Source organism: Actinomadura luzonensis (genome assembly GCF_022664455.2).
Classification (GTDB): domain Bacteria; phylum Actinomycetota; class Actinomycetes; order Streptosporangiales; family Streptosporangiaceae; genus Nonomuraea; species Nonomuraea luzonensis.
Map to the genome: position 1 here is coordinate 790,842 of NZ_JAKRKC020000001.1, position 114,169 is coordinate 905,010.

The 114,169-nt window shown below is 70.8% G+C and carries 102 protein-coding genes, 2 tRNA genes and 3 rRNA genes (1 of these 107 running past the window's edge); 52 read left to right on the plus strand and 55 right to left on the minus strand.

The features are described from left to right. On the plus strand, positions 1-347 hold the final stretch of the coding sequence (locus MF672_RS03690; RefSeq protein ID WP_242378430.1) for a glutathione S-transferase family protein. It extends 499 nt beyond the left edge of the window; only the last 347 of its 846 coding nucleotides appear in the window; the start codon falls outside the window, past its left edge; it ends in the stop codon at positions 345-347. Here the strand turns inward: MF672_RS03690 and MF672_RS03695 are convergent. Together MF672_RS03695 and MF672_RS03700 are read right to left on the minus strand one after the other, a co-directional pair. Further along, a complete protein-coding gene (locus MF672_RS03695) occupies positions 295-1,572 on the minus strand; it encodes an MFS transporter (protein ID WP_247815156.1) in 1,278 nt (425 codons plus the stop codon). The genes MF672_RS03690 and MF672_RS03695 overlap by 53 nt on opposite strands. Then, positions 1,569-2,129 carry a winged helix-turn-helix domain-containing protein gene (locus tag MF672_RS03700; protein ID WP_242375920.1) on the minus strand — a complete coding sequence of 187 codons (561 nt, stop codon included), beginning with the start codon at positions 2,127-2,129 and terminating at the stop codon, positions 1,569-1,571. Before MF672_RS03700 ends, MF672_RS03695 begins: the two co-directional genes overlap by 4 nt. Before the next feature lie 74 nt (positions 2,130-2,203). Here MF672_RS03700 and MF672_RS03705 point away from each other — a divergent pair, with 74 nt between their 5' ends. The 5 genes from MF672_RS03705 (at position 2,204) to MF672_RS03725 (ending at position 8,603) form a co-directional block, all read left to right on the plus strand. Beyond that, positions 2,204-2,848 (plus strand): B3/B4 domain-containing protein, encoded by a 645-nt coding sequence (locus tag MF672_RS03705; RefSeq protein ID WP_242375921.1) that lies wholly within the window; start codon positions 2,204-2,206, stop codon positions 2,846-2,848. 205 nt (positions 2,849-3,053) lie between these two features. After that, entirely contained in the window at positions 3,054-6,710 is a 3,657-nt protein-coding gene (locus MF672_RS03710; protein ID WP_242375922.1) for a multifunctional oxoglutarate decarboxylase/oxoglutarate dehydrogenase thiamine pyrophosphate-binding subunit/dihydrolipoyllysine-residue succinyltransferase subunit, read from the plus strand. Positions 6,711-6,788: 78 nt separating this feature from the next. After that, the gene (locus MF672_RS03715; protein WP_242375923.1) at positions 6,789-6,968 is read left to right on the plus strand and encodes a DUF6104 family protein; all 180 of its coding nucleotides are present in this window, start codon (positions 6,789-6,791) and stop codon (positions 6,966-6,968) included. Between the two features lie 94 nt (positions 6,969-7,062). Continuing rightward, the gene (locus MF672_RS03720; RefSeq protein ID WP_242375924.1) at positions 7,063-7,866 is read left to right on the plus strand and encodes a DUF4097 family beta strand repeat-containing protein; all 804 of its coding nucleotides are present in this window, start codon (positions 7,063-7,065) and stop codon (positions 7,864-7,866) included. Next, complete coding sequence (locus MF672_RS03725) at positions 7,863-8,603, plus strand: PadR family transcriptional regulator (RefSeq protein WP_242375925.1); 741 nt, start codon at positions 7,863-7,865, stop codon at positions 8,601-8,603. The genes MF672_RS03720 and MF672_RS03725 overlap by 4 nt, the downstream gene beginning before the upstream one ends. 98 nt (positions 8,604-8,701) lie before the next feature. On the opposite strand, the gene MF672_RS03730 is transcribed toward MF672_RS03725, so the two are convergent. The 3 genes from MF672_RS03730 to MF672_RS03740 form a co-directional block, all read right to left on the minus strand. Continuing rightward, a complete protein-coding gene (locus MF672_RS03730) occupies positions 8,702-9,559 on the minus strand; it encodes an oxygenase MpaB family protein (protein ID WP_242375926.1) in 858 nt (285 codons plus the stop codon). Between the two features lie 76 nt (positions 9,560-9,635). Then, positions 9,636-10,592, minus strand: coding sequence for a zinc-binding dehydrogenase (locus MF672_RS03735; RefSeq protein ID WP_242375927.1), 957 nt, complete (start codon positions 10,590-10,592; stop codon positions 9,636-9,638). A gap of 27 nt (positions 10,593-10,619) precedes the next feature. Then, complete coding sequence (locus MF672_RS03740) at positions 10,620-11,501, minus strand: hypothetical protein (RefSeq protein ID WP_242375928.1); 882 nt, start codon at positions 11,499-11,501, stop codon at positions 10,620-10,622. A 444-nt stretch (positions 11,502-11,945) separates the two neighbouring features. Here MF672_RS03740 and MF672_RS03745 point away from each other — a divergent pair, with 444 nt between their 5' ends. The 6 genes from MF672_RS03745 to MF672_RS03770 all read left to right on the plus strand — a co-directional run bounded on the left by MF672_RS03745 (position 11,946) and on the right by MF672_RS03770 (position 21,452). After that, positions 11,946-13,070 (plus strand): trypsin-like serine peptidase, encoded by a 1,125-nt coding sequence (locus tag MF672_RS03745; protein WP_242375929.1) that lies wholly within the window; start codon positions 11,946-11,948, stop codon positions 13,068-13,070. 314 nt (positions 13,071-13,384) lie between these two features. Next, a complete protein-coding gene (locus MF672_RS03750; RefSeq protein WP_242375930.1) occupies positions 13,385-14,524 on the plus strand; it encodes a trypsin-like serine peptidase in 1,140 nt (379 codons plus the stop codon). A 218-nt stretch (positions 14,525-14,742) separates the two neighbouring features. Further along, entirely contained in the window at positions 14,743-15,906 is a 1,164-nt protein-coding gene (locus tag MF672_RS03755; RefSeq protein ID WP_242375931.1) for a trypsin-like serine peptidase, read from the plus strand. A gap of 404 nt (positions 15,907-16,310) precedes the next feature. Further along, entirely contained in the window at positions 16,311-17,819 is a 1,509-nt protein-coding gene (locus tag MF672_RS03760; protein ID WP_242375932.1) for a trypsin-like serine peptidase, read from the plus strand. Positions 17,820-18,241: 422 nt separating this feature from the next. Beyond that, positions 18,242-19,765 carry a trypsin-like serine peptidase gene (locus MF672_RS03765; RefSeq protein WP_242375933.1) on the plus strand — a complete coding sequence of 508 codons (1,524 nt, stop codon included), beginning with the start codon at positions 18,242-18,244 and terminating at the stop codon, positions 19,763-19,765. Positions 19,766-19,952: 187 nt separating this feature from the next. Next, positions 19,953-21,452, plus strand: a complete 1,500-nt coding sequence (locus MF672_RS03770) for a trypsin-like serine peptidase (protein ID WP_242375934.1) — start codon at positions 19,953-19,955, stop codon at positions 21,450-21,452. Between the two features lie 47 nt (positions 21,453-21,499). On the opposite strand, the gene MF672_RS03775 is transcribed toward MF672_RS03770, so the two are convergent. Both MF672_RS03775 and MF672_RS03780 read right to left on the minus strand, forming a co-directional pair. Beyond that, on the minus strand, positions 21,500-22,858 hold the full coding sequence (locus MF672_RS03775) for an NsdA family TPR-like regulatory protein (protein WP_242375935.1): 1,359 nt from the start codon (positions 22,856-22,858) through the stop codon (positions 21,500-21,502). Between the two features lie 268 nt (positions 22,859-23,126). Beyond that, positions 23,127-24,341 carry an NAD(P)-dependent malic enzyme gene (locus MF672_RS03780; RefSeq protein WP_302893150.1) on the minus strand — a complete coding sequence of 405 codons (1,215 nt, stop codon included), beginning with the start codon at positions 24,339-24,341 and terminating at the stop codon, positions 23,127-23,129. A 288-nt stretch (positions 24,342-24,629) separates the two neighbouring features. Between MF672_RS03780 and MF672_RS03785 the strand changes: the two genes are divergently transcribed. The 4 genes from MF672_RS03785 (at position 24,630) to MF672_RS03800 (ending at position 27,553) form a co-directional block, all read left to right on the plus strand. Then, positions 24,630-25,490, plus strand: coding sequence for an ABC transporter substrate-binding protein (locus MF672_RS03785; protein WP_242375936.1), 861 nt, complete (start codon positions 24,630-24,632; stop codon positions 25,488-25,490). A gap of 3 nt (positions 25,491-25,493) precedes the next feature. Next, complete coding sequence (locus MF672_RS03790; protein ID WP_242375937.1) at positions 25,494-26,321, plus strand: amino acid ABC transporter permease; 828 nt, start codon at positions 25,494-25,496, stop codon at positions 26,319-26,321. Next, positions 26,318-27,061: an amino acid ABC transporter ATP-binding protein gene (locus MF672_RS03795; protein WP_242375938.1), complete on the plus strand. Its 744-nt coding sequence runs from the start codon at positions 26,318-26,320 to the stop codon at positions 27,059-27,061. The genes MF672_RS03790 and MF672_RS03795 overlap by 4 nt, the downstream gene beginning before the upstream one ends. A gap of 63 nt (positions 27,062-27,124) precedes the next feature. Next, complete coding sequence (locus tag MF672_RS03800) at positions 27,125-27,553, plus strand: CGNR zinc finger domain-containing protein (protein WP_242375939.1); 429 nt, start codon at positions 27,125-27,127, stop codon at positions 27,551-27,553. Between the two features lie 19 nt (positions 27,554-27,572). On the opposite strand, the gene MF672_RS03805 is transcribed toward MF672_RS03800, so the two are convergent. Then, entirely contained in the window at positions 27,573-27,869 is a 297-nt protein-coding gene (locus MF672_RS03805; protein WP_242375940.1) for a S24 family peptidase, read from the minus strand. 88 nt (positions 27,870-27,957) lie between these two features. On the opposite strand from MF672_RS03805, the gene sodN reads away from it, so the two are divergent. The 3 genes from sodN to MF672_RS03820 all read left to right on the plus strand — a co-directional run bounded on the left by sodN (position 27,958) and on the right by MF672_RS03820 (position 29,722). Further along, positions 27,958-28,359, plus strand: a complete 402-nt coding sequence (gene sodN, locus MF672_RS03810) for a superoxide dismutase, Ni (protein ID WP_242375941.1) — start codon at positions 27,958-27,960, stop codon at positions 28,357-28,359. Between the two features lie 128 nt (positions 28,360-28,487). Next, complete coding sequence (locus tag MF672_RS03815; protein WP_242375942.1) at positions 28,488-28,925, plus strand: ATP-binding protein; 438 nt, start codon at positions 28,488-28,490, stop codon at positions 28,923-28,925. A 17-nt stretch (positions 28,926-28,942) separates the two neighbouring features. Continuing rightward, positions 28,943-29,722, plus strand: coding sequence for an RNA polymerase sigma factor SigF (locus tag MF672_RS03820; protein ID WP_020544159.1), 780 nt, complete (start codon positions 28,943-28,945; stop codon positions 29,720-29,722). Positions 29,723-29,781: 59 nt separating this feature from the next. On the opposite strand, the gene MF672_RS03825 is transcribed toward MF672_RS03820, so the two are convergent. Further along, positions 29,782-30,180, minus strand: a complete 399-nt coding sequence (locus MF672_RS03825) for a hypothetical protein (RefSeq protein WP_242375943.1) — start codon at positions 30,178-30,180, stop codon at positions 29,782-29,784. A gap of 74 nt (positions 30,181-30,254) precedes the next feature. On the opposite strand from MF672_RS03825, the gene MF672_RS03830 reads away from it, so the two are divergent. Continuing rightward, entirely contained in the window at positions 30,255-31,220 is a 966-nt protein-coding gene (locus MF672_RS03830) for a diacylglycerol/lipid kinase family protein (RefSeq protein WP_242375944.1), read from the plus strand. Positions 31,221-31,490: 270 nt separating this feature from the next. Continuing rightward, positions 31,491-31,745, plus strand: a complete 255-nt coding sequence (locus MF672_RS03835; protein WP_127936223.1) for a WhiB family transcriptional regulator — start codon at positions 31,491-31,493, stop codon at positions 31,743-31,745. A gap of 19 nt (positions 31,746-31,764) precedes the next feature. On the opposite strand, the gene MF672_RS03840 is transcribed toward MF672_RS03835, so the two are convergent. Continuing rightward, a complete protein-coding gene (locus MF672_RS03840) occupies positions 31,765-33,237 on the minus strand; it encodes a PAS domain-containing sensor histidine kinase (protein ID WP_242375945.1) in 1,473 nt (490 codons plus the stop codon). A gap of 517 nt (positions 33,238-33,754) precedes the next feature. Here MF672_RS03840 and MF672_RS03845 point away from each other — a divergent pair. From MF672_RS03845 to MF672_RS03880, 8 genes are all read left to right on the plus strand, one after another. Next, positions 33,755-34,474 carry a GntR family transcriptional regulator gene (locus MF672_RS03845; RefSeq protein WP_242375946.1) on the plus strand — a complete coding sequence of 240 codons (720 nt, stop codon included), beginning with the start codon at positions 33,755-33,757 and terminating at the stop codon, positions 34,472-34,474. Positions 34,475-34,615: 141 nt separating this feature from the next. Further along, positions 34,616-36,337, plus strand: coding sequence for a hypothetical protein (locus MF672_RS03850; RefSeq protein WP_242375947.1), 1,722 nt, complete (start codon positions 34,616-34,618; stop codon positions 36,335-36,337). 4 nt (positions 36,338-36,341) lie between these two features. Further along, entirely contained in the window at positions 36,342-36,623 is a 282-nt protein-coding gene (locus tag MF672_RS03855) for a hypothetical protein (protein ID WP_242375948.1), read from the plus strand. Positions 36,624-36,725: 102 nt separating this feature from the next. Beyond that, a complete protein-coding gene (gene bioD / locus MF672_RS03860) occupies positions 36,726-37,451 on the plus strand; it encodes a dethiobiotin synthase (RefSeq protein WP_242375949.1) in 726 nt (241 codons plus the stop codon). 65 nt (positions 37,452-37,516) lie between these two features. Then, a complete protein-coding gene (locus MF672_RS03865; RefSeq protein WP_242375950.1) occupies positions 37,517-38,677 on the plus strand; it encodes a sensor histidine kinase in 1,161 nt (386 codons plus the stop codon). After that, positions 38,668-39,324 (plus strand): response regulator transcription factor, encoded by a 657-nt coding sequence (locus tag MF672_RS03870; protein WP_242375951.1) that lies wholly within the window; start codon positions 38,668-38,670, stop codon positions 39,322-39,324. Before MF672_RS03865 ends, MF672_RS03870 begins: the two co-directional genes overlap by 10 nt. Continuing rightward, positions 39,321-40,097, plus strand: a complete 777-nt coding sequence (locus MF672_RS03875) for a DUF4097 family beta strand repeat-containing protein (RefSeq protein WP_242375952.1) — start codon at positions 39,321-39,323, stop codon at positions 40,095-40,097. Before MF672_RS03870 ends, MF672_RS03875 begins: the two co-directional genes overlap by 4 nt. 40 nt (positions 40,098-40,137) lie before the next feature. Next, positions 40,138-41,784 (plus strand): acetolactate synthase, encoded by a 1,647-nt coding sequence (locus MF672_RS03880; protein ID WP_242375953.1) that lies wholly within the window; start codon positions 40,138-40,140, stop codon positions 41,782-41,784. A 3-nt stretch (positions 41,785-41,787) separates the two neighbouring features. On the opposite strand, the gene MF672_RS51210 is transcribed toward MF672_RS03880, so the two are convergent. After that, the gene (locus tag MF672_RS51210; RefSeq protein WP_302893151.1) at positions 41,788-43,374 is read right to left on the minus strand and encodes a serine/threonine protein kinase; all 1,587 of its coding nucleotides are present in this window, start codon (positions 43,372-43,374) and stop codon (positions 41,788-41,790) included. Positions 43,375-43,608: 234 nt separating this feature from the next. Here MF672_RS51210 and MF672_RS03895 point away from each other — a divergent pair, with 234 nt between their 5' ends. After that, positions 43,609-43,992, plus strand: a complete 384-nt coding sequence (locus MF672_RS03895; protein WP_242375955.1) for a thioesterase family protein — start codon at positions 43,609-43,611, stop codon at positions 43,990-43,992. Here the strand turns inward: MF672_RS03895 and MF672_RS03900 are convergent. The 7 genes from MF672_RS03900 to MF672_RS03930 all read right to left on the minus strand — a co-directional run bounded on the left by MF672_RS03900 (position 43,982) and on the right by MF672_RS03930 (position 49,036). Beyond that, positions 43,982-44,194, minus strand: a complete 213-nt coding sequence (locus MF672_RS03900; protein ID WP_242375956.1) for a biotin/lipoyl-binding carrier protein — start codon at positions 44,192-44,194, stop codon at positions 43,982-43,984. The two genes, MF672_RS03895 and MF672_RS03900, sit on opposite strands and share 11 nt — an antisense overlap. Positions 44,195-44,310: 116 nt before the next feature. After that, on the minus strand, positions 44,311-45,606 hold the full coding sequence (locus MF672_RS03905; protein WP_242375957.1) for an HD-GYP domain-containing protein: 1,296 nt from the start codon (positions 45,604-45,606) through the stop codon (positions 44,311-44,313). Next, a complete protein-coding gene (locus MF672_RS03910) occupies positions 45,603-46,958 on the minus strand; it encodes an HD-GYP domain-containing protein (RefSeq protein WP_242375958.1) in 1,356 nt (451 codons plus the stop codon). Before MF672_RS03910 ends, MF672_RS03905 begins: the two co-directional genes overlap by 4 nt. A 21-nt stretch (positions 46,959-46,979) precedes the next feature. After that, positions 46,980-47,117, minus strand: a complete 138-nt coding sequence (locus MF672_RS03915) for a hypothetical protein (RefSeq protein WP_242375959.1) — start codon at positions 47,115-47,117, stop codon at positions 46,980-46,982. A gap of 98 nt (positions 47,118-47,215) precedes the next feature. Further along, entirely contained in the window at positions 47,216-48,157 is a 942-nt protein-coding gene (locus MF672_RS03920) for an NAD-dependent epimerase/dehydratase family protein (RefSeq protein WP_242375960.1), read from the minus strand. A 10-nt stretch (positions 48,158-48,167) separates the two neighbouring features. After that, complete coding sequence (gene rsrA / locus MF672_RS03925; protein WP_242375961.1) at positions 48,168-48,434, minus strand: mycothiol system anti-sigma-R factor; 267 nt, start codon at positions 48,432-48,434, stop codon at positions 48,168-48,170. Continuing rightward, entirely contained in the window at positions 48,431-49,036 is a 606-nt protein-coding gene (locus tag MF672_RS03930) for a sigma-70 family RNA polymerase sigma factor (protein WP_020544180.1), read from the minus strand. The genes rsrA and MF672_RS03930 overlap by 4 nt, the downstream gene beginning before the upstream one ends. Before the next feature lie 234 nt (positions 49,037-49,270). Here MF672_RS03930 and MF672_RS03935 point away from each other — a divergent pair, with 234 nt between their 5' ends. Further along, positions 49,271-50,014: a class I SAM-dependent methyltransferase gene (locus tag MF672_RS03935; protein WP_242375962.1), complete on the plus strand. Its 744-nt coding sequence runs from the start codon at positions 49,271-49,273 to the stop codon at positions 50,012-50,014. A 60-nt stretch (positions 50,015-50,074) separates the two neighbouring features. Here the strand turns inward: MF672_RS03935 and MF672_RS03940 are convergent, their stop codons facing one another. Together MF672_RS03940 and MF672_RS03945 are read right to left on the minus strand one after the other, a co-directional pair. Continuing rightward, positions 50,075-50,407: a TraR/DksA family transcriptional regulator gene (locus MF672_RS03940; RefSeq protein ID WP_242375963.1), complete on the minus strand. Its 333-nt coding sequence runs from the start codon at positions 50,405-50,407 to the stop codon at positions 50,075-50,077. A 156-nt stretch (positions 50,408-50,563) separates the two neighbouring features. Beyond that, positions 50,564-51,310 carry an SOS response-associated peptidase gene (locus MF672_RS03945; RefSeq protein ID WP_242375964.1) on the minus strand — a complete coding sequence of 249 codons (747 nt, stop codon included), beginning with the start codon at positions 51,308-51,310 and terminating at the stop codon, positions 50,564-50,566. 109 nt (positions 51,311-51,419) lie between these two features. Here MF672_RS03945 and aroA point away from each other — a divergent pair, with 109 nt between their 5' ends. Beyond that, entirely contained in the window at positions 51,420-52,694 is a 1,275-nt protein-coding gene (aroA, locus tag MF672_RS03950; RefSeq protein ID WP_242375965.1) for a 3-phosphoshikimate 1-carboxyvinyltransferase, read from the plus strand. 255 nt (positions 52,695-52,949) lie between these two features. After that, positions 52,950-54,005 carry a ribosome small subunit-dependent GTPase A gene (gene rsgA / locus MF672_RS03955; RefSeq protein ID WP_242375980.1) on the plus strand — a complete coding sequence of 352 codons (1,056 nt, stop codon included), beginning with the start codon at positions 52,950-52,952 and terminating at the stop codon, positions 54,003-54,005. Positions 54,006-54,053: 48 nt separating this feature from the next. Here the strand turns inward: rsgA and MF672_RS03960 are convergent, their stop codons facing one another. Next, positions 54,054-54,500 carry a DUF4442 domain-containing protein gene (locus MF672_RS03960; RefSeq protein WP_242375966.1) on the minus strand — a complete coding sequence of 149 codons (447 nt, stop codon included), beginning with the start codon at positions 54,498-54,500 and terminating at the stop codon, positions 54,054-54,056. Positions 54,501-54,562: 62 nt separating this feature from the next. Between MF672_RS03960 and hisN the strand changes: the two genes are divergently transcribed. Then, a complete protein-coding gene (gene hisN, locus MF672_RS03965; protein WP_407654699.1) occupies positions 54,563-55,393 on the plus strand; it encodes a histidinol-phosphatase in 831 nt (276 codons plus the stop codon). A gap of 70 nt (positions 55,394-55,463) precedes the next feature. Here the strand turns inward: hisN and MF672_RS03970 are convergent, their stop codons facing one another. Together MF672_RS03970 and MF672_RS03975 are read right to left on the minus strand one after the other, a co-directional pair. Then, positions 55,464-56,258 (minus strand): fructosamine kinase family protein, encoded by a 795-nt coding sequence (locus MF672_RS03970; protein ID WP_242375968.1) that lies wholly within the window; start codon positions 56,256-56,258, stop codon positions 55,464-55,466. Continuing rightward, the gene (locus MF672_RS03975) at positions 56,245-56,718 is read right to left on the minus strand and encodes a low molecular weight protein-tyrosine-phosphatase (protein ID WP_242375969.1); all 474 of its coding nucleotides are present in this window, start codon (positions 56,716-56,718) and stop codon (positions 56,245-56,247) included. Before MF672_RS03975 ends, MF672_RS03970 begins: the two co-directional genes overlap by 14 nt. Before the next feature lie 121 nt (positions 56,719-56,839). Between MF672_RS03975 and pstS the strand changes: the two genes are divergently transcribed. The 5 genes from pstS to MF672_RS04000 are packed head-to-tail and all read left to right on the plus strand — an operon-like array spanning position 56,840 to position 61,361. Next, positions 56,840-57,958 (plus strand): phosphate ABC transporter substrate-binding protein PstS, encoded by a 1,119-nt coding sequence (gene pstS, locus MF672_RS03980; RefSeq protein ID WP_242375970.1) that lies wholly within the window; start codon positions 56,840-56,842, stop codon positions 57,956-57,958. Between the two features lie 6 nt (positions 57,959-57,964). Then, the gene (pstC, locus tag MF672_RS03985) at positions 57,965-58,945 is read left to right on the plus strand and encodes a phosphate ABC transporter permease subunit PstC (RefSeq protein WP_242375971.1); all 981 of its coding nucleotides are present in this window, start codon (positions 57,965-57,967) and stop codon (positions 58,943-58,945) included. Continuing rightward, positions 58,942-59,844: a phosphate ABC transporter permease PstA gene (gene pstA, locus MF672_RS03990; RefSeq protein WP_242375972.1), complete on the plus strand. Its 903-nt coding sequence runs from the start codon at positions 58,942-58,944 to the stop codon at positions 59,842-59,844. The genes pstC and pstA overlap by 4 nt, the downstream gene beginning before the upstream one ends. A 15-nt stretch (positions 59,845-59,859) precedes the next feature. Then, positions 59,860-60,636: a phosphate ABC transporter ATP-binding protein PstB gene (pstB, locus tag MF672_RS03995; RefSeq protein ID WP_242375973.1), complete on the plus strand. Its 777-nt coding sequence runs from the start codon at positions 59,860-59,862 to the stop codon at positions 60,634-60,636. Between the two features lie 26 nt (positions 60,637-60,662). Beyond that, complete coding sequence (locus tag MF672_RS04000) at positions 60,663-61,361, plus strand: response regulator transcription factor (protein ID WP_242375974.1); 699 nt, start codon at positions 60,663-60,665, stop codon at positions 61,359-61,361. On the opposite strand, the gene MF672_RS04005 is transcribed toward MF672_RS04000, so the two are convergent. Both MF672_RS04005 and MF672_RS04010 read right to left on the minus strand, forming a co-directional pair. Further along, positions 61,330-62,283 (minus strand): serine hydrolase, encoded by a 954-nt coding sequence (locus MF672_RS04005; RefSeq protein WP_242375975.1) that lies wholly within the window; start codon positions 62,281-62,283, stop codon positions 61,330-61,332. The genes MF672_RS04000 and MF672_RS04005 overlap by 32 nt on opposite strands. Before the next feature lie 33 nt (positions 62,284-62,316). Next, positions 62,317-63,204, minus strand: coding sequence for a phenylalanine 4-monooxygenase (locus MF672_RS04010; RefSeq protein WP_242375976.1), 888 nt, complete (start codon positions 63,202-63,204; stop codon positions 62,317-62,319). Positions 63,205-63,331: 127 nt separating this feature from the next. Here MF672_RS04010 and MF672_RS04015 point away from each other — a divergent pair, with 127 nt between their 5' ends. Beyond that, positions 63,332-63,784: an Lrp/AsnC family transcriptional regulator gene (locus tag MF672_RS04015; protein ID WP_242375977.1), complete on the plus strand. Its 453-nt coding sequence runs from the start codon at positions 63,332-63,334 to the stop codon at positions 63,782-63,784. A 49-nt stretch (positions 63,785-63,833) separates the two neighbouring features. Here the strand turns inward: MF672_RS04015 and rrf are convergent. The 3 genes from rrf to MF672_RS04030 form a co-directional block, all read right to left on the minus strand. Continuing rightward, a 5S ribosomal RNA gene (rrf, locus tag MF672_RS04020) occupies positions 63,834-63,950 on the minus strand. Between the two features lie 77 nt (positions 63,951-64,027). Continuing rightward, positions 64,028-67,241 (minus strand): 23S ribosomal RNA (locus tag MF672_RS04025). A 300-nt stretch (positions 67,242-67,541) separates the two neighbouring features. Continuing rightward, positions 67,542-69,062, minus strand: a 16S ribosomal RNA gene (locus MF672_RS04030). Together the 16S, 23S and 5S rRNA genes form the textbook arrangement of a ribosomal RNA operon. 572 nt (positions 69,063-69,634) lie before the next feature. Here MF672_RS04030 and MF672_RS04035 point away from each other — a divergent pair. Together MF672_RS04035 and MF672_RS04040 are read left to right on the plus strand one after the other, a co-directional pair. Continuing rightward, positions 69,635-70,039, plus strand: coding sequence for a hypothetical protein (locus MF672_RS04035; protein ID WP_242372507.1), 405 nt, complete (start codon positions 69,635-69,637; stop codon positions 70,037-70,039). Between the two features lie 104 nt (positions 70,040-70,143). Then, on the plus strand, positions 70,144-70,332 hold the full coding sequence (locus MF672_RS04040) for a hypothetical protein (protein ID WP_242372510.1): 189 nt from the start codon (positions 70,144-70,146) through the stop codon (positions 70,330-70,332). A 6-nt stretch (positions 70,333-70,338) separates the two neighbouring features. On the opposite strand, the gene MF672_RS04045 is transcribed toward MF672_RS04040, so the two are convergent. The 8 genes from MF672_RS04045 to MF672_RS04080 form a co-directional block, all read right to left on the minus strand. Beyond that, the gene (locus tag MF672_RS04045) at positions 70,339-71,007 is read right to left on the minus strand and encodes a response regulator (protein WP_242372513.1); all 669 of its coding nucleotides are present in this window, start codon (positions 71,005-71,007) and stop codon (positions 70,339-70,341) included. Then, complete coding sequence (locus MF672_RS04050) at positions 71,004-73,532, minus strand: sensor histidine kinase (RefSeq protein ID WP_242372515.1); 2,529 nt, start codon at positions 73,530-73,532, stop codon at positions 71,004-71,006. Before MF672_RS04050 ends, MF672_RS04045 begins: the two co-directional genes overlap by 4 nt. A 71-nt stretch (positions 73,533-73,603) precedes the next feature. Then, a tRNA-Met gene (locus MF672_RS04055) sits at positions 73,604-73,680 on the minus strand. A gap of 92 nt (positions 73,681-73,772) precedes the next feature. Then, positions 73,773-73,849, minus strand: a tRNA-Met gene (locus tag MF672_RS04060). A 58-nt stretch (positions 73,850-73,907) separates the two neighbouring features. Beyond that, complete coding sequence (locus tag MF672_RS04065; RefSeq protein WP_242372517.1) at positions 73,908-76,862, minus strand: UPF0182 family membrane protein; 2,955 nt, start codon at positions 76,860-76,862, stop codon at positions 73,908-73,910. A 185-nt stretch (positions 76,863-77,047) separates the two neighbouring features. Further along, a complete protein-coding gene (locus MF672_RS04070) occupies positions 77,048-78,091 on the minus strand; it encodes a YlbL family protein (protein ID WP_242372518.1) in 1,044 nt (347 codons plus the stop codon). Positions 78,092-78,101: 10 nt separating this feature from the next. Continuing rightward, positions 78,102-78,527 (minus strand): molybdenum cofactor biosynthesis protein MoaE, encoded by a 426-nt coding sequence (locus tag MF672_RS04075; RefSeq protein ID WP_242372519.1) that lies wholly within the window; start codon positions 78,525-78,527, stop codon positions 78,102-78,104. A gap of 40 nt (positions 78,528-78,567) precedes the next feature. After that, complete coding sequence (locus MF672_RS04080; RefSeq protein ID WP_242372743.1) at positions 78,568-79,641, minus strand: NAD-dependent epimerase/dehydratase family protein; 1,074 nt, start codon at positions 79,639-79,641, stop codon at positions 78,568-78,570. 79 nt (positions 79,642-79,720) lie between these two features. Here MF672_RS04080 and MF672_RS04085 point away from each other — a divergent pair, with 79 nt between their 5' ends. The 3 genes from MF672_RS04085 (at position 79,721) to MF672_RS51215 (ending at position 82,561) form a co-directional block, all read left to right on the plus strand. Further along, positions 79,721-80,977, plus strand: a complete 1,257-nt coding sequence (locus MF672_RS04085) for a zinc-dependent metalloprotease (RefSeq protein ID WP_242372520.1) — start codon at positions 79,721-79,723, stop codon at positions 80,975-80,977. Beyond that, on the plus strand, positions 80,974-81,534 hold the full coding sequence (locus tag MF672_RS04090) for an NUDIX hydrolase (protein WP_242372521.1): 561 nt from the start codon (positions 80,974-80,976) through the stop codon (positions 81,532-81,534). Before MF672_RS04085 ends, MF672_RS04090 begins: the two co-directional genes overlap by 4 nt. A gap of 121 nt (positions 81,535-81,655) precedes the next feature. After that, complete coding sequence (locus MF672_RS51215; RefSeq protein WP_302893152.1) at positions 81,656-82,561, plus strand: endonuclease/exonuclease/phosphatase family protein; 906 nt, start codon at positions 81,656-81,658, stop codon at positions 82,559-82,561. On the opposite strand, the gene MF672_RS51220 is transcribed toward MF672_RS51215, so the two are convergent. The 3 genes from MF672_RS51220 to MF672_RS04115 all read right to left on the minus strand — a co-directional run bounded on the left by MF672_RS51220 (position 82,548) and on the right by MF672_RS04115 (position 84,494). Beyond that, on the minus strand, positions 82,548-83,132 hold the full coding sequence (locus MF672_RS51220) for a glycosyltransferase family protein (protein ID WP_302893153.1): 585 nt from the start codon (positions 83,130-83,132) through the stop codon (positions 82,548-82,550). The genes MF672_RS51215 and MF672_RS51220 overlap by 14 nt on opposite strands. Further along, a complete protein-coding gene (locus tag MF672_RS04110) occupies positions 83,129-83,644 on the minus strand; it encodes a M48 metallopeptidase family protein (RefSeq protein ID WP_242372525.1) in 516 nt (171 codons plus the stop codon). The genes MF672_RS51220 and MF672_RS04110 overlap by 4 nt, the downstream gene beginning before the upstream one ends. Positions 83,645-83,711: 67 nt before the next feature. Continuing rightward, positions 83,712-84,494: an enoyl-CoA hydratase/isomerase family protein gene (locus MF672_RS04115; RefSeq protein WP_242372527.1), complete on the minus strand. Its 783-nt coding sequence runs from the start codon at positions 84,492-84,494 to the stop codon at positions 83,712-83,714. Between the two features lie 123 nt (positions 84,495-84,617). Here MF672_RS04115 and MF672_RS04120 point away from each other — a divergent pair, with 123 nt between their 5' ends. From MF672_RS04120 to MF672_RS04130, 3 genes are all read left to right on the plus strand, one after another. Further along, complete coding sequence (locus MF672_RS04120) at positions 84,618-86,057, plus strand: ThiF family adenylyltransferase (RefSeq protein ID WP_242372530.1); 1,440 nt, start codon at positions 84,618-84,620, stop codon at positions 86,055-86,057. 61 nt (positions 86,058-86,118) lie between these two features. Next, positions 86,119-87,453, plus strand: coding sequence for an ABC1 kinase family protein (locus tag MF672_RS04125; protein ID WP_242372533.1), 1,335 nt, complete (start codon positions 86,119-86,121; stop codon positions 87,451-87,453). Positions 87,454-88,067: 614 nt separating this feature from the next. After that, a complete protein-coding gene (locus tag MF672_RS04130) occupies positions 88,068-88,274 on the plus strand; it encodes a hypothetical protein (protein ID WP_242372536.1) in 207 nt (68 codons plus the stop codon). Positions 88,275-89,359: 1,085 nt separating this feature from the next. Here the strand turns inward: MF672_RS04130 and MF672_RS04135 are convergent. From MF672_RS04135 to MF672_RS04150, 4 genes are all read right to left on the minus strand, one after another. Continuing rightward, positions 89,360-89,524, minus strand: a complete 165-nt coding sequence (locus MF672_RS04135) for a hypothetical protein (RefSeq protein WP_242372539.1) — start codon at positions 89,522-89,524, stop codon at positions 89,360-89,362. 73 nt (positions 89,525-89,597) lie between these two features. Beyond that, complete coding sequence (locus MF672_RS04140) at positions 89,598-89,867, minus strand: WhiB family transcriptional regulator (RefSeq protein WP_043630546.1); 270 nt, start codon at positions 89,865-89,867, stop codon at positions 89,598-89,600. A gap of 509 nt (positions 89,868-90,376) precedes the next feature. Further along, positions 90,377-91,246 carry an acyl-CoA thioesterase II gene (gene tesB, locus MF672_RS04145; protein WP_242372541.1) on the minus strand — a complete coding sequence of 290 codons (870 nt, stop codon included), beginning with the start codon at positions 91,244-91,246 and terminating at the stop codon, positions 90,377-90,379. Positions 91,247-91,430: 184 nt separating this feature from the next. Beyond that, positions 91,431-93,470, minus strand: a complete 2,040-nt coding sequence (locus MF672_RS04150) for an ATP-dependent DNA helicase UvrD2 (protein WP_302893154.1) — start codon at positions 93,468-93,470, stop codon at positions 91,431-91,433. Positions 93,471-93,623: 153 nt separating this feature from the next. On the opposite strand from MF672_RS04150, the gene MF672_RS04155 reads away from it, so the two are divergent. Further along, positions 93,624-94,550: an alpha/beta hydrolase gene (locus MF672_RS04155; protein ID WP_242372545.1), complete on the plus strand. Its 927-nt coding sequence runs from the start codon at positions 93,624-93,626 to the stop codon at positions 94,548-94,550. An 84-nt stretch (positions 94,551-94,634) separates the two neighbouring features. Then, complete coding sequence (locus MF672_RS04160; protein ID WP_242372547.1) at positions 94,635-94,883, plus strand: mycoredoxin; 249 nt, start codon at positions 94,635-94,637, stop codon at positions 94,881-94,883. Positions 94,884-94,896: 13 nt separating this feature from the next. Here the strand turns inward: MF672_RS04160 and nudC are convergent, their stop codons facing one another. From nudC to MF672_RS04220, 12 genes are all read right to left on the minus strand, one after another. Continuing rightward, a complete protein-coding gene (nudC, locus tag MF672_RS04165; protein WP_242372549.1) occupies positions 94,897-95,868 on the minus strand; it encodes an NAD(+) diphosphatase in 972 nt (323 codons plus the stop codon). A 338-nt stretch (positions 95,869-96,206) separates the two neighbouring features. After that, positions 96,207-99,500, minus strand: coding sequence for an ATP-dependent helicase (locus MF672_RS04170; RefSeq protein WP_242372551.1), 3,294 nt, complete (start codon positions 99,498-99,500; stop codon positions 96,207-96,209). Then, the gene (locus MF672_RS04175; protein WP_242372555.1) at positions 99,494-102,598 is read right to left on the minus strand and encodes an ATP-dependent helicase; all 3,105 of its coding nucleotides are present in this window, start codon (positions 102,596-102,598) and stop codon (positions 99,494-99,496) included. The genes MF672_RS04170 and MF672_RS04175 overlap by 7 nt, the downstream gene beginning before the upstream one ends. A gap of 258 nt (positions 102,599-102,856) precedes the next feature. Continuing rightward, complete coding sequence (locus MF672_RS04180) at positions 102,857-105,604, minus strand: CDP-glycerol glycerophosphotransferase family protein (protein WP_242372558.1); 2,748 nt, start codon at positions 105,602-105,604, stop codon at positions 102,857-102,859. 238 nt (positions 105,605-105,842) lie between these two features. After that, positions 105,843-106,151, minus strand: coding sequence for an MGMT family protein (locus tag MF672_RS04185; protein ID WP_302893155.1), 309 nt, complete (start codon positions 106,149-106,151; stop codon positions 105,843-105,845). Then, positions 106,139-106,498, minus strand: coding sequence for a hypothetical protein (locus MF672_RS04190; protein WP_242372561.1), 360 nt, complete (start codon positions 106,496-106,498; stop codon positions 106,139-106,141). Before MF672_RS04190 ends, MF672_RS04185 begins: the two co-directional genes overlap by 13 nt. A gap of 23 nt (positions 106,499-106,521) precedes the next feature. Then, positions 106,522-107,685 (minus strand): S8 family serine peptidase, encoded by a 1,164-nt coding sequence (locus tag MF672_RS04195; RefSeq protein ID WP_242372563.1) that lies wholly within the window; start codon positions 107,683-107,685, stop codon positions 106,522-106,524. Continuing rightward, positions 107,679-108,482 carry a hypothetical protein gene (locus MF672_RS04200; RefSeq protein WP_242372565.1) on the minus strand — a complete coding sequence of 268 codons (804 nt, stop codon included), beginning with the start codon at positions 108,480-108,482 and terminating at the stop codon, positions 107,679-107,681. The genes MF672_RS04195 and MF672_RS04200 overlap by 7 nt, the downstream gene beginning before the upstream one ends. A 158-nt stretch (positions 108,483-108,640) precedes the next feature. Further along, a complete protein-coding gene (locus MF672_RS04205) occupies positions 108,641-109,846 on the minus strand; it encodes a S8 family serine peptidase (RefSeq protein WP_247815157.1) in 1,206 nt (401 codons plus the stop codon). 20 nt (positions 109,847-109,866) lie between these two features. Beyond that, the gene (locus MF672_RS04210; protein ID WP_242372570.1) at positions 109,867-110,583 is read right to left on the minus strand and encodes a hypothetical protein; all 717 of its coding nucleotides are present in this window, start codon (positions 110,581-110,583) and stop codon (positions 109,867-109,869) included. A gap of 47 nt (positions 110,584-110,630) precedes the next feature. Beyond that, positions 110,631-111,812, minus strand: coding sequence for an adenylyltransferase/sulfurtransferase MoeZ (gene moeZ / locus MF672_RS04215; protein WP_242372572.1), 1,182 nt, complete (start codon positions 111,810-111,812; stop codon positions 110,631-110,633). Between the two features lie 44 nt (positions 111,813-111,856). Further along, positions 111,857-112,756 (minus strand): alpha/beta fold hydrolase, encoded by a 900-nt coding sequence (locus MF672_RS04220; protein ID WP_242372574.1) that lies wholly within the window; start codon positions 112,754-112,756, stop codon positions 111,857-111,859. Positions 112,757-112,902: 146 nt separating this feature from the next. Here MF672_RS04220 and MF672_RS04225 point away from each other — a divergent pair, with 146 nt between their 5' ends. Further along, positions 112,903-113,223 (plus strand): hypothetical protein, encoded by a 321-nt coding sequence (locus MF672_RS04225; RefSeq protein ID WP_242372575.1) that lies wholly within the window; start codon positions 112,903-112,905, stop codon positions 113,221-113,223. Positions 113,224-113,734: 511 nt separating this feature from the next. After that, complete coding sequence (locus MF672_RS04230) at positions 113,735-114,076, plus strand: hypothetical protein (RefSeq protein WP_242372578.1); 342 nt, start codon at positions 113,735-113,737, stop codon at positions 114,074-114,076. Positions 114,077-114,169 lie beyond the last annotated feature (93 nt).

Genomic DNA, 114,169 nt, shown 5'->3' on the forward strand with positions numbered 1-114,169 from the left:
AGGCGTACGAGGAGGCGGTGGCGCGGGTCTTCACCACCCTCGACCGCCTGGAGGTGCGCCTCGCCGAGTCGGAGTTCCTGTTCGACGTCCTCACCGACAGCGACGTGCGCCTCTACACGACGCTGGTCAGGTTCGACGCGGTCTACTACGCGCACTTCAAGTGCATGGTGCGGCGGCTGAGCGACTACCCGGCGCTGTGGGCCTACGCCCGCCGCCTGTACGCCGTCCCGGCCTTCGGCGAGACCACCGACTTCGACCACATCAAGCGCCACTACTACATGACCCAGACGAACCTCAACCCGAGCCGCATCGTGCCGGTGGGGCCGGAACTCGACTGGAGCCGGTAGCGACCGGCATCCGCGCGAACAGCAGCGCCGAGGCCAGCGTGACCGCGGCGGCCACGCCCCAGGCGGCGGCGAGACCCGCCTGGGCGGCCAGCACGCCGAGCGTCAGGTTCGCGAGGACGCCGCCCGACTGCATGGACAGCGAGGAGATCGAGGTCACGGTGGTGCGCTCGGCGGCGGTGACCGCGTTGTGGATCAGCTCCAGGGCCAGCAGCGAGGTCACGGACAGGCCGGCGAACAGCGCCACGTAGGCGGCCCCCGCGCTGACCAGCCCGGCCGTGCCGCCGAGCCCGGCCGTGGCGGCCAGGGCGCCGACCGAGAGCGCGGCCAGCGCCGCGCCCGCGATCGCGCCCTGGCCGAGGTGCGCCAGCCGGGCGACGCGGGCGCGAGCGCGCTGCCCGTCGCGCTGCCGGCGAAGCCGAGCGCCGCGACGACCGCATAGGCGAAGCCGCCCTGCTCGGGCGAGCCGGCCAGCTCGGCCAGCCGGCCGGGGGTCAGCAGCTCGATGGTCATCAGCAGCGCTCCTGAGCACGCGGCGGCGAGCATCAGCCGGCGCAGCAGCGCGCCGCCGGCCGCGCCGCCCTCGTCCGGCGACGGTGGCGGGCACCCCGCGCAGCACGCCCGTCAGGGACGCGCGCCCGCGCGGCGGCTCGGGCAGCGCCAGCAGGACCACGACCAGGAGCAGGGCCGCCGCGACCGCGCCCACCAGGGTCGGGGCGGCCAGCGGGAGCATCAGCTCCGGCGGCACGACCAGCGGCAGCACGCCGCCGGCCAGCACGCCGACGCCGAGCGAGACGGACTCCATGGCGCCGCCCCTGGCCAGGCCCGGCTTGAGGTCGGCGTCGTGGCCCTCCACGCGGTGCAGGGTGTCGACGTACCAGGAGGCGGCCGGGCCGCTGGACAGCGCCCGGGCCACGCCCTTGAGCACGCTGACCACCGCGAACGCCCAGAACGTCGTCACCACGGCCGTCAGCGCGAGGCCGGCGGCGAGGAACGCGGCGGAGGCGGCCAGCACCACCCGCCGTCCCAGGACGTCGGCGAGCCCGCCGGTGGGCAGCTCCAGGCTCGCGGTGACGACCGAGAAGACGGTCGTCGCCAGGCCGATCTCGGCCAGCCCGAGCCCCCGCTCGGTCATGAGCAGGACCTGGGAGGACATCATCAGGCCGAGCGGCAGCCAGGTCAGGAAGCAGACGAGCATGTAGCGGCGTAAGGCCGAGCGGGCGGTCACAGGTCCTCCGGTCGCGGGGCGGCCCCGAGCCAGACGTGGACCGTCCTGGCGTCGGGGTGCCCCTGGTAGCGGTCGGTGAGCTCGTCGAGCAGCCGGGCGGCGCCTTCGTGGAACTCGCGCAGCGCGGCCGGGGGCAGTGTGCGGAGGTGGTCGCTCATGCCGGCGACGTCCACCCACTCGCGCGGCCACTCGTCGAGGTCGAAGCGCTCCAGCACGCGGCCGACCAGCTCGATCTGGCGCAGGTGCATGATGTGCACGGCCTCGCGGCCCTCCGGTGTCGCGGCCATCTCGGCGGCGTTCCACGAGGTGTAGCGGTGGCGGGAGCGCCAGCGGCGCTCGCGGCCGTCGCGCTGCTCGTCGTCCTCCTCGACGAAGCCGAACTTGAACAGCTCGCGCAGGTGGTAGCTGGTCGAGCCGGAGCTCTCGCCCACCTTGCGGGCCAGCTCGCTGGCCGTCGCGGGGCCGTCCATGCGCAGCAGGCCGAGCAGGCGCACGCGGAGCGGGTGGGCGACGGCCTTGAGCACCCGCGGGTCACTGATCCTGTACTGCTCCTCCACGGCTCCACCGTAAACCGCAAAGCCAATTTTGCAAAGTGAATTTTGCGGTCTGCCGGCGCTCGTAGACTGGCGGGATGCTTGACGACATCTGGGTGGACGACGCCGTTCACGAGCTGCGGCCCGACTTCGCCGTGCTGGTCATGACCGCGCACGGGCTGAGCAACGGCCCCACCGACGACCGGGCCCGCGCCTGGCTGGCGGCGGCCGCCGAGGCCGGGCCGCAGCCCGCCAGGATCGACGCGTGGAAGGACGCCTACCGCGCGTTCGGCGCCAAACCGCAGCGCACCCGGCCCTCGGTCGACGCCCTCACGCGGCGGATGCCGCTGCCGGAGATCAACCGGGCGGTCGACGCCTACAACTCGGTGAGCGTCAAGCACGCGCTGCCGATCGGCGGCGAGGACCTCGACCGCTACCGCGGGCCGGCCCGCCTGGTGCGCGCGACCGGCGACGAGGCGTCGGAGGAGGCGCTCGGCACGCCCGAGCCCGGCGAGGTGATCTGGCGCGACGACCTCGGCGTGACCTGCCGCCGCTGGAACTGGCGCCAGGTGGCCCGCACCCGGCTCACCGAGGAGACCACCAACGCGATCTTCCTGCTGGAGCGGCTGGAGCCGATGACGCTGGAGGAGCTGAAGGAGGCGGGCGAGGAGCTGGCCGATCTGCTCGCCGAGCTGTCGCCGGGGGTCAGGATCGCCACGCGGCTGCTGTCCCCGCGGAAGTAAACCTCTTCCCCCGACGTTGATACCAAACAGTAACAATCCCTGGCACCACCCGGATTGGCAGGGGGGGCGTGACCTCTTTGCACGGTCCTGAGAGGATCGTTCGAGGCGGCGCGCGTTCTTCGGCACGTGCTGCCAGTTCGGGCGAGTAGCCTTGGACAGGTTCTCTAACATCAACGCCGATCTGCGGAAGAGGGCGATTTCCGCCGTGTCGTCTGAGTCGTCGCGGACAAACCCGCTGGCAAGCTTTGGTCAGAACGAATGGCTTGTCGACGAGCTGTACCAGAAGTACCTCCAGGATCCCGAGTCGGTGGACAAGGCCTGGTGGAACTTCTTCGCTGACTACAACCCTGATTACGGGCCGGGCCGAACCCCGGTCAGGGAGGCGGCGAACGGCACTGCGACCGCTCCCTCTCCTGCCAAGCCACCGGCGGCGGCCCCAGCGGCGCCGAAGGCGGCCGCCACGGCCGAGAGGCCGAAGCAGCCGGCCACCCCGGTGCCCAAGGACGCCGAGGAGGTCAGGCTGCGCGGCGCCGCGGCCCGCACCGCGGCCAACATGGACCTGTCGCTGTCGGTCCCGACCGCGACCAGCGTGCGCGCCATCCCGGCCAAGCTGCTCATCGACAACCGCATCGTGATCAACAATCACCTCAAGCGGGGCCGCGGCGGCAAGGTCTCCTTCACGCACCTGATCGGCTACGCGATCGTCAAGGCGCTGAAGGCCATGCCGGAGATGAACTACTCCTACGCGGAGGTCGACGGCAAGCCGACGCTGATCAAGCCGGAGCACGTGGGCTTCGGACTGGCCATCGACGTCCAGAAGAGCAACGGCGAGCGCCAGCTCCTCGTGCCCTCGATCAAGGGCGCCGAGGAGATGGACTTCCGGCAGTTCTGGATGGCGTACGAGGACGTCGTGCGCAAGGCGCGCGCCGGCAAGCTCGGCGTCGACGACTTCGCCGGCACCACGATCTCGCTGACCAACCCGGGCACCATCGGCACCGTGCACTCCGTCCCGCGCCTGATGCCCGGCCAGGGCACCATCATCGGCGTCGGCGCGATGGAATACCCGGCCGAATACCAGGGGGCCTCCCCCGAGACCCTGTCGCGGCTGGCCGTCTCCAAGGTCATGACGCTGACCAGCACCTACGACCACCGGATCATCCAGGGCGCCCAGTCGGGCGACTTCCTGCGCCAGATCCACCGGCTGCTGCTCGGCGAGGACGGCTTCTACGACGAGATCTTCGAGGCGCTGCGCATCCCGTACGAGCCGGTGCGCTGGGTCCAGGACATCTCAGCCACCCACGACGACGACGTGGCCAAGTCCGCCCGCGTGATCGAGCTCATCCACGCCTACCGCGTGCGCGGCCACCTCATGGCCGAGACCGACCCGCTGGAGTACAAGCAGCGCAAGCACCCCGACCTCGACATCCAGTCGCACGGCCTGACGCTGTGGGACCTCGAGCGCGAGTTCGCGACCGGCGGCTTCGGCGGCAAGCCGCTGATGAAGCTGCGCGACATCCTCGGCGTGCTGCGCGACTCCTACTGCCGCACGGTCGGCATCGAGTACATGCACATCCAGAACCCCGAGGAGCGGGCCTGGATCCAGGCGCGGGTGGAGAAGCCGCACGCCTCGCCCGAGCGCGACGAGCAGCTCAACATCCTGTCCCGGCTCAACACCGCCGAGGCGTTCGAGACGTTCCTGCAGACGAAGTTCGTCGGCCAGAAGCGCTTCTCGCTGGAGGGCGGCGAGTCCCTGATCCCGCTGCTCGACTCGGTGCTCAGCGACGCCGCCGACGAGGGCCTCGACGAGGTCGTCATCGGCATGGCGCACCGCGGCCGGCTCAACGTGCTGGCCAACATCGTGGGCAAGTCCTACGCCCAGATCTTCGGCGAGTTCGAGGGCAACATCGACCCGCGCACCGCGCACGGCTCGGGCGACGTCAAGTACCACCTGGGCGCGACGGGCACGTTCACCGCGCCGAGCGGCCGCACCATCACCGCCTCCGTGGTCGCCAACCCCTCCCACCTGGAGGCCGTCGACCCGGTCCTGGAGGGCGTCGTGCGCGCCAAGCAGGACCTCATCGAGCGCGGCGAGGAGGGCTTCACCGTCCTGCCGGTGCTGGTCCACGGCGACGCGGCCTTCGCCGGCCAGGGCGTCGTGGCCGAGACGCTCAACCTGTCGCAGCTGCGCGGCTACCGCACCGGCGGCACCGTGCACGTGGTGGTCAACAACCAGGTGGGCTTCACCACCTCGCCCGCCTCGTCCCGCTCGTCGGTGTACGCCACCGACGTGGCGCGGATGATCCAGGCGCCGATCTTCCACGTCAACGGCGACGACCCCGAGGCCGTGGTCCGCGTGGGCCAGCTCGCCTACGAGTACCGCCAGGCGTTCCGCAAGGACGTCGTCATCGACCTCATCTGCTACCGCCGCCGCGGCCACAACGAGGGCGACAACCCGGCCTTCACCCAGCCGCTCATGTACGACCTCATCGACGCCAAGCGCTCGACCCGCAAGCTCTACACCGAGGCCCTGATCGGCCGCGGCGACATCACGGTCGAGGAGGCCGAGTCGGCGCTGCGCGACTACCAGGCCAAGCTGGAGCAGGCGTTCACCGAGGTCCGCGAGGCGGCGAAGAAGCCGCAGGAGGCGGCCGCGATGCGGGTGCCGCCCACCGAGGTCGTCAAGTGGTCCCACGACGACACCCCGACGGCGATCACCCACGAGACGCTCAAGCGCATCGTCGACACCCAGCTCAACCTGCCCGAGGGCTTCACGCCGCACCCGCGGCTCGCGCCCGTGCTGCAGCGCCGCGGCCAGATGGTCGAGCAGGACGCCATCGACTGGGCGATGGGCGAGACGCTGGCCTTCGGCTCGCTGCTGCTCGACGGCCACCCGGTGCGCCTGGTCGGCCAGGACTCCCGGCGCGGCACGTTCACCCAGCGGCACGCGGTGCTGGTCGACCGCATGACCGGGGCCGACCACACGCCGCTGAAGACGTTCAACGAGGGCACCACGAAGTTCTACGTCTACGACTCGCTGCTGAGCGAGTTCGCGGCGCTCGGCTTCGAGTACGGCTACAGCGTCGTGCGCCCCGACGCCCTGGTGTGCTGGGAGGCGCAGTTCGGCGACTTCGTCAACGGCGCCCAGACGATCATCGACGAGTTCATCTCGTCCGGCGAGCAGAAGTGGGGCCAGAAGTCCTCGGTCACGCTGCTGCTGCCGCACGGCTTCGAGGGGCAGGGCCCCGACCACTCCTCGGCCCGCATCGAGCGCTTCCTCCAGGTCTGCGCGCTCGACAACATGACCGTCGCCCAGCCCACCACCCCGGCCAACTACTTCCACCTGCTGCGCTGGCAGGTGGAGTCGCAGCGGCGCAAGCCGCTGGTGGTCTTCACGCCGAAGTGGCTGCTGCGGCACAAGGCGGCCACGTCGAAGGCGTCCGACTTCACCTCGGGCACCTTCCAGCCGGTCCTCGGCGACACGGCCGTCGACCCGGCGAAGGTCACCAGGGTCGTGATGTGCTCCGGCAAGCTCTACTACGAGCTGCTGGCGCAGCGCGACAAGCTGGGCCGCGACGACGTCGCGCTGGTCCGGCTGGAGCGCCTCTACCCGTTCCCGGCCGAGGAGCTGGCGGCCGAGCTGGGCCGCTACGGCGGCCAGGCGGAGCTGGTGTGGGCGCAGGACGAGCCGGTCAACATGGGCCCGTGGCCCTACCTGACGCTCAAGCTGGCCGAGGACCCGCAGACGCTGGGCGGCCGGCCGGTGCGCCGGGTGTCGCGCACGCCCAACAGCTCGCCGGCCTCGGGCTCGCACAACGCGCACGACACCGAGCTGGAGGAGATCCTCCACCAGGTGTTCGCCTGATCCGGTCAGATCGCGCGCGGTGCCGGCGGCCCTTCCGGGCCGCCGGCACCTGCCGTTTTCATCGAGAGTGAGAGAGCCATGTACTTCACCGATCGGGGGATCGAGGAGCTGGTCGAGCGGCGCGGCGAGGAGGAGGTCAGTCTGCTCTGGCTGGGCGAGCGCCTGCGCGAGTTCGTGGACCTCAACCCCGAGTTCGAGGTGCCGGTCGAGCGGCTGGCCACGTGGCTGGCCCGGCTCGACGACGAGGACGACGAGTAGGCCGCCGCCGCGACAAACGCGATACATCTTGAGTTTCCGCCCAACGCGACATATCGTGTTACTCGAAGAGACGTGTCGCCGGGAGGGCGGAAGCATGCAACAGTGGACGATCGAGGCGCCGGAGCAGCTGACCTTCGGTCTCGTGGAGTCGCTCGACGTGCGCATAGTCGCGGGCCGGCTGGCGGTGCTCGCCAGCGAGGGCCCGCCGACGCTGGAGGTGTCGGAGATCGAGTCGGCCTCGCCGCTCGTCGTCGTCTACGACGAGGACGCGAGATCGCTCACGATCGCCTACAAGGACCTCACCTGGGACGGCCTGCTCGGCTGGCTGCGCCGCGACCGGCGCAGGACCGTGCTGTCCATCACCGTCCCCAAGACGTGCCGGGTCTCGGCCGGCGTCGTGTCGGCGCCGACGGTGGTCGCCGGGTTCGAGCGGTTCACGCGGGTCAAGAGCGTGTCCGCGGAGATCGTCCTGGACGGGGTGAGCGGCGAGGTGACGGCCGACACCGTCTCCGGGGCCGTCGAGAGCCGGGCCATGGAGGGCGACCTGTCGTTCAAGAGCGTGTCGGGCGACCTCACCGTGGCCGACGGCACGCCGCGCCGGCTCAAGGCCAACACGGTCTCCGGCCGCGTCACCGCCGACCTGGCGCTGCGGCCCACCGGATATGTGACGCTCGCCAGCGTCTCCGGTGACATGCTGGTCAGGCTCCCGGAGAACGCGGACGCGGACGTCACCGTCCGGTCCACGTCCGGGCGGCTGATCAGCACGTTCGACGAACTGTCCGCCACGAACAGCCCGGGCATGAAGACCATGTCGGGGCGGCTCGGCGGCGGCATGGCCTCGCTGTCGGCGACCACGGTCTCCGGCGAGGTCGCGCTGCTCAAGGGGGAGAAGGAATGAGCCCTGTCTTCGGTCACGGCCGGCTCCGGCTGTACCTGCTCAAGCTGCTGGAGGAGAGCCCGCGGCACGGCTACGAGGTGATCCGCCTGCTCCAGGACCGCTTCCTCGGCGTCTACTCGCCCTCCCCCGGCACCATCTACCCCCGGCTGGCCCGGCTGGAGGAGGAGGGCCTGGTCACCCACGAGGTGGCCGACGGCAAGAAGGTCTTCTCGATCACCGACAAGGGCCGCGAGGAGCTGAACGCCCGCCTCGACGAGCTCGACGACCTGGAGGAGGAGATCTCCGCCTCCGTCCGCGACATCGCCCGCGAGGTCAAGGAGGACGTGCGCGAGACGGTCAAGTCGCTGCGCGACGAGCTGACCCGCATCGCCAAGGACGCCCGCACCACCGGCCGCGAGGACCCGGCGGGCTTCGGCCGGCGGCAGAAGGAGGAGTTCCGGCGGCTGAAGGAGGAGCAGCAGCGGCAGTGGCAGCAGCACGCCCACCAGTGGCAGGGCGAGAGCGAGCGGCTGACCAGGGAATGGCGCCGGATGTGGACCGAGATCTGGGCCACGCTCGGCGGCGCCCCGCCGAACCGCGCCGAACTGGACGCCGAGCTGGGCGAGCTGCTGGCCGACTTCGTCGCCGAGGCGCGGGAGGAGGCCTCGCGCGCCCGCCTGACCCGCGAGAAGCTGACCGACCTGCGCACGGCCCTGGACGACGCCGCCCGCTCCGTCCGCGACATCCTCGAACGCTGACCGCCACCCCGGGACAGCCACGTCACCTGCTGACCGCCACCCCGTACGGCCACCCCGCGCCTCGATCGACCTACGAGCCCCAGGCCGATCGGCACCCCTCACGCCGTGCGCAGGCAGTCCTCCAGGCGCGACGTCGCGCGGGCCGCCCGCCGCGCGCGATAGGCGATCGGCATGTACCGCAGCCGCTCCGGCAGCCGCGGCGTGAGCACCGCGACCGCGTGCCCGACCCGGCGCAGCCGCCGCTCCTCCCTGGCCGTCCAGCGCAGTCCCAGCTTGTCGCGTACGGCGGCCGGCAGGGTGCCGACGGTGAGGAAGTGGCTGAACTCCCCCGCGCCCGCCCCCACCGGCGGCCATAACCGGCGCAGGGGCGCCGGCAGCCCCGGCGGCACGGGCGTGCCGCGGACGGCGGCCAGCACGTCCAGCGCCGTCGGATGCGGCTCCAGCCGCTCGGCGACCATGCGGTCGAGGTAGTGCCAGTACGCGTCGAGGTCCTCGGGCATCTCCCGTTCCGGCACCCGCAGGATGCGGCCGAGCTGCCGCGACTCCTCGTACAGCCGCCGCTGGGCGTCGCCGGTGAGCGGGGTGCCGAAACAGCGGCTGAGCGTGACGAACCGCTCGAACAGCGTCAGGTGCACCCAGGCCCACGCCTCGCCGTTGAGCGCGTGGTAGGCCCGGCCCCGCTCGTCCACGCCGCTGATCGGGCGGTGGATCTCCCTGAGCCGCTGCCCCTCGGCGGGGCCGGCCGCGCCGCCGTAGACCCAGGTCTGCACGGAGGCGAGCGTGCGGGTGAGCCGCCCCCACGGGTCCGACCTGTACGTGGAGTGCTCGGCGACGGCCGCGCCGACCGCCGGATGCATGGTCTGCAGGACCAGGGCGCTCCCGGCCACCAGCAGGTTGCGATATTCGCCCGCGGTGTCCCAGTGCATCGAACCCGGGCCGAAGGGCTCTACGTCCATGATCGGGCCTCCTGGGTGATACAACTTTACTTTTTTTGTATCACCCAGGAGGCGCGGGAGTAACCCGTCACTTATTTCAGGCGGTGAAGACGACCTTCCCGAAGAGCTCGCCCTCCGCCATGGCGGCGAAGCCGTCCCTGGCCTCGGCCAGCGGCAGCGTGCGGTCGATCAGCGGCCGCACGCCTGTCTGCTCCAGGAACACCGCCAGCCGCTGGAGCTGGTCGCGCGTCCCCATGGTCGAGCCGACCACCGAGAGCTGCAGGAAGAAGACCCGGTTGAGGTCGGCGGGCGGCACGGCCCCGCTGGTCGCGCCGCTGACGACGATGCGCCCGCCCGGCTTCAGCGACTTCAGCGAGTGGTCCCAGGTGGCCTGGCCGACGGTCTCCATCACCGCGTCCACCCGCTCGGGCAGCCGCGCGCCGGTCTCGAAGACCTGGTCGGCGCCCAGCTCGCGGGCCCGCTCGCGCTTGGCCTCCGAGCGGCTGGTCGCCCAGACCCGGTAGCCGCCCGCCCGGCCGAGGGCGATGAGCGCGGTGGCGACGCCGCCGCCCGCGCCCTGCACCAGGACGGTCGAACCGGGCTGGAGCCCGGCCTTGTCGAACAACATGCGGTAGGCGGTCAGCCAGGCCGTCGGCAGGCACGCGGCCTGCTCGAAGCTGAGCGCGGCCGGCTTGGGCACGAGGTTGCGGCGCGGCACGGCCACCCGCTCGGCGAACGTGCCGTCGTAGGTCTCCGACAGCAGCGAGCGTCTCGGGTCGAGCGTCTCGTCCGCGCCCGAGCCGATCACGGCGTGCACGATGACGTCGTTGCCGTCCTCGTCCACGCCGGCGGCGTCGCAGCCGAGCACGATCGGCAGCCGGTCCTGGCGGATGCCGACGCCCTTCAGCGTCCACAGGTCGTGGTGGTTGAGCGCGGCCGCCCGTACCGTGACGGTCGTCCAGCCGTCCGGCGTCTTCGGCTCGGGGTGCTCCCCGAGCGTGAGGCCGGCGAGTGGGTTGTCGGGGTCGGTCTGTGTGGCGGTTACGGCGAACATGGCCGCACCCTACAAAACCCGCCCGGCTCAGTCCTCGACCGTCACCTTGATCCCGTGGATCGCGCGGCGCCGGAAGGAGTCGGGGCCGGTGACCGCGACCTGCACGTCCCCCCGGCACACCGCCTGGGCCGGCCGGCCGCGCCCGGTGATCGTGTAGGGGATCGCACTGTCCTTGCCGCAGCCGGGCGTGGGCACGAGCGCGACCATCGTCCGCGCCGTGCCGCCGAACCAGAGCTGCGGCCCGGCCGGCGCGCCCTGCACCTTCTCCCCCGGCCGCGCCAGCCGCACCGGCCCGCCGCCCGACAGCACCAGGTAGCCGGCCTTGGTCACCTTGCCCCGCAGCCGCCGCGCCACGGCGAGCCGCTGGTCGAAGGTCAGCCCCTCCTGGGAGTCGTACATGGCCAGCCGCCACTTGCCGAACGCGAACAGCAGCACCTGCCCGCGCCCGCCGCTGCCGGCCGGCTGCGGCCAGAGGGTGACGTTCGGCGCGTAGCTCCTGATCGGCTGGCCGCCCCTGGTGATCTCGATCTCGCCGTTGGCCGGGGCCAGGAGTTGCCGGAAGATCCCGTCCACCCACATCCCCTGGTACGGCCGCACGCCCATGCCCGCGAGGTCCAGCTCGGCCGGGTAACGCACGGTGGCCCGCCGCCCGTCGGGGAAGACCACCGCGATGACCTGCTCGCCGCCCTTGGTCCTCGGCGTGACCTGCAGGAGGTTGGGCGGGCTGTCGGCCCTGGTCAGCGATTTGATCGCCTGAGGGGCCGGCGGCGGCGGCGGGGCAGGCGGCGGCTCCCGGCTGGCGATCAGCCCGATCACGGGCACCAGCACGACCACGAGCAGCACCGCCAGGCCGGCCCAGCGGCGACGCCCGCCCTGGCCCGCCTCGATGACGTCGAACCGGTCAGCCACCGACGTTCCTCGCGCAGAAGTGTGGCTTGCGCCCTCGGTCCCAGTTCAGTTGAGCGGCGACCGGCGGCGCAAGCCCTCGGCGCGGGGGAAATCGTCACGAAATCACAACCTGCCGGGGAGGCCGCCGCGCGAGCAGCTGATGGTTCCGGCGATGCCGATGGGACAGGGGTGTCGGCGAGTAAAGTGCGGTGGACCGGCGATGCCTTTTGTTGATGAGGTTTCCGGTGTTACCAGAGACAATTAAACACCCGGTCCCACCTGCGGAAATGCTTTCTCGTCATACATGCGATTCCGCTATTTCTATAACGGAATGGAACCGGCTCATGCTTTTTCGCGTCGTTCGCTCGCGGCGCGCTCGCGCCATTCATTAACGTTCCCAGCGTTTTCCTGGCCCACCGGGGCGCAGTACCCCGCTCTGGGCCGCCGAGAACTGGAAGGAGCTCCATGAATTCCCGAGCAAGGCGCATCACGATCCCCCTCGCCGGTCTCACGGCCGCCGGCCTGGCGGCAGGGGTCCTCAGCGGTGCCACGGCGAACGCGACGACGGCACCCTCAGACGTCGTCGCCAGGAACGCCGCCACCCCCGCAGAGCAGGCGATCCAGTTCTGGACGCCGGACCGCGTCAAGCAGGCCACCGACTACGACGGCGGCCTGAGCCTGTCCACCAAGGGCGTCAAGGGCAGCAACGACAAGCCCGACGGCCCCGCGGGATCCGTGCCGCCCATCGGCGCGGAGAAGACCAGCACGAAGAAGAGCAAGCAGGTCAACCTGCCCAACACGGTCGGCCGCGTGTTCTTCACGCTGCCGAGGACCAACCCGCGCGACCCGCGCAACTGGCGCTACTGCTCGGCCACCTCGGTGCAGAGCAAGTACCGCAACCTCGTGGCGACCTCCGCCCACTGCGTCTACGACACCAAGTACAACACCTTCTACGACAACTGGGTCTTCATCCCCTCCTACTGGGACGGCAACAACGCCTGGAACGGCAAGGCGCCCTACGGCATCTACGCCGCCAAGACGTTCAACGCGCACGACGACTTCGTGGTGAAGGAGGACTACGACTACGACTACGCGTTCGTCAACGTCTACAACGGCATCAAGGTCTCGTGGGAGCGGGCCGGCAACGGCTGGCGCTGGAACGTCAAGAACGTGGGCCGGCTCGGTGACAACGTCGGCGGCCAGGGCTTCACGTGGAACCGGAGCACGAAGCTCAACGTGTTCTCCTTCGGCTACCCGGCGGGCGAGCACCCCGACGGCGACCGCCCGTACACCGGCCGGACGATGAAGTACTGCTACGGCAAGACCCGGCCGATGCCGGAGGCCAAGAAGTACAACCTGCAGGAGCACATCGGCTTCAAGTGCTCCTTCACCGCCGGCGCCAGCGGCGGCCCCTTCCTCTACAACTACAAGAGCGCCTCGCGCACCGGCTACCTGGTCGGCGTCAACAGCGTGGCGTGGGACACCGACGGCAACGACCGCTACGACTACATCTCCTCGCCGTACTTCAACAGCGACACCTACAAGATCTACAAGGCTGCCGCCAACCGCTGGACCGGCAACATGCCGTGACGATCCGGCACTCCAGGCCCCGGGTCCCGCACGGGATCCGGGGCCTCCCCGGTCCGCATTCCGAGTGACGCGCGACACCTGATCCCGAGGAATTACCTGTGTGTTCCGGCCCGCCGCACTCTGCCGCGATCATGCCTCTGACCAGGGGAAACATTCACCGAGAATGATCGTTTGGAGGTATCGGGAGTGATGGGCTGACGGGCTCCTTATAGTTCACATTGGAACCTGGTTCAGGTAACGAATCCCTATCCGAGCTGCAATACCCTCCGCACATCTGGAAAAATCCCCCCTTACGACCCCAAGAAAGGCATTTCATGATCTCCCGGGCCCGGCATCTGCTGGCGGCTGCGCTAGGCGGCGCGCTGCTGGTGCTGCCTGCCCTCACGGGGATCGCGAACGCCGCAGCGAGCGCGGCCGCGGGCACCACAGCGAGCGCCGCCGCCAAGGTCCAGAGCATCTCCCTGGCCAAGACCGCCGCGGACGTCAAGCGGGTCGCCGACTACTGGAAGCCCGAGAAGTTCAAGCACGCCGACAGCTACAGCCCGGCCACCCCCGGCACCGCCGCGGCGAAGCCGACCTCCGCGGGCGGAGCCGCCGGCCCGGCCGCCCCGGGGGCCACCAGGACCACCGCGGTCGCCAAGCGCGCCGCGGGGCAGCTCACCGCGCCCGCGCTGCCGCGCAAGGGCGCCCCGACCGGCGCCACGATGGGCAAGGTCTTCTTCCGCTTCGGCGACAAGGAGTACTGGTGCTCGGCCAGCTCGGTCGCGGCGAGGAACCGCAGCGTGGTCGCCACCGCCGGGCACTGCGCCTACGACCCGCGGCAGGCCAAGGCCGCCGACTACTGGATCTTCGTCCCCAACCCGGGCCCGAACGGCGAGCAGCCGATGGGCATCTACGTGGCCTCCTCGATCAGCCTGCACGAGGACTGGGTCGGCCGGGGCGACTACGACTACGACTACGCCTTCGTCACCGTCCACCGCGGCTTCTCCTGGGTGAGCAAGAACGGCCAGTACGTCATGCAGGACATCGGCCGCCTCCAGGACAACGTCGGCGGCCTCGGCCTGGAGCTCAACAGGAAGCCGGGCACCTACAGCGCGGCCTCCTTCGGCTACCCCGCGGGCGCGCAGCCGGACGGCAGCCGCCCGTACGACGGCAAGAGCCTGAAGATGTGCCGCGAGGGCCGCACCATCTGGAACACCGCCCCGCCGCTCGACCTGCAGAAGGGCGTGCAGCTTCAGGCGTGCGACTTCAGCGCCGGCACCAGCGGCGGCCCCTGGGTGATCGGCTACGACCAGGAGCGCAGGATCGGCAGCCTGAGCGGCGTCAACAGCCTCACCTGGGACCGCAACGGCGACAAGCGCTACGACGCGGTCTCCTCCCCCTACTTCGACACCGTCACGGGGGCGGTCTACCAGCGGGCCGCGACGCAGAACACGCCGGCGAAGATTACCTGAACCACAAAATGTGACCCAGATCATATGCAACCACCTGGTCACAGCACGTGATCAGCCGTAACCCGGGTCTCGGTACGGTCACGCCCGCCTTTGGAACGCTGACATGATCCCCCGCAAACTTCCACGAACGTGGTCAGCGTTGTAGGTTCCGGGCTGTCCGTTTGCTGAGTTTGTGGGGGTGCACGACGCGCCTCATGTCAGCGCAACCTGGAGTTACCTTGACCCGAATCCTTCTTCCCGCCGGCGGCGCGCTCCTCGCGACCGGTCTGCTCGCGGCCGGCCTGTCCGGCGCCGCGCAGGCCGACGGGGACGTCTCCCACGACCCCATGGCGCGCAGCAACTCCCAGGCCGCCTCCGTCGCCTCCTTCTGGCTGGCCTCGAACGGCGCCGCCCTGCGCGCCGCGACGCAGTACACCTGGGACTCGAACGAGGTCAGGAAGGTCGTCTCCAAGGGCGGCTACACCCCTGACGGCAGCCCCGGCACCACCGCGCCGACCGGCTCGTCGAAGTCCGGCGGCAGCGCCCAGAACATCAACCTGCCCCGCACCGTCGGCAAGGTCTTCTTCGTGGACGGCCACGGCAAGTTCCGCTGGTGCTCGGCCACCTCCATCCAGTCGAACCAGCGCAACCTGGTCGCGACGGCGGGCCACTGCGTCTACGACACCGACAGCAACCGGGCCGTCATGGACAACTGGGTCTTCGTGCCCGGCTACTACCAGGGCAAGGCCCCGTGGGGCATCTACGTCGGCAAGCAGGCGTTCACCCACTACGACTTCGACGTCTACGAGGACTACGACCGCGACTACGCGTTCGTCACCGTCTACAACGGCATCCTCTTCAACGGCGTCAAGCAGGTGGACCGCCGCGACTACGAGCGCTTCACCGGGCCCAAGCGGCGCTGGGGCGGCCACTACTACATCCTGCTGTCCAAGGACGCGGGCCGCCTCGGCGACGTGGTGGGCGGCCAGGGCTTCGCCTGGAACCAGGCGACCGGCAAGTACGTGCGCACCTTCGGCTACCCGGCCGCGCCGCACCCGGACGGCAACAGGCCGTACAGCGGCGTGACGCCCAAGCACTGCTACGGCCGGACCACCTCGAAGGCCGTCGGCGCCGCCTGGCTGAAGATCCAGGAGCACATCGGCCTGAAGTGCGCCGTGACCCCCGGCTACGACGGCGGCCCCTGGCTGCTCAACTACAGCAACGCCAAGCGGCTCGGCTACGTCAACGGCGTGACCAGCACGTTCGCCGACCAGGACGGCAACGACCGCATCGACTACATCACCTCGCCGTACTTCGACGGCGAGACGGCCGCGGTGTACAACGCGGCCAAGAACGTCTGGTCGGGCAAGATCGTGGGCCCGAACGGAGAGCTGTACAAGTAAGCCCTGCCAGGGGAACACGAGGGCCTCCGCCGTCACGGCGGGGGCCCTCGTCTTGTTTTCCGAGGGCCTGGACGACTTCCTGAAGATCACCTGTGAATGTTCAGGCAGATTAGACGGGACAGCCCCAAAATCGGTTCCTGTGATCTGTGTCACAATGAACAACGACTCAGCATCTAACGGAACAAACGTCCCAGCAGCCACAAACCCCGCCTGTCCTGCGAAAACGCGGACAACACGGGACGGCCTCTGACTGATAACAGCAAGGTAACGGCGGTAACCCTGCCTACCGGTCAGCCCAAACCGGGTTCCACCTGTGGAGATCACCCGGCTATGTTTCTTGCAATCCCTTTACTGACGCATGGGCCGCTTGTTGCGACCCACGACAGAGCAAGGAGCACGTTCCCTTGAAGCGCATCCTCATCCCCGCCGGTGGCGCCATCCTGGCTACCGGCCTTCTGGCCGCCGGCCTCGCCGGTTCGGCTCAGGCCGACACGACGACCGCCTCCGACCCGATGGCCACCAGCGCCGCCAACGCGAAGGCCATCGCGGACTTCTGGGCGGAGAACAACGGTGCCGCCCTCAAGGCCGCGACCGAGTCCAACGTCTGGGACAAGGCCGACGTCGCCAAGCTCCAGACCAAGGGCGGCTACACCTCGGACACCAAGCCGGGCTCGACCGCGCCGATCGGCGAGGAGAAGAAGACCTCGACCAAGACGCAGAACGTCAACATGCCGAAGACCATCGGCAAGGTGTTCTTCGTCAACGGCAAGGGCGAGAAGAAGTGGTGCTCCGCCACTTCGATCCAGTCCAAGTACCGCAACCTGGTCGCCACCGCCGGCCACTGCGTGTACGACACCGGCTCCAACGCCGACGTCATGTCCAAGTGGGTCTTCGTCCCGGGTTACTACCAGGGCAAGGCTCCGTGGGGCATCTACGTCGGCAAGCAGGCCTTCACCCACTACGACTTCGACGTCTACGAGGACTACGACCGCGACTACGCGTTCGTGACCGTCTACAACGGCGTGAGCATCGGCAACGGGACCACCAAGCAGGTCTCCAAGGCCGAGTGGGACAAGTACCAGGGCATCAAGGACGCCAAGGACGAGGAGATCAGCGCTTCTGACTACCAGAAGTGCAAGGACCTCAACGGCGGCGAGACCCCTGACTGCTGGGCCAAGGCCAACACCACCGAGGACCTGGTCGGTCCTGACTACCCGGGCGCCGTCAAGGTGCTCAAGGAAGTCTCCAAGGAGCAGTTCGACGCCGCCCCCAGCGGCCAGAAGAACGGCGCCAAGGCCAACCGGGCCACGGTCACGGAGAACGTGACCGAGTCGCAGTACAAGAACTACGACGGCCTCGGCTACCGCAAGATCGACGCCAAGGGCAACTTCACCATCACCCACTACTTCCTCAAGTACTGGGTGAAGAAGACGTCCTCGGTGAAGTACTACAAGACGACGTTCTTCATCGTGGAGGGCTTCGTCAAGGACGCCGGCCGTCTCGGCGACAACGTCGGCGGCCAGGGCTTCGCCTGGAACCAGCCGACGGGCAAGTACGTCCGCGTCTTCGGCTACCCGGCCGCTCCGCACCCCGACGGCAACAAGGCCTACACCGGCGTGACGCCGAAGTGGTGCTACGGCAAGACCACCTCGAAGCTCGTCGGCTCGGCCGCCAAGAAGATCGAGGAGCACGTCGCCCTCAAGTGCGCCATGACCGAGGGCGCCGACGGCGGCCCGTGGCTGTACAAGTACAGCAACGCCAAGCGTCTGGGCTACGTCAACGGTGTCACCAGCACCTTCAACGACCAGGACGGCAATGGCCGCGTGGACTACATCTCCTCGCCGTACTTCGACGGTGAGACGAACACGGTCTACAAGGCTGCCGCCAACGTCTGGTCCGGCAAGATCGTCTGAGTGACGCACAGCGTTCGGTCCTGAACCGTACGTAGCGAAGGGCCCGGCTCACGCCGGGCCCTTTTGCGTTGCCGGCCGAAAGTGAAGGGCCTTTGGACGCACGCGGCTCCCGAACGGTGCCATCAATCCAATGTGATCTGCATCACATCGTCGTCGGCATCCGCGTCGCGTGATCACCCTCGCCCCCGTCGTCACACTGACAACTTCCTTATGTTGATCAGGGCAAACGGGTGCAACCCGAGCCTTCGTCTACTTCTACACATCGGCTTCTTAAACATCACAGAACGATTACGCCCGACTTGTCGCCTGTTTTCCTTCCAAAGCGACTACCCGAGCTCAAGATCGACACTGTATGTTCCTGGCTATCCCTTTACTGACGCATGGGACGCAAGAGGCGTTCCACGACAGCGCAAGGAGTTACCTTGAAGCGCATCCTCCTCCCCGCCGGTGGCGCCATTCTGGCCACCGGTCTGCTGGCTGCTGGTCTGGCCGGCACGGCTTCCGCCTCGGGTGTCGTCGACGACGCGCCGCTGACCCCGAACAACAAGGTCGCCGAGACTGTCGACTTCTGGCTCAAGGCGAACGGTGCTGCTCTGCGCGCTGCGCAGGTGTACCGCTACGACTACAAGGAAGTCGACAAGGTCGTCATGAAGGGCGGCTACACCCCCGACACCAAGCCGGGCTCCACCGCCCCGATTGGCGAGGAGAAGAAGGCCACCGTCAAGGTTCAGAACGTGAACCTGCCGAAGACCATCGGCAAGGTGTTCTTCGAGGGCCGCGACGGCAAGCTGTACTGGTGCTCCGCCACCTCGATCCAGTCGCAGTACCACAACCTGGTCTCCACCGCTGGTCACTGCGTGTACCAGACCGGTGCGAACGGGCACGTCCTCGACCGCTGGGTCTTCGTCCCGGGCTACTACCAGGGCAAGGCTCCGTGGGGCATCTACGTGGGTAAGCAGGCCTTCACCCACTACGACTTCGCCAACTACGAGGACTACGACCGCGACTACGCCTTCGTCACCGTCTACAACGGCATCACGCTGGGCAACGGCGACAAGAAGGTCGTTTCCAAGGCCGACTGGGACAAGTACGAGGGGATCAAGGACGCCTACGACGTCGAGATCTCCGAGGCTGAGTACCAGAAGACCGTTGACCTCAACGGTGGCGAGACCTCCGACGCGTGGGCCAAGACCTCCAGCTCCGACGACCTCGTCGGCCCGGACTGGCGGGGCCCGAAGGGCGAGCGTCCTGCTCTCGCCTTCAAGGAAGTCTCGAAGGAAGAGTTCGAGGCGGCTCCCGCGGACCTCCGGGTTCAGGGCCACCGCACCAAGTTCTTCCCGCGGACCGAGTTCGTCACGGAGTCCGAGTACAAGAACTACAGCGGCCCGGGCTACCGGAAGATCGACGCCAAGGGTAACTACACCATTACCCACTACTCCCTCACGTACTTCGTGAAGCGGACGTCGTCGACCAAGTACTACAAGACGGTGTGGTACGTCTTCGCCGGCTTCAGCAAGGACGTCGGTCGCCTCGGTGACAACGTCGGTGGCCAGGGCTTCGCCTGGAACCAGCCGACCGGCAAGTACGTCCGTACCTTCGGGTACCCCGGTGGCGAGCACCCCGACGGCAACAAGCCCTACACGGGTGTCACGCCGAAGTGGTGCTACAACAAGACCAACACCAAGCGTACGGTCGTCGCGGCCATCAAGGCCGAGGAGCTCGTGTCGCTGAAGTGCGCGGTCACCCCGGGCTACAACGGTTCGCCGTGGCTGCTCAAGTACAGCAACGCCAAGCGTCTCGGCTACGTCAACGGCGTCACCAGCGCCGTGTTCGGCGACCTGGACAGCAACAACCGGTACGACACGATCTACTCGTCGTACTTCGACGGCGAGACCGCTGCCGTCTACAAGGCCGCTTCGGCCGTGTGGTCCGGCAAGGTCGGCTGACGACAGTCTGTCCGTCCCTGGAACTGGGGGTCCAAACCTCAGGCCAACTGCTTTACCCGAAGGGCTCGGCTTTTGCCGGGCCCTTCGGCCTTTTCTGGGAAAAACGAGAAAGACCCTTACCAGAGTGACAAATGGGTCGATAGGGTCTTTACGCTGTTTCTTGACAACCCCATTGTGGAGCCCTCCCTTGAAGCGCCTGCTCATCCCCCTCGCCGCCGCCGGCCTGAGCGCCGCCACCCTTGCCCTCCCCGCCGCCGCGGAGCCCCACTGGGTCACCGACCCGCTGGCCCCCAAGCCTGCCGACGCCTACAGCAGCGCGAACTTCTGGCTCGACGCCAACGGCGCGGCCCTGCGCAAGGCCACCCAGTACCACTGGGACTTCAAAGACGTGCCCAAGCTCGTGGGCGCCCAGAGCAACACCCCCGATGACGGAAAGCCCGGTTCGACCGCGCCCACCGGCAGCGTCGCCACCGCCACGAAGGTGAAGAACGTCAACCTGCCGAAGACGCTCGGCAAGGTCTTCTTCCTCGACCGCGAGGGCAAGTACCGCTGGTGCTCGGCCACCTCCATCCAGTCCCGCCACCGCAACCTCGTCGTCACCGCCGGCCACTGCGTGTACGAGAAGGGCAAGGACGTCTTCCGCAAGTGGGTCTTCATCCCCGGCTACTACCAGGGCAAGGCTCCGTGGGGCATCTACGTGGGCGCCTACGCCTTCACCGCCTACGACCTCGACACCTATGACGACTACGACGGCGACTACGCCTTCGTCGCGGTGCACAACGGCTTCTCCCTCGGCGACTCCAAGCAGGTGCCGAAGGAGGAGTACGACAAGTGGCTCGGCGACAAGTGGGCCAAGGACGTCGAAATCACCCAGGCCGACTACACCAAGTGCGTCGACCTGAACGGCGGAGAGAGCGCCGACTGCTGGGCCAAGCTCGCCACCACCAGCGACGTCGTGGGCCCGGACTACCCGGACAAGAAGCGCGCGTTCAAGGAGGTCTCCAAGGAGGAGTACGACAAGGCTCCGACGGGGAACGGCAACGGCGCCAAGGAACCGGAGAAGATCGTCGTCGACCAGGTCACCAAGTCGGAGTACGACTCCTACAAGGGCCTCGGCTACCGCAAGCTCGACGCGCGCGGCAACTACACCATCACCCACTACTACCTGGGTTACTGGGTCAAGGAGTCCACGAAGACGCTCTACTACAGGACCGTCTTCACCGTCGGGCTGGCCAAGGACCTCGGCCGGCTCGGTGATGTCGTCGGCGGTCAGGGCTTCGCCTGGAACCAGCCGATGGGCCAGTACGTGACCGTCTTCGGCTACCCCGGCGCCCCGCACCCCGACGGGGACAAGCCCTACACGGGCCTGACGCCCAAGTACTGCATGGGCAAGACCGCCACGAAGACCTACCAGGTCAACACGTTCAAGGCGGAGACCCACCAGGCGCTGAAGTGCTCGATGACGCCGGGCGCCGACGGCGGCCCCTGGCTGCTGAAGTACGACAACAACAAGCGCACCGGTTACGTCAACGGCGTGACGAGCACGTTCGCCGACCAGGACGGCAACGACCGGATCGACTTCATCAGCTCGGCGTACTTCGACGGCGAGGTGGCCGACGTCTACAACAAGGCGAGCTACGCCGAGACGAAGGCGATCGTGAGCCCGAAGGGCGAGCTGCTGCAGTAGCGCGGAACACGGCCCGGGGCGACAGGCTCGCCCCGGGCCGTCGGCGTTCACACGGCGGTGAGCTCGCGGGTGCGTTCGCGCAGCCGCATCACCGGCCGCTCGTGCTTGTAGGGCTCCAGCCGCCGCCGCAGGTCCGTGGCGTACGAGCGGGAGCGGGCCGACTGCAGCTCGCCGGCCAGCGACAGCGCGCTGGAGGCGGCCACGCAGGCCTCCTCCAGCTCGCCGCACTGCACGAGCCCGGCCGACAGCAGGGACAGGTTGAACATGCGCCCCCGCACGTACCGGGAGTCCATGTCGAGCGAGCGGCGCGCGTGGTGGACGGCCCGCGCGCCGTCGCCGAGGTCGCGGAAGCAGTGGGCGAACTTGGCGGACAGGTAGGCCTCGTCGAAGTAGCTCAGCCAGCTGGGCTCCTCGGCGGGCTTGCGCGCGTCGAAGGACTGCTCGGCCTGGTTGAGCGAGGCGCCGCAGGAGCGGGAGTCGCCCCGCACCGCGTGCGCGTGGGCCTCCAGGACCTGCGCGGAGGCCAGGAGGGTGTCGACGCCCGCGTTGCGGGCCGAGAGCTGGGCCGCCCGCGCGAGGTCGAGCGCGTGGTCCGGCTGCCCCATGTAGATGGCCTGGTGGGCCATGCCGGCCAGGATCTCGCCGCCGAGGGTCTGGTCGCCCGCCCCCCTGGCCAGGCGCAGCGCCTGGATGAGGTAGCGCTGGGCCAGGCCGTGCTGCTCCATGTCGTAGGCCATCCAGCCGGCCAGACGGGTCAGCTCGGCGGCGGCCGCCGCGAGCTGCCGGCCGGTGGTCTCGCCGTACGAGCCGTCCTTGAGCAGCGGCGAGACGGCGGTGTCGAGGTATTTGACGACGGACGAGCGGACCCGGCCGCTGCCGAAACGGTTGTCGAGCTCCCCGAAGGACCGGGTGACCTCGTGAATGGCGGCGATGTCGGCGCGGCCCACGCGCCGCGTCCCGCCGCTGCTCGGGCGTCCCTCGGGTGGGGACGTCAGCCAGCGGACGGCTCCCACGGAGCCGGCTCCGATTGCGAAGGTCGAGTCGATGAGAAACCTGCGCCTCTCCACGTCGGCCCGCCACAGCGCGGTCACAGTCGCGACCCCCTCCTGCCAGGTGTGCGTGAACTCCTGTCCGAGATCGAGGGGTGTGATGACGGCGGGCATTCCGAGGTCTTCCGAGCTCACCGGCCTGCCCAGGCGCATCGCGAAGATCTCCGTGAGCAGGCCGGGAACCGGGTCCCTCGGGCGCTGGCCACCGATCCAGCGCAGCACCGAACTGTGGTCGTACTTCAGGCCCGGCGTGCCGCGGGCGGCACCCAGGTCGTTGAGGCGCCTGGCCAATCCCTTGTGGGAGAAGCCCGCCTCCGCGATGAGCTGCTGCAGCAGTCGATTTGGCTCGCGTTCCATCGCTCTCCTCGTCACAGGAGTCGGCGCCCACATCATTACAGAGAGCTACTGTTATAGCACCTTGCGTAAAGGATTACGGGCAGTTCCCAAAGGTTGCCTAAACTCCCTGCTGCTTCCCCGTCGCCGGCTCTGTGCGCGGGCAGACAGGCGACGGGCCCTGACTCGGACGGGTACCGCAACTACCCGGGAATTCGCGATGCAATCGGAAATCCTGCTCGACCAGGAACGGGCGGGAGCCGGAAGGCCCCCGCCCGGCACTCGGGCACGCTCAGAGGCGGGCGACCCCGTCGGCGCGGGCCTGGGCGGCCACGGCGGCGGTGACGGCGGGCGCGACGCGCTCGTCGAAGGGGCTCGGGATGACGTAGGTGGCGGTGACGTCGTCGCCGACGACCCCGGCGAGCGCCTCGGCCGCGGCGACCTTCATGTTCTCGGTGATGGTGGCGGCCCGCACGTCGAGGGCGCCGCGGAACACGCCGGGGAAGGCGAGCACGTTGTTGATCTGGTTGGGGAAGTCGGAGCGCCCGGTGGCCACGACGGCGGCGTGCCGGGCGGCGACGTCGGGGTGCACCTCGGGGGTGGGGTTGGACAGCGCGAAGACGATCGAGCCGGCGGCCATGGAGGCGATCGCCCGCTCGGTGACGGTCGAGCCGGACAGTCCGATGAACACGTCGGCGCCGGCCAGCGCCTCCTCGGTGGAGCCGGTGTGGCCGGCCCGGTTGGTGTCGCGGGCCAGCGCCTCCTTGACCGGGTTGAGGCCGTCGCGTCCGGCGTACAGCAGGCCCTTGGAGTCGGCGACGGCGATGTCGCCGATGCCGGCCTCCAGCAGGATGCGGGTGACCGCGACGCCGGAGGCGCCCGCGCCGGCGACGACCGCGCGCAGGTCGCCGAGGGCCCGGCCGGTCAGCCGGGCGGCGTTCTTGAGCGCGGCGAGCACGACGATGGCGGTGCCGTGCTGGTCGTCGTGGAAGACGGGGATGTCGAGCAGGTCGCGCAGGCGGGACTCGACCTCGAAGCAGCGGGGCGCGCTGATGTCCTCCAGGTTGATGCCGCCGAAGGAGGGCGCGAGGCGCGCGACGGTCTCGACGAGGTCGTCCACGTCGGTGCAGTCGAGGCAGATCGGCACGGCGTCCACCCCGCCGAACTCCTTGAACAGCAGCGCCTTGCCCTCCATGACCGGCATGGCGGCGGCGGGGCCGATGTCGCCCAGGCCGAGCACTGCGGTGCCGTCGGAGACCACGGCGACGACCCGGGAGACCCACGTGTAGTCGGAGGCGAGCGCGGGCGTCTCGGCGATCGCGGTGCACACGCGGGCGACCCCCGGCGTGTAGGCGAGGGACAGGTCGCCGGCGTCGCGGACGGGAACGGTGGAGCGGATCTCGATCTTGCCGCCGCGGTGCAGCGCGAAGGCCGGGTCGAGATCGAGGTCGAGCGCGGGCTCGGAGGTGACGGGAGTGACGGATTCGGAAGCGGGCGTGGCAGCCACAGCGACCCCTGTAGTCATCGGAAGCGGAAAGACCTTCGGCGGACGAGCGCGAGCGGGCTGGCTTCGGTAGCTGCCAGGGTCCCCTCGGCGTCATCACGTGAGGGGGGTTCGGGGGTCACCCGTGAACCCATAGTGCCACATCGTGAGACGGTGTTCGGAGCGCGTCGCTGTCCCGTCCGAGGCCGTTCCGTTGACGCATCGTTAAAGCCCCGATGACGGAACGCTGCAAAACCGCATTTAAACTGCACAAAACGCAAGTTCTATGGCTTTTCACTTAGGAGGCCGTACATGGCCCTCAGCCCCAAGGGCCGCCGTGGCTACGCCGCCGGCGCGCTCGCCCTCACCGCTGCTCTCGCGCTGGCCGCGTGCGGCAGCGAATCCGGCTCGGGCAGCGCCGGCACCACCAGTGCGAGCGCCGGTTCGGGCTCGACCGCGGTGAAGCTGGTGCAGCCCGGCAAGCTCACGGTCTGCACCAACATTCCCTACGAGCCGTTCCAGTTCAAGGACGCCAGCGGCAAGATCGTCGGCTTCGACGTCGACATCGTGGACCTGGCGGCCAAGAAGCTGGGCGTCACCCAGAACATCGTGGACATCGACTTCGCGGTGATCAAGAGTGGCGCCGCGATGGCGGCCGGCAAGTGCGACCTCGCCGCCGCAGGCATGACCATCACCCCGGACCGGGCGAAGAACATCACCTTCTCCGAGCCGTACTTCGACGCCACCCAGGCCCTGCTGGCCAAGAAGGGCACCGGCGCCAAGTCCCTCGACGACGTCAAGGCGAAGGGGCTCAAGCTCGGCGCCCAGGCCAGCACCACCGGCCTCGACTACGTCAAGAAGCAGGGGCTCAACCCCACCGAGTACGCCGACTCCGCCAAGGAGCTGCTGGCCCTGCAGGCCGGCCAGGCCGACGTGATCGTCCAGGACCTGCCCGTCGTGCTCACGTGGCTGAAGAAGCCGGAGGTCGCCGACAAGTTCGAGCTGATCGCCAGCCTCGACACCGGCGAGCAGTACGGCATCGGCCTGAAGAAGGACGCCGACCCGGTCCTGCTCAAGACCGTCAACGACGAGATCACCAAGGCCAAGCAGGACGGCACCTACGAGAAGATCTACGTGAAGTGGTTCGGCAAGAAGCCCGGCGAGCTGGGCTGACCGATGGCCGACCTGCCCACCACGGCTGAGCCTGCCCGCGCCAGGCTCAGCCCGCGGAAGAAGCAGCAAGTCAGCCGCGGCGTCCAGTACGTCGTGCTGGTCGCCGCGCTGGTCGCGGTCGTCCTGTACGCCGACTGGAGCAGCCTCGCGCAGAACTTCGCCAAGCCGGACGTGGCCGGCGAGGCGCTGCCCGACCTGTTCACCGTCGCGCTGCGGAACACGATCATCTACTCCGTCGGCGGGTTCGTCTTCTCGTTCCTGCTGGGGCTGCTGCTGGCCCTCATGCGGCTGTCGCAGGTGCGGCCGTACCGGTGGATCGCGATCGTGTACATCGAGATCTTCCGCGGCCTCCCGGCGCTGCTGATCTTCCTGATGATCACCTTCCTGCCGCTGGCGCTGCCCGGCTTCCAGGTGCCGTTCGGCACCTACGGCCAGGGCATCCTCGGCCTCGGCCTGGTCGGCGCCGCCTACCAGGCGGAGGTCTTCCGCGCGGGGCTGCAGGCGGTGCCGAAGGGGCAGACGGAGGCGGCCAGGTCGCTCGGCATGTCCGCCACCCGCGCCCAGGTCACGGTGGTCATCCCGCAGGCGATCAGGATGGTCATCCCGCCGACCACCAACCAGTTCGTGGCCCTGCTCAAGGACTCCTCGCTGGTGCTGTTCCTCGGCGTGTCCGGCGAGTACGTCGAGCTGGCCAAGTTCGGCAACGACCTGGCCTCCCAGTACGCCAACGCCACGCCGATCATGGTCGCGGGCGTGACGTACCTGATCGTCACCATCCCGCTGGGTTACCTGGCCTCCCGGCTGGAGGGACGGAAGGGGAGGAACCGATGACGCACGCCATCGAGATCGCGGACCTGCACAAGTCCTTCGGCGACAACGAGGTGCTCAAGGGCATCGACCTGACCGTCGAGCCGGGCCAGGTGGTCTGCGTCATCGGGCCGTCGGGCTCGGGCAAGTCCACGCTGCTGCGCTGCGTGAACCTGCTGGAGGCGCCCACCAGGGGCAAGGTCTTCGTGGAGGGCGTCGAGGTCACCGACCCCGACGTGGACATCGACGCGGTCCGCCGCCGCATCGGCATGGTCTTCCAGCAGTTCAACCTGTTCCCGCACATGACCGCGCTGCAGAACGTCATGATCGCGCAGCGGCGGGTGCTGCGGCGGAGCGGCAAGGAGGCCGAGATCGTCGCCAGGGAGAACCTGGAGAAGGTCGGCGTCGGCGACAAGTGCGACTCCTACCCCGGGCAGCTGTCCGGCGGGCAGCAGCAGCGGGTGGCGATCGCCCGCGCCCTCGCCATGAACCCCGACCTCATGCTCTTCGACGAGCCCACCTCGGCGCTCGACCCCGAGCTGGTCGGCGACGTGCTCACCGTCATGCGCAAGCTGGCGGAGGAGGGCATGACCATGCTCGTGGTCACCCACGAGATGGGCTTCGCCCGGGAGGTGGCCGACCGGGTGGTGTTCATGGACGGCGGCGTGGTCGTCGAGGACGGCCCGGCGTCCCAGGTGATCGGCGATCCCGCTCAGGAGCGGACGAAGGCGTTCCTGCGGCGGGTGCTGCACCCGGAGGGCTGATCGCGGCCGAGCCGTGCGCGGCGGGGCGTCCGGAGCGCCCCGCCGCGCGTGTAATACTCCGGCATGGACCTGACCTCTTACGCCGAGTGGGCGGTCCGGCTCGTCAACGACCTCGCGCCGCCGTCCGAGCTGATCCGGCTGCGCCAGGAGCTGGCCGCGGTGTTCGACGCGGCGGGCGACGAGCGGGCCGTGGCGGAGCGGCTCAACGCCCTGCTCACGCGCTATCCCGTACGACCCCAGCTCTCGGCCCACGACGGCCGGCCCTGGCACCTGCACCTCGCCGAGGACCCCGCGGCCACCGCCGTGATGGGGCTCGCCGCGGTGGTGGCGGAGCTGGGCGCGGACCGGCTGGGCCGCTGCCGGGAGCCGCGCTGCGGCCGGGCCTTCCTCGACACCTCCTCCAACCGTTCCCGCCGCTACTGCTCGGCCCGCTGCGCCAGCCGCGCCAACGTGGCCGCCTACCGGGCCCGCCGCAGGCAGGAGGCGTCGTAGCGGCCGCGCGAGCAGGGTTTCAGCGGCGCCTGCGCACCAGCGGCCAGTAACGCAGCACCACCCGGCCGACGATGTCGTGCACCGGCCCGAAGTCCCAGCTGTCGCGCCGCCCGCTGGCCCGCTGGTTGTCGCTCTCCAGCCACCAGCCGTCCACGCCGTGCCACTGGGCGCGTTTCACGATGAGCTGGTCCGGGTTCTCCGGCAGCCGGGCGACCACGAGGTCGCCGGGGCGCACGGCGGCGTTCCTGCGGACGAGGAGCCAGTCGCCGGGGACCAGGGCGGGCCGCATCGAATCGCCCTCGACACGCACTCTCATGGGCTCTACCCCCTACTCCACAGGCGTTGGGACCCGAGTAAGGTCGGTTGTGGACCAAGCTGATTCAGCATCCAGGAAGGACTTTCTGATGCTCGCACGACTGCTACGACCCAAGCATGTCGCTTCCGCACACTGCGACCTGCCGTGCGGTGTGTACGACCCCGCCCAGGCCCGGATCGAGGCCGAGTCGGTCAAGGCGATCATGGAGAAGTACGCGGCCAACGAGGACCCGGTCTTCCGCGGCCGCGCGCTGCACATCAAGGAGGAGCGGGCCGAGCTGGTCAAGCACCACCTCTGGGTGCTCTGGACCGACTACTTCAAGCCCCCGCACCTCGAGCAGTACCCCCAGCTCCACCAGCTCTTCTGGGACGCCACGAAGCTCGCCGGCGCCGCGGGCGCCAAGGGCACCGTCGACGTCGCCAAGGCGGACGAGCTGCTGGGGAAGATCGACGAGATCTCCAAGATCTTCTGGGAGACCAAGGCGGCCTAAAACGGCACATAAGGCTCTGCGCGGTCCCAGACCGCGCAGAGCCTTTTCCGTAGATGGCGAGTCTGATTCGTCCAAGCGCCTCTCCGGAGCGGTAAGTTGCAGTTGGCGTCGGATATGCGAGGAGGAACGTGACCGAGGAAACCGAGACGCGCGCGGAAGGCGTGGCCGGCATCCGCGACGTGGTGAGCATCCGGCTCCCCGCCGCGAGCGCCTACCTGTCTGTGCTGCGTACGGCCACCGCTGGGCTGGCGGCGCGGCTTGACTTCACGCTGGACGAGATCGAGGACCTGCGGATCGCGGTCGACGAGGCGTGCGCCATGCTGCTGAGCGAGGCGGTGCCCGGCACCGACCTCACCGCCGAGTTCGAGCTGACCGGGCAGGAGATGCAGGTCAGGGTCGAGGTGGCGACGGTCGGGAGCTCCGCGCCCAAGCGCGACGACTTCGCCTGGATGGTGCTGACCGCACTGGCCGACGACGTCGACGCGGTGACCGACGGCGCCGACCGCATGGCCATCGTCCTCCGTAAGCGCCGAGGCACGGCCCAGAGCACGGCGGGGCCGGCGTGACGGAAAGGACTGGAGCCATGGCCACCAGCGAACACGCCGTGCCCGACCGGGTGCGCGCCCGTCAGCTCTTCGCGGAGCTGGCCGAGCTGGGCCCCGAGGAGCCGCGCCGCCAGCGCATCAGGGACGAGCTGGTCGAGCTTCACCTTCCCCTGGTCGAATACCTGGCTCGCCGCTTCCGCAACAGGGGCGAGTGGCTCGACGACCTGACCCAGGTCGCCACCATCGGTCTGATCAAGTCCATCGACCGCTTCGACCTCAACCGCGGCGTGGAGTTCTCCACCTACGCCACGCCCACCATCGTCGGCGAGATCAAGCGGCACTTCCGCGACAAGGGCTGGGCGGTCCGCGTGCCGCGCCGCCTGCAGGAGCTGAAGCTCTCGCTGACCAAGGCCATCAGCGACCTGTCGCAGCGCGAGGGCCGCGCCCCGACGGTCGCCGAGCTGGCCTCCTACCTCAAGATGACCGAGGAGGAGGTGCTGGAGGGGCTCGAGTCGGCCAACGCCTACTCGACGGTGTCCCTCGACGCGCCCGACTCCGGCGACGACGACGCCCCCGCGGTGTCCGACTCGCTCGGCATCGTGGACGAGTCGCTGGAGGGCGTCGAGTACCGCGAGTCGCTCAAGCCGCTGCTGGAGCGGCTGCCGCCGCGCGAGAAGCGCATCCTGCTGCTGCGCTTCTTCGGCAACATGACGCAGTCGCAGATCGCGACGGAGCTCGGCATCTCGCAGATGCACGTCTCGCGCCTGCTCGCCCGTACGCTGGCGCAGCTGCGCGAGGGGCTGACGGCCGAGGACTGACGGCCGGCGACTGACCGCCGGGCGCCCGCCGGCCGGCCTGCTCAGCCGTGAGCCGCCGCCTACTTGGCCGTGGGCTGCTCGTCGCCGTAGAGCGCGCGGGTGGTGGGGGGCGCCAGCAGCGACACCAGCGCGGCCGCGGCGGCCAGGATCAGCGGGATCCCGAGCTGCGGCAGGCCCGACTGGATGAGCGTGAAGGCGACCGGCAGCAGGAAGATCTGGGTCAGCACGCCCGGCGAGCGGCCCCATTTCTCCATCCTGAACAGCCCGCCCCACGCGACCCAGAGCAGCCCGGCGCCGATCAGCACGCCGAACGCCGACTCGGCGATCGCGGTCGTCAGGTTGCCGGGCCGGCCGGTGACTGTCTCGACCGCGGCGTAGCCGCCGAGGCCGAGTGCCACCAGCCCCTCCAGGCTGACGACGACGGCGGCGATCACGAGGGTGAGCGGACGTCGGTTCACGCCCGTACCCTACCTCTCCCCCGGCCCGCCCAGGATGGCGGAGGAGGTGCGCGCGCACGGGCTACGCTGGCGATATGCGCGCCATGCTGCTGGTGAACCCGAAGGCCACGACGACGAACGCCCGGACCAGGGACGTGCTGATCCGCGCGCTCGGCGCGGCCGTCGAGCTCGCCGTCGAGGAGACCCGCTACCGGGGGCACGCCGCGCGCCTGGCCGCCACCGCCCGCGCCAAGGACTACGACGTGGTCGTCGTGCTCGGCGGCGACGGCACCATCAACGAGACCGTCAACGGCCTGCTCAACCCGGTCAACGGGGAGCAGGTGCCGCCTCTCGACGACCCGAGCACCGGGCGTCCCGCGCTCGTCGTCATCCCCGGGGGCAGCGCGAACGTCTTCGCCCGGGCTCTCGGCCTGCCCAACGACCCGGTCGAGGCCACCGGCGCGGTGTTGGAGGCGCTGCGGGAGGACCGCCGGAGGACGGTGGGTTTGGGCCAGGCCCTCTGGGAGGGCGAGAGCCGATATTTCACCTTCTGCGCCGGTATGGGGTACGACGCCGAGGTTGTACGGGCCGTAGAGGGCCTGCGGGGCACCGGCAGGAAAGCTACCCCGGCACGGTATGTGAACACCGCTCTGAGGCACTATCTGGCCACGGACAAACGGCATCCCGCGATGACGGTGACCGGCCCCGGCATCCCGGCCGCCGAGGGCGTCTTCATGGCCATCATCTCCAACACCTCACCCTGGACCTACGTCGGCGCCAAGCCGGTCCGCCCCACGCCGTGGGCGAGCTTCGAGACCGGCCTCGACCTGCTGGGCCTGCGCCGCATGGGTCCGCTCGCGCTGGGGCCGCTGATCCGGCACATCCTCACGGAGAGTGACGTGCTCCCGGCCGGGAAACACCTCGTCCAGCTGCACGACGAGGCGGAGTTCACGCTCACCGCCGAGCGTCCCGTGGCCTTTCAGCTGGACGGCGACTACCTGGGCGAACGCGAAACCGTAACATTCCGGTCTACCCCGAACGCGTTACAAGTTCTGGTCTAGCTGGTTACATTCGGTCATTGTGTGACGCATCCGACATCCATAACGGCCAAAACTTCCCGCCAACCCTCTTGCGTGCACTCTGCGTGGCTGACAGGCTCAGACTGACGTCGGAACGTAGGACCTTTACCGCCCCCGGTCCTCCGGCCGTCGACGGACGACCCCGGTCCCCGACAGGATCCGGGTCATCGTTCGCCGGAGTTAGTGAAACTCTTCACAAAGTAGTAGCCGCACGGAGCCGACCAAAGGCCCCATCTACTAAGGAGTGGACGCATGGACTGGCGCCACCGAGCTGCCTGCCGTGACGTGGACCCCGAGCTGTTCTTCCCGATCGGCAACACCGGCCCGGCACTCATGCAGATCGAGGAGGCCAAGCAGGTCTGCCGTTCCTGCTCGGCCGTCGATGCCTGCCTGAAGTGGGCGCTCGAGTCCGGGCAGGACGCCGGCGTCTGGGGTGGCCTGAGCGAGGACGAGCGCCGCGCGCTCAAGCGCCGCTCGGCCCGCGCCCGCGCCCGCGCCACCGCCTGACCCTCCCCGGCACGCGGCCTCATCCGGCCGCTGGGCGCGGGACCGAGAGCACGACCTCGGTGCCGCCGGCGAGGCGTGGCTGTACGGACAACTTTCCCGACAGCTCCCCCTCCACCAGCGTACGGACGATCTGCAGCCCCAGGCTCGTGGAGCTGTCGAGGTCGAAGCCCTCGGGCAACCCCTGCCCGTCGTCCCACACGGTGACGTTGAGCCGGTCGAGCGCCGGCTCCACCACCACCTCCAGCCGCCTGGGCCGCCCATGTTGCAACGCGTTCTGCAGCAGCTCGGTCAGCGCCATGGCCAACGGCGTGGCGATCAGCGACGGCAGCACCCCGAAAGCCCCGACCTTGCGCGGCGTCACCGCCGCCTCCGGCGCCGACACCTCACCGGCCATCGCGATCACGCGGTCGGCGATCTCGTCGAAGTCGACGAACTCCTCGGGCGCGTGCGACAACGTCTCGTGCACGATCGCGATCGACCCGACCCGGCGCACGGCCTCCTCCAGCGCCTCCCGGCCCTCCGGCACCTGCAGGCGGCGCGCCTGGAGTCGGAGCAGCGCGGCCACGGTCTGCAGGTTGTTCTTCACCCGGTGGTGGATCTCGCGGATGGTGGCGTCCTTGGTCATCAGCTCGCGCTCGCGGCGCCGCAGCTCGGTGACGTCCCTGATGAGCACCAGCGCGCCGATGCGCCCGCCGCCCACGATCAGCGGGATGGCCCTGAGCTGCACGATCGTGCCGCCGGACTCGACCTCGGTCTCCTTCGCCGCCCGGCCGCTGGCCACGACCATCAGGTCCTCGTCGATCGGCTGGTCGGAGTAGCACAGCCCGGCCGTGACCCGGCCCAGCTCGGCCCCCACCAGATCGGCGTGCAGGCCGAGGCGGCGGTAGGCGGACAGGGCGTTGGGCGAGGCGTAGGTGACGCGGCCCGCCCGGTCGAGCCGGAGCAGCCCGTCGCCGACGCGCGGCGAGCGCACCAGGATCGGCTCCTCCCCCGAGAACGGGAACCGGCCCTCGGCCACCATCTGCGCCAGGTCGGAGGCGCTCTGCAGGTACGTCAGCTCCAACCGGGAGGGCGTGCGGGCCGACGACAGGTTCGTCGAGCGCTGGATGACCGCGAGGAAGCGGCCCTCGCCGCCCTCGACCGCGCGCCGCACCGGGATCGTCTCCTCCCTGACCGGGACGCCGGTGGACCAGTCGGGGTCGCCCTCGCGGCAGATGCGGCGCTCGTTCCAGGCGGTGTCGATGAGCTGGCGCTCGCCCTTGGCGGCCACGGAGCCGACGATGTCGTCGTGGTAGACGGTGGGGCCGGTGGTCGGGCGCATCTGGGCGATGGCGATCCAGCCGTTCTCCCCCAGCAGCGGCGCCCACAGGACGAGGTCGGCGAAGGACAGGTCGGCCAGCAGCTGCCAGTCGGAGACCAGCGAGTGCAGCCAGTCGAGATCCGCCTCGTCGAGAGCGGTGTGGCGGGCGACGAGGTCGCTGAGAGTCGGCACGAGTGCATCATGCGGGGTTTCCCCCGCCACAACCAAACCGGCCCAGCGGGGGCCTGGGCGGGTTCGCGGGCATGCGGGTGGCTCTGTCCGCCGCGCGGAACGGGGTGTGGCGCCGTTCACGCGCCGGGCCCCGTCCGGCAATCTCATATTGTGAGAACCGTCACATTGGCGGAGCCGTACGGTCCCCTCCTCGGGGCCACGCGGGAGCAGCCGGAGGTGATCTTCACGGGCACGTGGTGCCGCCGCCGCACAGGTCAGGCGGGGACGAGGCCCGCCGCGGGCGCCGGGCCGGCGGGCGCGGACGGCGCCCCGCCCTCGGTTGCGATCGCCCGCGGTGCTGTGGATATCCTTCACCATCAGCCTGAGCAGCCCGGATCCGCGCGTGCCCGGCACCGTACGCGCCCGGTGCCGACCGCCCGCCGCCGCCCGCGGTTGACCTCCTTGGCCAATGTGGGTTCCGATGATCTCGCGGTGATCAGACACGCCTCACCGCCGTGGCAGAAGTGAAGGTGAGCGCGTGACCGACGACAGCCCCCGCGTTCCGAAGTACTACGACGTCAAACGGGCCCTGCTCGAGCTGACCAAGAGCCTGCCCGCCGGCACCGCGCTGCCGCCCGAGCGCACCCTCGCCGTGCGCTTCGAGACCTCCCGCACGACGGTCCGGCAGGCGCTGACCGAGCTGGTGGTCGAGGGACGGCTGCTGCGCATCCAGGGCAAGGGCACCTTCGTGGCGCAGCCCAAGGTCGCCCAGGTGCTGCAGCTCACCTCCTACATAGGCGACCTGCGCACGGCCGGCCTGGAGCCGGACACCAAGATCCTGGAGATGGGCTACATCACCGCCGACGAGGCCCTCGCCCGCCGTCTGGCCATCAACCCCGGCGGCCGCGTGCTGCGCATCCACCGCCTGCGCCTGGCCAACGGCGAGCCGGTCTCCATCGACACCACCCACCTGTCGGCCCGCCGCTTCCCGCGGCTGCGGCGCGAGCTGGAGGTGCACTCCTCGCTGTACGAGACCCTCCACAACGCCTACAACGTGCGCCTGACGGACGCCGAGGAGATCATCGAGACCGTCCTCGCCACGCCGTACGACGCCAAGGCGCTGGGCGTGGACGTCGGCCTGCCGATGCTGCTGCTGACCCGGCACGCCTTCGACGCCGACGGCAACCCGGTGGAGTGGGCCCAGTCCCTTTACCGCGGCGACCGCTACAAGTTCGTCACCCGCCTGCGCCGGCCCTGAGGTCGAGCCAGGCCGGTTGCGCATGGCCGGCAGTACGGCTGACCGCCGCCACCCGCCTGTGGGACAGTTGGGGAACCTGACCGTACCCGCGCCGCGTGACAGCGCTGTGTGACAGCGCTGTGTGACAGTGGGGAGCTCCACATGTCGCTGACGCCTCCAGGGACGGGCCCGCTCGATCCCTCCTACGCCGGGATCGACCCCGCGCTCATGGACGCCTTCATCGCCGCCCTGACGCGCGCCCATGCCGCGATCGGCGGTCACACCGCGGCGATCCGCGCCGAGCTGGCCCGCGTGCAGGTCGGCGCCGCCGCCCTGGCCCCGCTCAAGGAGGTCGAGGACTGGGTGGGCGACCAGCTCCCGCGGCTGCGCGCCCGCAACGAGCTGATCCGCAGGCAGGAGCCGGACCGGGCGGGGCCCGGCCTGGTGCGCTACGACGAGGCGGCGGTGCCGTTCACCTCGCCGCGCGCGGCCCGCCGCGCGGGCGCCGAGCTCGCCCGGCTGCTCCGCGACCACACCGCCGCCACCACGGGCGAGGCCGCGGGCGAGGCCGCCCCCACGGATGAGACCGCCGCCTCAGGCGAGGCCGCCGCCGCGAGCAAGGCCACCGCGAGCGAGGCCGCCACCGCGAGCGTGGCCGCCATCGCGGGCCGCGACCTGCTCGTCCGGGCGCTCGCCCGCCGCGACGACGCCGACTTCGCCGCGGCCTTCTTCGGCGGCCTCGGCACCGCGGCGACCCTGGGGCTGCCCGCCCGGCTCGGCGCCTCGCCCACCGGCGGCGGGGCGACCTCTCCCGAGCGGACGGCGGCCGAGCTGAGTCACCTGTTCGGCGCGGCCACGGGCGCCGCCTCCCGGGTGCCCGGCATGGCCAAGGTCATGGACGACCTCCAGCGCGGCGGCGACGGCGTCGACCCGGTCGCGCTGTCGTGGCTGGTCGCCACCGGCCGTTTCCCTGCCGCCTGGCTCGCCGCCGTCGGCCGGGTCCACGTGGTGGTGCCCATGCTGAACGGCTCGCTCAAGCCGGAGACCGTCGCCCTCGGGGCCACCGGGCGGCTCCTGGACGCGCTGGCCGCCGATCCGGCCGCGGCGCGGCAGGCCGTGGGCTCGGCCGCGCGCGACTGGCCCGGCGACGCCGTCCGCCCGCCCCTGCCCTCGCCGCTCATCCTGCCCAAGCCGGCGCTGGCGGCCGTGCTGAGCGGGATGGACCAGTTCCTGGCCCGCGTCGAGCCGCGCGGCGACCCGGAGGCCGTCCCGCGCGCCAGGGAGAGCTTCGCGCGGCTGCTGGCGGCCGCGGCCGGCGTCCACGACGAGCGGGACGGCGCGCACAGCCCGGACGCCGCCAGGTTCGCCTTCGCCGTGATCACCGCGGCGCCGCGCCTGTCGCCGGCCGACGCCATGCGCGCCCGGCTGGGCGAGATCGCCGGCTCGTACGTCACCGAGCTCGTGGCCGGCGCCCGGGCCCCGGACCCGGCCCCCGCCCGGCCCAGCAGGTTCGGCGCGTTCGACGACGAAGCGCTCGGCGCCCGGCCCGCCTTCCGCCTGTCGCTCACCGACGCCTACCGCTTCCTGCGGACCTTCGCCGGCGCCGACGCCCACCTGGAGCCCTTCGACCGCGGCGTGGCGGCCCTCGCCCGGCGCCTGTCCGGCGAGGGCGGGAGCGCCGCCGAACGGCTCGTCACCCGGCTCGGCACGGTGGCGGGGCTGCGGCTCGCCGCCATGAGGGCGGCCCGCGGCACCGCGGGCCCGGGATGGACGACGCCCGACTGGGCCGCCGGGGACGGCCCGCGGGCCGCGCTGGAGCGGACGCAGCAGGTCCTGGCGGGGCAGGACCCCGCGCTGGGGAAGCTCCTGCCGGCAGACGGCTGACCCGGTGGACAACCCGCGTCACGAGGCGCTGCGCCAGGCGCTGGAGGCCGTACGGCGGCAGGCGGAGCAGCTGGCGGCGGCCCTGGACGAGCCGTTGCGGCAGTTCACCGGGTCGGCGGTGTGGGCGGGACAGGTCGCCGTGCGGTTCGGCGAGGAGCTGAGCCGGCACCGGCGACGGCTGCGCGAGCAGGCCGCCCGGGTGACGCGCGAGCTGGAGGAGGAGCTGAGCCGCACCCCGAGGGAGACCACCCCCGCCGCCCGCCGCGACGCGACGGGCGCGGGCTGAGGGCACGGGCTGAGGGCACGGGCTGAGGGCACGGGCTGAGGGCACTGATCGAGGGCGCGGCGCGGGCCCGGGTCGCGGGGGCGGCGCGTCTAGGCTGGCCGGATGAGCGTTCTGGTCGTCGCGGGGACGGGTGTGGCGGTGGGCAAGACCGTGGTGACGGCCGCCGTGGCCGCCCTGGCGCTGTCCAGGGGCGCCGCCGTGGCCGTGGTGAAGCCGGCCCAGACCGGCCGCGCGCCGGGCGAGCCCGGCGACCTGGACGAGGTGAGGCGGCTGTCGGGGGCGCGCACCACGTTCGAGCTCGCGCGCTTCGCCGAGCCGCTGTCGCCGGCCGCCGCCGCCCGCGTGGCGGGGCTGCCCCCGGTGTCCGTGCCGTCGGTGGCGCTGCTGGTGCGCGAGCTGGCCGAGAGCAACCGCCTGGTGCTGGTGGAGGGCGGCGGCGGGCTGCTGGAGCGCTACGACGAGGACGGCGCCACGATCGCGGACCTGGCGCGGCTGCTGAGCGCGCAGGTGCTCCTGGTGACCGGCGCGGGGCGCGAGGCGGTCAACCAGGCGGCCCTGACCCTGGAGGCGCTGGCGCACCGCGGCCTCGGCCTCGCCGGCCTGGTCATCGGGCGCTGGCCGGCCGAGCCGGGCGCGGCCGGGCGCTGCGCGGTGGCCGACCTGGAGATGCTGGCGGCGCGCCCGCTGGCCGGGGCGCTGCCGGACGGCGCGGGCGCCCTCGCGAAAGCGGCGTTCGCCGAGGTGGCCCGGCGCGGCCTCGGCCCCACGCTGGGCGGCGCCTTCGACCCGTCCGCGTTCCGGCACGAGGTCCTGGGAGGGTGGGGCTAGCCCCACCCTGGACCCGCACACCAAACCCATTTCGCGCCCCTCGTCCCGGTCAATACCGTTGAGACATGAAAGTCCCCCGCCCGTGGTCGGCGCGCGCCTGGCTGGACACGGCGCACCTGATGATCGGCCTGCCGGTCGCCGTGCTGCTCGCCGGGTCGACGCTGGTCGCGATCGCGGCGCCGCCCGTGCTGCGCGGCGGCATGCCGCTGTTCACGCGGGTGCAGTGCTCGCGGTTCGAGGCGTTCCTCGGCGTGCGCATCCCGCCCGTCGGCACGCCGGGCAGCCTGCGCAGCGCCGCCACGTGGCGGCAGATCGGCTACCACCTGCTGTCGCCGGTCGTGGGGCTGGCCGCGGCGTTCCTGGTGGCGCTGGCCTGGGGCGGGGCGGTGGTGGGGCTGCTGGCGTTCGTGCCCGCCAGGATCGAGAAGCCGCCGCTGGAGTTCGAGTTCGACCTCCGCAACCCGCGCGTGGTGCTCGTCTACATGGCGGTCGGCCTGGTGCTGCTGCTGCTCGCGCCGGTCCTGGCGCGCGGCATGGCGGCGCTGGACCTGCTGGTCGCCCGTACGCTGCTCGGCCCCAGCCGCTCGGAGCTGGGGCAGCGCATCGAGACGCTGACCGAGAGCCGGGCCGGGGTGATCGACGCGGCCGACGCCGAGCGCCGCAGGATCGAGCGCGACCTGCACGACGGCGCCCAGCAGCGCCTGGTGTCGCTGGCCATGAACCTCGGCCTGGCCCGCGCCACCCTCACCGACCTGCCCGAGCCGGCCCGCGAGGCCATCGCGCAGGCGCACGAGGAGGCCAAGCAGGCGCTGAAGGAGCTGCGTGACTTCGTCCGCGGCCTGCATCCGGCCGTGCTCAACGACCAGGGGCTGGACGCGGCGCTGTCCGGCGTCGCCGCCCGCGCCCCCTTCCCCGTCAAGCTGCGCGTCGACATCGAGCGGCGCGTCAGCCCGACCATCGAGGCGGTGGCCTTCTTCATCGTGTCCGAAGCACTGACCAACATCGCCAAGCACGCCGCGGCCACCAGGGCCGAGGTGCGCGTGCGGCGCGAGCGCGAGCGCCTGCACGTGCTCGTGCACGACGACGGCTGCGGCGGCGCCCGTCTGGAGGGCGGCACGGGCCTGCGCGGCCTGGCCCAGCGCATCGAGGCCGTGGACGGCCGGCTGCGGCTGTCCAGCCCGTTCGGCGGCCCGACGACGATCGAGGTGGACTTGCCGTGCGAGTAGTGCTGGCCGAGGACTCCGTGCTGCTGCGCGAGGGGCTGGTCCGGCTGCTCGACGCGGCCGGCATGACCGTCGTGGCGGCCGTGGACGAGGCGGAGGGGCTGCTGCGCGCGGCCGAGCTGCACCGACCCGAGCTGGTGATCACCGACGTGCGGATGCCGCCGACGCACACCGACGAGGGCCTGCGGGCCGCGCTCGTGCTGCGCCGCCAGCAGCCGGGCCTGCCGGTCCTGGTGCTCTCCCAGTACGTCGAGGAGCGCTACGCCGCCCGGCTGCTCGCCTCGGCCGCCGACGGCGGGGTGGGCTACCTGCTGAAGGACCGGGTGGCCGACGTGACCGAGTTCATCGACGCCCTCCGCCGGGTCGCGGCGGGCGGCACCGCGCTCGACCCCGAGGTGGTCGCCCAGCTCATCGTGCGCGGAGACAGCGACCCGCTGGAGCGCCTGACGCCCCGCGAGCACGAGGTGCTGCAGCTCATGGCCGAGGGCCGCTCCAACGCCGGCATCGGCCAGGCGCTCGTGCTCAGCGAGGGCGCGGTCGGCAAGCACATCGGCAACATCTTCAGCAAGCTCGACCTGTCCCCCGCCGAGGGCGACCACCGGCGGGTGCTGGCCGTCCTGCAGTTCCTGAAGATCAGGAGCTCGCCATGAGGGCGCTGTGGCTGACGGCGGGCGCGCTGGCGACCGCGATCGCGCTGATCTGGTCCACGGCGGGGTTGTGGGTGGGCTTCGCCCGCGCCCGCGAGCCGGTGGACGACACGATGCGCTCGATCCCGTTCGACGGCGACCGGGTGGAGATCAGGGCGACGGCCGCGCCGGTCAACCTGTACCTGCTGCCCGGCCGGGCCGGCGAGCTGCTGATCCAGCGCACGCTGCGCTGGTCGCGGGACCGGCCGCAGGTCACCGAGGACTGGGACCCCGCCACGTCCACGCTGCGCCTGGAGACCGCCTGCCGCGACGACGGGAAGCCGCCCGGCCCGCTCTGCCTGGCGGACTACACCGTCTACGTGCCGCCCGAGATCGACGTCGTGGCGGGCACCACGTCCGGCGGGCTCGGGGCCGGCGAGCTGTTCGGCAGCCTGCGCCTGAGCTCGGTCTCGGGCCCCGTGCAGCTCGACGCGGTGGCCGGGCCGGTGTGGGCGCGGACCGGCACCGGCGACATCCGGGCCGAACGGCTCGGCGGCGGGTCGGCCGACCTGGAGGCGGGCGCGGGCGAGATCCGGGTGGCGTTCACGGGACGGCCCTCGTCGGTGCGCGCGGTGGTGCGGACGCGCGGCGACGTGAGCGTCACCGTGCCGCCCGCCCCGTACGCCGTCACGACCGCGGGGACGAACGTCACGCTCGACATCAGGAAGGACATGAGCTCACCACGGAAGATCGAGGCGGGCACCGCCGCGGGCTCCGTGTCGGTGTGCTGCCGGTGAAGGACTGTTTACGACTGTGACTGGTTGGTAAGTTCCCGGCATGGAGTCTGCGAAGCACGCCGGTGACGTCGCCGTCGCCGTGTCCAAGGCCTACGGCGCCGAGACCATGTTCACCCTGTCGGGAGGGCACGTCTTCCCGCTCTACGACGGCGCGGTGCACGAGGGCATGCGCATCCTCGACGTACGCCACGAGCAGAGCGCCGTGTTCGCCGCGGAGGCGACCGCCAGGCTGACCAGGAAACCCGGCCTGGCCGTGCTGACCGCCGGCCCCGGCATCACCAACGGCGTCAGCGGGGTCGCCACCGCCCATTTCAACGGCTCGCCGGTGGTCGTCCTCGGCGGCCGGGCGCCGAGGTCCCGCTGGGGCAGCGGCGCCCTCCAGGAGATGGACCACCCGCCGCTGCTCGACCCGATCACCAAGCTCGCGTTCACCTCGGGCGGGGCCGACTCGGTCGGCCAGGACGTCGAGATGGCCTTCCGCACGGCGGTCGCGCCGCACCGCGGCCCGGTCTTCCTCGACTTCTACATGGACCACCTGTTCGCCCCCGGCGAGCCGCACGAGGTGCAGACGCAGACGCCCTCGCCGCTGGAGCCCGACCCCGACGACCTGGCCTCCATCGCGCGGCTGCTGGCCGAGGCCGAGCGCCCGGTGCTGGTCTACGGCTCCGACGTCTGGATGGACCGGGCCGAGGAGGCCGCCCGCGACTTCGCCGAGACCTGGCGGCTGCCGGTCATCCCCAACGGCCAGGGCCGCGGCATCCTGCCCGCCGGTCACGAGCTGCTGGTCACGCGCGCCCGCGGGCTCGCCTTCGCGCAGGCCGACCTGGTGATCGTGGTCGGCACGCCGCTCGACTTCCGGCTCGGCTACGGCTGGTTCGGCGGCAAGGACGGCGCGCCTCTGGCCCGCGTCGTGCACATCGTCGACGCGCCGTCGCAGCTCGCCACGCACGTGCAGCCGGCCGCGAAGGCCGCCGGCGACCTGTCGGTGGTGTTCTGGGGGCTCGGCGCGGCCTGCGGCGAGGCCGGGGTCAAGCCGGACGCGTACGCCTCCTGGGCCGGCAGGCTCGCCGACGCCGCCGCGGCGGCCATCGCGGGCGACGCCGAGCTGCTGGCCGCCGACTCCGACCCGATCCATCCCATGCGCGTCTACGGCGAGCTGGGCAAGCTCCTCGACGACGACGCCGTGGTCATCGGCGACGGCGGCGACTTCGTCTCCTACGCCGGCAAGTACGTCGAGCCGCGCCGGCCGGGCAACTGGCTCGACCCGGGCCCGTACGGCTGCCTCGGCACCGGCCTCGGCTACTCCGTCGCGGCCCGCCTGGCCAGGCCGTCCTCGCAGGTGGTGCTGCTGCTCGGCGACGGCGCGGCGGGCTTCTCGCTGATGGACGTGGACACCCTGGTCCGCCACCGCCTGCCGGTCGTCATGGTCTGCGGCAACAACGGCATCTGGGGCCTGGAGAAGCACCCCATGCAGATGTTGTACGGCTACGACGTGGCCGCCGAGCTGCAGCCCCAGTGCCGCTACGACCAGGTGGTCACCGCGCTCGGCGGCGGCGGCGAGCTGGTCACCAAGCCGTCGGAGATCGGCCCCGCGCTGCGCAGGGCGTTCAACTCCGGCATCCCGTACATGGTGAACATCGCCACCGACCCGCAGATCGCCTACCCCCGCAACACCACGGGCGTGTGAGCGCTACTTCGCGCTGGTGGTCGGGCTGGCGGTCGGCGTCGGCGTCTCGCAGACGCCGTCGACGACGACCAGCTTGACCACCTTGCCCGCTTCCAGCCACGACCCGCCGGCCGGGGACTGGGAGGCCACCCGGCCGCAGCGCAGGCCGTCCGTGGTGACCGTGTTGTTGGTCACGTGGGCGTCGAACCCGGCGTCCGAGACGAGTTGCTGTGCCTCCTGGTACTGCATGCCGACGACCTTGGGCACCTGCGACTTCTTCACGCTCGGCGAGGGGCTGTTCGTGGGGGTCTTCGACGGGGTGGCGGTGGGGGTCTTGCTCGGCGTGGCGGTGGGGGTCGGCTCCTCCGAGGTCTCCACGGGCTGGTGCCGGGTGATGGTGGGCTTGGGGGTGGGCGTCCGCGTCCTGGTTCTCTTGGGCTTGGACGTGGTCGGGGTGGGCGACTTCTCGGCGTCGCTGAGGTGGCTCGTGGTGGGAGCGGGCGTGGGGTCGGTGGTCATGCCGGTGAGGGCGACGGCCGTCGCCCCCGCGCCGAGCACCACCACGGCGGCGATGCCCGCGATCAGCCCGCCCCTGCGGGGGGCGGCCTTGGCGGCTCGCCGCCCGCCGCGCCGCTCGGCGACCGTGGTCTGCTCCCCTGCGGCCATCCGGGCGCCGGTCTTGTACGCGTCGTAGTGCCCCGTCTGGCCCTGCTGGACGGGGTAGTCGGCCGGGGGCGCCATGGTGGCCCCGGTGACCGGCGGCTGCGCCGGCGCCTGCTCGGGAAGGGCCGGGGTCTGCCCGCTGGCGACGGCCCTGGCGGCCTCGCTCATGGCCCTGGCCGACGGGAACCGCCGGGCCGGGTCCTTCGACAGCGCGATCTCGACCAGGGCGCGGACGGGCTGCGGGATGTCCGGGGGCAGCGGCGGCGGGGCCTCGCGGATGTGCTTGAGCGCGATCGTGACGGCGCTGTCACCGTCGAACGGCCGCTGCCCCACCAGGCACTCGTAGGCGACGACGCCGAGCGCGTAGATGTCGACGGCGGGCGTGACGGGCGCGCCCTCGGCCTGCTCGGGCGCGCAGTACGCGGCCGTGCCGAGCACCATGCCGGCGTCGGTGAGCCGGTTGGCGAGGTCGGAGCGGGCGATGCCGAAGTCGGTGAGCACGAGTGTGCCGTCGCGCTGCACGAGCAGGTTGCCCGGCTTGACGTCGCGGTGCACGATGCCCTGGTCGTGGACGGCCTGCAGGGCGGAGGCGGCCTGCGCGATGAGCTCCATGGCCGCCTGCGGCGGGATGCGGCCCAGCCGGGCGAGCAGCCGGTCGAGCGGCTCGCCGTCGACGAACTTCATCACCAGGTAGACGGTGTCGCCGCTCACCCCGTAGTCGTAGACGTCGACGACGCCGGAGTGGTTGATCGTGGCCATCGCCCGCGCTTCCCCCTGAAAGCGAGCGACGAAGCCGGGGTCCTGCATGCGGCCCGGGAGCAGCACCTTGACGGCGACGGTGCGCGCGAGCACGGTGTCCTCGCCTCGCCACACCTCGCCCATGCCACCGGCGCCGATGCGGGTATCGAGCCGATACCGCCCCGCCAGTGTGGTTCCTTGGGCCACCATGATTCCCCCGCTACCCTCCTACCTCTGTAACCTCTCGCCCCCGCGGGTTCCCAACAAAGCGAACTTGTGTCGCGGCGAGGTAACACAGTGGTCACGGAACTCAGAGAGTGTACGACTCACCTGACCCACATGCCACTCAAATGTCTTAAGCCGTACAAACCATATCCTGGGCCCTTCTGGTGGCACTTGTCCGCGTTTCCGGGAACTCGGGCCCCCTATCGATAGGCTGACCCCATGACGCTCGCTCCTGGCCTCCGCTCTCAGCTGCTCATCATGGTCGAGATGTCGGACACCGCGAAGCGGGCGGGCAGCGGCGACGTGCCCGTGCTGGCCACACCGCGGCTGCTCGCGCTGGCCGAGGCGGCGACCGTACGGGCGGTCGAGAAGCACCTCGCGCCCGGCGAGACCTCGGTCGGCACCCGCGTCGAGCTCGAACACCTGGCCGCCAGCCCGCTCGGCACGCACGTGCAGGTCGGCGCCGAGCTCACCGAGGTCGACGGCCGCCGGCTGGTCTTCGCCTTCGAGGCCCACGACAAGCACGGCGTCGTGGGCCGCGGCACCATCGAGCGCGTGGTGGTCGACCGCGCCACGTTCCTCGCGCGGGCCGCTAGTCGATGACGGCGATGAGGTCGCCCTCCTGAATGACGTCGCCCTCGGCGACCTTGAGCTGCGCCACGACCCCGCCGTCCTCGACGATCACCGGGATCTCCATCTTCATGGACTCGAGGATGACCAGCGTGTCGCCCTCCGAGACGGTGTCGCCCTCGCGGACGATGACCTGCCAGACGTTGGCCACCATCTCAGCGCGTACCTCAGCCACCGCGACCTCCCTGTTCGATCGATGTGTCCACCTTAGGGCCGCCTGCCACGGGTCCGCGTGGTCAGCAGCCCGACAGCGGGACCCCTATCTTCTGGAGGAACCCCACAACCGGTGGCTCAGAGCCGGCCGCGGTCGATCACCCGGGCCAGCGCCTCCAGCGCGTGCGGGTCGTAGGCGCCGCCCGGGGTCAGCCGGATGCGCTCCAGCGCCGCGCCCGCGCGGTCGCGGTCGGTGGAGGGGCCAACCAGGTCGTCGTAGGCGTTGGCGACCTTGATGATGCGGCTCGACAGCGGCGGGTCGTCGGAGATCGGGTCGCACTGCCGCCTGACCACCTCGGCCACCCGGTCGAGCACGCCGGTCTGCCTGATCACCTCGGCGCCCAGCTCGGCGATGCGGCGGGCCTGCTCCGGCTCGGTCAGCACGGTCGCGCCGCCGGGGATGGGGTCGCGCAGCGAGAGCTGGCCGATGTCGTGCATCAGCGCCGCGTACTCCAGCTCCAGCAGCTCGGGCTCGGCCATGCCGAGCTCTCTGCCGACGGCCACGGCCAGGCGGCTGACCCGGCGCGAGTGACCCGGCTCGACGTAGCCGCCGACCTCGGTGACGCGCGACAGGGCGCGCACGGTCTGCAGGTACGTCGCCCGGATGCCGGCGTACTTGCGGAAGGCGACCTGCGTGACCAGCAGCGGCGCGGCGAACACCAGCAGCGCCACGAGGTCCATGCTGTGCGTGGCGAGAGCCAGCAGCACGCCGGAGGCGGCCACCGCCGCGCCCAGCGGGAAGGCCATGTTGAGCTCGTCGCGCACCGCCACCCGGAACGCGGTGCGCACCTGCTCGGCCCGCAGCCAGGCGGCGATCAGCACGTCGACGAGCAGGCTGACCGCGATGAGCGTGACCATCACCGCCAGCGCCGGCCACCACGTGCTGGTGGGCGGCTCGGTCAGCCGGCGCAGCGGGTCGGCCAGCGGGCGGAAGGCGAAGGCCAGCAACGCGCCGGTGAGCAGGCGGCGGGCCATCGCGTCCAGCCGGGGCGGGCGGCCGACGGCCAGGTGCGGCGCGGCCCCCGCCGCCATGCCGACCGCGATGACCGCCACGACCTGCAGCGCCGAGTGCGTCAGCGGGTTCTGGCTGAGGTCGAGCAGCAACGTGTAGCCGAGCGCGGCGGCGGCGCCGATGGGCGCGACCTCGCGGTTGCCCGGCATGGTGAGCCGGGCCAGCTCGCCGACCGCGATCAGCGCGCCGAACCCGACGGCGATCTCCGGCCGGTCGAGCCCGACCGTGGCCGTGTGGGCCACGCCCGCGACGGCGACCAGGCCGGCGGCGCAGATGAGCAGGAGCTGGCCCGAGTCGAGCTTGCGCAGGACGGTGTTGAAGGAGCGTCCTGTGGTGCGGGCTGCGCGCTCGGTGGCGATCATTGTCCGGTCACGACCTGGATCGGCATGGTGGGGTCGTCGTGGTCCTTGATGGGCGTGCCCGCGGCGTCGGGCGGCGGCGGGTCGACGCGGCGCGGCGGCTGCCACGGCTCGCGTTCGAGCGCCCGGATGAAGGCGTCGACCATGACGGGGTCGAAGTGGGTGCCCGCGCTCTTGCGCAGCTCCTCGATGGCCACCGGAACCGGCCGCGCGCCGCGGTAGGAGCGGTCGGAGGTCATCGAGTCGAACGCGTCGGCGACCGCGATGACCTTGGCGAACTCGGGGATCTCGTCGCCGGCCAGCCCCATCGGGTAGCCGGTGCCGTCGTGCTTCTCGTGGTGGTGCATGATGCCGGCGTAGGCCTCGTCGAGGAAGCCGATGCCGCGCACGATCTCCAGGCCGCGCATCGGGTGGAGCTGGATCGCGGCGAACTCCTCCTCGGTGAGCGGCCCGTCCTTCTGCAGCACCTTGGTGGGCACGCCGAGCTTGCCGACGTCGTGCAGCATGCCGGCGTAGCGGATGGCCCGCACCCGCTCCAGGCCCATGCCGATCTCCTGGGCGATCATCGAGGAGGCGTGCGAGACGCGCGTGCAGTGGCCTCTGGTGTAGTAGTCCTTGGTCTCCACGGCCTGGCACAGGGCGGCGATCGTCGCGTCGTAGGAGCGCTGCTGCGCGTGGTACTGCCCGAACGCCCACCGCGCCACGAACAGCGGCAGCAGCACCAGCACCGCCGAGATCGACTGCACGGTCGCCCACAGCCCGGCCACCAGCAGGCCGAACGTGCCGTAGCCGAGGTAGGACAGCAGGAACTGGGCCATGCCGCGCATCGGCACCTCGGTGGCCCGCACCCCGGTGGCCAGGGCGATCATGGTGAGCGTGAGCACGATGTTGAGCGGCACGAAGACAGCGGTGGCCGCCGCGTACGGCCCGATGAGGTCGTCGAAGGCGTTGACCTGCGGGACGCCCACCCGCCCGTCGAGCGCCAGGTAGACCTGCCCGGCCGCGTAGCCGCAGATGGCGAACTGGGCCCCGTTGAACAGGCGTTTGATCAGCGGCAGCCCCGGCCGGACGCTCAGCACGGCGGTCAGCCCGACCAGCGCCGCGCCGTCGGGGCCGATGAGCACCACGGCGGCCAGGGAGGCCGAGAAGCTGACCGACACCGCGAACTGCTCGACGTTGAGCAGCGTCGGCATCGACTCGCACACCAGGAACAGCAGGGCGAGCACCAGCAGGACGTCGAGGTCGTCGGTGGCCACCGGCGCGCCGGTGACGAGCGCGCTGCGGGCGATCAGCGCGGCCGCCGCGCCGATGACGGCGACCAGGTAGACCCTCGCGGGCCAGGGCAGGTCACGCATGCGGCTCCCCCTACGGCGTCGTCAGGTCCAGGACACGCCGGGAGGCGTCGAGCCCACCGGCGCGCCGTACGGGCCGCCTGACGGACCGCCCCAGGGACCGCCGGGGCCGCCGCGCAGCGCGCGAGCCGCCAGCGGCCGGGCGACCGTCACCTTCACCATCCAGCTGCCTCCACGTCGACTTCTGGATGTCACGCTACAGAAGACGGCGCCTCCGCACCGGCCTCGCAGGAAATCGCAAGCAAAGCGTAATCAAGTCACTACGTGCGGCGACGGCTCCTGGCCCACTCGACGGTGTGCTTGATCCCGGTGGCGAGGTCGGTGCGCGGCTGCCAGCCGAGGCCCTCGTGGGCGGGCACCGGGTCGACCGCCATGGCGGGCAGGTCGCCGAGGCGCGGCGGGGCGAAGCCCGGCTTGTCGGGCGCGCCGGCGGCGTCGGCGATGAGCGAGTGCAGGCGGCGGTCGGTGGTCTGGATGCCGGTGCCGAGGTTGAAGCGGCGGCCGTCGCCCCGCTGGCCGCAGGCGCGGGCGAAGCCGTCGACGACGTCCTCGACGTAGACGTAGTCGCGGGTCTGCGTGCCGTCGCCGAACACCACCGTGGGCGTGCCGGCGAGCAGGGCGTCGGTGAAGATCGACACGACGCCGGCCTCGCCGTCGGGCGACTGGCGCGGGCCGTAGACGTTGGAGAGCACGAGCGTGGTGTACTCGATGCCGTGCAGGGCGCGGAAGGCGGCGAGGTAGGTCTCGCCGCTCAGCTTGGAGGCCGCGTACGGCGAGCGCGGGTCGGTCGGCGCGTCACCGGGCACCGGGATGGTCGCCGGCCGCCCGTAGACCGCCACCGACGAGGCGAAGACCACCTTGCGCGTGCGGCCCTGGTGGGCCGCCTCCAGCACGCGGGCGGTGCCCTCGACGTTGAGGGAGGCGTCGTGCGCCGGGTCGGCGACGCTCTTGCGCACGCTGATCTGCGCGGCCAGGTGGCAGACGACCTCCGGCTGCAGCTCGGCGGCGAGCCCCACGAGGGCGGCGTCGCGCACGTCGAGGACGTGCAGCCGGAACCGGGCGCTCGCGGCGGCCCCGGTCAGGTTGTCCCTGCTGCCGGACGACAGATCGTCCACGACGTGGACCTCGTGACCGTCGGCCAGCAGCCGATCGACGAGATTGGATCCGATGAACCCGGCACCCCCGGTGACCAACACGCGCATGGGGAGCATCCTAGTCGGCGAGCTCGGCCCTCACCTGCGCGATGCGGGCCAGCACCTTGGAACGCAGGTCGGCCGGCACCGGGTCGCAGCCGCAGTGCTTGGCGACGAGCGCCTTGACCGCCTTGTCCAGGTCGTACTCCTTGAGGCAAGGGCTGCACTCGTCGAGGTGCACGCGGATCTCGACGACGTCGTGGTCGGTCAGCTCGCCGTCGAGGTAGGCGTAGACCTTGTCGAGCACCTCGCGGCAGTCGGTGTCGTGCGGGTTGCCACAGCTCATTTCGTTTCCTCCGCCGGGACCAGGCCGCGCTCACGGGCGTAGTCCTCAAGGAGGCCCCGAAGCTGCCTGCGTCCCCTGTGCAGCCTCGACATCACGGTGCCGATCGGAGTGCCCATGATGTCGGCGATCTCCTTGTAGGGGAAGCCTTCGACGTCGGCCAGGTAGACCGCGATCCTGAACTCTTCCGGCAGCGCCGCGAGCGCCTGCTTGATGTCGCCGTCGGGCAGGTGCTCCAGCGCCTCGACCTCGGCCGACTTCAGACCGCTCGATGTGTGGGACTCGGCCCGCGCGAGCTGCCAGTCCTCGATCTCCTCGGTGCCGGACTGCTTCGGCTCCCGCTGCTTCTTGCGGTAGCTGTTGATGAAGGTGTTCGTCAGGATCCGGTAGAGCCACGCCTTGAGGTTGGTGCCCTGCTGGAACTGATGGAACGAGGCGAACGCCTTGGCGAAGGTCTCCTGCAGGAGGTCTTCCGCGTCCGCGGGATTCCGGGTCATCCGGAGCGCGGCGCTGTAGAGCTGTTCGAGATACGGCATGACGTCGCGTTCGAACCGCTCGCTTCGCTGCTCCAGCGTCTCCGCGCCTGTCGCGGGCACCGGACCCACCCCCCTAAGATCACCGGTGGCCGGCTGCTGCGGGACACCGTACTCAGGGGATGTTACCCGCTGGGCCGCGCCTGGCCGGGCATCGGGGAGGGGGGCTGCCAATGTGAGCATGCTCGTCGCAACACCCCCGCGCCCTCGTCTGTTCCCGCAAGATAGAAGGTACGAAGGACCCGGTGCGGGGAACGTCCATACGTACCGGCTGGTAGCCCTTTTTCCGTCACCCAGGAGTCGCGTGTGCTGCCCATTCCGGCCGAGGAACTCAACGGCTCAGGGACGCTCGGGCCGTACTGGACCTTCTACCGCGCCGTCGCCGCCGAACAACTCAACCGCTGGCTCCCCGCCGACCCCTCGGTGATCCTCGACCTGTCCGGCGGCCGGGGCCGCTGGTCCGGGCAGGCGGCCAGGGCCGGGCACAAGGTGATCGAGGTGCTGGACTTCCGCCGCACCGTGGACGCGCAGTCCCGATTGCGGGACGCTGACCGGGTTCGTCATATACGCGCCGACGATCTGGCGTTCCTTCCCGATGCGAGCGTGGACGCGGTGCTCGCCGAGGAGCGGGTGATGTCGATCGAGCTCATGGCGGAGTCGGCCATGAGCGACGTGGCGCGGGTGCTGCGGCCGGGCGGCCGGGCGCTCGTGTGCGTCGACTCGCTGGTGCTCGGCATGGCGATCCTCGCCGAGCAGGAGCAGTGGCAGCACCTGCGGCAGACCGGCGAGGTCATGCTCGTGCCCTGGCCCGACGGCAGCATCACCCGCTGCTTCAGCAGCACCCAGCTCCGCGAGCTGCTGATCGGCGCCGGGCTGGAGGTGGAGTGGATGCGGCCGCGCACGGTGCTGTCGCCGTCCACGGTGGACCACGTGCTCGGCTCCGACGCGCGCTCCCTGACCTGGCTCGTGCGCACCGAGCTGGAGGCCCACCCGGACGACGACGACACCGTCGGCATCCACCTGGTGGCCAGCGCCCGCAAGAAGGGCTGACGCCCCCGGGGAGACCCGCCGTTCTTCGTGTCCGGCGGCGCGCTCCCCGCGCGGGGACCGTCAGCGGCGCCGCTCCTGCTTGCCCTGGCACTCGACGCAGCGGGCGGCCTCGGGGCGCGCCTCCAGGCGGCCCTCCGGCACCGGCTTGCCGCAGTCGACGCACTGGCCGTAGACGCCTTCCTCCAGGCGCTTCAACGCCTCGACGACCGCGCGCCGCTGCGTCGTGGCCACGGTGAGCATGGCCTGGGCGCGGTCGGCGTCGGTCAGGTCGGAGCCGGCGTCGGCGGCCGAGTGGTCGCGCACGGCGACCGGGTCTCCCTGGAGAACGGCGATCGAGCGATCCAGTTCGGCGAGCATGTCTTCCAGCCGCTCACGAGCGGTCGTGACGTCCACGAATCCGCACCTCCGGGTAAATGAGAGCAGCCCGCGGCGAGGACTCCCCGGATGTCCCGCCCGGTGCAATTGAGGGGCATTTATGGCGGTGACATCGAGTAAACGGATGCACTCGCTTTCCCCACCGGATGCCCACTTACCCCGCTTCTTACACCTTCAGAAAAGCGCTGTCTCCTCCTGTTCAGGGAGAGGTTTGATGAGGTCGGGCCCATTGTTTCTGACGTTGTTGACATCGGTCGAGACCGCGTACGCGGTGAGCCGCCCCTGCTCGGCCGGGACCAGCAGGCGCACGGCCTCCTCGGTGTCGGTGAGCTCGGGGTCGAGCCATTCCGCCCACCGCTCACGCTCGATCATCATGGGCATCCTGTCGTGGATGCGGCCCAGGTGGTCCTCGGCGTTCGTGGTGATGACGGTGCACGTGACGAGCCATTTCAACGGGTCGTCGTCCTCGCGCGAAGGGTCTTTCCAGAACTCGTACAGGCCGGCCATGGCCAGCACCCCGCCGTCGGCCGGATGGATGAAGTACGGCTGTTTCTTGCGCTTCTCGCCCTCGACCGGCATCCATTCGAAGTAGCCGTCGGCCGGCAGCAGGCAGCGCCGCTTGGCGAACGCCTTCCGGTAGGACGGCTTCTCGGCCACCGTCTCGATCCGCGCGTTGATCATCCGCGATCCGATGGACGGGTCCTTCGCCCACGGGGGCACCAGGCCCCACTTGACGACCCTGAGCTGGCGGACCGCGCGGTCGCCGTCCTTGGGCACGCGGTCCATCACGGCGTAGACGTTCTTCGTGGGCGCGACGTTGTAGTCGGCGCCCAGCTCCTTGTCGGGCTCGCCGTCCAGCTCGACCTGGAACTCCTCCAGCAGCTCGTGCTTCTTGCGCGCCGAGGCGTATCTACCGCACATGTCCCCACACTGCCACGTACGGCTTTCGATCGCATGTTCACGGACGGGCGTCCCCGGCCGTCGTCCACAGGTCGTGTCCCGGCCCGTCACGCCCCGATAGGCTTTGACCATGCCCGCTCCGCACTGGCCCGCGCCCACCGCCGCCACTCCCGTCAGCGCCACCGTGCCGCTGCCCGGCAGCAAGTCGGTGACCAACCGCGCGCTCGTCCTGGCCGCCCTCGCCGACGGCCCGGGCGTGGTGCGCAAGGCGCTGCGCAGCCGCGACGCCGACCTCATGGTGGCCGCGCTGCGCGCGCTCGGCGCCCGGCTGGAGCCCTCGGGCGAGACCGCGGCGAGCGTCGACTGGCACGTCACGCCCGGCCCGATCCGCGGCGGCGCGGCCATCGACGCCGGCCTCGCCGGCACCGTCATGCGTTTCGTGCCGCCGATCGCGGCGCTGGCCGACGGGCCGGTCTCCTTCGACGGCGACCCGCACGCCCGCAAGCGCCCGATGGGGCCCATCCTCGACGCCCTGCGGGCGCTCGGGGCCCGGGTCGACCACGACGCGCTGCCGTTCACCGTCAGCGGGCCGCTGACCGGCGGCGAGGTCACGCTCGACGCCTCGGGCTCGTCGCAGTTCGTGTCGGGGCTGATGCTGTCGGCCGCGCGGTTCGCCAAGGGCGTCACGGTGCGGCACGTGGGGCCGCCGGTGCCGTCCCAGCCGCACATCCTGATGACCGTGCAGATGTTGCGGGCGGCCGGCGTCACTGTCGACGACAGCGAGCCCGACGTGTGGCGGGTCGAGCCGGGGCCCATCGCGGCCCAGGACGTCACCGTGGAGCCCGACCTGTCCAACGCGGCCCCGTTCCTCGCCGCGGCCCTCGTCACCGGCGGCACGGTCACCATCCCCGGCTGGCCGCGCGCCACCACCCAGCCGGGCGACGCGCTGCGCGGCCTGCTCACCTCGATGGGCGCCGCCGTCCGCCACGACGACGGCGACCTGGTGGTCACCGGCACCGGCGAGATCACCGGCATCGACGCCGACCTGCGTGAGGTGGGCGAGCTGACCCCCACCATCGCCGCCCTGGCCGCGCTGGCCGCCACGCCCACCCGCATCCGCGGCGTGGCCCACCTGCGCGGCCACGAGACCGACCGGCTGGCCGCGCTCGCCACCGAGATCAACCGGCTCGGTGGCGACGCCGAGGAGACCGCCGACGGCCTGGTCGTCCGGCCGCGGCCGCTGCACGGCGGCGTCTTCCACAGCTACGACGACCACCGCATGGCCACGGCGGGCGCGGTGATCGGGCTCCGGGTGCCCGGCGTGGAGGTGGAGAACATCGCGACGACCGCCAAGACCCTGCCGGAGTTCGCCGGCATGTGGGCGGCGATGCTGGGAGCCCGGTGATCTTCGTGGCGTCGCGGGCATGCGGAGCCGGTCTGGTTTCGCGGTCGGTGCTCCGGGCACCTCGCAAGGGGGCGACCCGGGCCGGCGTGCTGCCCGCACGGCGCCGCCCGCCACCTGTCCACGTCCTCCGGCGCCGTCCGGCCGTGCCCGAAGGCGCGCGGCCGGTGAGAATGAGCCGGTGAGAATCAGCCTGTGAGAATCAGCCTGTGAGAATCAGCCTGTGAGAAGGGGAAGCGAGCGCATGGGAGCGGACCGCTGAGGAAGCGGGAGTACGACGAGGACGACGTACGGGTCAGGCCGGGCAAGGGCTCACGGCCGCGCACCCGCATCCGTCCTGCGCACGAGGACGCCGTCGAGGGCTTCGTGGTCGCCGTCGACCGGGGCCGCTACACCGTCCTGGTCGAGCCCGAGCGCCCCAAGGGCTCGGCGCAGCGGCGCCGGCGGCAGCAGGGCCGGCTGGTGGTCGCGATGAAGGCCCGCGAGCTGGGCCGCAAGGGCATCGTCGTCGGCGACCGGGTGGCGCTGGTGGGCGACGTGTCGGGCCGTCCCGACACCCTGGCCAGGGTGGTCCGGGTGGAGCCGCGCACCTCGATGTTGCGCCGCTCGGCCGACGACACCGAAGACACCGACGGCATCGAGCGCCCGATCGTGGCCAACGCCGACCAGCTCGTCATCGTGGCCGCGCTCGCCGACCCGCCGCCCCGGCCGCGCATGATCGACCGCATCCTGGTGGCGGCCTTCGACGCCGAGATCGACACCCTGCTCTGCCTCACCAAGTCCGACCTCGCGCCGCCCGACGACCTGGTGGCCCTGTACGAGCCGCTGGGCGTCTCCCACGTGACCGTCCGCAAGGGCGGCTCGCTGGAGGAGCTGCGCGAGCACCTGGACGGGCGCATCAGCGTCCTGGTGGGCCACTCGGGGGTGGGCAAGTCGACCCTGGTCAACGCCCTGGTCCCGGACGCCAACCGGGCCGTCTCGCAGGTCAACGCGGTCACCGGGCGGGGGCGGCACACGTCCACGTCGGCGGTGGCGCTGGAGCTGCCCGAGGGCGGCTGGATCATCGACACGCCCGGGGTGCGCAGCTTCGGCCTCGCCCACGTGTCGGTGGAGACGGTGCTCGCCGCCTTCCCCGACCTGGTCGAGGGCACGGTCGACTGTCCCAAGGGCTGCACGCACCTGGGTGACGGCTGCGCGCTGGACGCCTGGGTGGCCGCCGGCAACGCCGACCCGGCCCGCCTGGAGTCCCTGCGCCGCCTCCTGTCGAGCCGCGAGGGCTCCCTGGACGACTCCGCCCCCGACCGCTCGGCATAGCCCCCCAAGAGCACGCCCCCAAGAGCACGCCGCTCAGGAGCGGGCCCCTCAGGAGCGGTGGGGCCGGAGGGTCCAGGTGATGTCCACGGTCGAGACGAGCGTGCCCGCGCCGTCCCTCAGCTCCACCGCCACGTCGAAGACGGGCCGCTCCCCCGCGTCCAGCTGGGCGACCACCTCATCGCGCGTCGCCCGCAGCCGCGCCTCCGCCCGCACCTCGCCCTCGGCGAACTTGCGGTACTCGACCGTGGCCCCGGTGGTCAGCGGCACCGCCCGGCCGAGCTGGTCGCCCAGCAGGGAGAGCATGGCCGCCCCCGACGCCGACTCCGCGAGCGTGAACAGCGCCCCGGCGTGCGGCCCCGCCACGTGGTTGTGCAGGTCCTCGCGATCGGGCAGCCGGCAGACCGCCCGCCCGTCGCTCACCTCGTCGAAGACGACACCCAGAGTCCGGGCAAAGGGGACGGTTTGCAGCAACAGAGCACCGACATCCAACGACATATGCACATGCTACTGGCCAGTAACTGAAACGGCGGTTACCAGAAAAGAGCCGTCTGTGACTGATGTTCGTCATACCCGACACGGTAGCGTGGGCGACCGTGCAGGGTTACAGCGACGATCTACGCCTCGCGCACGTCATGGCGGACGCGGCCGACGACCTGACCATGCGGCGGTTCAAGGCCGTCGATCTCAAGGTCGACACCAAGCCCGACCTCACCCCGGTCAGCGACGCCGACCGCGCCGTCGAGGAGGCCATCCGCGGCACGCTGCGCCGCGCCCGGCCCCGCGACGCGGTCGTGGGCGAGGAGTTCGGCCGGACCGGCTGGGGCGCCCGGTCGTGGATCATCGACCCCATCGACGGCACGAAGAACTACGTGCGCGGCGTCCCGGTGTGGGCCACGCTGATCGCGCTCATGGAGTACGGCCGGGTCGTCGTCGGCCTGGTCTCGGCCCCGGCCCTCGGCAGGCGCTGGTGGGCGGCCACCGACGGCGGCGCGTGGACCGGCAAGAGCCTGGCCAAGGCCAGCCGGATGCGCGTCTCCTCGGTCGCCACGCTGGAGGACGCCTCGTTCTCGTACTCCAGCTTCGGCGGCTGGGAGAAGACCGGCAAGCTGGACAACTTCCTCGACCTCAGCCGCGGCTGCTGGCGCACCCGCGCCTACGGCGACTTCTGGTCGCACATGATGGTCGCCGAGGGCTCGGTCGACTTCTCCGCCGAGCCGGAGCTGTCGCCCTGGGACATGGCCGCGCTCACCGTGATCGTCGAGGAGGCGGGCGGCGTCTGGACCGACACCGCGGGCGTCCGCGGCCTGGAGGGCGGCAGCCTGGTCTGCAGCAACGGCCTCCTGCACGACGAGGTCATCGCCCGGCTGAACGGCACGGTCGTCCGCTGAGCCGGCCCGCGTTCAGCCGCCGTTCACTTCCACGCCGTTCACTTCCGCGCCGTTCACTCTCGCGCCGGGCTCACAGCGCCAGCACCCGCCGCACCGCCTCCATCAGGCTCCCCCGGTACGACCCTCCGTACAGCACCACGTGCACCAGCAGCGGATGGAGCTGGTGCAGCGGCACCCGCTCCCGCCACCCGTCGGCGAGCGGCCACTCCTCGCGGTAGGCCCCGAGCACCCGGTCCAGGTGCGGCAGCCCGAACAGCGCCAGCATGGCGAGGTCGGTCTCCCGGTGCCCGCCGTGCGCGGCCGGGTCGATCAGCACGGCCGCGCCGCCCGACCAGAGCACGTTCCCGCTCCACAGGTCCCCGTGGATGCGCGACGGCGGCTCGGCCGGCCCCGCCACCTCGGCGAAGCGCGACACGGCCCGCTCGACCTCGGCGACGTCGGCGGCCGGCAGCCGCGCCCGGCGCAGGAAGGGCAGCACCCGCCGCGCCGCGTAGAACTCCGGCCAGGTGCCGCACGGCCGGTTGTCCAGCGGCAGCTCGGCGATGAACCCCGGCCACGGCGCGCCGAACGCCGCCGCCCCCGCCCGGTGCATCCGGGCCAGCTCCCGCCCGAACCGCTCGGCCGCCGCCGGCCCCGGCCGCTCCTCCTCGACCCACGACAGCACCAGCCGGTCCGCCCCCGCCTCGACCACCTCGGGCACCGCCATCGCCTCGCCCAGCCAGCGCAGCCCGGCCGCCTCGGCGGCGAACACCTGGGACGCCTCGGCGGCGGGCCCGCTCTTGACGAACACCAGCCGCCCGTCGTCCAGCACGCCCTGCCGCAGCCGCCGGCCGTGGGACGTGCCGAGCTCCCTAACCGATCTCATCGGCGACGTGCTTGGCCACGCCCTCGGCGGCCGACTCGACCAGCGAGAGCACCTCCTCGAAGCCCGCACGGCCCCCGTAGTACGGATCGGGCACCTCGGCCCCCTCGGGCGCGGCCGGGTCGAAGGAGCGGAACAGCCGCACCTCCACCCCGGCGGGCGCGAGCCTCCGCAGGTTGCGGACGTTGTCCCGGTCCATGGCCAGCACCAGGTCGTACCGGTCGAACCAGTCGGCGGTGAACTGCCGGGCCCGGTGCGCGGCCCCGTCGTAGCCGTGCTCGGCGAGGATGCCGAGCGCCCGCTCGTCCATGGGGTCGCCCACGTGCCAGTCGCCCGTCCCGGCGCTCTCGACGGTGACGCGGTCGCCCAGCCCGCGCTCCTCCAGGACCCTCCGCAACACCACCTCGGCCATCGGCGAGCGGCAGATGTTGCCCATGCACACGACGCATACGCGATAAGTCATACCTTCCATCATGAGGGTGACCAGGGGCGTTCACCGAACGTTCACCCTTCCTAGGGACCCGAGTCACTTTCGCTGCGTAGCTTCAACGGCGACTAAGGACCAAGTGAAAAGGAACCCAACCGTGAAGTATGCAGGCCGGCTCGCCGCCGTCGCCGTCGTCGGCGCGCTCTCGCTCGCTGCGTGCGGCACAGACAACAACCCCTCCGCGGGCACCAGCGGCACCTCCTCCGCCAGCGCCCCCGCCGCGGGCAACGACAACGCGGGTCTGAGCGGCACGATCAACGCCGCGGGCTCCTCCGCACAGGCCAACGCCATTGACGAGTGGAAGAAGAACTTCCAGGCCACCAACTCCGGGGTGAGCATCAACTACCAGCCCAGCGGCTCGGGCGCCGGCGTGCAGGCGTTCATCCAGGGCACGGTCTCCTTCGCCGGTTCCGACTCGGCCCTGAACGACGAGAAGGGCGAGCCGGCCCAGGCCGACGCCCGCTGCAAGACCGGCAAGGCCATCAACATCCCGATGGTCACCGGCCCGGTCGCGGTCGTCTACAACCTGCCCGGTGTCGAGGGTTTGCAGCTCTCCCCCAAGACCATCGGCGGGATCTTCAGCAGCAAGATCACCAAGTGGGACGACGCGGCCATCAAGGCCGACAACCCCGACGCCAAGCTGCCCTCCACCCCGATCCAGGCGTTCCACCGCTCGGACGAGTCCGGCACCAGCGACAACTTCACCAAGTTCCTCAAGGCCACGGCCGAGTGGCCGTACGAGCCGGCCAAGGCCTGGCCCGCCGAGGCCAAGGGCCAGGGCGCCAAGGGCTCCGACGGCATCGCCTCCTCGGTCAAGGACACCGAGGGCGCCATCAGCTACGTCGAGATGTCCTTCGCCGAGAACTCCCAGCTCCAGAAGGCCAAGGTCGCCAACGGCTCGGGCGAGTTCGTCGAGCTGACCGCCGACAGCGCCGCCAAGACCGTCGAGAGCGCCGAGATCAAGGGCACCGGCAACGACCTCAAGCTCTCGATCGACTACGGCACCAAGACCGCCGGCGCCTACCCGATCGTCCTGGTGACCTACGAGATCACCTGCGAGAAGGGCCTGCCCGCCGAGGAGGCCAAGCTGGTGAAGTCGTTCCTCACCTACACCGCCAGCGACGAGGGCCAGGCGGCGCTCAAGGACCTGGGCTACGCCCCGCTCGCCGGTGGCCTGCTCACCAAGGTCCGCTCCGCCATCGAGGCCATCTCCTAAGACCCGATGACGACCGACACGAGAACCCGCGGCGGCGGGCCGGCCACGAGCCGGCCCGCCTCGCGGCGCACCTCCGGTGAAGGCCCCTTCAAGTTCCTCGCGACCGGGGCCGGCATCGTCCTGCTGGCGATCATGGCCGCCATCGCCGTGTTCCTCATCGGCGAGGCGATCCCGGCGTTGCAGGCGAACAAGGGCAACTTCTTCACCGACCTCATCTGGGAGCCCAACAGCAGCCAGGTGTTCGGCATCGGCGCGCTGGCCTTCGGCACCGTGCTCAGCTCGGGCATCGCGCTGGTCATCGCCACCCCGATCGCGGTCGGCGTCGCGCTGTTCATCTCCCACTACGCCTCCCGCCGCGTGGCGGGCCCGCTCGGCTACCTGATCGACCTGCTCGCCGCGGTGCCCAGCGTCGTCTACGGCCTGTGGGGCATGGCCTTCCTCGTGCCGCTGCTGAGGGAGCCGTCCAAGTGGCTCAACGACACCCTCGGCTGGTTCCCGCTGTTCGCCGGCGAGGGCGCGATCGGCGGCAAGACCATGCTGGCCGGCGGCATCGTCCTGGCGATCATGATCCTGCCGATCATCGCGGCCATCTCCCGCGAGGTCTTCCTCCAGGTCCCGCGGATGAACGAGGAGGCCGCGCTCGCGCTCGGCGCCACCCGGTGGGAGATGATCCGGATGGCGGTGCTGCCGTTCGGCCGGCCCGGCGTCATCAGCGCCGCGATGCTCGGCCTCGGCCGGGCCATGGGCGAGACCATCGCGGTCGCGCTCATCTTCCCCGCCACCTTCGACATCAGCATCGAGATCCTCACCCCGCACGGCAACAGCATCGCCGCCAACATCGCCAACGGCTTCGGCGAGGCCACCCCGGTCGGCCGTGGCGCGCTGATCGCCTCCGGCCTGGTGCTGTTCATCATCACCCTGCTGGTCAACACGGCGGCCCGACTGATCATCAACCGCCGCAAGGAGTACGCGAGGGCCGGCGCATGACCCTGCAGAAAGAGGCCGTCCGGCCTGCCGCCATCCAGCACATCTCGACCGGCCGCCGGGTCAAGGACCGCTTCGTCCAGGGCCTGGTCTACCTGGCGTTCCTGCTGGCCGTGGTGCCGCTCGTGTCGGTGTTGTGGCTGGTCATCTCCAACGGCCTGAAGCGCTTCGACCTGGAGTTCCTCACCCACTCGATGCGCGGCATCGGCGCGCGCGACGCCGGCGGCGGCGCCTACCACGCCATCATCGGCACGCTCGAACAGGTGCTGCTCGCCTCGCTCATCTCGGTGCCGATCGGTCTGCTCACCGCCATCTACCTGGTGGAGTACGGCAGAGGCGGCCGGCTGAGCCGGGCCATCAGCTTCTTCGTGGACGTCATGACCGGCGTCCCTTCGGTCGTTGCCGGCCTGTTCGTCCTCGCGTTCTGGATCCTGTTCCTCGGCATGCCGTACAGCGGCTGGGCGGGCGCGATGGCCCTGTCCATCCTCATGATGCCGACCGTGGTCAGATCCACCGAGGAGATGCTGCGGCTGGTGCCGGGCGACCTGCGCGAGGCGTCGTACGCGCTGGGCGTGCCGAAGTGGCGCACGATCCTCAAGGTCGTGCTGCCCACCGCGTTCACCGGCATCGTCACCGGCGTCATGCTGGCCGTCGCCCGCGTGGCCGGCGAGACCGCGCCGATCCTGCTCACGGTGTTCTTCACCGACTCCATCAACAACGACCCGTTCAACGGGCCGCAGATGGGCCTGCCGCTCTACATCTTCGACCAGGCGGCCCGTCCGAACGACACCGCCATCGACCGCGCGTGGACCGCCGCCCTCGTGCTCATTCTGATCGTCATGCTGCTCAACCTGGTGGCGCGCCTGATCGCCTGGTGGCGTGCGCCCGCCAAGGGCCGATAGGGGGTATCGCCGCTCATGTCCAAGCAGATCCAGGTCTCGGGTCTGGACGCGTACTACGGGTCGCACAAAGCGATCGAGGACGTGTCGATGACCATCGAGCCTCGCTCGATCACCGCGTTCATCGGCCCGTCGGGATGCGGCAAGTCGACGTTCCTGCGCACGCTGAACCGCATGCACGAGGTCATCCCCGGCGCCCGCGTCGAGGGCAAGGTCCTGCTCGACGGCGAGGACCTCTACAGCGCGAACGTCGAGCCGGTCTCGGTGCGCCGGATGATCGGCATGGTCTTCCAGCGTCCCAACCCGTTCCCCACGATGTCGATCTACGACAACGTCGCGGCCGGCCTGCGGCTCAACGGCCGTGTGTCGAAGTCGCAGCTCGACGGCATCGTGGAGGAGTCGCTCAAGGGCGCCAACCTCTGGAACGAGGTCAAGGACCGGCTCAACAAGCCCGGCGCGGGCCTGTCCGGCGGCCAGCAGCAGCGGCTCTGCATCGCCCGCGCGATCGCGGTCAAGCCGCAGGTGCTGCTCATGGACGAGCCCTGCTCGGCCCTCGACCCGATCTCCACGCTGGCCATCGAGGACCTGATGGCCAAGCTCAAGGACGAGTTCACCATCGTCATCGTCACGCACAACATGCAGCAGGCCGCCCGCGTCAGCGACCGCACCGCCTTCTTCAACCTGGCGGGGCAGGGCCAGCCCGGCAAGGTCGTCGAGATGGACGAGACCTCCCGCATGTTCACCAATCCCAGCCAGAAGGCCACGGAGGACTACATCACGGGGCGCTTCGGCTGATGACCCGACAGCAGGCGGCATCCACGATGAACGGGGACACGAGGACCAAGCCCGTACTGCTCATCGCCGACCCCGACCGCACCGTGGTCGACGACGTGGCCGACGCGCTCGAACGCGAGGGCGTCGCGGTCACCGGCGCGCCCGACGGCGCCCAAGGGCTGCTGCAGGCCGGGGCTCTGCAGCCGGACGTGGTGCTCGTCTCGGCCACGCTCCCGGTCATCGACGCGGTCGAGTTCGTCCGCGCGGTACGGCTCGCCCGGGCCGTGCCGGTGCTGCTCGGCGTCGGCGAGGGGCACGCCGAGCAGGCCGTCCGCGCGCTCGCGGCCGGGGCCGCCGCCTGCGTGGCCAGGCCGTACCGGGTGCCGGAGCTGCTGCCGTTCATCCAGGCGGCCTCGCCCGAGTCTCGCAAGCTGCTCCAGGTCGGCGGCGTCGAGCTCGACGTGCAGGCCTACCAGGTACGCGTCGGCGGGCGCACCGTGCACCTGCCGCTGCGCGAGTTCGAGCTGTTGCAGTACCTGATGCGCAACGCCGACCGCACGGTCACCCGCGAGCAGATCATGCGGCACGTGTGGCACGCCGCCGGCACGACCTCGACGAACACCATCGCGGTGCACGTCAAGCGGCTGCGCGCGCGGCTCGGCGACGAGGACGACCAGCTCATCCAGACCGTGCGCGGCGTCGGCTACCGGCTGGTCACGCCGGGCATCGCCGAAAGCCGCGCATGACGCGCTGAGCGACGCCCTCGACGGTCGCGATGCCGGTCGCTACCTCCGGGCTGCCCTCGCTGAGCACGGCCACGGCGTAGTCGTGGCCGTCGTCCCTGATCAGGCCGACGGTGATGACGGCCCAGCGCTCGGTGGAGACCCGCTTGAGCCAGCCGTTCTTCAGCGCCACCCGGTCGTCCCGGCACGCGGCGGCGCTCAGACCCCAGTTCTGGCCGTCCACGACCGACCCCATGAGGTCGAGCACCCTGGCGCGCTCCTTGGCCTTCAGCGGGCTCCTGGGGGACACCAGAGCACTCATGAGGCGGATCTGGTCATCGACGGACGTACGGGTGATCCCCCAGCAGTACAGGTCCACACAGGCACCCGGCACGCCCCGGGTATGTTTCAGCCCGAACCGCCGCGCCGCCTCGGTGAACCCGCTCGCGCCCCCGATCCGCAGCCACAACCGGTCGGCGGCGTGGTTGTCGCTGTAGCGGATCATCTGCTCGGCGTCCCGCCGCACGCCGCCGGGCAGCTTCTTCCACGGGGTCCTCAGCAGCAGCCCCATGAGGATGAGCACCTTGGAGCTGCTGGCCGTGATCAGCCGTTCGCCCGGGTGGTAGCGGTAGCGCTGTCCCGTCGTCAGGTCCTTGACCTCAGCGGTGACCGGCCCCGGGCGACCGGCCAGATAGCGGTCCAGCCGCTCGGTGATCCGCTTCGCCGGGACCGGCCGCACCGTCTCCAGGGCGGCGACCCGCTCCATGTTCGCCGCCATGTCCGTCACCGCTCCTCCGTACAGGGGCAGGGGCCGGGCAGCCGCCGCGTCCGCCCGCCATCGCCCCAGTACCGGAGCGGCCGGCTCGACCGGGACCGTGAGCAGCGACAGGACCAGGGCGAGGGCGAGCAGCACACGTGCTGCCACCTGCCCCCGGCCCGCGATCACCCGGGCATTATGGCGAGAACCCGGACGAACCTGCTAGAGCGCCGAGGCGATCAGTTTCGCGATCGAGTCGTCGTCGCAGGAGTCCCAGAAGCCGCCCACGACGTCCTCCAACTGGTCGAGGGACTCGGCCCGGAACAACACGTCCTGATATTTCGTGATGTCGTAGTGCGTGGTCCCCATGGCCGCCAGGTCCAGCGGCCGGATGTCCATCCCGCGGAACTCCTCGATCTCCCCGTACGACGACAGGATCCCCGCACCGTACGCCCGCAGCTCGCCCTGCTCCCGCATCACCCCGAACTCCAGGGTGAACCAGAACACCTTCGACACGAACTCCAGCGCCTCCTCCCCCTCGACCCGCCGCGCGGCCTGACCCGCCAGCCGGTAGAGGGCGGCGTAACGGTCGCTCGCCAGCGCGTTGGCGTGCCCGATCACCTCGTGCACGACGTCCGGCTCCGGCGTGTAGAAGGGCACCGAGTGGTGGCGGATGTACTGCGTCGAGTGGAAGAACCCGTCCGCGAGCACGCCGTAGAAGTCGCGCAGCGGCACCAGCCCCGCCGCCGGCAGGTACCGGAACCCGGTCAGCGGCTCCAGCAGCCGGGAGACCTCCTCCAGCTGCGGGATCCGGTCGACCGGCAGCCCCAGGCGGGACACGCCGTCCAGGTACTCGGCCGTGGCGTACTTGGCGTGCTTGATCGCCAGCTCCCGGCTGACCATCGCCCACACCTCGTGCTCCTGCTCGGTGTACTCGGCCTCCGGGATGGGCGTCCCCGGCTGGTAACCGAGCGCCAGCCCCGCGATGGCGTTGCGCCGCGCCCGGTACACCGGATCCGCGAACCCCGGATGCGACGCCGCCAGCTCCACCACCACCGACCCGTCCTCCTGGGCGGCGACCGGCGCGAAGTACTGTGCTTCCTCAAACATGCCCAGATAACAGCAAGTCGCGCTTTCCCTGGCAAGAGCGCCCAATCGAACTGCGCGATACGCTCACTTCCGCGCGCCTGAACCGGCGTTTCCTGGTCGAACCGCACAGTCCCCCTGGAGGCCCCTCGTGGACCAGCTCGACGCCCGCCTGCTCGTGACCATGCGCGCGCACCCGCGCATCGGCCTGACCGAACTGGCCCGGCTCCTCGGAGTGGCGCGCGGCACCGTCCAGGCCCGCGTCGAGAAGCTGACCGCCCGGGGCGTCATCGAGGACTTCGGCCCCACCGTCTCCCCGGCCGCCGCCGGCCACCCCATCCTGGCCTTCGTCTGGCTCCAGATCGCGCAGGGCCGGCTGGAGGAAGCGGTCGCCGCCCTGCGCGCCGTGCCGCAGATCCTGGAGGTGCACGGCACCAGCGGCCAGCACGACCTGCTCTGCCGCGTGGTCGCCAGGAGCACCGATCACCTGCAGGAGATCATCGCCCGCGTCCTGGCCTCCCCCGCCGTGCAACGCACGGACACCACGATCGCCCTGAGCACCCAGATCCCGTACCGCATAGAACCGCTCCTGCAGTCCCCCTGAAACGCAGAAAGGCCCCGACGCTAGGCGTCGGGGCCTTCCCATAAAGATTGTCCGGCGGTGACCTACTCTCCCACACCCTCCCGAGTGCAGTACCATCGGCGCAGAGAAGCTTAACTTCCGGGTTCGGAATGTAACCGGGTGTTTCCTTCCCGCCATAACCGCCGTAACCCTGAGAAACAACCAAACACACACAGGCGTGTTTGCTGTCTCAGAATTGCGTAGTGGACGCGAGCAAGATGCTTTGTGGTCAAGTCCTCGGCCTATTAGTACCGGTCAGCTCCACACGTTACCGCGCTTCCACCTCCGGCCTATCAACCCGATCGTCTATCGGGAGCCTTACCCCCTCACGGGGTGGGAGACCTCATCTCAAGGCGAGCTTCCCGCTTAGATGCTTTCAGCGGTTATCCCTTCCGAACGTAGCCAACCAGCCGTGCACCTGGCGGTACAACTGGCACACCAGAGGTTCGTCCGTCCCGGTCCTCTCGTACTAGGGACAGCCCCTTTCAAGTCTCCTGCGCGCGCAGCGGATAGGGACCGAACTGTCTCGCGACGTTCTAAACCCAGCTCGCGTACCGCTTTAATGGGCGAACAGCCCAACCCTTGGGACCTACTCCAGCCCCAGGATGCGACGAGCCGACATCGAGGTGCCAAACCATCCCGTCGATATGGACTCTTGGGGAAGATCAGCCTGTTATCCCCAGTCATATGTAGCCGAAGATGGAAGATGAATAAGATAGACTGGGGTACCTTTTAGCCGTTGAGCGACACCGCTTCCACACGCCGATGCCGGATCACTAGTCCCAGCTTTCGCTCCTGCTCGACCCGTCAGTCTCACAGTCAAGCTCCCTTGTGCACTTACACTCAACACCTGATTGCCAACCAGGCTGAGGGAACCTTTGGGCGCCTCCGTTACCCTTTAGGAGGCAACCGCCCCAGTTAAACTACCCACCAGACACTGTCCCCGATCCGGATCACGGACCAGAGTTAGACGTTCAAAACGACCAGAGTGGTATTTCACCAATGACTCCACCCGAACTAGCGTCCGAGCTTCCCAGTCTCCCACCTATCCTACACAAGACGCTCCAAACGCCAATGTCAAGCTGTAGTGAAGGTCCCGGGGTCTTTCCGTCCTGCTGCGCGAAACGAGCATCTTTACTCGTAGTGCAATTTCGCCGGGTCTGCGGTTGAGACAGCGGGGAAGTCGTTACGCCATTCGTGCAGGTCGGAACTTACCCGACAAGGAATTTCGCTACCTTAGGATGGTTATAGTTACCACCGCCGTTTACCGGCGCTTAAGTTCTCACCTTCGCCCCACAAGTGGAGCTAAGCGGTCCCCTTAACGTTCCGGCACCGGGCAGGCGTCAGTCCGTATACATCGTCTTACGACTTCGCACGGACCTGTGTTTTTAGTAAACAGTCGCTTCCCCCTGGCCACTGCGACCCCCACCAGCTCCGAGTGCAAAACTCATCACCAGCAGAGGTCCCCCTTCTCCCGAAGTTACGGGGGCAATTTGCCGAGTTCCTTAACCACAGTTCACCCGATCGCCTTAGTATTCTCTACCTGACCACCTGAGTCGGTTTAGGGTACGGGCCGCCACAACACTCACTAGAGGCTTTTCTCGGCAGCATAGGATCATCCACTTCACCACAATCGGCTCGGCATCACATCTCAGGATACATACGAGGCGGATTTGCCTACCTCGCTCCCTACATGCTTACCCCAGGACAACCATCGCCTGGGCTGGACTACCTTCCTGCGTCACCCCATCGCTTACCTACTACCCGATCGGATCGAGCGTTCGGCCTAACACCGTCTCCGAAGAGACAGCTGACTTAAGGACTCTTAGCATCACGAGGTTCGATATGGGCGCATTGAAGCGGGTACGGGAATATCAACCCGTTGTCCATCGACTACGCCTGTCGGCCTCGCCTTAGGTCCCGACTTACCCTGGGCGGATTAGCCTGCCCCAGGAACCCTTGGTCATCCGGCGCGAGGGTTTCTCACCCTCGATTCGCTACTCATGCCTGCATTCTCACTCGCACGGCCTCCACGGCTAGATCACTCTGCCGCTTCACCGGCCGCACGACGCTCCCCTACCCACCAACAACAAGACGCTGTCAGTGCCACGACTTCGGCGGTGTGCTTGAGCCCCGCTACATTGTCGGCGCAGAATCACTTGACCAGTGAGCTATTACGCACTCTTTCAAGGGTGGCTGCTTCTAAGCCAACCTCCTGGTTGTCTCTGCGACTCCACATCCTTTCCCACTTAGCACACGCTTAGGGGCCTTAGTCGGTGATCTGGGCTGTTTCCCTCTCGACTACGAACCTTATCGCCCGCAGTCTCACTGCCACGCTCTCACTTACCGGCATTCGGAGTTTGGCTGACGTCAGTAACCTTGTCGGGCCCATCGGCCATCCAGTGCTCTACCTCCGGCAAGAAACACGCGACGCTGCACCTAAATGCATTTCGGGGAGAACCAGCTATCACGGAGTTTGATTGGCCTTTCACCCCTACACACAGGTCATCCCCCAGGTTTTCAACCCTGGTGGGTTCGGTCCTCCACCCAGTCTTACCTGAGCTTCAACCTGCCCATGCGTAGATCACCCCGCTTCGGGTCTACAGCATGCGACTCAAACGCCCTCTTCAGACTCGCTTTCGCTACGGCTCCCCCACACGGGTTAACCTCGCCACACACCATAACTCGCAGGCTCATTCTTCAAAAGGCACGCAGTCACATCACAACCGGTCCGAAGACCAGCTAAGCTCCTACGGCTTGTAGGCACACGGTTTCAGGTACTATTTCACGACCCCTCACCGGGGCACTTTTCACCTTTCCCTCACGGTACTCGTGCACTATCGGTCATCAGGGAGTATTTAGGCTTACCAGGTGGTCCTGGCAGATTCACACAGGATTCCTCGAGCCCCGTGCTACTTGGGATCCCCTCCAGCAGTCGACAAGGTTTCGCCTACCCGGCTCTCACGGTCTACGGCGCCCCTTCCCAGAGGCTTCGACTACCCCACCGATTTATCACTGCCCGAGACGGCGGCAGCCATCCCAAGAGGGTCCCACGACCCCGGACATGCAACGCCTGCCGGCTATCACACACGCCCGGTTTAGCCTCATCCGCTTTCGCTCACCACTACTCACGGAATCACTGTTGTTTTCTCTTCCTACGGGTACTGAGATGTTTCACTTCCCCGCGTTACCACGCCATTGCATGTTGATGGTGCTGCATCATGCTGATCGCGATTCATTGCGGGATGTTGTTCCCACCACCAACCGCCCTATACATTCAGGCGGAGGCAACACCACATGACTGGTGCTAGGTTTCCCCATTCGGACATCCCCGGATCAACGTCTGGTTGGCGACTCCCCGAGGCTTAACGCAGCCTCCCACGTCCTTCATCGGCTCCTGATGCCAAGGCATCCACCGTGTGCCCTAAAAAACTTGGCCACAAAGATGCTCGCGTCCACTATGCAAATCTCAAACAACAAACAGCAACCAGCTCCCGACCCGATCAACAGGTCGTTCGCTGGTCCTGTGCACCGAAGAAGACGACCAGCCCAGCTGCCCGTTCCTTCAGGACCCAACAGTGTGTCCGGCAACCCCCGAGCCCCCGAACCGTCGTTCCCACTCCCCTTGCGGGGCGGTACTTGCCGGCCGGCGACCTGGCGGTGCCGAGTAGCCAGTGCTCCACTAGTGAGCTGTCACCCCACCACACGTCCGGTGGTGAAGGGTGAGAGTGCTCCTTAGAAAGGAGGTGATCCAGCCGCACCTTCCGGTACGGCTACCTTGTTACGACTTCGTCCCAATCGCCAGCCCCACCTTCGACCGCTCCCCCCCTTACGGGTTGGGCCACGGGCTTCGGGTGTTGCCGACTTTCGTGACGTGACGGGCGGTGTGTACAAGGCCCGGGAACGTATTCACCGCAGCGTTGCTGATCTGCGATTACTAGCGACTCCGACTTCATGGGGTCGAGTTGCAGACCCCAATCCGAACTGAGACCGGCTTTTAGGGATTCGCTCCACCTCACGGTATCGCAACCCTCTGTACCGGCCATTGTAGCATGTTTGCAGCCCAAGACATAAGGGGCATGATGACTTGACGTCATCCCCACCTTCCTCCGAGTTGACCCCGGCAGTCCCCCATGAGTCCCCACCACCGCGAACGGCGTGCTGGCAACATGGAGCAAGGGTTGCGCTCGTTGCGGGACTTAACCCAACATCTCACGACACGAGCTGACGACAGCCATGCACCACCTGTCACCCAGCCCAAAAGGGAAACCCCATCTCTGAGGCGGTCCGGGTGATGTCAAACCTTGGTAAGGTTCTTCGCGTTGCGTCGAATTAAGCAACATGCTCCGCCGCTTGTGCGGGCCCCCGTCAATTCCTTTGAGTTTTAGCCTTGCGGCCGTACTCCCCAGGCGGGGCGCTTAATGCGTTAGCTCCGGCACGGAACCCGTGGAAGGGTCCCACACCTAGCGCCCAACGTTTACAGCGTGGACTACCAGGGTATCTAATCCTGTTCGCTCCCCACGCTTTCGCTCCTCAGCGTCAGGTAAGGCCCAGCAAGCCGCCTTCGCCACCGGTGTTCCTCCTGATATCTGCGCATTTCACCGCTACACCAGGAATTCCACTTGCCCCTACCTACCTCTAGCCGGCCCGTATCCACCGCAGACCCGCAGTTAAGCTGCGGGCTTTCACGGCAGACGCGACCAGCCACCTACGAGCTCTTTACGCCCAATAATTCCGGACAACGCTTGCGCCCTACGTATTACCGCGGCTGCTGGCACGTAGTTAGCCGGCGCTTCTTCTGCAGGTACACGTCAACTTCGTCCCTGCTGAAAGAGGTTTACAACCCGAAGGCCGTCATCCCCCACGCGGCGTCGCTGCGTCAGGCTTCCGCCCATTGCGCAATATTCCCCACTGCTGCCTCCCGTAGGAGTCTGGGCCGTGTCTCAGTCCCAGTGTGGCCGGTCGCCCTCTCAGGCCGGCTACCCGTCGTCGCCTTGGTAGGCCACTACCCCACCAACAAGCTGATAGGCCGCGAGCCCATCCCCGACCGAAAAACTTTCCACCACCATCCGATGCCGGAGGCGGTCGTATCCGGTATTAGACCCAGTTTCCCGGGCTTATCCCAGAGTCAGGGGCAGGTTGCTCACGTGTTACTCACCCGTTCGCCGCTCGAGTACCCCGAAGGGCCTTTCCGCTCGACTTGCATGTGTTAAGCACGCCGCCAGCGTTCGTCCTGAGCCAGGATCAAACTCTCCAAACAATGACTGTTCGGACAGTACTGTCCAAGCAAGAATCCGTCATGAATGACGGGGTGATACATGTGTGATGCACATGCACTGGCTTTTAACACACTGTTGAGTTCTCAAGAAACGGACGCGTTCATCGTCAGCCAGGCTTTCAAGCCTTGCGTCGGAGGCGTTTCGTTTCGGTCTTTCGTTGTGTCTTAATTCTTTCAGTCGTTCAGGTGGCTGTCAAATTGACCGGCCCTGCTCGACCTGCTGGAATTAATCCGCGCCCCGTTTCCGGGGCAACCCCTCTAACTTACCAGCCCGTCCGGAGTGGATGGTCCGAGAAGGAAGTGGGGTTCGCGGGCCGGCTCCTGGAGCTCGGTGAGCTCTCGGGCGTCCTGCGCGGAAGCAACTCTAGCAGTGGATCGCCGGTGCTTCGCGCAACTCGGGTAATCCGATGGTTCTTCCCTCCCCTGCTGTCCCCCAAACCTCGCCTATGTCTCCCCTTCGCGACACCCCTGGGCAAGCGCACGGCAAGTCATCCGCAATCGCTGGTCGGTACGAAGTAGTCCACGAGCAGATTGCTCCCTCGGAGGTGTCCGCCATGACCCGCTCGGAGTTCGACGACATCCGCGCTTTCCTCGCCGACGAGGCGACCAGCGCCGGGGACCTGCTGCGGGTGGCGGGTACGCTCATCGACGACCTCGAACACGCCCACACCCGCGAGGCCGTCCTGCGTACCGCGTACTTGCGCCTGCTGACGGCCGCCCGGGCGAGCGCGGCCGCCGAGCTGGCGGGCATGGCGGACCCTTTGTCGTTCGTCAGGGACGAGCTGGGCCGGCAGGGGCAGTTGCCGGAGAGCGGCGAGGAGGCGGTGAGCGTCCTGGAGGACGTCCGGACGGCGGCCGCGTTGCGCGCCTGTCTGGAGAGCGGCGGCGCCGTCCCGCAGAGTCCGAGCGGCCCGAGGCTGCGGCGCTGCGTCGGGGCGCGCCGCAGCCTTCGCCGCTGAACGGACGCCGGGGCGGCAGGGGCCGAAGGCTTCTTGCCGGGGGGTGACTCGGAGGCGACTCCGGACATACCCGTTCTTTCATTCGCGCCTGTCACACTGCGCATATGTGGCAACGGGGGCTGAACTGGGCGGCGATCCTCCTGGTGGGGATCTTCGGCGTGTTGTGGGTCGGGGTCGTCGTCTATGCGGACGACTCCCCGCCCTGGCTGCGCCTCACCCAGGTCGTCTTCGGCATCGTGCTGGTCGGCTGGGCCGTGCACAGGGCGGTCGGGTTGCTGCTCGACCGGGCGTGAGCGCCGTCAGGGCTGGAAGCGGTAGCCCATGCCGGGCTCGGTGAGCAGGTGCGCCGGCCGGGCCGGGTCGATCTCGAGCTTGCGGCGCAGTTGGGCCATGTACTGCCGCAGGTAGTGCGTCTCCTTGAGATAGGAGGCGCCCCAGACCTCGGTCAGGAGCTGCCGCTGGCTGATCAGCTTGCCGGGGTTGCGCAGCAGGATCTCCAGAAAGTGCCACTCCGTCGGCGTCAGCCGCACCCCGCCGGTGATCGTCTTGCGGGTCAGGTCGATCTCGTGCTCGCCCAGCCTGACCGTGACGGGGTCCTCCCCCTGCTGCCCGGTGCGCCGGGTCACCGCGCGGACGCGGGCGAGCAGTTCGTCGATGCCGAACGGCTTGGTCACGTAGTCGTCGGCCCCGGCGTCCAGGGCGTCCACCTTGTCGGTGCTGTCGGTGCGTCCCGACAGGACGATGATCGGCACGCTGGTCCAGCCGCGCAGCCCCGCGATGACCTCGACGCCGTCCAGGTCGGGCAGGCCGAGGTCGAGGATGACCAGGTCGGGGTGCCAGTCGGCGGCCAGGCGCAGCGCGGTGCCGCCGTCCGGCGCGACCGCGACCTCGTAGTGCCGGGCGGCCAGGTTGACGCGGAGGGCCCGCAGGATCTGCGGCTCGTCGTCCACGACGAGCACGCGCGTCATCGCGCGCTCCGCAGCGAGACGGTCATCGTCAGTCCTCCTCCGGGGGTGTCCTCCAGGCCGAGCGTGCCGCCCATCGCCTCGGTGAGACCGCGGGAGAGCGCGAGGCCGAGCCCGACGCCGGTGTGGTTGTCGCGGTCGCCGAGCCGCTGGAACGGCAGGAACACCCTTTCATGCGCCTCCGCCGGGATCCCGGGGCCCCGGTCGATGACGCGGATCTCGACGTGGTCGCCGTGCGCGCTGGCGGCGACGAGCACGTGCTCGCCCGGGGGCGTGTGGCGGGCGGCGTTCGCGACGAGGTTGGCGAGCACCCGTTCCAGCAGCGCCGGGTCGGCCATGAGGTCGGGCAGGTCGTCGGGGACGTCGGTCCTGAGCAGGCCGGGCGCGGCGTCGAGGTCGTCCACGGCGCGCGGGAGGACGTCCTCGACGGCCACGGGTTCGAGCCGCACGCCGAGGGCGCCGGCTTGGAGGCGGCTCATGTCGAGCAGGTTGGACACCAGGCGGTTGAGCTTGGCCAGCGACTCGCCGGCGGTGGCCAGGAGCTCGGCGCGGTCCTCGGGCGTCCAGTCGACGCCGGTGTCGCGGAGGCTGTCCACGGCCGCCAGGGCGGAGGCGAGCGGCGTGCGCAGGTCGTGGCCGACGGCGGCGAGCAGCGCCGTGCGCATGCGGTCGGCCTCGGCCAGCGGGCGCGCCTGCTCGGCCGCCGCCCGCAGCCGCTGCTGCCGCAGCGCGACCGCGGCCTCGGCGGCGAACGCCTCCAGGACCCGCTGGTCGCTCGCCTGCAGCAGCCGGCCGCGGGCGGCGAGGACGAGCCGGTCGTCGATGACGACGTCCGTGCCGGGTCCGGTGGCGGGCGTGGGATCAGGAGCAGGGGTGGGGGCGTGGGAGGGGGCGGTGGCGGGCGGGCCGCCGGACACCGAGACGATGCGCCAGGCGGTCCCCTCGCGTTCGAGCAGGGTGACCGAGGTCAGCCCGAACGTCTCCCGCATCCGTCCCAGCAGCGACGGCAGCGCCGACTCGCCGCGCAGCACGTGCCCGGCCAGCGTCGCCAGCACCTCGGCGTCGGCCCGCGAGCGCGCCGCCTCCCTGCTGCGCCGGGCGGCCAGGTCCACGACGGTGCTGACCATGACGGCCACCAGCACGAAGATGGCCAGCGCGAGCACGTTCTCCGGCCGCGCGATGGTGAGCGTCCGCACGGGCGGGGTGAAGAACCAGTTGAGCAGCCCGAACCCGAGGACCGCCCCCGCGACCGCCGGCCACCTGCCGCCGGTCAGCGCCACGGCCACGACGAGCAGCAGGAAGAGCAGGATCTCGCTGGGCAGGGTGAGGTCGAGCGGCAGCAGGGCGGCGGTGAGCAGCGGCGTCCCGACCAGCGCGAGCGCCCAGCCGGTCAGCCGCCGCCCCCGGGTGAGCGCGGCCGCCGGGCTCGTCCTGGCCCGGCCGCGCGTCCGTTCGTGGGGCACCAGGTGCACGTCGATCGTGCCGGACCGGGCGGCCGTGGTCATGCCCACGCCGCGCGCGAGCGCCTGCGCGAGGCGGCCGCGGCGGGACGCGCCGAGCACGAGCTGGGTGGCGTTCACGCCGTGGGCGAAGTCGAGCAGCGCCCGCGGCACGTCGTCGCCGATCACCTGGTGGTAGGTGCCGCCCAGGTCCTCGACGAGCGTGCGCTGGCGGGCGAGGTGCGCGGGGTCGCCGCCGCCGGACAGGCCGTCGGCCCTGGTGACGTGGACGGCCAGCAGGTCGGCGCCGCGGCTGCGGGCCGCGATGCGGGCGGCCCGCCGGACGAGCGTGTCGCCTTCCGGGCCGCCGGTGAGGGCGACGACGACGCGTTCGCGGGTCTCCCACGTGCCGGGAACGGCGTGCTCGGCGCGGTGGCGGTCGAGGCGCTCGGCCACCTCGCCGGCGAGCCAGAGCAGGGCCAGCTCGCGGAGCGCGGTCAGGTTGCCGGGGCGGAAGTAGCTGGCGAGCGCGGCGTCCACGCGTTCGGGCGGGTAGACGTTGCCGTGGGCGAGGCGGCGGCGCAGCGCCTCGGGCGACAGGTCGACCAGCTCGATCCGGTCGGCGCGCCGGATGACCTCGTCGGGGACGGTCTCGCGCTGCGGCACGCCGGTGATCTTCTCGACGACGTCGCTGAGCGACGCCAGGTGCTGGACGTTGACCGTGGTGACGACGTCGATGCCGGCTTCCAGCAGCTCCTCGACGTCCTGCCGGCGGTGGGGGTTGCGGGAGCCGGGGGCGTTGGTGTGGGCCAGCTCGTCGACGAGGGCGGTCGCGGGCGCGCGGGCGCGGACGGCGGCCACGTCGAGCTCGGTGAACGTCGCGCCGCGGTGCGTGAGCGTGGCGCGCGGGACGATCTCCAGGCCGTCGAGCAGCTCGGCGGTGCGGGCGCGGCCGTGCGTCTCGACGTAGCCGACGACGACGTCCTTGCCGCGCTCGCGGGCACGGCGCGCCTCGCTCAGCATGGCGTACGTCTTGCCGACGCCGGGCGCCGCGCCCAGGTAGACCCGTAGCCGCCCTCTGCCTGCCATTCCTCCAGGTTACGGCGGGTACGAGCGGAAACGACGGAGCCCCCGGCCAGTGCTGGCCGGGGGCTCCGGATTGGTAGCGGGGACAGGATTTGAACCTGCGACCTCTGGGTTATGAGCCCAGCGAGCTACCGAACTGCTCCACCCCGCGTCGGTGTGTCTTGTACAACTATACAGGGCCGCGAGAGTGCTTCGTACGGCCCCGCAAACGACCGAAGGCCCGGTTTCCCGGGCCTTCGTCTTTGGTAGCGGGGGCAGGATTTGAACCTGCGACCTCTGGGTTATGAGCCCAGCGAGCTACCGAACTGCTCCACCCCGCGTCGCTGCGTTGCGTTCCTAAGACTAGACGGCGACGAGGGGTGGACGCAAACTGAATGGCTAACCGGTCGCCGACGGCGACGGCGTGACCGGCGGTGAGCCGGTGGGCGCGGCCGTGGGCGTGGCCGGCGGCGCGGAGGCCGACGCGGAGGGCGAGGCGGAGGCCGACGGGCTGGGCGAGGTGGCCGGCTGCTGCCGGTTCGCGCCCTCCAGCGCCTTCAGCGCCTCCTCCAGCCGCTTCTGCGCCGCACCGTAGGCGTCCCAGTCCGGCGGGCTGGCCTGCAGCGCCTTCTGGGCGTCGTCGTAGGCCTTCTTGGCGTTGGCGATCGCCGAGTTGAGCGCGCTGTTGGACTGGTTCGGCTGGGCCTGTTCCTCCTGGTTGGGCTGGGCCTGTTCCTGTTGCTGCTCCGCGCCGAAGACCTCCTGCAGGGCCTCGTCCAGGGTGCGCCCGACGCCGATCTTGCTGCCGAACGACACCAGGACCCGCTGCAGGATCGGGTACGGCTCCTGCCCGCCGCCCGCGGTGACCTGGATGTACACCGGTTCGATGTAGACCAGGCCGCCCGCGTACGGCAGTGTCAGCAGGTTGCCGTACCGGACCGACGAGGCGCCGACGCCGAGCAGGTTGAGCTCACCGGCGAAACGGCTCTGGAAGGAGTTCTGGGCCTGGCCGGGGCCGGGGATCGGGGTGCTGGACGGCATCCGCAGGATGCGGATGCGCCCGTAGCCCGACTCGGCCGAGGAGTCGACCGCCATGAACGCCGCCAGGTTGGGCCCCTGCCGCGGCACGAACGTCGTGGTGAGCGAGAACGTCGGCTGCTCGCCCGGCATCGTGGTGGTCAGGTAGTAGGGCGGCTGCTTGGTGTTCTTGTCGCCCTGCGTCGGGTCGCCCGGGACGTTCCAGAAGTCCTGGCCGCTGTAGAAGGCCGACGGGTCGGTGATGTGGTAGCGCGACAGGGTCCAGCGCTGCACCTTGAACAGGTCCTCGGGGTAGCGCACGTGCGCCTTCAGGTCGGCGCTCATCTCGGAGGCCGGCCGGATGATGCCGGGGAAGGCGGAGCTCCAGGTGCGCAGCACCGGGTCGTTGGTGTCCCAGCCGTAGAGCTTGACCGAGCCGTCGTAGGCGTCGACGGTGGCCTTGACCGAGTTGCGGATGTAGTTGATCCGGTCGGTGGGCTGCTGGGCGATGACGCGGCGGTCGCTTGAGGTGTCGCGCGTCATCTCGCCGAGGCTCTCGCTCTGCGCGTACGGGTAGTCGTTGGACGTGGTGTAGCCGTCCACGATCCACACGATGCGGCCGTCCACGATCGCCGGGTACGGGTTGCCGTCGAGCGTGAGGAACGGCGCGACCTTCTGGACGCGGTCGCGCGGGTTGCGCTCGTAGAGGATCTTGGAGTTGTCGTTGACGTCGCCGGACAGCAGGATGTTCGCCTCGCTGTACTTGGCGGCGTACAGCATGCGGTTGAAGAACGAGCCGAGCGAGACGCCGCCGCCGGTGTAGGTGGTGTTCTTCTGGCCGGTGCCGGCGGTCTGCGGGTAGTCGAGCTCCTGCGGGCGGCTGGGGTTACCGCCGGCGATGACGTACTCGGCCGAGGCCGGCTCCTCGCCGAAGTAGACGCGCGGCTCCTTCAGGCCCGTGCTGTCGACCAGCGGGCCGGTGACCGGCATGTCCTTGGCGTCGTAGGCGGGCAGGCCCTGGTCGTCGACCTTGTTGCCGGGCGCGGCGACGAAGCCGTAGCCGTGGGTGTAGACGAGGTGGCGGTTGATCCAGTTGTTCTGGCCCGAGTCGGGGCCGGTCAGCTCGCGGACGCCGACGACGTGGTCGACGAGCTTGCCGGTGCTGTCGGGGTAGCGGTCGACGTCGAGCGGCTCGGCGAAGTTGTAGAAGCCGCGGATGCGCTGGGTCTGCTCGTAGGTGGAGGAGACCAGCGCCGGGTCGAGCAGCCGCACCCCGGCGACCGAGGTGTCGCCGGCGGCCTGGACCTTCGTCGGGTCGGCCTGCGCGTTGTAGGTCTCGACCTCGGTCTTGTCGACGTTGTACGCCTGCCTGGTCGCGTCGATGTTGCGCTGGATGTACAGCGCCTCCTTGCCCTGCTGGTTGGGCTTGACCTGGAACTGCTCGACGAGCGCCGGGTAGACGCCGCCGATCAGGATGGCCGAGAGCACGAGCAGGCCGAAGGAGACCCCGGGCAGCATGCCGCCGGGCCGGACCACCCCGGCGAAGAACAGGGCGGCGCAGATCAGCGCGATGATCGCGAGGATCGTCTTGGCGGGCAGGACGGCGTTGACGTCGGTGTAGGACGCGCCGTGCACGAAGCCGCGGTCGGAGAAGACCAGGCCGTACCGGTCGACCCAGTAGGCGACGGCCTTGAGCAGCACGAAGACGCCCAGCAGCACCGACAAGTGGACCCGCGCGGCCCGGGAGGCGTGCAGGCCGGGCGACTGCAGGCGGAAGCCGCCGTACAGGTAGTGGGTGATCGCCGCCAGCACGATCGAGATGATCACGGCGGTGAACAGGAAGTTCAGGACCATCCGGATGAACGGGTAGTCGAACATGAAGAACGAGATGTCGAAGCCGAACAACTCGTCCTTCTTGCCGAACGACGCGCCGTTGACGAACTTCAGCCACGTCTGCCACTGGCCGGCGAACGAGGAGCCGGAGAACAGCGCGAGCAGCCCCATGCCGATGATGAAGATCAGCTTGCGGTGCGGGTCGAGCGCCATGCGGTAGCGGTCGGCGCCGCTGGCCCCGCCGAACATCGCCGGGCCGAACATCGGCCGCGTGCGGAAGGCCAGCAGCATGTTGCCGCCCGCGATGACGACCATCAGCAGCGCGCCGACCAGGAACAACACGATCTGGGTCACGATCACGCCGCTGAACACCGACGTGTAGTCGGCCGCGTCGAACCACAGGTAGTCCGTATATATGCCGCTAAACAGGAAGAACAACGCCACGATCGCCACAAGGGCTATCGCGACAGGCAGAAGCAGTCGCGGTCGGCGGGGCAAGCGCATCGCCCTGCCGGCTCCTGGGGTCCGGAAGCTCAAGGCCAACCCCTCGTCGTAATGAAGAAACGGTCCGTGTCTGGCAACCTACACCGCTAGGCCAGCCGTACGGCTAACGCACGACGCCCGGCGGAAGTTTCAGCCGGGCGCGATTCTCAGCGGCTTCACAGCTTCTCAGCACGGGCGCCCCGTCCTCAGGACGGGCACGCGGGCACCTCGCCCTTGCCGGTGCGCAGCGCGTCGAGCGCCTGCACCGCCGCGTGCAGCGTGTCGGCCCGCACCAGCCGCAGCCCGTCGGGCGCCGCCTTCGCCGCCTCCGCGCAGTTGTCGGCCGGGGTCAGGAACACGGTCGCGCCCGCGTTCTTGGCGCCGATCATCTTCTGCTGGATGCCGCCGATCGGGCCCACCTCGCCGGTGGGCTCGATGGTGCCGGTGCCGGCGATCTTCTTGCCGCCGGTGATCTCGCCGGGCGTCAGCTTGTCGAGGATGCCCAGCGAGAACATCAGCCCGGCGCTCGGCCCGCCCACGTCGCCGACGTTGATGTCGACGTCGAAGGGGAACTTGTACTTCGTCTGCATGAGCACCCCGACCTGCGGCTGCCCGCTGGAGCCCGCGATCGGCCTGAGCGGCACCTCGACCTGCTTGCCCGCGCGCAGCACGCCGAAGACGACCTCCTCGCCGGGTTTGTGCGCCTTGACCGTGCTGCCGACGACGTCGACGTCCTTGGCGTCCTTGCCGTCGATCGAGGTGATCTCGTCGCCCTTCTGCAGCTTGCCGTCGGCCGGCTTGCCCTTCTCCGTGGAGACGACGGTGACGACCATCTCGTACGGGATCTTGAGCTCGTTGAGCGCGGCGGCCGTGGCGGAGTCCTGGGAGTTGGTCATCTCGACCGTGTTCTCCTCCTCGACCTCCTTCGCGGTGCGGTCGGGGGCGAAGATGGTCTCCTGCGGGACCACGGCCACGTCGGGATCGATCCAGCCGCGCAGCGCCGTCAGCAGGTCGATCTGGGCGGCCGGGCCGCCCTGGTAGGCGACCGTCACCAGGCTGAGCGCGCCGCTGGTGGGATAGGTCTGCCGTCCGGTGATCGAGATCACCGGCTTCTTCTCGACCTCGCCGAGCGTGTTCTCGGTCGGGCCCGGGCTGAGCACCACGTACGGGACCGGCCGGAAGGCGCCCACCACCCCGAACGCGAGCACGAGGAATCCCGCGAGCAGCAGCGTCAGGGCGCGTCGAGACATGGTGAAGAGCTTATTCGCAGGCGCCGACCCACTCGGTCGTGCCGTCGGCGAACACCTGGTGTTTCCAGATGGGCACCTGCGCCTTGAGATCGTCGATCAGCCGGCGCGAGGCGCGGAACGCCTCGTCGCGGTGCGGCGCGGCGACCGCCACGATCACGGCGAGGTCGCCCAGCTCCAGGTCGCCCACGCGGTGGACGGCGGCCACGGCCGTCACGGGGAAGTCGGCGGCGACCTTCTCGGCCACCGCGCGCAGCTCTGCCTCCGCGGTGGGATGGGCCGAGTAGGAGAGCCGGGTCACCGGCTTGCCGTGGTCCTGCTCCCGCACGGTGCCCACGAACAGCGTGGTGCCGCCCGCGGCGTGATCGCCCACGGCGGTCAGCACCTCGTCGACGGACAGCGGGAGGTCGCGAATGGCGAGCAACCGGATGACGTCCACGCCGCAAGACTACCTGCCCGCGGCCGCGTCGCCCGCGCGCTCACCCCCGCCGCTTCTTGCGCACCTGCCGGACGATCGCGGCGGTGCCGATGACGGCGACGGTCGCGCCCGCCGCGGTGAGCGTGGCCTCCTTGACCGGCAGCCGCCTGCCGACCACGGTCGTGGCGTTCTCGCGCAGCTCCAGGAGCTGTTTGAAGGCCGCCTCGTTGGTCCAGGACGGCTTCCAGCCGGCCTCGCGCAGCGTCGCGCAGTCGACCACCCAGGGGTAGACGACGTAGTGCAGGTCGGTGGCCGGGGCCGGGGTGATGCCGAGCCGATGCAGGCGCTGCGCGGTGCCGAACGTCAGCCCCGCCGGCAGCTCGAACCTGCGGATGCCGGACAGCTCCTCGACCTGCTCCTGCTCCAGCCAGCCGTCGCAGCCGACGGCGACCACGCCGGTGACCAGGCCGCGGGCCGCCAGCTCCAGCGCCGAGACCAGGTCGTCGACGTGGCAGAACTGCCAGCGCGGCGTACAGCCCTTGACGGTGAGCAGCCGCGGCGACTCGAAGTGCCGGGTGATCACGGTGTCGATGCCGGGACCGACGACCGCGGCCGGGCGCACGACCGTGACCTCCAGCCCCGGGTGGCTGCGGAACGAGCGCCGTACCAGGGACTCGATCTCCAGGTGGTCGCCGACGACGCCGGTGTCGGGCTCGGCCGCGACCGGGGCGTCCTCGGCCAGCGGCACCTCGTTGTCGGGCGCGGCGCCGTACACCATGGCGCTCGTGACCAGCACCACCCGCCGCACGCGCGCCGCGGCGCAGGCAGTGAGCACGGTCTGGGCCGCTCTCAGGTTGTACGCGCGCCGCTCGACCGGGTCGGAGTCGAGCGCGTAGTCGCCCGCCAGGTGGACCAGGACGTCGATGTCGGAGATGCGGTTCGCCAAGAGCGGATCCCGGACGTCGATCACTCGCCAGGTGGCCTCCCTGACGTCGCCACGTTCCTCGTCGATGGCCACCACCCTGCGGAAATCCGCGGAGGACACGAGCTTGGCGAGCAGTTCCCGGCCGAGACCGGAGGCCGCTCCCGTGACGGCGACGACGGGTTGGCGCGGGCGTTTCGAGGTAGGCACCAGGTCCTCACTTTGCACTGATCCGCCGCAGGACGACTAACGTGGCGGATGTGGACTCCTCCATCCTGCACGAGGTAGAGCGGTGACTGACCTGCCAGGTCGCGAAAACGACCCCAACGAGAACCCGTTCGCCATGTTCGGCAACCCTGAGCAGATGGCTCAGGCGATGCGCCAGTTCGCCGACATGTTGTCGGCGCCCCAGGGCTCCGGCCCTGTCAACTGGGACATGGCGAAGAACATCGCCCGGCACGCCGTGGTCGCCGAGGGCGACCCGAGCGTCATGGAAGGCGAGCGCCGCCAGATCGTGGAGGCGCTGAGCCTGGCCGACCTCTGGCTGAACGAGGCGACCACGCTGCCGAGCGGCGTGACGAGCCCGCAGGCCTGGAGCCGGTCCGAGTGGATCGAGAACACGATCCCGGTCTGGCGCAAGCTGTGCGAGCCGATCGCCGCGCGCATGGTCGACACCATGGGCGGCGCGCTCGGCGGCGCGGGCCTGCCGCCCGAGGCCCAGCAGATGGCCGGCCCCCTCATGGGCATGCTGAAGCAGATGGGCGGCATGATGGTCGGCCAGCAGATCGGCCAGGCCATCGCCTCGCTCGCCCGCGAGGTGGTCGGCACGACCGACATCGGCCTGCCGCTGTCCGACGTGGCCGCGCTGCTGCCCGGCGGCATCGCCAACTTCAGCGAGGGCCTGGAGGTCCCCTCCGAGGAGATCAGGATCTACCTGGCGCTGCGCGAGGCCGCGCACCACCGGCTGTTCCAGCACGTGCCGTGGCTGCGCGCCCACCTGCTGGGCGCGGTCGAGGAGTACGCGCGGGGCATCACGGTCGACACCTCCAAGCTGGAGGAGCAAATCCGCGGGCTCGACATCAACAACCCCGAGGCCATCCAGGAGGCGCTGAGCGGGGGCAACCTGCTCAAGCCCGAGGAGACCGAGCGGCAGAAGGCCGCGCTGTCGCGGCTGGAGACGACGCTCGCGCTGGTCGAGGGCTGGGTCGCCACCGTGGTCGACAACAGCGCCGCCGGCAAGCTGCCCTCGGCCGTCGGGCTGGCCGAGACCGTGCGCCGGCGCCGGGCCACCGGCGGGCCGGCCGAGCTGACGTTCGGCACGCTGGTGGGGCTGGAGCTGCGGCCCCGGCGGCTGCGCGAGGCGGCGGCGCTGTGGCGGGCCCTTGAGGAGGCGCGCGGCGTCGAGGGGCGCGACGCGCTCTGGGGCCACCCCGACCTCATGCCGACGGCCGACGACCTCGACGACCCCGACGCGTTCGTCCGCGGCGAGCAGGCGTGGGACATCTCCGAGCTGGAGCGCAAGCCGGACGACGAGGGCGACCAGAGTTGAGCCTGCACGACGACGCGGTCGCGGTGCTGTCGGCCTGGGCCGCGCCCACGCCCGAGGAGGAGGCGCTGCGCGCCGAGTTCCTCGGCCACCTGCGCGAGCACGACGACGCCATGCTGCGCGCATGCGTCCCCGGGCACCTGACGGCGACCACGGCGGTGCTCTCGCACGACGGCGCCCGGGTGCTGCTCACGCTGCACCCGAAGGCCGGCAAGTGGCTGCCCATGGGCGGCCACTGCGAGCCGTCCGACGCCTCGCTGGCCGAGGTGGCGCTGCGCGAGGCGTGGGAGGAGTCCGGCATCGCGGGCCTGGAGCTGCTGCCGGGGCCGCTCGCCGTGGACAAGCACGAGGTGTGGTGCCACCCGCCGACGAGCTGGCACCTCGACGTCGAGTACGCCGCCGTGGCCCCGCCCGGCGCCGAGGCGGTGATCAGCGAGGAGTCCCTCGACCTGCGCTGGTTCCCGGTCGAGGAGATCCCCGAGCTGTCGGACGAGGCGACGCGGCGATTGGCCAGACGTGGACAGCACGCGCTCGGCCTGCGTTCGCGTCCGGTTGGCTAGAGTCCTTTGCGTCGTTCCAAAGGGGGGTTCGGTGAGTGCTCCGGCTGAGTCGCCCGTGGGCGGCACGATCGTCACGCCTGTCGGCAAAGGCCGGAGATTCACCGGGTCCGTCCTGACCTGGATGGCAGTGACCCCTTTCGCGGCTTGGGCCGCCGTCCGGGTGGCGGGGCTGGAGCGCGGGTCGCTGCCGACGCAGATCATGACGGCGACCCCGTACGCGGCGGCGGGCTCGCTGGTCCCGCTGCTGATGGCGGCGCTCGGCCGGCGGCGCGCGGCCACCGCCGTGGCGCTGCTGGCCACCACCGCGCTGGGCTTCGCCGTGCTGCCGAGGGCGCTCGGCACGGCCGAGGCCGCCGCCGGGCGGCCGTTCCGGGTCATGACGATCAACATGTTGTTCGGCCGGGCCGACGCCGAGACGATCGTGCGGCTGGTGCGGGAGTTCGACCCGGACGTGCTGAGCACGCAGGAGCTGACCCCGGGGGCGGTGTCCGACCTCGACGCGGCCGGGTTGAAGGAGCTGATGCCGCACCGGGTGCTGCAGGCCGAGTGGAGCGCCGCGGGCAGCGGCCTGTTCTCCAAGCACGAGCTGCGCGAGCTGCCCGACATGGTGCCGGACGTCGGGCACCGCATGCCGGCCGCGGCCGTGTCGCTGCCCGGCGGCGATCCCGTCGAGTTCGTGGACGTGCACCCGTACCCGCCGCTCGGCCCCAACGTGGTCAATTGGAACGAGGCACTGGACACGCTGCCGTCCGCGTCACCCGACCGGGTGCGCGTCCTGGCCGGCGACTTCAACGCCTCGCTCGACCACGCGGCGCTGCGCGGCGTGCTGTCGCGGGGCTACAAGGACGCGGCCGACCAGGTGGGCGCCGGGCTGATCCCCACGTGGCCGGCGAACAAGAAGGTGCCGCCGATCATCACCATCGACCACGTGCTGGTCGACCGGCGGGTGGCGGTGCGGGCGGTGGACGTGCGCACCGTGCCGGGCACCGACCACCGGGCCGTGCTGGCCGAGCTCACCCTGCCTTGAGCAGGGCCCTGGTGTTGTCCCAGCCTTCGAGACCGGGGTCCAGGCGGTGGACGTCCTCGGGGGTGCGCAGGCGGTGCCAGCCCGGGGTGGTGGCGACCCTGCGGGGGCCCGGGGCCTGGCCGCGCAGCGTGGCCACGAGCTCGGGGTCGTCGAGGTCGGGCGCGGCCCAGGCCGGGGCGGGCAGGGCGCAGGCCAGGGCCACGGCGCCGCCTCCCTCCGCCGGGCAGATCGTGATCTCGGCCCGGCCGAGCTCCCTGAACAGCTTGCCGACCAGCAGCGGCGGCAGGTCGGGGGCGTCGGCGGCGATGACCGCGGCCTGGTCGCCGCGGAGGCGGGCGAGCACGCCGGTCAGCGGCTCGTCCTCGCCGACGGTGACGATCTCGGTGCCGGGCCACACGAGGTGGTCGAGGCCGGGGACGCTGGTGACGAGCACCGGGGTGACGAGGTCGAGGCCGGCCACCATCTCATAGGTGTCCTCGGCCACCGCCTCCAGGAACTCGCGCGGGTCGGTGCCCGGGGGCGCCGCCTGGGACATGCGCTGACGTACGAGGACCGCGGCGATGCGGGTCAACACTCCTCCGGTGCCGTGTGGGCCGCGGCGGAGAATCCTTCAAGGAACCCACGGGCCCGCTCCGCCTTGGGATACTGTTCTACCAAGGCCCAGAACTTGGCGCCGTGGCTCGGCACCAGCAGGTGCACGAGCTCATGGATGATCACGTAGTTGATGACCCATTCGGGCAGGCCCTTGAGCCGGGTCGAGATGCGGATCGTGCCGTTCTCCGGGGTGCAGGAGCCCCAGCGGTGCTGCTGGTTGTCGACCCAGCGGACACTCACGGGCTCGGGTCTGCCGTCGAGGTATTTCGCCGACAGCTCCCTGGCCCTCTCCAGCAGCACCTCGTCGGTCGGCCTTCGGCGGCGTTCCTTGGCGGCCAGCCGATCGAGCATGCGGCTCACCCATTCATCCGCGTCTTCGCCGCTCAGCCAGGCGGGCAGGAGCACGATCGTCTTGTCGCCGTCGCGGTATGCGGAGACCGTACGCCGGCGACGAGAACTGCGACGAACCTCGACTGTCTCGGGGGGCACATATGCACGTTAGCCGAGTTGACGCAAATTCCACAGAGGGTGGACGCTGTTTCTGCTGGTCAGATGATTAAGAGCCGGTGAATTTGGGCACGCGCCTTTCCCGATGCGCGGCCAGGCCCTCGAGCAGGTCCGACGTCGCCATGGTCACCGGCTGGGCCAAGGATTCCCACCTCAGCGCGGCTTCCAGGTCTTGATGGTCTTGGTTGAGCGCCAGTTTGGTGAGCCTCGTGGCAATGGGCGCGTTCTGCGCGACCTTCCTGGCGATGGCGCTCACTTGCGGGAGCAGGTCATTCTTCGGGAAAGATCCATTTACCAAACCTTTATCCGCTGCTTCCGTACCCGTCAGTGCGCGGCCGGTCAGCAACATCTCGCGGGCCAGGCCGACGCCCGCCCTCGACGGGAGGAGGTAGGTGGCGGCCATCCCCGGGTGCAAGCCCAGCGAGGTGAACGGGGCCAGCAGCTTGGCGTCGTCGGCGGCGTACACCAGGTCGCAGGCCAGCGCCACGCACAGGCCCGCGCCGACCGCCGGACCGTTGACGGCGGCGATCGTGGGGATCTCCAGCCGGTGGACCAGCAGCCAGGTGCGGTAGAAGGCGAGCATGCGCTCGCGCAGCTCGGGGACGGCCTCCGCGCCGCGCTCGCCCAGCCAGGACAGGTCGCCGCCGGCGGAGAAGGCGGTGCCCGCGCCGGTCACGACGACGCAGCGGGCGTCTCGGTCCTCGGCGAGGGCGGTCATCGTCTCGCGCCAGCGGTCGGTGAGTGCGTCGGTCATGGCGTTGCGGCGGTCGGGGACGTTGAGGGTGAGGAGCACCACGCCGTCGTCGTCGCGATCAACCAAGAGCTCGGTCATGCGGGAAGCGTACTCGGGTGGCCTCCCGCTGCTCGGGCACCGCCCGCCGGCTGCCGCACCGGTTATCCACAAGCCGCGCGGAACCCTCTCGGGATCATGCTCCGACGTGCCAACCTTCCCGCCATGAGGCCCCGTGTGAAGCCCGCCCTCCGGCGCATCCTGCGCGACGAGCAGACCCTCCAGTACGGCGTGCACCCGCTGCGCGCGGTCCTGCTGTCCGGCCTGGCCCGCCCGGTCCGGCAATGGCTGGAGTGCCTTGACGGCACCCGCGACCTGGATCGCGTCCTCGACGCCGCGAACGCCGCCGGGCTCGACGAATGCCGCGCCCGCGCCCTGCTCGACCAGCTCACCGCCCAGGGCGCGCTGCACGACGCCGCGACCGGCCCCGAGGCGCTGCGCGACCTCACCCTGGCCGAACGCGACCGGCTGAGACCCGACCTCGACGCCCTCGACCTGTCCTGCACCTCGCCGGACGGCGGCATGGCCCTGTTGACCCGGCGCCGCGCCGCCCGGGTGCGCGTGTACGGGGCCGGCCGGGTGGGCGCCCAGATCGTCGCGCTGCTCGCGGCGGCCGGCGTGGGCCACATCCGGGTGATCGACCCCGGCACCGTCCGGGCCGGCCACATCACGCCGGGCGGGCTGTCGTGGGCGGAGGTGGGGATGACGCGTGAGGAGGGCGCGGCCGCCGTGGCCCGCCGTCTCACCTCAGGCGGCCACCCACCCACCACCCCCTCCGCAGCGGGCTCCGCCCCGCAACAGCAGCCGGGCGACCAGCCACGCCTCAGCACCCGGCAGCCCGCGAGCACCCAGCGACCGGCGGGCTCCCAGCAGCCCGCCGACCCCCAACGACCGATCACCCGCCACCACCGGGGAAGCGCGCCCCAGCCGGGGACGCCCACGTGGCAGCCGAGCAGCAGCGGCACGGACATGCGTTATCTCGGCCGGCCGCCGAGCCAGCGCGCCGCCGAGCTGGCCGCGCGGCAGGAGGCGATGGCCCCGCCCAGGAAACGACGCGACGGCCGGTACGTCGACGGCCAGGACCTCGTCAGACCGACGGTCGAGGTACTGGCGGGGGGCACGTATCTTGGGGACCAGTCGGATCGTCCGGATCTGGTGGTCATCGCGCCGGTCACGCCTCTGGACGGGGTGCTGGCCAACGAGCTGATCGCGCTGGGCATCCCCCACCTCCTGGCGGCCGCCTTCGAGGGGCACGGGACGGTCGGGCCGCTGGTCCTGCCCGGCAGGACCGCGTGCCTGCACTGCCTCGACCTGGCACGGCGCGACCGCGACCCGGGCTGGCCGATCGTGACCGCGAAGGTGGGCGGCTACCCACCGGGCGAGATCGCCTGCGACGCGACCCTGGCCACCCTGGTCGCGGCCGAAGCGACCGGCCATGCGCTTGCTCATCTCGACGGCAGGGAGTCTGCTGTGACCAACGGCACAATGGATGTAACACCTGATTGGCGCTGGAAGAGAAGCTCCTGGCAGCGGCATCCGCAATGTCGTTGTATGCGAAACGATCCTTATTCGCTAAGAATGGTCATGTCGCCTCACCGCGACTGACGTGCTTACGTACGACCACGAAGGGGGGAAGCGGATCTCCGCCGAGGTTCCGCGCATCAGTGTGAGCGATCTTCCACGCCGTGCTGTCACGCGCTCCGCCAAGCTGGCCACGCTTCCCCTCGGGTTCGCCGGTCGCACCGCCCTCGGCCTGGGCAAGCGGCTGGGCGGCAAGTCCGCCGAGATCGTGGCGCAGGAAGTCCAGCAACGTACCGCCGACCAGGTCTTCAAGGTGCTCGGCGAGCTCAAGGGCGGCGCGATGAAGGTCGGGCAGGCTCTGTCGATCTTCGAGGCGGCGTTGCCGCCCGAGATCGCCGGCCCCTACCGCGCCACGCTCACCAAGCTCCAGGACGCCGCTCCCCCGCTGCCGGCCGCCACCGTGCACCGGGTGCTGACCGAGCAGCTGGGCGACGACTGGCGCGACAACTTCCGCTCCTTCGACGACCGGCCCACCGCCGCCGCCTCCATCGGCCAGGTGCACAAGGCCGTCTGGCACGACGGCCGCGAGGTGGCCGTCAAGATCCAGTATCCGGGGGCGGGCAAGGCGCTGCTCGGCGACTTCAGCCAGCTCGCGCGGCTCGGCAAGCTCTTCGGGGTGCTGCTGCCCGGCCTCGACATGAAGTCGGTGCTGTCGGAGCTGCGCGAGCGGATCGCCGAAGAGCTCGACTACCTCCGCGAGGCCCACGCGCAGCACGCCTTCGCCGGCGAGTTCGCCGGCGACCCCGACTTCCTCGTCCCCGACGTGATCGCGGCCAACGAGATGGTCCTGGTCACCGAGTGGATGGACGGCGTGCCGCTGTCGCGCATCATCACCGGCGGCACCAAGGAGGAACGCGACCGGGCGGGGCTGCTCTTCGTGCGCTTCCTGTTCTCCTCGCCGGCGCGGGTGGGCCTGCTGCACGCCGACCCGCACCCGGGCAACTTCCGCATGCTGCCCGACGGCCGGCTCGGCGTGCTCGACTTCGGCGCGGTCAACCGGCTGCCCGACGGCTACCCGCGGGTGTTCGGGCAGCTCATGCGCATCTTCAACCAGGGCGACATGGACAACGTCGTGACGGGGCTGCGACAGGAGGGCTTCATCCGCGACGGCATCGAGATCGACCCCGACGCGTTGCGGGCCTTCCTCGCACCGTACGTGGAGCCGACGGCGGTGGAGGAGTTCACCTTCAGCCGGGAGTGGCTCCAGACGCAGGCCGCCAGCGTCGCCGACCTCCGCCCCGGCAACGTGGTGCGCCAGCTCAACCTGCCGCCGTCGTACGTCCTCATCCACCGGGTGCACGCGGCGGGCGTCGGCGTGCTCTGCCAGCTCAACACCACGGCCCGATTCCGGGACGAAGCGATCCGCTGGGTCCCCGGCTTCTCCGACGACCCCGACGACCAAGCCCTCGCCATCATCTGACCCCCAACACCCCACCCACCGCCCTCACCAGGCCGACCCGCCTCCTGACCAAGACCAGCAAGAGACACAGCACCCACCGCCACACCAACCCAGGTGTCATCCCTTCAAGCCCTTCAAGCCCTTCACGGCAACGCCTTCAGCACCACACCCCTCGACGCAAGCCCTCAGGGCACACCCGCAGCGCGACACCGCACAGCGCGCCACTCCGCAGCGCGCCATCGCGGCACGCGCCATCGCGGCACGCGCCATCGCGGAGCGCGGCACGACGCAGCGCGGCACCTTCGGGGGCGGCACCCGTTGACGCGCGGCCTGGCCAGAGGGGTGCACCCGCCGCCGCGTCGTCCGCTTCACCTACGCCCGACTTCCCGGCGCTACGGCATCTCCGACACGTGACGCCTACCTGCGGGCATTTGCTACCGTCCCGTCGCATCCATCGGGCTGCATTCGGTTGTGCGGTTACGTACCGTTAGCGCGCGGCCGAGAACCCACGGCCCTTCTCCTGCCTGGGGTGAGCTGGGCAAATGAGGGCGGGGAATTCTTGGCACCGGCTGTGGCGACTGAATACTCTGTGTAATCATGTGAGGGCAGTTCGTTACCTCGACGAAAGGAAGACCATGCGTCGATCCGTCCGTCTGCTCATCGCCACCACACTGACCGGGGCAGGGATGCTCGCTGTCGCTCCCGCTGCCCACGCCGTCGTCGATCCCGTCGTCATCGCCGAATGTCTCAGCACGAGCGCCGGTGACATCACTCATCTCGTCGACCCGGCCGCGCCGGGTGTGCCGGCCGAGTTGCCCGCCACGCACTGCCTGGCTCCTTGAGGGTCTCCCTGCGTACCTCGTGATCTGATCGCGCCGCGCGTTCGCGCCGGCCATGTCCAGGATGCTCATCTCTTCCGCAAGGCAGGCCTGTCAGGTGGAAGCGGGCGGGCGGTTCACAGGTCGACGAGGTTACGGGTTACGGCGGGTCGCCGGGACCAGTGCAACAGGCGACCCGCCGTAACCGATGTAGGGAGTCGACAGACATGGCTCTCTCATCCGGCGGCTCGTGGAACGCAGGGATGCAGGGTGACCGCAGCAGAGGCGACGCTCGTGGCAGAGGCGGGAAACCGGCCCACTGGGCAAGGCTCCGAGCAAAGCCCTCGGGCACAGGCCGAGGTAGGGCCGCCAAGGTTAAGGCCGCCGAGATGGGGCCGCCAAGGTAGGGCCGAGGAGGCCGTGGTCAGCGCAGGTGAGATCACCGATTCCACAAGACCTATGACGGTACATGCGGCGAGCGCAGACGTGACGGTGCAGCCCGAGGGCGACGGGCCCAGCGCAGGTGTGCGCAGGTGGGTCCGAGGGCCGTGAGGTGCCCCAGGGGAGTGCAGGTGAGATCCCGAGAGTCGTGAGAGAGCCGGCGCGGAGCCCCGGGAGTTGCGAGGCGGCGCGACGGCCCCGGGCAGGGCGGGGTCACCAAGGACTGAGGCGGCCAGGCACAGACGGGTGTGGCTCCAAGCACCCAAGCACTGAGGTGGCACGGCGCGAGCGGGTGCGGTTCCGAGGGCTTGGGCGGGGCGGGCGCAGTGCGACTGAGTGCGGCTCCGGCACCTGAAGCGGCGCGGCGGCGGGCCTTGGCGAGAGCGGACGGGATTCCGCAAGGTCGAGGGGCGCCCGTGGCAAGGAAAGGCGGGAGTTCGCGAGATCAAGGGCGCCCGTGGCGAGGCCGAGGGCGGCCGTGGCGAAGGTGAGGGGAGTTCGCGGGGTCGAGGGGTGATCGGTGGTGGGCGGCGCGGGGAGGATGTGGGTGAAAGGGGAGGAGCCGGGCGCTGGGTGCGTCCGGCTCCTCGGTTGTTACGTGTTGTCGGGGTTCAGGGGAGATCCTGCGCCGGCGGCAGGATCTCCCGGGTCATCCCGGTTCTCCCCGATCACCACTGCAGGAGCAGAGCGCGGCGGAGGCGGTCGTTGGCCTTCTGGACCTCGCGCCGCGCCCGCTGTACACGCTTGACGCGCAGCGCGAGCCGCTCCTCCTCCGCCTCGCGGTGGAGGGTTTGTATTCGGTCGTACACGAGGTCATGGATGAGATGGGACACTGCGGGGCTCCTAGTCGGTCGAGCGCTCATCGGTTTTCTTCGCTTTCTTGTGGAGTGGAGTGCGTACGGTGGATCAGGCAGCGACCGGGTGCTTGCGGGGACGCCCGCGCGGACGCTTGCGGGGAACGACGGTCCCCCTGAGGATCAGCTCGCCGCCCCAGACGCCCCACGGCTCCTCGCGCTCGAGCGCGCGGTCGAGGCAGGCCTTCTGGATCGGGCAGCCGCCGCAGAGCGCCTTGGCGAACTCGACGTCCTCGGGCGACTCGGCGAACCACAGGTCAGGGTCGGTACGACAGGGGATCTTGGCTTCGTCGATCAGGTCCATGATCGTCTTCGCCCCCATCTTTCTTCTCCTTCGATCGATCTTTTTGATCTTGTTTGGGCACCTCGTAGGTGGTCGGGATCGTGGGCAACAAAATGGCCGCGGATCCGTCTGTGGATCCGCGGCCTGGGGGCTACTTTCGCCGGTCAGGTTATGACCGGTGTATCCCTCCAGGGCTGCGGACCGCACAGTCCACCCTTGGTGAGCTGGTTGGCCGGCAGTTCGATACCACCTGCGTAGACAGGAGCCACTGGCATGGCGGCGGCGCCGGCGTGGGCGCGCCCGCGGAAGGCGGCGGCCTGACTACGGACAGACTTCTCCTGCCGCAGCATGGCGGGGCCATCGACGAGCCTCACCGAGTCACGGCATGCGGAAGCGAGCCACTGCGTGGCAGCGGAAATCTGAATGCTCGTCACCGGGGCTCACCTCCACTCTCTTGATCGTCGGAAACAGGAGTGTCCGACTCGCTTGACCATGACCCTAAACCGGGAAGCCCGGAAGGGGCAACATATTTTCTACCTGCGATTTCGCTACTTGATCGGCCGGATCATGGCCTCCTGGACCACCGACACCACGAGGTCACCGGACGCGGTGAACATCTCACCGCGCGCCAGCCCCCGGGCGCCCGCCGACCAAGGCGACTCCTGAGCATAGAGCAACCACTCGTCGGCCCTGAAGGGGCCGTGGAACCACATGGCGTGGTCGAGCGAGGCGCCCATGACGTTGGACACGCCCCACGCCATGCCGTGCGCCAGCAGGATGGTGTCCACCAGCGTGAAGTCGGAGGCGTAGGCGGCCAGCACGACGTGCAGCAGCGGGTCGTCGGGCAGCTCGGCGTCGTAGCGGAACCAGACGTTGGTCTCGGCGCTGCGCAGCGACGGGTCGTGGTAGGCCTCCCACGTCAGCGGCGAGGCGTAGCGGGCGTCGACGGGCCGGGGCCGCGAGACGAAGTCGCGGAACTCGGGGTGGTCGCCGACCAGGTCGAACATGCGGTCCTGGAACGTGGGCAGCGTCTCGGGCGCCGGCACGACCGGCATCACCGACGCCTGGTGCGCCACGCCCTCCTCGGCGATGTGGAACGACACCGACATCGTGAAGATCGCCTTGCCGTGCTGGACGGCCTGGACCCGCCGGGTGCTGAACGAGCGTCCGTCGCGCACCCGCTCCACGTTGTAGACGATCGGGATCGACGGGTCGCCGGGCCGGATGAAGTAGGCGTGCAGCGAGTGGACGAAGCGGTCCTTGGTGACGGTGCGGCCGGCCGCGACGAGCGCCTGCGCCGCCACCTGTCCGCCGAAGACGCGTTGGATGCGCTCCTCGGGGCTCCTCCCCCGGAAGATGTCGAGCTCGATCTGCTCCAGGTCGAGCAGGTCGAGCAGCTCCTTGAGCGCCTCGTTCACGTGTCGGTCCCCCTCGCGGGTCCCGGCGCCGGCGGATTCCGGCATCGGGACAAGTCTTGTCATATCGGACGGTCTCCGGTCCTGACACAAGTTTGACGTGCGGCCGGAGCCGGTCCGCATGCGGCCCGGCTTGTCCGATGATTACCGGTGCTGATTTCGCGGTTGTTACACCGGCCGGCGGGCGTCAGGCGCCGCGGCACAGCGCCAGGACGGCCTCGCCGTAGCGGTCGAGCTTGACCCGGCCGACGCCCGCGATCGACAGCAGCTCCTGCTCGCTCGTCGGCGCGCGCTCGGCGATGGCCTGCAGCGTGACGTCGGTGAAGACGACGTACGGCGGGATCTTGCCCTCCTTGGCGGTCGCCGTCCGCCAGACCTTCAGCCGCTCCAGCAGCTCCTCGTCGTAGTCGGCGTGGCAGGTGGCGCAGCGGCCCAGCTTCTGCTCGGCCACGGCGGTCAGCGTCTTGGCGCAGACCCGGCAGCTCACCGGCGCGGCCACGGTGCGGCGCTCGCGGGCGGGCGCCGCGGCGGCCGCGCGGGGCGGCGCGGCCCGGCCGGTGAGGCCGTCGAGGAAGCGGGACGGGCGGCGGCTCTTGCGCCCGCCGGGCGCGCGGGCCAGCGCCCAGGAGATGGTGAGGTGCTCGCGCGCGCGGGTGATGCCGACGTAGAGCAGGCGGCGCTCCTCCTCGATCTGCTCGGGGGTCTCAGCGTAGATGATGGGCAGCATGCCGTCGGTGACGCCGACGAGGAAGACCGCGTCCCACTCCAGGCCCTTGGCGGCGTGCAGCGAGGCCAGCGTGACGCCCTCGACGGGCGGGGCGTGCTGCTCGGAGGCGCGGCGCTCCAGCTCGGCGACGTACGCGGGCAGGTCGGCGCCCTCGGCCGCCATGTCCTCGGCGAGGTCGGCGAGGGCCTTCAGCGACTCCCACCGCTCCCTCGCCTTGCCGCCGCCGGGCGGTGAGGGGGTGAGGCCGACGCCCGCGAGGACGTGGTGCACCTCCGAGGCCAGCGGCTCGCCGGCCGCGGAGCGGGCCGCGCCGCGCAGCAGCACGACCGCCTGGCGGACCTCCGGGCGTTCGAAGAAGCGCTCCGCGCCGCGCAGCAGGTAGGGGATCTCGGCCTTGGCGAGCGCCTCCTCGTACGCCTCGGACTGCGAGTTGACCCGGAACAGCACCGCGATCTCGCGGGCCGGGACGCCCTTGTCGAGCAGCTTCCTGATGGCCCTGGCCACCCCGGCGGCCTCGGCCGGCTCGTCGTCGTAGTCGGCGAAGACCGGCCGCGGCCCGTCGGGACGCTGCGCGACCAGCTCCAGCCGGTGAGGCGACTTGCCTCGGGCGATGACGAGGTTGGCGAGGTCGACGACCTGCGGGGTGGAGCGGTAGTCGCGCACCAGCTTGATGACGGCGGCCTGCGGGTGCTCGACGGCGAAGTTGGTGAGGTAGCGGGGGCTGGCGCCGGTGAAGGAGTAGATGGTCTGGTTGGGGTCGCCGACCACGCAGATGTCGTCGCGGCCGCCGAGCCAGGTGTCGAGCAGGAGCTTCTGCAGCGGGTTGACGTCCTGGTACTCGTCCACGACGAAGTAGCGGTACTGCTGGCGGATCTGCGCCGCGACCTCCTGGTGCTCGGTCATCACGGCCGCGGTCAGCTCGAGGATGGTCTCGAAGTCGACCAGGTGGCGCTCGCGGCGGAGCTGCTCGTACGCCTCGTACAGGCGGGCGATCTCCTCGGGCGCGACGGGCGGGGTGCGGTGGTGCTTGGCCGCGGCGGCGGCGTAGTCGTCGGGACCGATCTGGGTGACCTTGGCCCACTCGATCTCGGCGGCGATGTCGCGCAGCTCGGACCGGTCGGGGGTGCGCCGGACCTGCCGGCACGCCTCGGCCAGCACCGGCAGCTTCGACTCGATGACCGACGGCGCCTCGCCGCCGATCACCCGCGGCCAGAAGTAGGTGAGCTGGCGCAGCGCCGCCGCATGGAACGTGCGGGCCTGCACCCCGGGCGCGCCGAGCGCGCGCAGCCGCTGGCGCAGCTCGCCCGCCGCCCGAGTGGTGAACGTCACAGCCAGCACGCTCTGGGCGTCGACGACACCGCTGCGCACCGCGTGCGCGATCCTGTGGGTGATCGCCCTGGTCTTGCCCGTCCCGGCCCCGGCCAGCACGCACACGGGGCCGCGCACGGCCTCGGCGACCGCGCGCTGCTCGGGATCGAGGCCGATCAGAACGTCGTCCACATCTGTCACCTCTTCATCTTCCCAGGACTGGCGGCCAAGGACTTTATTCTGGCAACATGCGGGCCGTCGTATGTTCTCGGCCAACGAGATGCAAAGAACTGGTCTCTTCCCCCACAATGGGGCCGACCATTGAGCATGGGGGAAAGGAAGGCCGTGCGGATAGCGGTTCACGTGGGTGCCCTGGCGCTCGCCGCCGTCGTGCTCACACCCGTCAGCGCGAGCGCGGTCAGCGCGGGCGCGGCGGCGCTGGAGCCGACGCCCTCACCCACCGTCGCCACCCCGGCGACCTCGGACGACGTGTACGGCCTCAGCACGGAGACCATCGCCTACGGCCCGCACCGGCGCCAGCAGATGGACGTCTGGTGGACCCCCGACGGCCAGCAGCGCCCCGGCGTGTTCCTCATCCACGGCGGCTGGTGGTCCAGCGGTGACAAGCGGTACATGAAGGAGATCACCCGCAGCTACGCCGAGCTCGGCTACACGGTCTTCAACCTCAACTACCGCCTGTCCGGCGACGCGGCCTGGCCCGCGCAGCGCACGGACGCGCTCTCGGCGATCGCGACGGCCCGCAAGTTCGCCGACCGGTGGTCGTTCGACCCAGGCAACTACGTGGTGGTCGGCTTCTCGGCGGGCGGGCACATCGCGGCGGCCGTCGGCACGTACGGCGACGGCGTCAACGGCCTGAAGGGCGTGGTCGGCCTGTCGCCGATCATCTCCCCGCTGCAGGCGTACGCGGACGGCGACCCCCGCAAGACCACCGACCGCAGCAAGCGCAGGCTGCGCCAGGCCGCGATCAAGCTGGCCGGCGGCTGCGCGCCCACGGGCAAGTGCTCGCGCGTGTGGGCCAGCATGGAGGTGGCCTGGCACGCCAGCAAGCACGACGTGCCGATGCTGGCCATCCACTCGCAGGACGAGTTCGTGCCGCCGGCGCAGAGCATCCTGCTGCGGGACATGCTGGCCAAGGTCGGCGTGCCGGTGACCGTGCTGACCCAGCCGGGGATCAACCACAGCGCGCCGCTCTACCGGGAGCCGGGCGTGGCCGAGCGGGTGCAGGCCTGGATCGCCGAGCGCATCGGCTGAGCCACCGCGGGAAAGGGATTAACCAGGCACGTCGTGTTGTTGCACGGGACGCCTGTTTTCCTGACCTGGGAGGGATCACCCGACATGGCGCTCACGGTCTACAGCACCACCTGGTGCGGCCCCTGCAAGCGGCTCAAGGCCCAGCTCACCCGTGAGGGCATCAGCTTCGAGGAGGTCGACATCGAACGCGACCCCTCGGCCGCCGAGTTCGTGATGAGCGTCAACAACGGCAACCAGACGGTGCCGACCGTGGTGATCGACACGCCCGCCGGCCGCGTGGTGCGCACGAACCCGTCGGCGCTGGAGGTCAAGGCCCTGCTGGGCGCGGCCTGACCGGGCCCGCCGGTCACTCGTAGGCGAGCTGCCCGCCGTACCACGTCTCGATGAGGCGGCGGGCGATCGACACCGCCGGCGGCAGGCGCAGCTCGCCCGAGTCGAGCGCCGCGGTCAGCTCCTCGCGGGAGTACCAGTGCGCCTCGGCGATCTCTTCGGCGTCGGGCCGCAGCTCGGTGGTGACGGCCTCGGCGAAGAAGCCGAGCATGAGGCTGCGCGGGAACGGCCACGGCTGGCTGCCGAGGTAGCGCGGGTTGACGACGGTGACGCCGACCTCCTCGGCGACCTCGCGGACCACGGCGTGCTCCAGCGACTCGCCGGGCTCGACGAACCCGGCGAGGATGGACAGCCGCCCCTTCGGCCACTGCGGGCCGCGGGCCAGCAGGCAGCGGTCGGCCTCGTCGCGGATCAGCATGATCACTGCCGGGTCGACGCGCGGGAAGTGCTGGCTGCCGTCGCGCGGGCAGACCCGGACGTGCCCGCCGGCCTGGACGTCGGTGTGGCTGCCGCAGCGCGGGCAGTACTCGTGGGTGGAGTGCCAGGCCTCCAGCGCGACGGCGTAGACCAGCAGGCCCGCGTCGCGGTCGCCGAGCAGCCCGCCCACCTGGCGCAGGCCGGCCGCGACCGGCACGCCCTCAGGGGTGTCGCCGAGCTTCATCGCGAACGTGACGCGCCCGTTGACCTCGTGCTTGGGCACGCCGGGCAGCGGCGCGGCGACCGCGAAGTAGGCGACGCCGCCCTCGACCCCCAGCAGGTAGCGCTGCCCCTCCGGCGCGTCGGCCGGGGCGAACAGCACCGCCCGCACCTCGTCGCCCACCCTGCGCACCAGCGTGTGACCGTCGTCGACGACGAGCACCCGGGTCGCCGGATCGGACCAGGCCCGCTCCAGCCACCCCTCGTCGGCACGCAGCGCCGCGGAGCGGTCGATGGTGCCACGCGCGAGCAGCAGGGGTCCGATGAGTTGTTCTTCCGCAGTGATCTCCACTGGCCCCGCCCCTCCTGAGTCCCCTGACATCCTATGACCTCGCACTTAGCGCTCGATCGCGGTTTCGGTCGGGCTGCCCGGCAAGGACCGGCGGGCCTGCGCGGCCGCCGGGAACACGTTCCTGATGCGTCGCGAGCTCCTCGAAGCGGGGGTCGAGAAGGTGTGGCCGGCCCGGCTCGCGCCGGACGACCCGGTGCCCGGGCGAGTGCCCTGCCCCGTGGTGCCGAAACCGCGGGAGGGCGTGGCCAGCGAGGACCGATCCGCGTGGGGAACGACCTGGACGGTGGTCCTCGCGAGGGCCGGGGCCCGCGCCTGGAGCATCTCGCGCCACGGCTTCCTCATGCGTCCGGAGCCGGCTTTCCGTCATCCGCGATCCTGACGCTCTCCACCAGCGCGACCAGCCCGGCCTCGTCCAGCAGGTCCACCGGGCGGACCGTGCGGTTGGCGCGCACGTAGTGGAAGGCCGCCCCCACCCGCTCCAGCGGCACCCCGGCGAGGTGCGCCCAGGCCATCCGGTACGCGGCGAGCTGCACCGACGCCGCCTTGGCCGCCTTGCCGCGCGGCGGCTGCCCGGTCTTCCAGTCGACGACCTCGTAGCCGTCGCCGGCGGTCTCGAAGACGGCGTCCATGCGCCCGCGCACCAGCCGGTCGCCGATCATCGTCTCGAACGGGATCTCCAGGTCCACCGGCCGCCGGTCGGCCCACTCGCTCTGCTCGAACCGCTCCTGCAGCTCGGCCAGCCGCACGTCGGCCTCCTCCGGCTCCAGCTCGTCGTACAGCTCGAAGTCGTCGATGAGCCGCTGCTGGTCCCAGCGGGTCTCCAGCCACCTGTGGAACGACGTGCCGCGCCGGGCCAGCGGCGCGGGCTTGACCGGCACCGGGCGGCGGATCCTGCGGGCCAGCTCGCGCGGGTCGGCGGCCAGCGTGACCAGCGACGACACGGTCAGCTTGGCGGGCAGCTCGACGATCGTGGCCGGGCGGCGCAGGTGCCGCTCCCGCTCGCGCAGCAGCAGGTCGGTGTCGCGGTCCCAGGCCCGCATGCGCTCCTGCTCGTAGGCGCGCACCGGCTCGTCGTCGTCCTCGTCGTCGTCCTCGCCGAGCGCCCCGGACAGCACGTCCTCGACCAGGCGGGCGCCGTCGAGCACCGACTCGTAGCGCAGTCCCTCGGGCGTGACCGGCCAGACCGCCTCGGCGGGCTCGGCGAGCAGCGGGTTCGTGGCGCCCTCCGCGAGGTCGCCGGCCCAGACCGAGACCCGGTCGGCGGTGTCGCGGATCTCCAGCAGGAAGTCCGACGGCTCCAGCGGCTTCGTGGCGGTGCCCCACCGGTAGCCGGAGGCGATGAGGTGGTAGTGGGCGCGGGTGACGGCCACGTACGCGAGGCGCCGTTCCTCCGTCAGGTCCCGCTCGCGGCACAGCTCGTCGAAGACGGCCAGCTCCTCCTTGCTCAGGCCGCTGAGCCGCGGCAGGTCGGCGGCGTCGCCGCGCAGCGGGTACGGCAGCTTGCGCGGGTTCTCGGTCCACCGGCTGTTGGTGACCGGCGAGGCCGGGAAGACGCTGCCGGTCGCGACCGTGCCCTTGGAGCTGAGGAGCTGCGACAGCCCCGGCACCACCACGACCGGCCACTCCAGGCCCTTGGAGGCGTGCACGGTCATGAGCTTGACGCTGTTGCTCTCGCCGACCCGCCCGGCCTCCAGCCCGAACTCCTCGCTCTCGGCCGCCTCCAGGTAGGCGAGGAACGCCCCGAGCGTCGGGTCCTCGGCGTCGCCGGCGAAGCGGGAGGCGGCGTCGATGAAGGCGTCGAGGTCGGCCCGCGCGGCGAACGCGCCCGCCGTGCCGCTCCGCGCCGCCACCTCGATGTCGAGGCCGAGCCGGCGCTCCACCTCGGTGATCAGGTCGGGCAGCGGCTGCGCGGCGTGCGCGCGGAGCTGGCGCAGCTCGTGGGCGAGCGCGACCAGCCGGGTACGGGCCAGCGGCGAGAACAGCTCCAGCCAGCCCTCCCGGTCGGGCAGCTCGTCCAGGGCGTCGACCAGGCTGCCGCGCTCCTCGGCGAGGTCGGCCACCACCTGGTCGAGCGGGTCGGCGGCGCGCTCGCTCTCGCTCAGCTCGCGGGCCAGCTCGCGCGCGCACTCGCCGAGCACCCGCAGGTCGGCGGGGCCGATGCGCCAGCGCGGCCCGGCCAGCAGGCGGGCCAGGGCGTCGCCGGCCGTGGCGTCGTAGAGGACGCGGAGGGTGGCGACGATGTCGTTGACCTCGGGCACGGTCAGCAGGCCGCCGAGGCCGACCACCTCGACCGGGATGTCGCGGTCCTCCAGTGCGCGGCGCAGCGCCGGGAACTGCGAGCGGCGGCGGGCCAGGATCGCGACGTCCTGCGGCTGGAGGGCGAGCGTCTTCTTGCGCTCCTTCTCGCCCCAGGGCAGGCCGTCGGGGGCGACCTCCTGGCCGAGGATCTTCGCGATGCCGTCGGCGACCCACCGGGCCTCGTCCTCGGCGGTCTCGTGGAAGGCGCAGGTGACCCGGCCGCGCTCGACCCGGTTCGGCCCCGGGACGAGCACCGGCACCTCGCGGGCCTCCATGCGCAGCGGGAGCTGGATGCGGGCGGCCACGTCGAGCACCCGGTCGCCGTTCCTGAAGCTGACGCTGAGCTGGCGCACCGGGGCCGGGTCGCCCGTGCCGGTGCGGAAGTCGCGGGAGAAGCGGCGCAGGTTGCCGGCGGAGGCGCCGCGCCAGCCGTAGATGGACTGGCAGGGGTCGCCGACCGCCGTCACCGGGTGGCCGCCGCCGAACAACGAGCGCAGCAGGACGAGCTGCGCGTGGCTGGTGTCCTGGTACTCGTCGAGCAGGACGACCGCGTAGCGCTCGCGCTCGATCTCGCCGACCTCCTTGTGGCGCTCGGCGATGCGGGCGGCGAGCGCCATCTGGTCGCCGTAGTCGATGACCTCGCGGGCGCGCTTGAGCCGCTCGTACGCCTCCACCAGCGGCAGCAGCTGCTCCCTGGCCCCCTGCACGTCGAGCGGCCGGCGCTGGGCCAGTGTGGTGCGGCCGGGGACGCGGGCCAGCCGCTCGCGCAGCCACTCCCCCAGGCGGCGCACGTCGTCGGGGCGGCGCAGGTGCTCCGACAGCTCGCCGGACAGCTCCAGCAGGGCCGCGGTGACCGAGGGCGGGCCCAGCTCGACGCGGTCCATCGGCCCGTCGTGCACGGCGACCACGCGGGAGGCGAGCTGCCACGACACCGCGGGGGTGACCAGGCGCATCGTCGGCTCCAGGCCCTCGCGCAGCGCGTGGTCGGTGACCAGGCGGGAGGCGTAGGCGTGATAGGTGGAGACCGTGGGCTCGTTGTCCAGCGCGCCCGGCTCCACCAGGCCCGCCTCGGCGAGGCCGGTCAGCCGCTCGCGGACGCGGGTGGCCAGCTCGGCGGCGGCCTTGCGGGTGAACGTCAGGCCGAGCACGTTCTCGGGCTTGACCAGGCCGTTGGCGACCAGCCAGACGACCCGGCCGGCCATGGTCTCGCTCTTGCCCGAGCCGGCGCCGGCCATGACGACCATCGGCTCCAGGGGCGCCTCGATGACGGCCGCCTGCTCGTGCGTGGGGGGAAGGACGCCGAGCTTGCCGGCGAGCTCTGCGGGGGTCAGCACACCTGGCCCCCGTTGTCGTTGACCGGGCAGCTCGACCGGGCGGCGCAGGTGCGGCAGCCGTCGTTGATCTTGGCCTGGAAGAACGGGCCGGACATGCCGGTGGCGACGGTGTCGACCAGGTCGGCCGCCCAGCCGGGGTTGCCGTCGTCGGCGAGGGCGTTCTGGCGCTGCTCCAAGGCGTCGTTCTTGCCTCCAGCCTTGCCGAGCTGCACCAGGGCGGCCCCGCCGGGCTCGGTCATGCCGTGCCGGGCGAACGCGCCGAGCAGCGCGGCGAGCTGGTAGACGCCGAGCTGCGGATGCCGGTCCAGCTCGCCGGCCTTCGGCTTGGAGCCGCCGGTCTTCAGGTCGATGATCACCGCGCGGTTGTCGGAGTCGCGCTCGACGCGGTCCACCCGGCCCTTGATCTGCACGCCCTCGGAGACCATCGCGGTGAACGACTCCTCCAGCGCGACCAGCTCGCGCGGGTTCTCCTTGTGCCAGCGCAGGAACTTGCCGATCATCTGCTCGGCCACCTGGCGCTGCTTGCGGTTGTACCAGGTGCCGCCGAAGTCCAGCTCGTGCCAGACCTCGTCGAGGCGGCGGCCGAGCAGGTCCTCGCTCGGCAGGTCGGTGGCGGCGAGCACGGCGAGGGCGTGGATGACGTTGCCGAGGCCCTGCGCGGTGCTGGTGCCCGCCGCGCCGACGGCGGTCTCCAGCAGCCAGCGCAGGCCGCACTTGGTGAAGCTCTCCACGGCCGACGGCGAGATGCTGACGACGCCCTCGGGCCAGCTCAGCGGGCGGTCGTCGGTGATGGGCGTGAGGGCGTACCAGTCGTTGGGGTGCGCGCCCTGGACGCCGGCGGCGGCCAGCCGGGCGAGCTGGCGGGCGGCCTTCCTGCGGACCTTCGCCGGTTTCGTCGGGTCGGTCACCGCGCTCCGCAGGTCGGCCACCAGCGCGGACATGGTGAGCCAGCGGGCCCGGTCGTCCACGGTGGCGGTCTCGACCGCGCCGGGGGCCAGCTCGGACAGGAAACGGGAGGGGCGCTCGTCGGTGTCCTCGCCGCCGACGGCGGTGACGACCAGGCGGCGGCGGGCCCGGGTGGCGGCCACGTAGAACAGCCGGCGCTCCTCGGCCAGCAGCTTGGAGACCAGGGAGGCGGCGTTCGGCTCGGCGCCCTCGACGGTCTCGACCAGGTCCTCGACGCCGAGCAGCGAGCCGCGCAGCCGCAGGTCCGGCCAGACGCCCTCCTGCACGCCCGCGACCACCACGACGTCCCACTCCAGGCCCTTGGAGCGGTGAGCGGTCAGGACGCGCACCGCGTCGCCGTCGGGGGCGCGGTCGGCCAGCGTGTCGCCGGGGATCTCCTGGGCGGCCAGGTCGTCGATGAAGACCTCGGGGCCCGCCTTCGGCATGCGGTCGACGAACTTGGCCGCCTGGTCGAACAGCGCCACCACGGCGTCGAGGTCGCGGTCGGCCTGCGCGCCCCTGGGCCCGCCCGACATGCTCATGTCGGTCCAGCGGGCGGCCAGGCCGCTGGCCTCCCAGACCGCCCACAGCAGGTCCTCGGCGGTGCCGCCGTCGGCGACGGACTTCCTGGCGATCGCGAGGAGCCTGGCCACGCGCTCGGCGGGCAGGGCGACGTGCGGCTCGATCCTGGTCAGCTCGCGGGCGTCCCGCACGGCCGCGACCAGCAGCTCGCCGGACGAGCGGGCCTCGCCCTGCTCCGACGCCTCGTTCTCGGCGATCTTCAGGGCGCGGCGCAGGCGCCGCACGCCGATCATGTCGGTGCCGCCGAGCGGGCCGACCAGCAGCTCCTCGGCCGTGTTCTCGTCGAGCTGGGCCGGGTCGATGGCGACCTTGAGCATGGTGAGCAGCGGGCGCACGCCCGGCTCCTGGGCGATCGGCACCTCGTCGCCGGCGACCATCGTGGGCACGCCGGCGTTGGTCAGCGCGCGGCGCAGCAGCGGCACCTGGCGCTTGGCCGAGCGGACCAGGATCGCCATGCGGTGCCACGGCACGCCCTCGATCAGGTGGGCGCGGCGCAGCGTGTCGGCCACGATCGCGGCCTCCTGGCTGGTGCTGTCGGCCAGCAGCACGCGCACCTCGCCCTCGGGCAGGCCGGGCAGCGGGACCAGGTCGCGGTGGTCGTGGCGGTGGTCGAAGCCGGGCGCGACGGGCAGCTTGGCGGCCAGCCGGCGGCTCGCCCCGAGCAGGTTCGCGCCGCTCCTGCGGCACACGCGGAGGGCCAGCACGGGCGCGTCGCGGCCGTCGAGGGTGCGGAAGCGCTGCGGGAAGCTCATGATGCCGTGCACGTCGGCGCCGCGGAAGCCGTAGATGGACTGGTCGGGGTCGCCGACGGCGACCAGGTCGCGGCCGTCGCCGGCGAGATGGTGCAGCAGCAGCTCCTGGGCCGGGTCGGAGTCCTGGTACTCGTCCACGAAGATCGCCTCGTGGGCGGCCCGCTCCCGCTCGCGCACCTCCGGGCGGGCCAGCAGCGCCGAGGCCGCGCCGATCAGCTCGGCGTAGTCGTAGGTCTCCTCCGGGTCGAGGTCGAAACGCACCTCGTAGCGCTCGGCGAAGCGGCCGGCCGCCACCCAGTCGCGGCGGCCGTGGCGGCGGCCCAGGTCGATCAGGCGGGGGCCGTCCAGGCCGCGTTCGCTCGCCCGGGACAGGAAGTCGCGCAGCTCCTCGGCGAAGCCGCGGGTCTTCAGCGGCTCGCGCAGCGAGGCCGGCCAGTCGAGCGCGCCGTTCTCCAGCTCGCCGTGCAGCAGGCGGCGGATCTCCAGCAACTGCTCGGGGCCGGTCAGCAGGCGGGGCGGGGCCTTGCCCTCCAGGACGGACTCCCGGCGCAGCAGCGCGTAGGCGTAGGAGTGGAAGGTCATCGCGAGCGGTGTGCGAGTGGTGCGGCGGAGGCGCGCGGTGACGCGGCGGCGCAGCTCCTCGGCGGCCTTGCGGCTGAAGGTGAGGATGAGCACCCGCTCGGGGTCGAGGCCGCGCCGCTCGATGCGATCGACGACGCTCTCGACGATCGTGGTGGTCTTCCCGGTGCCGGGACCGGCCAGGACCAGCAGCGGGCCGCCCGGGTGCCCGACCACGGCACGCTGGTGCTCGTCCAGCACAGGGGGCACATCAGGGGCGCTGTTGCCACGCCGTACCAACCGCCAGGTCTGACCACTCACAGCACTAGATTCCACCAGACCACAGGGGTAGATCGTGCCGACTTGCCCGGTCTTCTCGTGCGAACCGCCTACGGTAGCGGGCGAAAGTCCAGGAATCGCGCCGACACGCCGGCCCGCGGCGGCGCGCTCATCGTGGGCTTGCGGCGCGCCTGAGCGGCGTCCCGGGCGCGGCGAGGCGGCCCGGGACGCCCGGCGGGGTCAGGAGAACAGGTGGTCGACCACGCGGGCCGTGGCCTTGCCGTCGTCGCGCGGCGCGAACGTGGCGCGGAAGGCCTCGTAGCGGTCGGCGTGGGCGGCGGCGACCGAGTCGATCGAGCGCAGCGCGTCGACGACGTCGGCCGAGGTGGACAGCACCGGGCCCGGGGCCTGCTCGGCGAGGTCGAGGTAGAGGCCGCGCTTGGCGGCGTACTTGGCCTGGTCGTAGGCGTACAGGACGATCGGGCGGCCGGTGGCGGCGAAGTCGAACATCACCGAGGAGTAGTCGGTGACGAGGACGTCCGCGATCAGCAGCAGATCGGCGATGTCCGGATAAGTGGTGACGTCGTGGGCGATGTCGGGGACGGCGGGCACGGCCTGCATCGGGTGCGCGCGGACCAGGATCTCGTGGTCGGCCCCCAGCGCCTCGCGCGCCTTGGCCAGGTCGAGCTTGACCATCGCGTTCTTGCGGTCGTAGTCGCGGTACGTCGGCGCGTACAGGACCACCCGCTTGCCCGCCGCCAGCCCCAGCCGCTCGCGCACGGCCGCGGCCAGCGCCTCCCGGTCGGGCGAGTTGAGCACGTCGTTGCGCGGCAGCCCGCTCTCCAGCACCTCGCCCTTGTAGCCGAACGCCTTGCGCAGCACCGGCGTGGCCCACGGCGACTGCGACAGCAGCAGGTCCCAGCCCCGCACCTCGGCGGCCTGGCGGTGCCAGATCGGCGGCCTCGGGTCGCGGTTCATGTGGGGCTGGTCGTTGCCGATGTGCTTGGCCGGGGTGCCGTTCCAGGTCTGCACCACCGTCTGGTCCTCGCGGGCGCGGAACCAGGTGGGCAGGAAGGCGTTGGTGATGATGTGCCGGGAACGCGCCAACGCGGCGTGGTGCTCGCGGCTGCCCGCGCGCACGACGGTGGCCGGGCCGGGCGGCACGAAGGCGCCGTCCTTGACGACCCAGATGTGCTCGCGGTCGTCGCCGCGCCGCAGCCGCTCCTCGTAGATCGCCCGGACGCTGTCGGCGTACAGGCGGCCGTCGTTGACGACGTAGACGGTGGCGTCGTTGAGCGGCTCGGTGCGCTGCGCCGGGTAGAAGACGCGGCGCAGCACGTGGGTGCCGGCGACGCCGCGCTCGTCGGCCGGGCGGGCCTCCTCGACCATGACGACCGGCACGTCGAAGCGCGTGGAGAGCATGCGGTACGTGCGGCCGTCGAGCGTGCGCGGCTTCTCGTCCAGGCCCGGCAGGGCGGCGTGGTCCATGCGCAGCGGCACGATCTCGCCCGACGGGTGGCGCAGCGAGAGGTTCCAGGTGCCGGAGGCCAGCGGCACGGGCTCGCCGAACCGGTCCATCGCGGCCGGCTCGACGCGGACGGAGAACTCCTCGCCGGAGCGCTCCATCGGCAGCTGGTAGGACAGGCCGGAGCGGTGCCGCAGCGTGAGCGTGCGCGGGCCGGGCGCGTCGGGGTAGCGGCCGCTCAGCCGGAGCGCCTGGCCCTCCCACACGGCCGCGGTGATGACCGGCCTGATGCGGTGGGCGGAGACCACGACGCGGTCGCGCCGGTCGCCGAGCACGGTGATCTCGCGGTCGCCGACGACCGTGCGGGCCTCGGCGAAGTCGGCCAGCATGACGGAGGCCGCCGGGTCGCCCTTGGGCTCGACCCAGAGCCGTCGCCCGTCCTTCTCCTGCAGCAGCGCGGGCACGGCCAGCGCGACCACGACCTCGGTGCCGCCGGAGGCGGGGGTGAAGTCGGCGGCGATGCGGTGGCCGCCCAGCCGGGCGTGGCCCTTGGTGACCGTGCGGCCGGGCAGGAAGACCTTGAGCTCCAGGCGGTCGCCGTCGAGGGTGACGCCGGTCAGCTCGGCCCGGTTGGGCTGGAGCACGACCTGGAGGGCGCGGTCGGAGGTCCAGACCGGGCGCACCCACCAGCCGGGCTTCAGCTTGAGCCCGGCCGGGCGCTCGGGACGGCCCAGCGAGGAGCCGCGCAGCAGGCCGGTGGCCCGGGCGCCGCGGCTCCAGAACACGATCTCGGCCCGCCACGTGGTGGTGTCGGGCACCGACGGCCGGTGCCGCATCCGGCGGCGCACCCCGGACACGACGCCCCGCACCGCGCCGCGCCAGCGCAGCGGCCACGGGCTCAGCTCCGCCGAGAAGCCGGACCAGTCGTAGTTGCAGCCGGGCTCGCGCGCCCCGTGGGTGGCCTCCGGCTCGTACGTCCGCTTCGTCCGCATGCGGATCGGCGGCAGCCACCGCGGCCCGCGCAGCACCACGGTCGCCCAGTTGGCGCGCCTGCTGCGCACCGACAGCCCCGCCAGGTAGGCGAAGCCGGTGACGCGCAGCCTGCCGCCCTCCCAGGTGATGTCGTCGATGTGGGTGACCGGCACCAGGTCGGCGCGGCGCAGCCGGTAGAGCTCGGACGGCAGCTCGTCCTGGAAGGGCAGGTCGGCGTACCAGCGCAGGCCCTTGCGGATGCGCTTGGACGGCTCGGCCGCCGCGGCGACGACCTTGGCGAGCGTCTCGCCGTCGATCAGCTCGTCGTCGGGGCGGGTCTCGATGAGGTGCACGATCACCCGCCGGGCGACCGGCAGGTCGCGTTTGACCTGCGCGTCCACGCCGGCGAGGTACGGGCGCACGAGCGCCAGCATCTCGCGCCGCCGCGCGGGGCCGCGCTTGACCGCGAGGTCGATGCGGCCCCCCAGGGGACCGCTGAGCACCTCGGTGTCGAACGCCGCGTCGCGTCCGCCGGGGCCGACCGCTCGCATGACCGCTTCGAAGGGCTCGCCACGATCGCAGAGATCCTGGACAGCCTTCAGGCGGTCGGCGAGGGGGTCGCCGCCCTGGCTCTGGGCTGTGACGCCGGTGGCCATAGGGGAGGCACCGCCTTTCGGGCCGCCATCAGTGTTCTGCCCATGGTAATGGGAGTCACATGTCACAGATTCGCCCGATCAACGAAACCGCAGGTCGGACCCGTTACTGAAACTTCGCTGAAGGTCACTCACGTTATACCTGGTCGCCGCCGTCCCAGCGGGCGCGGCGCATGTCCACGCGCTCGCCGCGCAGCGGGGTGCCCTCCGCGCGCCAGCGGTCCAGGCATTCGCGCAGGTGGTCGGGGGCGGCGCCGCTGCCGTCGGCGTGCACGACGCGCCACCAGGGCACGCCGCCGCCATAGGTGGACATGACCTTGCCCACCTGGCGGGGGCCGCCCTCGCCCAGGTACTCGGCGATGTCGCCGTAGGCCATGACCTTGCCGGGCGGGATGCGCTCGACCAGGTCGAGCACCTGCTCGGCGAACGGGTTCAGGCCGTCCACGCCGCCGGCCCGGCGTCGATGACCTGCTCGAACTTGCCGAGCTCGACCACGCCGCCGCCCGCCTCGACCTCCATGACGCCGTCGCGGAGGCTGTAGACCTCGCCGTCCTCGCCCACGAGCCGGGCGCCGAGCGCCGCCGACAGCCGGAGGAGCTGGGCGACCTGCCAGTCGGAGCCGGGCTCGCCGACCACCTGGCCGGTCCAGCGGGCGACCTGGTGCGCCACGCCCGCGTGGCCGGTGACGATCTCGTCAGATCCGCGCAGCTCGAAACCGGCCGGCGCGATGGCCTTCGCCAAGTCCGCGAAGGCGAGTGGCGACTCGCGTACCACTCGCAGCTCGTATCCCATGACGGGGGACCATAGCGGATCTTTCACGACTCTCTGCGCTGATTGAGCACGACGATCGCGCCGCAGAACGTGATGAGCGCCACAAGCGTGCCCCCTCCGTACAACCAGAGCCGCAGCGGATCGGGACCAGGGCGCTGGGGCACCGGGGCCTCACCGCTGCCGAAGTGCTCCTTCGAGCCGGGGTCGGCCGCGCCGCTCCCGGCGCCGGCCAGCGCGGCGGCGGTGTTGAGCGCGGCGGCGGCGTCCACCACACCGAAGCCCACCTGGTCGTCGTAGCCGGCGGCGGGCCGGCCGCGGGCGCTCGCCGCCAGGGCCTGGGCCACCTGCTCGGGCCGCAGCCCGGGATGGCGGGACTTGATCAGCGCGGCCACGCCGGAGACGAGCGCGGCCGCCGAGCTGGTGCCCTCCGACAGCTCGTAGCCGCTCCTGCGGTTCACCACGGGCACGCCCACGCCGGGCGCGGACACCAGCACCGACAGGTTGTCGCTGCTGAAGGAGGCCCGCCTGCCCTGCTTGTCGGTGGCGGCCACGCCGATCACGCCCGGGTAGCCGGCCGGGAAGCTCCAGTAGGAGGTGCCCTTCTCCTTGGCGTACTGGGTCTGGCCGTCGTTGCCCACGGCGGCGACCAGCACGACGCCCTTGCCGAGCGCGTACGACACCGCCTCCCGCTCGGACTTCAGCGGCCCGTAGGAGCCGATCGACATGCTGACGACCTGCGCCCCGTGGTTGGCGGCGTAGCGCAGGGCGCGCGCCAGCGGGCTCTCGGCGAGCGTCTCGGCGTCCGGCTCGGGCGGGATGCCGATCACCGGCTCCTCGTCGGTCGCCATGGGCAGCGACAGGATGCGGGCCTCCGGCGCGACGCCGACCAGCCCCTCGTCCGCGCCGGAGCCGGCGATCAGGGCCGCCATGGCGGTGCCGTGCCGGCCGGGCGGCACGTCGCGGACGGCGGTGCCCGAGGTCATGTCGGGGCCCTTGGTGACGCGGCCCTTCAGCTCCTTGATCCCGTCGTCCACGCCGCTGTCGACCACGGCGACGGTGACGCCCGCGCCCTTGGTGACGGTCCAGGCCTGCTCCACGTTGAGCGCGTCCAGCACCCACTGCTGCTGGTCGCGGACCGGCGCGGCGGCGCTGGTCTGGCCGGTCAGGACCAGCAGCGCGGCCGTCAGCGCGCGTACGGCGGTCAGCACACGTTCCCCTGGGTGCACGGCGGGACCTTGGGCGGGTCCGCGAGGAAGTACGCGATCTGGTTGCCGAGGGACTTGCCCGCCGGCCACAGCTCGGGATGCAGGATCTCCTCGGGCGGGATCGAGGCCCTGGTGCGGCCGTCGGCGTAGCCGCCGGTGGAGAAGACCAGGTACGGGCCCGCGCCCACCCAGCTCGTCCGCTGCCGCTGGTCGGGGCCGAAGCGCTCGCTCACCGTGCCGGGGAAGGCCACGGGGAGCACGCCCACGCGGTCGTCCTGGGTCAGCTCCTCGCCGGCCGAGACCCTGGCGGCCTCGTCCTTGAGCACGGCCACGCCGACCGTGAAGACGAACGACGCCGTCTGGTCCATGTACGTGGCCCGCAACATCGTGACGCAGCCGTGGCTCCGCAGCACGTCGGCCACGGGGGCGTCGACGCCCTTGGCGCACTCGGTCTCGGGGGCGATGCCGACGCGCCTGGCGTACTGCTGGGCGCGGTCGAAGCCGAAGTACTTGACCTCGTCAGGGAAGACGCCGGTCATCGGCCACGCCTGCCAGCGGCGGGCGATCTCCTCCTGCTTGTACTGGTTCTGCTCGGCGGGGGTGAGCGGGCGGGAGCGGGTCTCGTTGAGCAGCCCGATCGTGCCGAGGAGCACGACCACCGCGGACACGGCGACGATGACGCCGAGCAGCGTCACGAAGATGCGCCGGTACCGGATGCCCTGCTGGAGCGCCAGCAGCTCGGCGCGCTGCTTGGCGGCGCTCGCCCGCCTGCGGCCGCCGGAGGCCGGCCAGGCGCGCACCCGCGCTCTGCGGCCGGTCGCGGCGCCGAGCGGATTCCTCCGTCCCGGCGTGGCTTCTTCCCCGGCGCGCGGCAACCCTGACGTCGTCCTACGTGCCTTCACCACCGCCTCGTTCCCAGGCTCGCTTCGTGTCTAATTCGTCCCCCTACGCGGACAGATCATGCGTGTCGGGAGGTGTACGCCCGCCGGACGCGCCTGACCAGGGTGAACATGACGCCCAGGGACCCGATCGCGCCGGCGGCCCCAGCGGCGGCGACGGCCGCGGCCACGGCGACGCGCCGGTCGTCCCTGACGACGACCTCGATCGGTCCTGGCCGGCCGCCGGCCAGGGGGCGGGCCGGGTCGTGGGCGGCGGCGCCGGTGGCGACCTCGGTGTGCCCGGCCAGGCGGGCGGCCTCGGACAGGGCGCGGGCGGCGTTGACGACGCCGAAGCCGGTGGAGGTGTCGTAGCCGCCGGGCGGGCGGTCGCGGGCGCTCGTGGTGAGGGCCTGGGCGACGAGCGGCGGCGACATGTGCGGATATTTCGCCTTGATGAGGGCGGCGATGCCGGACACCAGCGCGCTCGCCTGCGACGTGCCCTTCCCCACCCAGTACTCGTTGCCGGGCCCCGCCCCCATGATGTCCACGCCGGGCGCGGCCACCTGCACCGAGGAGTTCCAGTTCGAGAACGCGGCCCGGCGCAGCCGCCGGTCCGTCGCCCCCACCGAGACCACGCCCGGGAAGGCGGCCGGGTAGGAGTAGGGCGCGTAGTCGCCGCTCCGCCGGTCGCCCTCGTTGCCCGCGGCGGCCACGAGCACGACGCCCTTGGAGATGGCGTAGCCGATGGCCGCGCGCTCCTCCGAGGTCGCGAGCTCCTTGGAGATCGACATGTTGATCACGTCCGCCCCCTCGTCGACCGCGTACCTGATGCCACGCGCCACCACGTCCTCGAAGCGCTCGGCGGTGTTGAACTCCTGGAAGCCCGGCTCCTCGTCCTCGAGGATGACCCTCACCGACAGTACGTCCGCTTCGGGCGCGACGCCGATGATCCCGCGCCTCCCGCCCGGCCCGTGGCCGTGCCCGGCGATCAGCGAGGCCATGTACGTGCCGTGCAGCCTGCGCGGGGGCACGCCCGGCGGGTTCGCGCCGACGGTGAAGTCCCGGCCCTCCAGGACAGAGCCACTCAGGTCGCGGTGCCCCGGGTCGACGCCCGAGTCGAGCACGGCCACGGTGACGCCCGCGCCCTTGGACACCCGCCACGCCTGCGGCAGCTCCAGCGTCCTGATGACCTGCCGCTGGCCGCTCCGCACGTCGTCGGCGCGCGCCGGCGGGACGGCGAGCAGCAGCACGCCCGCCGCCGCGGCGGCGGCCACCGGTCTCAGCACGCCCGGCGCACTGCCCCCGTTCAGCACCGCCATTCCTCACCGTCGCAATCGGGCATGACGGGCGTGCTGAGCGCGGCCAGCACCTCTTCCGCTAGCTCCGCGGCGAAGGCGAACACGGTGGGGCGGGGCTCGCCGACCGCGCCGCCCGGCCGTCCGTCCACCTCGCCGGCCGTGGTCAGCACGAGGTACGGCCCCGCCTGCCGGACCGATCCCGTCTGGCGCACCGCGGGGGTGAAGCGGTCGGCGACGGTGCCGGCGAAGGCCAGCGGCCGCAGGCCGGGCACCGGCTCACCGCCCTCGGGGAAGGCGGACCTCGCGCGCGCGGCGGCCGGCTCGTCCGGCAGGACCGCCACGCCGACGGTGACGAGCACGCCCCGCAGGGCGTCGATGTAGGTGGCGCGCAGCAGCGCGCGGCAGCCGGCCCGGCGCAGGGCCTCGGCCGCGGAGGGGTCGAGGTGCTCGCAGGAGGTGTCCGGCGAGATGCCGACGCGCCGGGCGCGTTCCTCGCCGCCCTGCTCGGCGGCGTACGGCAGGCTCGCGGGGAAGACGCGGCCGGCGGGCCAGGCGCGCCAGCGCTCGGCGACCTCCCGGGTCGCGGCCGCGCGCAGCTCGGCCGCCGTGGGACCGCGGGTGAGCTCGGCCCCGGCCGTGCTGCCCGCGACCCCGGCGGCCACCGCGCAGACCAGGGTCAGCGCGGAGGCCACCACGAGGGTCGGCCAGGGCCGGGACGCGTTCACGTCATCGACCTTAACCAGGGCGTCATGGGAACACCCCGTAGAAATGCCTAATAGCTGGGCAGGCTCGGGTCGATCGTCTTGACCCAGCTCAGCACGCCGCCGCCGACGTGCACGGCGTCGGAGAAGCCGGCGTTCTTGACGATCGCCAGCGCCTCGGCCGAGCGCGCGCCCGACTTGCAGTGGAGCACGATGCGCTTGTCCTGCGGCAGCTTCTCCAGGGCCGAGCCGTTGAGGAACTCGCCCTTCGGGATCAGCGTGGCGCCGGGGATCGAGACGATCTCGTACTCGTTGGGCTCGCGGACGTCCACGAGGAAGATGTTCTCCCCGCGGTCCTGCATGTCCTTGAGCTCCTGGGCGGTGATGGTGGAGCCGCTGGCGGCCTCGGCGGCCTCGTCGGAGATCGCGCCGCAGAACGCCTCGTAGTCGTCGAGGAGCTGCGTGACCGACGGGTTCTTGCCGCACAGGACGCACTCAGGGTCCTTGCGGACCTTGACGTCGCGGTACTTCATCTCCAGGGCGTCGTAGATCATCAGCCGGCCGACCAGCGGCTCGCCGATGCCGGTGAGCAGCTTGATGGCCTCGTTGACCTGGATGGAGCCGATCGAGGCGCACAACACGCCGAGCACGCCGCCCTCGGCGCACGACGGCACCATGCCGGGAGGCGGGGGCTCCGGGTAGAGGCAGCGGTAGCAGGGGCCGTGCTCGGCCCAGAACACGCTCGCCTGGCCGTCGAAGCGGTAGATCGAGCCCCAGACGTACGGCTTGCCGAGCAGCACCGCGGCGTCGTTCACCATGTAGCGCGTGGCGAAGTTGTCGGTGCCGTCCACGATGAGGTCGTAGCCGGAGAAGATCTCCATCACGTTCTCGGTGGTCAGCGCGGTGTTGTGGATCACGACGTCCACGAGGGGGTTGATCTCCCGGACCGAGGCGGCGGCGCTCTCGGCCTTCAGCCGGCCCACGTCGGACTGGCCGTGAATGATCTGACGCTGCAGGTTGGACTCATCGACCACGTCGAAGTCGATGATGCCGAGGGTGCCGACGCCCGCCGCCGCGAGATACATCAGCGCGGGCGAGCCCAGGCCCCCGGCGCCGACACACAGCACCTTGGCGTTCTTCAGCCGCTTCTGCCCCGCCATGCCCACGTCGGGAATGATCAGGTGGCGCGAGTAGCGGCGCACTTCGTCGACGGTCAGCTCGTCGGCCGGCTCGACCAGCGGTGGCAACGACACTTCATACGCTCCCGTTTTCAGGGGGTCTCATCTCACTGTGAAACCTAGCTGGGCAGTGGGGCATTCCCCAATCGAGTCTCACCGATCAGACGGCGTGCCTCGGCCGCCACGACCTGCGGCATCTCCATCATCGCGACGTGGCCGGCGGTCGGCAGGAGCACGATCCTGACGTTCGGGAACGTGCGCCACGCCTTGCGCGCCATGGATGGGCGGACCAGCCGGTCGTGCCGGCCGTGCATGATCAGGGTGGGCGCCTTGACCTTGGCGGCCTGGCGCCACAGGTTGTCCTCGCCGCGGCGGAAGTACTCGGCGACGATGCCGCGGGCCGAGCCGATCATGGCCTCGCCGGCGTACGGGAGGTCGTCGCGGCGGCGCAGCTCCTCGATCGCGTCGCGCAGCCGCAGCGGGTGGACCGCGTCGCGGTTGGCCCAGACCATCGCCATCGAGGCGGTGATGCGCTGCTCGGCGGGGACCAGCTGCAGCTTGCTCGCCACCCACTCCCCCAGCACGGGGATCGCGGCGGCGGCCACCCGGACCGGGCCGTAGCGCGGCAGCAGGTCGGGCAGCGCGGGCGAGACGAGGGTGAGCGAGCGCACCAGGTCGGGCCGGGTCGCGGCGGCCCGGACGGCGACCGCGCCGCCCAGCGAGTTGCCGAACAGGTGGGCCGGGCCCGTGTGCTCCAGCAGGCCGGTCACGGCTCGCGCGTGCGCCGCCACGGTGTAGTCGCCGTCGTCGGGGGCGGGTGAGAAGCCGGCGCCCGGCAGGTCGAGGGCGTGGCCCCGGACGGTGTCCTTGAGCTCGTCCATGAGGTCGGTCCAGTTCGTGGCCGAACCGGCCAGGCCGTGCACGAAGACCGCCTGCTCGGCGGGACCCTCCGGGGTGGACCGGACGTGCACCGAGCCGATCGTGCGTCCCGGCCAGTGCGGGATCGGCTCCGCAACCATGCGTCCTCCTCGCTCGTCGTCGCGGCACGTTCTCTCAACGATAACCATCACTTCCAGAAGGACCCTGAAAAGGGTCAGATCGGTTTTTACCCCACTTTTCAGGACACAGCGTGCGTATGTCTCAAGCAGTGACAGGGGGCTACATCATGGTCACTCGCCGTATCGCCGCCGGCCTCGTCGCCGCGGTTCTCGCGGGGAGCGGGCTCGTCGTCACCGGCGCCGCCGCGCCCGCGGCCGCGGTCGCGGTGCTGGAGCGGCCGCGCTGCAAGTACCGGATCAAGCACGTCAAGACCCGGCTGAACGTCCGGGCCGCCCCGCACGGGCGGATCGTCGACAAGCTCTACCCCGGGGACGTCACCTGGGGAAGCTGCAAGAGCTTCGGCGGGTGGCGCAGGGTCCGCGGGACCGAGGTCGGACGGCGGGGGTTCTCGTTCACCCGGTACCTGAAGAAGATCGGCAGGCGGTAGCGACCCCGGCCCGAGTCGTCCCGACATGTCCAAGAGACCGGTAAAAAGCTGACGGACGTCGTTTATGCGGGCGGCCGGCGGAAACATGTCAGCCGACGCCACGGAACGTGACTCGTCCAGTACCCACCGTTATCGGCTGGTCGTACTTGGACGCGGACAATCACTGAGGCGTTTGTCTGACTCGTCTTTATGACGACTGCCGTCCTGTGCGATTTGAGCATTCTCGCCGACGGCCATTTCCTGATGAGGAACCCGCGACCAGGGGCCGCTTCGCGCTGCCTTCAGTGGAGCGCAGGGACAAATCGGACATTTCCGTTCATTTCATGGGATAGATCTTTAATGCAAGCAATAGGATTCTTAATACACAGCAAAATAGGGTGATTCCCGTTTGCCCGACCGCCGCCCCGGAAATGACTTGCACCGGATGACTCTTAAGCAGCCGTCCAAGACCTTTTTCAGGTACCCGGAAACGTCTAGAACGGGGCACTCGATCCTTTAGGGGGAAAACGCAATGCCCAAGCTCAAGAGCCTTATGGCCGGCCTCGCCATCAGCACGGCGATGACCGGCGCCGCGGTCACCATGGGGACCACGGCCGCCAGCGCCACCCCGGTCTCCGCCCGCGCTTCCGTCGTCACGGGCGACGACTGGGACGGCGACTGGGGCGGTGGCTGGGGCCACCACCACCGTCGTCACCACAGCTGCGGCCGTAGACACCACGGTGGCTGGGGCGGCGGCTGGGGTTGGGGCGGTGGTGGCTGGGGCCACCGTCGCCACGGTGCCAACAAGATCTGCATCGTCATCCGCAACCACAACCGCAACATCAACGGCCCGACCGAGGACCACAGCTGGTGACCCTGCCGTAACTCGGCGTCAGGGGTGAGGGCGTTATTCGACAATGGCCGCACGGTCCGCCAATGACGGCGGGCCACGGTCACGGAATTACGG

Coding starts and splice junctions, on each gene's coding strand:
- MF672_RS03705 (WP_242375921.1), top strand. CDS start 2,204: ATGCTTGACGACATCTGGGTGGACGACGCCGTTCACGAGCTGCGGCCC.
- MF672_RS03715 (WP_242375923.1), top strand. CDS start 6,789: ATGTACTTCACCGATCGGGGGATCGAGGAGCTGGTCGAGCGGCGCGGC.
- MF672_RS03720 (WP_242375924.1), top strand. CDS start 7,063: ATGCAACAGTGGACGATCGAGGCGCCGGAGCAGCTGACCTTCGGTCTC.
- MF672_RS03725 (WP_242375925.1), top strand. CDS start 7,863: ATGAGCCCTGTCTTCGGTCACGGCCGGCTCCGGCTGTACCTGCTCAAG.
- MF672_RS03730 (WP_242375926.1), bottom strand. CDS start 9,559: ATGGACGTAGAGCCCTTCGGCCCGGGTTCGATGCACTGGGACACCGCG.
- MF672_RS03735 (WP_242375927.1), bottom strand. CDS start 10,592: ATGTTCGCCGTAACCGCCACACAGACCGACCCCGACAACCCACTCGCC.
- MF672_RS03745 (WP_242375929.1), top strand. CDS start 11,946: ATGAATTCCCGAGCAAGGCGCATCACGATCCCCCTCGCCGGTCTCACG.
- MF672_RS03750 (WP_242375930.1), top strand. CDS start 13,385: ATGATCTCCCGGGCCCGGCATCTGCTGGCGGCTGCGCTAGGCGGCGCG.
- MF672_RS03775 (WP_242375935.1), bottom strand. CDS start 22,858: ATGGAACGCGAGCCAAATCGACTGCTGCAGCAGCTCATCGCGGAGGCG.
- MF672_RS03785 (WP_242375936.1), top strand. CDS start 24,630: ATGGCCCTCAGCCCCAAGGGCCGCCGTGGCTACGCCGCCGGCGCGCTC.
- MF672_RS03790 (WP_242375937.1), top strand. CDS start 25,494: ATGGCCGACCTGCCCACCACGGCTGAGCCTGCCCGCGCCAGGCTCAGC.
- MF672_RS03795 (WP_242375938.1), top strand. CDS start 26,318: ATGACGCACGCCATCGAGATCGCGGACCTGCACAAGTCCTTCGGCGAC.
- MF672_RS03800 (WP_242375939.1), top strand. CDS start 27,125: ATGGACCTGACCTCTTACGCCGAGTGGGCGGTCCGGCTCGTCAACGAC.
- MF672_RS03805 (WP_242375940.1), bottom strand. CDS start 27,869: ATGAGAGTGCGTGTCGAGGGCGATTCGATGCGGCCCGCCCTGGTCCCC.
- sodN (WP_242375941.1), top strand. CDS start 27,958: ATGCTCGCACGACTGCTACGACCCAAGCATGTCGCTTCCGCACACTGC.
- MF672_RS03820 (WP_020544159.1), top strand. CDS start 28,943: ATGGCCACCAGCGAACACGCCGTGCCCGACCGGGTGCGCGCCCGTCAG.
- MF672_RS03830 (WP_242375944.1), top strand. CDS start 30,255: ATGCGCGCCATGCTGCTGGTGAACCCGAAGGCCACGACGACGAACGCC.
- MF672_RS03835 (WP_127936223.1), top strand. CDS start 31,491: ATGGACTGGCGCCACCGAGCTGCCTGCCGTGACGTGGACCCCGAGCTG.
- MF672_RS03850 (WP_242375947.1), top strand. CDS start 34,616: ATGTCGCTGACGCCTCCAGGGACGGGCCCGCTCGATCCCTCCTACGCC.
- bioD (WP_242375949.1), top strand. CDS start 36,726: ATGAGCGTTCTGGTCGTCGCGGGGACGGGTGTGGCGGTGGGCAAGACC.
- MF672_RS03865 (WP_242375950.1), top strand. CDS start 37,517: ATGAAAGTCCCCCGCCCGTGGTCGGCGCGCGCCTGGCTGGACACGGCG.
- MF672_RS03875 (WP_242375952.1), top strand. CDS start 39,321: ATGAGGGCGCTGTGGCTGACGGCGGGCGCGCTGGCGACCGCGATCGCG.
- MF672_RS03880 (WP_242375953.1), top strand. CDS start 40,138: ATGGAGTCTGCGAAGCACGCCGGTGACGTCGCCGTCGCCGTGTCCAAG.
- MF672_RS51210 (WP_302893151.1), bottom strand. CDS start 43,374: ATGGTGGCCCAAGGAACCACACTGGCGGGGCGGTATCGGCTCGATACC.
- MF672_RS03895 (WP_242375955.1), top strand. CDS start 43,609: ATGACGCTCGCTCCTGGCCTCCGCTCTCAGCTGCTCATCATGGTCGAG.
- MF672_RS03905 (WP_242375957.1), bottom strand. CDS start 45,606: ATGATCGCCACCGAGCGCGCAGCCCGCACCACAGGACGCTCCTTCAAC.
- MF672_RS03910 (WP_242375958.1), bottom strand. CDS start 46,958: ATGCGTGACCTGCCCTGGCCCGCGAGGGTCTACCTGGTCGCCGTCATC.
- MF672_RS03915 (WP_242375959.1), bottom strand. CDS start 47,117: ATGGTGAAGGTGACGGTCGCCCGGCCGCTGGCGGCTCGCGCGCTGCGC.
- MF672_RS03920 (WP_242375960.1), bottom strand. CDS start 48,157: ATGCGCGTGTTGGTCACCGGGGGTGCCGGGTTCATCGGATCCAATCTC.
- rsrA (WP_242375961.1), bottom strand. CDS start 48,434: ATGAGCTGTGGCAACCCGCACGACACCGACTGCCGCGAGGTGCTCGAC.
- MF672_RS03945 (WP_242375964.1), bottom strand. CDS start 51,310: ATGTGCGGTAGATACGCCTCGGCGCGCAAGAAGCACGAGCTGCTGGAG.
- aroA (WP_242375965.1), top strand. CDS start 51,420: ATGCCCGCTCCGCACTGGCCCGCGCCCACCGCCGCCACTCCCGTCAGC.
- MF672_RS03960 (WP_242375966.1), bottom strand. CDS start 54,500: ATGTCGTTGGATGTCGGTGCTCTGTTGCTGCAAACCGTCCCCTTTGCC.
- hisN (WP_407654699.1), top strand. CDS start 54,563: ATGTTCGTCATACCCGACACGGTAGCGTGGGCGACCGTGCAGGGTTAC.
- MF672_RS03970 (WP_242375968.1), bottom strand. CDS start 56,258: ATGAGATCGGTTAGGGAGCTCGGCACGTCCCACGGCCGGCGGCTGCGG.
- MF672_RS03975 (WP_242375969.1), bottom strand. CDS start 56,718: ATGACTTATCGCGTATGCGTCGTGTGCATGGGCAACATCTGCCGCTCG.
- pstC (WP_242375971.1), top strand. CDS start 57,965: ATGACGACCGACACGAGAACCCGCGGCGGCGGGCCGGCCACGAGCCGG.
- pstA (WP_242375972.1), top strand. CDS start 58,942: ATGACCCTGCAGAAAGAGGCCGTCCGGCCTGCCGCCATCCAGCACATC.
- pstB (WP_242375973.1), top strand. CDS start 59,860: ATGTCCAAGCAGATCCAGGTCTCGGGTCTGGACGCGTACTACGGGTCG.
- MF672_RS04000 (WP_242375974.1), top strand. CDS start 60,663: ATGAACGGGGACACGAGGACCAAGCCCGTACTGCTCATCGCCGACCCC.
- MF672_RS04010 (WP_242375976.1), bottom strand. CDS start 63,204: ATGTTTGAGGAAGCACAGTACTTCGCGCCGGTCGCCGCCCAGGAGGAC.
- MF672_RS04035 (WP_242372507.1), top strand. CDS start 69,635: ATGACCCGCTCGGAGTTCGACGACATCCGCGCTTTCCTCGCCGACGAG.
- MF672_RS04040 (WP_242372510.1), top strand. CDS start 70,144: ATGTGGCAACGGGGGCTGAACTGGGCGGCGATCCTCCTGGTGGGGATC.
- MF672_RS04045 (WP_242372513.1), bottom strand. CDS start 71,007: ATGACGCGCGTGCTCGTCGTGGACGACGAGCCGCAGATCCTGCGGGCC.
- MF672_RS04050 (WP_242372515.1), bottom strand. CDS start 73,532: ATGGCAGGCAGAGGGCGGCTACGGGTCTACCTGGGCGCGGCGCCCGGC.
- MF672_RS04065 (WP_242372517.1), bottom strand. CDS start 76,862: ATGCGCTTGCCCCGCCGACCGCGACTGCTTCTGCCTGTCGCGATAGCC.
- MF672_RS04070 (WP_242372518.1), bottom strand. CDS start 78,091: ATGTCTCGACGCGCCCTGACGCTGCTGCTCGCGGGATTCCTCGTGCTC.
- MF672_RS51215 (WP_302893152.1), top strand. CDS start 81,656: ATGGCAGTGACCCCTTTCGCGGCTTGGGCCGCCGTCCGGGTGGCGGGG.
- MF672_RS04115 (WP_242372527.1), bottom strand. CDS start 84,494: ATGACCGAGCTCTTGGTTGATCGCGACGACGACGGCGTGGTGCTCCTC.
- MF672_RS04120 (WP_242372530.1), top strand. CDS start 84,618: ATGAGGCCCCGTGTGAAGCCCGCCCTCCGGCGCATCCTGCGCGACGAG.
- MF672_RS04130 (WP_242372536.1), top strand. CDS start 88,068: ATGCGTCGATCCGTCCGTCTGCTCATCGCCACCACACTGACCGGGGCA.
- MF672_RS04140 (WP_043630546.1), bottom strand. CDS start 89,867: ATGGGGGCGAAGACGATCATGGACCTGATCGACGAAGCCAAGATCCCC.
- MF672_RS04160 (WP_242372547.1), top strand. CDS start 94,635: ATGGCGCTCACGGTCTACAGCACCACCTGGTGCGGCCCCTGCAAGCGG.
- MF672_RS04180 (WP_242372558.1), bottom strand. CDS start 105,604: ATGCGAGCGGTCGGCCCCGGCGGACGCGACGCGGCGTTCGACACCGAG.
- MF672_RS04190 (WP_242372561.1), bottom strand. CDS start 106,498: ATGGGATACGAGCTGCGAGTGGTACGCGAGTCGCCACTCGCCTTCGCG.
- MF672_RS04220 (WP_242372574.1), bottom strand. CDS start 112,756: ATGGTTGCGGAGCCGATCCCGCACTGGCCGGGACGCACGATCGGCTCG.
- MF672_RS04225 (WP_242372575.1), top strand. CDS start 112,903: ATGGTCACTCGCCGTATCGCCGCCGGCCTCGTCGCCGCGGTTCTCGCG.
- MF672_RS04230 (WP_242372578.1), top strand. CDS start 113,735: ATGCCCAAGCTCAAGAGCCTTATGGCCGGCCTCGCCATCAGCACGGCG.